Here is a 115,343-nt window from a genome sequence, read left to right as displayed (position 1 = left end):
GAAACAAACACTCTTGGTTTACGCAATATGTTGCTAACCCGAAACAACGCAAACATGTCTAAGATAAAAGAGTTGAGACAAAAACGTTATAAAAAGCAAATCACTGAAAAGGAATTTAAAGAGATGTCTAGCAATGTAAAAAAATCAAAGGACGGGCTTATTGTTTTGATAAAGCCAACAGAAAAATCCAATTATAAAAATCTGGTAGACGCTCTCGATGAAATGCAAATATGCGGAGTTGGGAAATACACAATTGTAGATATTGAAGATGGCGATAAAGTACTGATGGAAAATCTGAAAACAAAGGGTAAATTAACCGCCATGGCCGACAGACCTGAATAATTCTTCCTTACACATATATATAATATATTAGTATGGGGTTGCAGTAAATAGCTGCAACCTCTTTTTTATAAAAAGAAAGAAAAAGTAACTGCTAATATTTTTTCAAACATATTGCTTGTATTAATATCTTTTGTACCTTTATCTCAAAGAGAGCAGCCATTCTCTAATAGCCTTTTGATACCAATAATGAATACAAAAAATAGACTTAGATGAAATATTTGTTTTTTACATTATCTATTATTTTAATCTTCTCATCATGTAGTTCTACATTTTTCTACTCTACCCTAAATACGCCTAACGAGTATGTCGAAAAAGTAGATAATGGAGATTTTCTTTTAGAAACGGATAGTCTGTGGATTGCTTATTGTTTTAAGGGACAGGATGGTCCGATACAAATCACGGTATTCAATAAATCTGACAAACCACTATATGTAGACTGGGGCAAATCTGCCCTTATCATAGATAATGTAGCGACAACATATTCGGGAGAAGAAATTAATTACTCAGGAGATTGGGATAGTACTATCAACAGCAACTCATCCTCATGGGGCAGCTTTAGTGGAGCTGCATCGCTCCCTAAGAGTGTAAGTTTTGTTCCTCCACAAACTATGGTAAGTGAAATACCTTTGATCTTAAGCCCCAAATTTGATCATATAAATAAGAAAAGCTATAAGAATGCAACAATGGGAGGGCAAGGAGACGTCGCTTTAAAAATTAGAAGGAAAGACTTTGACCAAACCAATACTCCATTAGCTTTTAAAAGTTATTTGACCATTTATTCGCAACCCGATAAACCGATGGTTTTTGAGCAAGACTTCTATTTGTCGAGCCTGATAAGAACAGAAGCAAAACCATCTGAAATGTTTAATCAATTACTAGACCGTGGAGATCTATTCTATGTAGAAAAACCAGCCAATAATGATGCCTTGTATGCAACATTGGGAATTATAGGCGGAGCCGGACTAGTAGTGGTTGGTGTCATGTATGGCGAACCGGAGAAAACGACATACTATGATGACTATTAATCTATCTCAATTTTAGCTTATAAAGATAAGAATCAAGAGCCTTTATGCTATCTGAAAAAATATAACGTTCTGATAACTGATGTTGATATTTCCTAAAGTCTGCACTAATTTTTTTAGGCTCATGGTGCACCAATATAAAATCGCAAAGAGGTATAGAATCTATTTTTTGAAAAACAAAAGGGCTGAAATCATTATCAACTGCTGTTTTTAAGATACAGAAATAATGATCGGGAACAATCAATTGTAACCGTGGCATTACGGAGTAAGATGAATCGGATGCGACAAGAATTTGCTTTTCTGCATCATTGGTAGTAAATAGACGAATCTTATGATATAAGGATTCTGTTTCATTGTAATATTTCACTCCTGAATATACCCGAACGCCTCCTACAAAAATCAATAACACAAAAAACACATTCGTCAACCGCCTATAAATCGGATACTCGCATGCCTTGTCAAAAACAAAGGCCAAGTTTAAAACAAAAAGCCCGAAAGAGCATGTCATATAACGGCTCGCCAATATTGGCACATATAATATTGAAATCAGAGCCGCTATCAAAATAGGAAAAAGAAATATCAAAAAATAAATGATCGCCAGATAAGTCTTTTCATCTCTGTTTTTAATCCCTGAGCGTAACACCTTAAGTGTTATTAGCAGTTGAATACCCATCACAATAATGAGCCCTATCATCATCTGTATTTTAGTAAAATCGGTAAATGGCCTCCAAACTTCTTTAGGAGAATAAAAATAATAGATGTGCAAGAACAGATCGTTTAATGTCAGCGGTTTTATCCAATACTCATTAGCTACATCCGAAAACTGCCATATCAGTTGTAAAAGCCAAGGAATATATAAAGCGGAGAATACTATTCCGCAGTATACCAAGCGTCTCCATTCCTTCTTTTTCTGTACTAAAAATACAAGCAGAAAAATATAAATGCCAACAACACTCAGCAGTCCATAGTTATGCAAATAAGCAGCACAAAGTCCGGTTATCAGAAACAGCCCCCAATTGCGGAAATGCCCCTTCAAGTATACTTTATAGCCACAAATAGCACAAGCCAATACAAAAAACATAGTCCATGAGTACATCCGGATATCTGTTGCCAAGTATTGCGTAACGGGGAACATGATGAGAAGGGAGATAAACATAAGTGCTACTCTGTCTCCAAACTGCTTTCTTATAGGAAAGTACCCCAGCAAGAATGTAGCAAATATGCCCAACACGGAAAAGAGCCTTAATGAAAAGATTGTGTCTCCGAAGATCGCACTGAATGCTTTGAGTCCCCAGTAATAGAGAGGTGGATGAACATCTTTTGCGGTAATTTTTACGATATCGGAGTATGACGATTTCACCATAAAAACGGAGTATGCATCATCATAAGGTATACCCAAGTCGGCAAAGTCAAGGTAAGTAAAAAGGCTAATCCCTATCGCAAAAAGCAAGATATAAACAGAAGAAACTTTCCGGTTTTTATTTCTAATCCCCATTACCGTACTACCATTGCAGCGACTCCATGATGCGAACAATATCGTCACGCAAAAAAGCAACGACAGGAACGATTGAGTCTGATTTTACAGCATCGTTAAAATATAGCGCACCTCTCATAAATTTTGAAGAATTATTGGTCACGTAAAATTGGACAGGAGATGCAACAGAGCCTTTTATATCATATATCAAGCCTGATAAATGTTTTAGCGAATCAGAAAATTGAGTTTGTGATATGCTCTCCGCCCTCACCGCATGGCTATATGCCAATTGATGACTATCGTCAAGCATCTTAGGTAATTCTTTATTATTGGTTGGAATATAGGTACAATAAATTTTTGCTTTGTATGTCGGATAATAAATATTGAACCAAACCTCATTTTTTACTTCGGGATTCAAGTATTCTATTTTTGCGAGAGAGGAGTATAGAAAAGAGAAGCCGGAAGCTTGTAACCTAACAGTGTCAGCCGCCACCTTTTCTATACGAGCATATCCAATAGGCTTAGGGGTATATTCGCTACAGGAACTTAAAGTAAATGTAAAAACAAAAAAAAGAATACTTAATATTTTCATCGTAACAATACAAAGAACAGATTAATCAAACAGTGGTTACTATTTTACTTAATCTGTTCAGTTTTATATTTTATTCCATACTCTTCCTCTAAGGAAGCGTTATACATAACTTTCAGTATCTAATCTAAATCAGAATGGCAGGTCATCCTCCTCTCCCATCATCGGAGGGGCTTGATATGCTGTATTCTCTGTCGGTGTGTTATCCGAACCATACCCCGTAGGTGAACCATAGCCGGCAGGAGAGTCTCCGCCTTCACGTTTACGACTTCCCAATAGTTCAAGATTGTCTGCATATATCTCATTAACGTAACGCTTCACTCCATTGGCATCATCGTAAGTACGCGAACGAATTTTCCCTTCAACATATACCTGAGTCCCTTTTCTCACAAATTGCTCTGCGACTTTAGCCAAGCCACGCCAGCAGACAATATTATGCCACTCTGTACGGTCAGGTATTTGAGTTCCGTTTGCAGCTGTGTAGCCTCTTTCGGTAGTAGCCAACGTAAAGTTAGCAACAACGCTTCCGTTATCAAAATATTTTACATCGGGGTCTTTCCCTACATTTCCTACCAGTATTACTTTATTTATCGACATATCTTGAAATATTTTTTAACTATAGATACACAAATATAGAAAAAAAATCGCTTGTTGTTATTTCATTATTCTTCTTTCGGTTTGCCAACCGATACTATTTTTTGAAGAAATAAAGAATTAGGTATTATAATCTGTTCTCCATCCATTGTTCTGAGGTATGTATGAAAAGTAAGCACATTTTCTATTGTAGCCTCTATCGGCGTATCCTTATCAAGAATATGTATTTTGTCCCCTATTCTGAACGGCATCGAAAAGAAAATTATAATACCGGCCGTAATATTGCTAAGGATAGACCATTGCGCAAACAAAGCAACCCCAATAACAGCAAATATAGAAGAAACTGCAACCAACATATTCTGAGGTTGTACTCCCCATATAATTGCAAGCGCAACAACACAAACAAAATTAATCAGTATATTGATTACCTGTATTATTTGAAATATTCGGGCTTCAGCCTTTAAGGTTAGTTGCCCATATTTTATTATTATCTTTCTTGATACATATTTAGATAGTGGCGTTAGTAATATAATAAAAACTGACGCTATAATCTGAGGTAAATACTCCTCTACAACTTCAATCATTCCTTATCGTCTTTTTTAATATTAATATAAAACTTATTTATAACAAAAAAGCACAACTTTTGATTGTTGTGCCTTCTCATATATTTCATCATATACTATTTATCAAGATGCTGACTCAAAGTATAGGAGATATTTGGCCGATGAGTCGGTGTTCCAATTCCCATCTAATGTTTCTTTTACAACATCCTGACCATTTTCTGTAACGGTCTTGTTATAACGGAATTTTATAGGGATAGCAACGCTTTTTTCATTATTGAAGCTGAATTTTCCACTCTGATATTGGAAATACGATCTTAATTGCGTCATTTTCGCTACATATAATACAGCTCTACTACCTAGAGCTCCATTACCTTCAAGTCTTTTTCCAAATCTAACATCGATAATTATCTTATTATTCCCTATTTCTTGAACTACACCATTGACTTCTTCTTTTTGATTAGAAGGGTCATAATAAAAATACATATCTGCAACAGTTCCTTCTTTCAATTGTGCCTGAGCTCCAAAAACCCATCCGTCTCCAAAAAAATCTTTTATCGGATAAGGAAATGGAGATGTGAATGTCGTTGGGTTAAAGTCATCTACTCTATCCGGAGCTTTAACGGCTACACTGGTTTGTTCTATTCTAACCAAGGGTTGGCCATAATCGGTTCCTTGATAAACCCCATTACCCAATGATTGAGAAGTATTTATAGAATAACCCATAGTGTAGTACTGTCCTTCTATAGTATTCGAGGCGTTTACCTGATCTGTAACGATCCATGTTCTGTAACTTGCTACAGCGGCTACTTTCATGCTGTTCTTGGTGGTTACAAAAACATAGTCATTGTTAATATTTATCTTATTATCGCTGTCTCCAAGGCAAGAAGAAAATAAAAGCCCTACAGCAAATACCCCACAGATCAATTTTAGTATTGATGTTTTCATGTTTTAAATTAATTATTCGTAAATATTAAAAATCGAACTTAATACCCAGATTAAAATCCAATTGAATTTTTCGATCTGAGTATATTGTGGAGTACTTATTTCCGGCATCAAAATAATAAGCACCTCCAATCGTTCCGTAAAGATACAATTTTTTATAAATAGGATATGCACCTCCTATCCCTACATTTGCAGAAAATTGAGGATTAGCCTGTTTTATTGATTCTTTCATATAGTATGGCTCTGAATAATAGAGATCTCGAGGGAGCCCCATAACAATAAGGGTAGATTCTGTATACGCTATCTTACTTTCATATTGTCCCTTAATATCTTTTTGCACCATTCCTCCGGCAGAGAAATAAAACTTAGCCTTACCCAATTCATAGAATTTATAATTCAACGTTAATGGTACCCCCAAATAATGGAAGTATTGATTTTCTCGAATATTAAAGGCACTATTTGACGTTATCTTAGAAGAAAGATAAGTGTAAACAATACCTGTTTCTAAAGATAAATTAGGAGTAATGCTTTTAGAAACCTTCAATCCGAATGAAATCGGCAAGCTATGTTGCAACTTAAATTCTTTATTTTCTTTAGCAAGGGCATCATTGAAAGATCTGCCTCTGGTAGGATAAGAGAATAATAAACGTCCACCACTTTGACTGATATCTTGCCCAAATAAAGCTGAATTAGTAGACAACCCTACAGAAAGACCTGAACCCGATTTCTTTTTCGGCAAGAGTTGCACCGCCCTATGATCATCACTACTGCGTAAGGATTTCTCTTTTACTTCATCTTTCTTTTCCGGTTTAATCGATTCTTTCTCCGGATCTTGTGAAGGAGTTGAAACCTGCACATCAACAACCGCTTTCTTCTCCTGCAGCTCGGCTCTTGCTATAATAGGTCTTATCGCAGGTCGTGGAGAAATCACGAATGTTGTATCATCAAGCTTGATTGTATCCTGAATAGCTTCTTCTATTGTAGCTACTTTTGGTTCTTCGGGTACAACCAAATTACTACCTTTCGGAATAAGTAATACACCGGTAACAACTGCCGCAGCAACACCTATTGTTATCAATACAGTCTTTATTAGAGATACCTTAGAGGCTGTTGCAACAGAAGAACCCGAAGAAGAAGAGGTGGAGCTAGACGCAGAAGATGGGTCAGCAGGTGCTGCCTGCTGAGACAAAAGTTGATCTAACCCACCCCATAGGGATGCAGGCACTTCCGGCTCAAAGTCTTTCAACTTTGAGGAGAATAGATCCTTTATTTTGTCTTTATCTTCTATCATCTTTACACTCTCTCGTTTACATATTTTTTTACCCTATCCTGCAATATTTGCCTGGCCCTCACATACTGTGAGCGAGAAGTTCCTTCACTTATACCAAGCATATCAGCAATTTCTTTATGGGAGTAATCTTCTATAGCATACAAATTAAAAACAGTAGAGTAACCTTTCGGTAATTCTTGTACCATTTTCAATAGTTCCGTTTCTGATATCCTGTACATCTGATCGTCTTCTGTTGATTCATCAACGACCTCCGGGAGATTTTGGATATCCTCAGAAGAATGAAATATTGACTTTTTCTTTCTTAAGTTTTCTAAAGCAAGGTTTATAAATACGCGTTTCATCCATCCTTCAAAAGAACCTCTTTCCTGATATGAACCGATATTTGAAAAAACTTTCATGAAGCCATCCTGTAAAAGATCCTGCGCAGCATCCTGATCCGAACTATAACGGAGACATATGCTATACATCTTACGAGCGTAAGTTTCGTAGAGCATTTTTTGTGCGTCCCGCTTTTGTTCTTTACAGCCTGCTATCATTTGCAGTTCATTCATATTGGCTAAGCCTCACCTTAAAGATGCATTTTTTGTGGAAGTGTTGCATCTGTCAGTGATAAAAAAATTATATCACCTCTTTTTAAAACTTTATAATATAAAGATTATTGAGTATAAATCATTCAGGTTTTTGGGTGAAAAGAACCATCTTCACCTGAAGTTTATTTCCTATATCTATAACATCTACAACATCCTGTAAGCTCAACGACTTATCAGCTTGTAGCAAAACGTTCATTTCTACATTTGGGTTATCAGCCTTCTCCTTTGCCAGGACAGCACCCAATGCAGACTCTAATTCACTTTTTTGTAGTTCTTTGTCATCAATGTAATATCGTAAATCTTTTGTTATGATTACGTTTATATTTTTCTTTGTCACTACCTTTTCCGAGGTTGCGGCATTGGGAAGTAGCACTCTGATGGCAGCTGGTGTCACCATCGTGGATATAATAAGAAAGAATAATAATAAAAAGAACATTATATCATTCAATGATGCAGTATATACCTCGGCTGTTCTTGTTTTTCTTCGTTCTATCTTCATTTTAATTCAATGTCTTTACTCAAAACAAATATTATGCTACTATTGTTCCCTTCTTAGATGCACGTATAGCTTTAAGTACTTCGTTCGAGTCTTTGTCTATGTTTACAACTACTTTATCAATACGTCCATTGAGTATGTAGTAACCTGAATATGCAACAATACCTACTAACAAACCGGCTGCCGAACATATCATTTTCTGATACAATCCGGTAGAAATAGTATCGATAGCGAGATCATTTGTACGTGCAATATCATAAAATATCTTTATAACTCCAAATATTGTTCCTAAAAATCCAAGCATAGGTGCAATAGAAGCGGTAATTCCAAGCCAGTTCATTTGGTTTTCAAGGATATTTACCTGTTGGCGTGCTTCAACCTCCATTGCTTCTTCTATCTCTTTTTCACTCAATTCAAATTCTTTCAATCCGGCAGCAATAACTTTCGCCGAAGCATAAGGACGTTCTATACAAAATTTCAAAGCCTTATCGATTTTCCCTTCATTCACCAACTCGATAACGCGAGACAGCCAAATAGAGTCTTTCTTTCCCAGACGACTTATTACAAGCCACTTGTTTATAATAACATAAATGGAGAGTAACGACAGAAGAAATATAGGTAAAAGTACCCATCCCCCTTTCAGTACAAGACTAAAATATGTTTCTTCAGGTGCAGTCTGTGCAGCTTGATCTGCCATTTCGATCACTGGGTTTGCTGCTTGTAGTAAAATGAATAAATTCATATATATTGATTCCTTATTATTACATAAAATTCGACAGAAGTCCCAAAGATAAGGCCTTCTGTCGAATTATTTTTATTCTTTAATATTCTTTAATATATACCAAAGCTAACGTGTGCTATATACTCATAGAAGTAACTTACTACACCTACGGCAAAAATACCGATCATTGATATTACTAAAGAAGCTTTCATATACTTATCTGTATCTAGCGATTCGATAGGAGAATCTGCCTTTTTTATAAACATTGCTTTCACTACCAACAGATAATAGAACAGTGATATAACAGTGTTGAGGAACGCTAAGAAAACCAACAAAGTGTGTCCTTGTTCCATAGCTGCCATAAAGACAAACAGCTTACTGAAAAATCCTGCGGCAAATGGAATTCCTCCAAGAGAGAACATGGCGATCATCATTGCCAACGCTAATTTCGGATTTGAATAATACAATCCGTTATAGTCGTCCATATTCACTTTACCTGTTTTATCTTCCACTGCTGAGATAACGCCAAAGGCTGCAAGATTGGAAAAGATATAAACAAATACATAAAATATAGTTGCTGCCATACCTGCCGATGTTCCGGTAAATACACTCAGCATAATATATCCTGCCTGCGAAATAGATGAGAAGGCAAGGAAGCGTTTCATATTTTTCTGACGAAGAGCAAACAAGTTACCAACAGTAATAGTAACAAGGATTACAATCCAGATTATATTTTGCCATACATCTTGCAATGCAGGGAATACCTTAAACAAGATAGTCATAAGAGCAAATACAGCCGCTCCTTTCGATATGGTAGATAAATACAAAGTCACATTAGTAGGTGCTCCCTGATATGTGTCCGGTGCCCAAAGATGGAAAGGAACCAAAGATATCTTGAAGAACAATCCACTCATAACAAACACCATTGCCATAACCACAAGTGGTGTAGAATAGATATTTGCAGCTATATCTGTATAATAAAGAGTTCCGCAAGCTCCGTATAGGAAAGACAATCCGAATGTCATGATTGCTGAAGAGAATATAGCATTAAAGATATATTTTGCTCCGGCTTCTGCCGATTCTTTTTTGTATTTATTAAAAGCAACTAAAGCTGCGATAGGTAAAGATGCTGTTTCGAGCCCGATATAGAATAACAAGAAGTTTCCTGAAGATATCATCAAGTACATCCCAATCAGAGTAAGGGTTGTGAGCATAAAAAACTCTCCCCGTTTCAATATCGAATCAGGCTTTTTAAGCCATGAGTTTGCTTGCAAGAAAATAAGGAAGACGCCTATATTAAGAATATTCTTTATCGTAAGATAAGCAGGGCCTGTAACATACATTCCGGCAAAAGAGCTTCCGTCGTCTTTGATAAAGAAACAAAAAACTGTATGTATAAGAAATATGCCACAAGCTACCGGAAAATAATATTTCTTAGCGTTGTCTGAAGCAAACAAATCATAACAAATAAGTAAGAGAAATACCACAATCAGTGATAGCTCATGCTTCATCAACAAATAATTACTTAAATCCATCTTTATATCTTAAAATTACAATGTTTACTATTTATCCTTACTTATTTTATATATGCCAAACTCGCACTGATAAGATCGGAAATCCAACTCGGAAACAATCCCATTCCGGCAACACAAACAATCAACCCCACTGTAGCTACTTTTTCATGCCATACTGCATCTGTCAGCTCCAAGTGGTGCGGATCTTGTACCGGTCCATATAAAATTTTGCCAACTACTTTCAATATATAAACTGCTGTCGCAACAATTGAAGATACGGCAACAATCGTGAAAATTCGATGGAACAGATCGCTATGCTGGAATGAACCTACAAAGATTGTCATCTCTGCTACGAATCCACTCAATCCCGGAAGTCCCAAAGAAGCCATACCGGCAATAACATAACACACACTAAGGAATGGCATAATTTTCATGAGCCCTCCCATCTGTCGAATATCACGTGTATGAGTACGTCCGTATATCATTCCTATCAGAGCGAAGAATAGGGCTGTCATCAATCCGTGTGAAAGCATCTGCATCACAGCTCCTGTCATTGCAGTCTGATTCATCATCAATATCGCAAACAATACCAGTCCGCAGTGACTCACCGAAGAGTATGCATTGATATATTTCAAGTCTGTTTGAGAAATAGCTCCCAATGCTCCGTAGATAACGCTTATACCTGTTAGGATAATGAATATCCATGAAAGTTCGTGAGCAGCTTCCGGCATCAGGCGCATTGCTATACGGAAACATCCGTATCCCCCCAGTTTCATCAATACTCCGGCATGAAGCATAGACACAGCCGTAGGCGCAGATGCGTGACCATCAGGCGACCATGTATGGAATGGGAAAAGAGCTCCCAACACACCAAAACCTAAGAACGTAAGTGGAAATATCCAATATTGAGCAGCAACAGGTATTGCATTGTTTGCAGCTACCTGCAGCATATTAAATGTATAATCTCCCGTTGTTGAAGAGTTGAAATAGATACCGAATATACCAACTGCAAGGAAAGCAGAGCCTCCCATCAGCATCAGGGTAAGTTTCATCGCCGAATATTCTTTTCGTCCTGTTCCCCATAGTCCGATAAGCAAATACATCGGAATCAAAGCAATCTCATAGAAGAAGAACATCGTGAACATATCCAATGAGATAAAGAATCCATATACCCCCACCGAAAGTAAGGTCAGCCACATAAAGAAATCTTTAGGCAGCGGATTCATATTCCATGATGCAAAAGTTCCGGTGAATATAATAACAGAGGTAAGCAAAAGCATCAAGACCGAAATACCATCAACACCGATAGCGTAATGGATATTCAACGCCGCAAACCAAACCTTATCATAAGTAAACAACATTTCGGCTGTGTTGCCGGCACTGCGTTCTGCATAGAACATAAAGAGTAAAGCAACAGCCAATACTATTTCAATGGCTGCACCGATTACCGCTACGGTACGGATTTGTTTAATGTTGCGGCATGGTATAAATGCTAACAACATCAAGACAGGTACAAGAACAAATAATGAAAGAATATTCATTGTTTTATATTTTAATCTATATCTTACTTACAAATAAAACATATCAGCCATCCGGCAAAACCCACAACCAAAATCAATGCTCCCAACAAGTATGCCAATGCGTACTGCTGAATATAGCCCGATTGTAGTCCTTTGATAGAACGGGCAGCAGCCTGAGTCACATATGCCAAAGAGTCCATAAAGGCATCTACAACATTACGGTCAAACCATGCAATAGGCTTAGATATACGCTTGAATATAATGCTACGGGTTACAAACAACCACAGTTCGTCGAAATAGAACTTATGCAAAGCCCATGTATACAACGTACTGACATTTGTTGCAATTTTATCCGGTATTTCATTTTTCTTATAGTATAGTTTAAATGCTATGCCCATTCCTATCAGTGAGATCACAACACTTGTTATAGCCACCTGCATATTAATGTGCGCATCGTATGGCATTCTGTCTGAAGTCACAAAATGGCTGAAAGGTACGTATCCGGCTCCGAATGCAAATATAGCTAGTATGATCAACGGGATAGCCATTGCAGGACCAGCCTCATGCGGTTCGTGATGATAGTGTTTCTTTTCGTAGAAGAATATACGAAGGAACAAGCGAGTCATATAGAATGCTGTAAGACCGGCAGCGAAAGATAGTATAAAGTATATAACCTTATTGTGTTCGTATGCCGCAGCTAATATTTCATCTTTACTATAAAATCCGGAGAAGAACGGAATACCAGCTATCGCAAATAAAGCTACAGCAAAGGCAATACCTGTAATTGGTAATTTTTTCCACAATCCTCCCATGTCGTCCATCTCGTTGCTATGAACTGCATGTATAATAGCACCCGCACACAAGAACAATAATGCTTTGAAGAATGCATGAGTAAACAAATGGAACATACCGGCCATATATCCTAAACCTTCGTGTCCTCCATATTCGGAAACCCCAAGAGAGGTTAACATAAATGCGATTTGAGATATAGTAGAGAATGCCAATACACGTTTTATGTCGGTCTGTGTACAAGCTACAATCGCTGCAAACAATGCGGTTATCGCACCTACATAACCAATAAAATGCAATATATCAGGCGCTCCGAACGCATACACAGGGAACAAACGAGCAACAAGGAACACGCCGGCTACAACCATCGTTGCGGCGTGGATCAATGCCGAAGCAGGTGTAGGACCTTCCATCGCATCCGGCAACCAAATGTGGAAAGGCATCATTGCTGATTTTCCGGCTCCACCCATAAATATAAGTAGCATCGCCCACGATATAATCGACAAGCCTAAGAATGATGAACCTTGCATGGTAGCAATAAACGGTGCACCCTGAGCTGTTATATCTGTAAAATCGAATGAGCCTGAGAAATATGATAGCAATAAAATTCCTACAAGAAAAAAGAAGTCGGCAAAACGAGTCACAATGAATGCCTTCTTCGATGCTGCTACTGCAGACGGTTTGATATAATAGAAACTGATAAGCAAGAAGGATGATACCCCCACAAGCTCCCAGAAAATATACATCTGAAAAATATTGGTTGCAACAACCAATCCTAACATGGCAAAACTAAACAGTGAAAGGAAGGCATAATAACGCTGAAAGCCTTTTTCTCCTTTCATATAACCTAAACTGTATACATGCACCATCAATGATACTGTAGTGATTACAACAAGCATCATTACCGAAATAGGGTCAAGATAAACACCCAAATCAATATGCAGTTTGTCGGTAAATGTAAGCCATCTCACCGCTGTATGAATCGCCTGATAGGCTCCGTCTACCTTACCCACAACAAAGAAATATTGATATGCCGTCAAGTAGGATAGTATTGTCATTACACTCAGAGAAGTTGTCCCCAGTATTCCGGCAACAACAGGTTTCATATATTTTCCACCCAGTCCGAGTATAAGAAACATAATAGCCGGCAAAGCAACTATCAGTATCGAATATGTAAAATCAAAATGTTCCATATTTTATTACTATTTCCCTGCTTAGTTTTTCATTTTAGTTATATTCTCATCCACATATATACTTTTCACATTACGGTATATATTGATGATAATAGCTATAGCAATAGCTGTTTCTGCCGCAGCAATACCTATTGCAAACAATGTGAAGAAGAATCCCTCAAGCTGTCCCGGATATAAATAGCGGTTAAACACCACAAAGTTTAGATCGGTAGCATTCAGCATCAACTCAACGGATATCAGTACCATCAACATATTTTTACGAGACAGGAAGCCATATACTCCTGCAAAAAACATGATGGTGCTCACAACCAGATATGCTTCGATTGGCACCGGCCCGGACAGAAAATTTGTTATAAACTCACCCATAACTTATATCTTTCTTTTTCTTATCTTTTTCTAGCAATCATGATTCCTCCAATGATACAAGCAAGGAGCAATATACTTATTGCTTCAAATGGTAGCAGATATTGATATTTGTCTGTTCCCATCATTCCCATACCTATATCCTGCATATTCAATTCTTTCTGCGTGATGTAGGTATAAAACTTGTTGACATTGTAAAATATAATGTGTCCGCAAATAGCCAAACCTGCCAACGCAGCTAAAGCAGAAATAAATATCCTGCCCGGCTTCTCGAACTTAACATCTACTCCCGGCTCGTGAGTAAGCAAAATAGCGAATATAAACAGTACCATCACCCCTCCGCCATATACAGCAATCTGCACAGCCATGAGAAAATGATAATCCAACAATAAATACAAGCCCGCAGTACCAAGAAGTACAAACAACAGGAATGTAGCCGAGCGAATAATCTTTTGTGTTGTTACTGCCATAATAGTAGAAAACACAATGATTGTTGCTAAAATGTAAAATATAATTTGTTCTGCCATAATCTATTGATTATCGTATATTGTTTATTCTTTGTCTTCTTTTACCTCTTGAACAGGTGTTGATGGAGCAGGAGCAGCACTGTCAACAGCAACTTCCACTTTAGCCACAGGCTTATCCACTACCGGTTTTGGCTCTTTCTTCTTTTCGCGAAGTTTAGATCCATCCCTATTCAATTGTTCTATCAGCTTGCTACGAGTAAACAGTGAGTTTTCGAACGTATTCGCAAACTTAATAGCATCAGACGGACAAGTAATCACACACAGGTTACAAAATGTACATAATCCTAGGTCGTATATATACTTGTCAAGAACTTTCTTTTTCTTGCCATCCTCTGTTTCTATCGATCTCGATATTACCTGTATTGTTCCATTGGGACAATTCATCTGGCAAATACCACAAGCAGTACAAGCATGCTCATTGTTTTCATCGTGAGGCATAGTCAACTCTCCACGAAAGCGATCGGGAATAACAAGGGTTGCCCTATTCTCAGGGTACTGCTCTGTGATCTTCTTAGTCCACAGCTCGCCCCATGTAATTCTCATCCCTGTGAGAAGAGATTTAATACCTCCAAATAATCCTGAAAAATATTCTGAAACTGAACTCATTTTCTTATACTATAATTTATTATTTCAGAGTCAAACCAAATACGACAAGAACTACCATCAATAAAATATTGAAGAGATTGATAGGTAGCAAATATTTCCATTCCAGATTCAACAACTGGTCGATACGCAAACGAGGGAATGTCCATCTTACCCACAAACTAAGGAAGATAAGAAATCCGGCTTTTCCGAAGAACCACAAGAATGATGGTATGTAATTCATAACCTCATTGAAGGCATCCCATCCTTGGATCTGAATAGGCATCCATCCGCCCAAAAATACAGTAGTGGCAATACCGGCTACGATAAACATGTTCAGATATTCTGCCAAATAGAAGAAACCGAACTGTAATCCCGAATATTCGGTGTGATATCCGGCTGTCAATTCCGATTCTGCTTCGGGTAAGTCGAATGGTCCACGGTTTGTTTCAGCATGTCCCGAAATCAGATAGATGATGAATGCTATAAGTGCCGGAACGTGACCTGCAATTATATTCCATTGATGAAGATATGTTTGTCCTTCTATTATTTTAGAAAAGCTCATTGTTCCCGACAACACGACCATGGTCATCAATGCAAAACCTGCCGACAATTCATAACTTATAAATTGCGCACCGCTTCGCATAGCACCGATCATCGAGTACTTGTTGTTACTAGACCATCCGGCCAGCAAAACCCCAATAATACCAAGCGAAGATACAGCCACAACATAAAATACTCCAATATTAAAATCTACAGCTTGTAATCCTTTACCGAAAGGCAATGCTCCGAATGTAAGCATAGATGCTATGATCATGAAGAAAGGTGCTGTAAAAAACAGGAATCTGTCCGACTGTCTTACATGGATAATTTCCTTGATAAGGATTTTTACCATATCGGCAACACTCTGAACTAATCCATATTTACCGACACGATTAGGACCCAAACGAGCCTGAAAGAAAGCTGTGATTTTACGTTCTACATATATCAGAATCAAGGCTAATACTGCGTATAAAGTCAGCAATGCAACGGCAACCAATACAAACTCTATAGCCAAGACCGCCCATGTAGGTAAATTCTTAGTCAGAAATACATCGAACTGGCTAAGCCAATATGATACTTCTACTACTTGAGAATCAAATAACAACATATATCTTCTTATATTGATGAAATAAATATTCAATTAATTAGTCGTCGGGTGTGACCTGGCAAAAGCAGTATAAACCGTGCTTATTCTATCGCTACCCTAAAACGCTCTTGATCAACGGTCAATATCCGGAATCACATAGTCCATAGATCCACCGATACCGATAAAGTCTGATATCTTCTCATCCGCACATATCAATGGCATAGCCGAAACAGCAGCCATAGAAGGGGAACGGAACTTGAGACGATAAGGAGTTTTATCTCCACGGCTTTCTATATATACTCCAAACTCTCCACGTCCGGCTTCTACTCGCTGATAATACTCACCTTCAGGTAGTTTTATTATCGCTTTTGTTTTTGCCAGATAGTCTCCGTCAGGTATATTATCGATCAGTTGTTCTATTATTTTTAAAGATTCTTCTATTTCGTCAAGGCGATTCAGATATCGGTCGAAAGAGTCTCCATTTTCGCGAATAACTTCATTAAATTCAACCTTATCGTACAACGCATAAGGTATATGCTTACGTATATCGCAAGAGAATCCCGAAGCACGTCCTGCAGGTCCGGTAACAGCATACGAAATGGCCTCTTCTTTCGACAGAAGTCCCAATCCTTTCATACGGCCTACTGCGATCACGTTTCCGGTGAATAGTTTATCATATTCAACCAAAGCCTTACGCATTACTGGTATAAATGCTTTTACATCCGACTGGAAATCAGGCTGTATATCAAACATCACACCACCAAGGACATTGTAGTTAATAATCAGACGACCTCCTGTGTTTTTCTCAAATATCTTAAGGATATCTTCCCTTTCGCGCATACCGTATATAAAGGCTGTGGTAGAACCTAAGTCCATACACATCGTACCCCATGCAACCAAGTGAGAATCAATACGATTCAACTCATCCATGATAGTACGTATATATTGAGCTCTTTCGGGAACTTCTATCTGAGCAGCCTTTTCTACACACATACACAATCCATGACGGTTTATATTGGCAGAAAGATAATCAAGGCGGTCTGTAAAGTGTAGTATTTGCGGATAAGTGAGTTTCTCACTGAGCTTCTCTATTCCGCGGTGGATGTAACCACTATGCACATCGATCTTTTTCACGATCTCACCTTCCAATGCTACACGAAAATGCATTACTCCGTGTGTGGATGGGTGCTGTGGTCCTATATTTATTATATAATCGTCTTTTTCGAAAATATCTACCCGCTCCTCTTTCAACTTACCATCGGGCATTTCTACAATACGTGGAGCAGTATCTATAATATCCTTACTTTCTATCGATACGGGATTCTTTACGGGACTCGCATCATAATCTTTTCTTAAAGGAAACCCAACCCAGTCTGAGTTGAGAAAGAAACGGCGCATATCAGGGTTGTTGATAAAGCGAATACCCAGCATGGCAAAAACTTCACGCTCATTATAGTGTGCAGTTTCCCAGATATCGGTAACCGTATACAATAATGGATTTACGCGATCTGCTGTTCCTGTTTTTACAGCTATTTCTTTCGACAAATCTGTTGAAGGACACAGCAAATAAGTTACCATCAGCATCTCTCCTTCATCAGTCCCTGTTAACATTGCCAAGTAATCGAAAGGCATTTCAGCATAGTTGCGAAGTGCTTTTACTAAATGACGTAGTTTATTAGGTTCTACAGTTACAGTTAAAGGTGTTTTATCTTCAATAACCGCTTCAGGTACAGCTTCGAGTATTACCTTCTTGATATTTTCCATTGTCTCTTTGTTTCTTAATCTTTTGAGGAAAAGTAAGGGGTCTCAGTTCTATATTATTCTATTTATCCCGTTTGATGTTCTTGTGTCCTTTACGGAACATAAAACGCTCTACTTTTATCTTACGTTGCAATTGCATCAAACCATAAAATAAAGCTTCCGGACGCGGAGGGCATCCCGGCACATATACATCTACAGGAATTATTTCATCAATACCCTTCACAACATGGTATGAATCTACAAATGGACCTCCCGAAATAGCGCAACTACCCATCGCAACTACATATTTTGGTTCTGCCATCTGATCATATACACGTTTCAAAAGCGGAGCCATCTTATGCACAATCGTACCGGCCACCACCATTGTATCGGCCTGACGCGGACTGTTGCGAGTTACCTCCATCCCAAAGCGTGCCAAATCGTAACGAGCTGCTGCCGAAGCCATAAACTCAATACCACAACAACTTGTAGCAAAAGCTAATGGCCACACTGAATTTGAGCGTCCCCAGTTGATCAGGTCATCGAGCTTACCTACTACAACAGGAACCCCACCTTCGTTGAGCTCTTTGACATAATCCTCAAGGTATTCATTGTCCTTAAACTCCTCGTTAGGAATACCTTTTATATATATTTTCTTTATTTCCATTTTAATGCTCCTTTCTTCCAGGCATAAGCTAAGCCCAGACCCAATATTATTACGAAAAACAATATACTAATCAGACCAGGTATTTCCAATTGCCTTACGACTGTAGCCCAAGGAAAAAGGAATATAGCCTCAACGTCGAACATTAAGTAAAGAATTGCATACAGGTAATAACCTACCTTAAACTGCATCCAGGAAGTTCCATGGGTAGGGATACCACATTCGTATGGTTCTCCTTTCTGAGGATTGAAAGATTTTGGTGATAACAGTAAGGCCATGCCTAATCCGGCACAAACGAGTGTGATTCCAGTTAAGAAAACTACTAAAAAAAGAGCGGAAGAACTCATATTTTTATATTAAAATTAAGACTTTTCTATCGATTGTCTTTAGTTTTTGATAATATTCATAGCGTTTTGCTACAGGCATGAGACACAGACTCGGTTAGAGCCCTCCTGACAATCGGCGCAAAATTAATCTTTTATTTCAGAAACGCAAAAAATAAAACGCCAAATTATGCAAATTTGGCAACTATAGATTGCAAAATAGCGAATTAAGCCCGCTCTCTTACAATATAAATAGGTCGTTTTTTTGCCTCCATATATGTTTTTGATAAATATTGCCCCAAAATACCAAGGCAAAACAACTGGATTCCTCCTATAAAGAAAATGATACACAAAGTAGATGCATAACCTTGCACCGGATCACCGAACAATATCTTTTTGAAGATAATAAAGCATATCATAATGAATGCTATTATACAAAAAAGGATACCAAAAACGGATGCAATAATCAACGGGCGGGTAGAGAATGCAATTATCCCCTCCAGAGAATACAAAAATAATCCGATAAATGACCACTTTGTTTCTCCGGCCACACGTTCCACATTCTCAAAGGCAATCCATTTTGTTTTGAATCCGACCCAACCGAAAATACCTTTCGAAAAACGGTTGTATTCGCCCATTTCCAATATAGAATCAACCATCTGCCGCGTCATAAGACGAAAATCACGAGCCCCGTCTACAACTTCAGTATCTGATATTTTATTTATTAGCTTATAGAACTGCTTGGCAAAAAACGAACGGATAGGCGGTTCCCCTTTTCGGTCTACCCGGCGGGTAGCCACACAGTCATAGTCTTCTGCTTTTAAGGTTTCATACATTTCCTTTATCAAGGACGGTGGATCTTGTAAGTCTGCATCAATTAACGATACATAATTTCCGGTAGCTGCTTGTAAGCCGGCATATATACCGGCTTCTTTACCGAAATTGCGGGAAAAAGACACAAAATGGACTCTTTCGTCCGACTCTCTTAGTTCTTTAATTACTGTTAAGGTTTTGTCCCTTGAGCCATCATTTATAAAAATAAATTCGAATTCCTGATCAGGCATTTCTTCCGCAAGTTTCACTACTTCTTTATACAAATACGGAAGGGCTTGTTCTTCATTGTAGCACGGGACAATCAATGATATTTTATCCATATCGCTCTATTATTTGATTACAAAGTTAATTTTTTTTCGATCTTACACAAGCCCTAGAATATATAAGTCACAACTGTTCCAGATATTTATGCACCAATCGCGAAACCGGATAATCGTCGATATCGGCTGCTGCGATCTTGAGATAATCTTTATCCAATCGAATTTCCGACACTTCTACTTTATAAAATATTGCATAAATAATTTGATGCGACAGAACATGTTTTATTTGCCTGATGTATTGAATCTTAACATTCGAAGTAGCCTCAAACAACGCCTTAAATTTTTCATCTTTTTGCAATTCTTCAACCGTCAGCTCTTTTTCGGTCTCCAGAAGAGGCAATTCGTATAAATTTTGCCAGATATCTTTATCGCTTCGTTTGCGCAAGTACATAGATTCGCCGTGTCGGACATCCAAATAATTAAAATAACGGTTTCGCACTTTTTGCTTACCCGCCTTTTTAGGATATTGTGCTACTTTGTTTTGAGCATACGCCAAACACATTGACGAAGCAGGACAAATATCACAACGAGGAGAAACAGGCACGCACTGCAATGCCCCAAATTCCATTATTGCCTGATTATGCAAGCCTGCATTAGTATCATCGAGCAACTCTTGAGCCAATTCTGCAAATACTTTTTTACCTTTGCCACTATCGATGGGTTCGTCAATAGCAAAAATACGTGACAGCACCCGATACACATTACCATCTACCACTGCATAAGGCTGGTTATAAGAAATGGAAACTACAGCTGCCGCAGTATAGTCGCCTACTCCCTTCAACTTCAATACATCTTTATGTTCGCGGGGGAAAACACCATTATAATCTTTCTCTATCGACTTCGCTGCCGCCTGAAGGTTTCGCGCCCTGCTATAATAACCAAGCCCCTGCCAAAGCTTCAATACTTCATCTTCGTCAGCCATTGCCAACATACCTACTTTCGGATATTTTTGTATAAACTTATTATAATAGGAGTAACCTTGATCTACACGTGTCTGCTGCAAGATAACCTCTGAAAGCCATATTGCATACGGATCGGACGTATTACGCCATGGCAAATCCCTCTTATTTGCATCATACCACCTTATTAATATAGAGCTTAATCTTAAATCTTTTTCCATATTCATTTTAGAACACATTAATATCCGCTCAAAACAAGCTATAGTTGAACGTTAATTTCTTTATCTAGGAGAAAAAATGATAATTATTTGTTTCAAAGGTAAATAAAAAGCTATATATTTGCAGTCCAAAAAATTAATTGTTTCGAATTTAAAAAGATAAGAAAATGACAAAAGCTGACATCGTTAACGAAATTGCGAAAAATACAGGAATAGACAAAGCCACTGTATTAAAAACAGTTGAATCATTCATGGATGTTGTAAAAGACTCATTAAGCAAGAATGAAAACGTTTATTTAAGAGGTTTCGGTAGTTTCATAGTGAAGACAAGAGCTCAAAAAACAGCTCGTAACATCTCTAAAAATACGACTATCATCATACCTGCTCACTCAATTCCGGCATTCAAACCTGCCAAGACATTCATAACTCAAGTGAGAAAGTAATTTCGCCTTTTTATTAAATTAATTTCTAAATATAAATAACATGCCAAGCGGAAAGAAAAGAAAAAGACATAAAATGTCTACGCACAAGCGCAAAAAAAGATTAAGAAAGAACAGACACAAAAAGAAAAAATAATCTGTAATTCTTTTATTTAATGAAATATACGAGAACAAACTTACAAATTGTTGAATTTCTAAGTTTGTTCTTTGTGTATTTAATGAAAAAGCTTCTTGATACATAAAGAAGTAAACTCTACTATCAGATTTAAATAGGGAATTTAAATCTTATTTTTAATTCTAAAACATAGTTATGAATAGCGAACTAATAGTCGATGTTCAGCCCAATGAAGTCTCAATAGCAGTCTTGGAAGACAAGAAACTTGTCGAACTGCAAAAAGAAGGAAGAGACGCTTCATACGCGGTAGGAAACATCTATGCCGGCAAAGTTAAAAAACTGATGCCCGGATTAAATGCTGCTTTTGTAGACATAGGATACAAAAAGGACGCTTTTCTTCACTATTTAGATCTAGGTGCTCAATTCAAATCCGTTGATAAGTTTTACAAACAGGCTTTAGCTGATAAGAAAAAGTTTCCTAACATCTCGAAGATGAAAATGGAAGCAGACATAGACAAAAATGGGTCTATCAGTGACGTTCTAAAACCAGGACAAGAAATACTGGTACAAATAGCCAAAGAACCTATATCAACAAAAGGCCCCCGCCTCACAGCCGAGCTTTCACTGGCCGGCCGTTTTTTAGTTGTCATTCCATTCAACGACAAAGTATCTGTCTCTCAAAAAATTAAATCGAAAGAGGAGCGTGCTCGTCTAAGACAACTTATACAAAGCATAAAACCAAAAAACTTCGGAGTAATAGTAAGAACCGTAGCTGAAGGAAAAAAGGTAGCCGATCTGGATACAGAACTGAAAACATTGGTAAAACGTTGGGAGGACAATCTTCCTAAGATTCAGAAAAATAAACTTCCAACCCTCGTTTTTGAAGAAACAGGCCGTATTGTGGCCTTACTGAGAGACATCTTCAATCCTACCTTTCAGGAAATCCATGTCAATGATTTAGATACCTGCAACCAGATTAAGGACTATATATCATTTATAGCACCCGACAAAAAAAACATTGTAAAAAGTTATGATGGCGGGTTACCTATCTTTGATAATTTCAATGTAACGAAACAAGTAAAAGCCTTGTTCGGAAAAACAGTTACATTCCGCAATGGCGCATACCTTATCTTGGAACATACCGAAGCCCTTCACGTTGTAGATGTGAACAGCGGCAACAGGTCGAAGAATCCTGAAGCAGGACAAGAGAATAATGCATGGGAAGTGAATTCCGCAGCAGCAGAAGAAATAGCACGTCAATTGAGATTACGAGACATGGGGGGAATCATCGTAATCGACTTCATAGATATGACGGAAGGTGAGCACAAAGCACAACTAATGGCCAAAATGCAGGAGCTGATGGCGAATGATCGAGCAAAGCATAATATACTCCCACTGAGCAAATTCGGGCTAATGCAGATCACACGTCAGCGTGTACGTCCAGAGATGGAGATATCAACCACCGAAGCATGTCCTACATGTTTTGGAAAAGGAGAAATAAGACCATCCATACTGTTTACAGATACCCTGCGCATGAAAATAAGCTATCTGGTAAAAGATCTAAAAGTAAAGAATTTCAAACTCTATATACATCCGTATGTAGCAGCATTTATCAATAAAGGATTTCCTTCATTAAAGTGGCAATGGAAATGGCGTTATGGCATGGGAGTAAAGATAATCCCAAACCAGAATCTGGCATTCCTGGAATATCATTTTATGGATGAAAATGGAGAAGAAATTGATATGAAACAAGATTTTGAAGTAAAGTAACAATTACTCAGAATATAAAAAAAGAGCTGTTTTTAACAATTAAAAACAGCTCTTTTTTTATTATTCACATACACCGTCGTAACTATTATTATACCTACAAATTAGCAAATAAGAAGAATATCCTTAAATTTGTATATTGATACAAAACGCATGAGTCCGGAAAAAAACATTTATCAACTAGGTCTCTCCCTTAGCGGAGGTGGTGCCAAAGGTTTTGCTCATTTAGGCGTATTGCAAGCACTAAATGAAATTGGTCTTTATCCTCAAATTATATCCGGAACCAGCGCAGGAGCTTTTGCCGGAGTATTATATGCGGATGGGTATACTCCCGAAGAAATACTATCATTCTTCAAAAAGAAGGTGTTCAGAGAGTTTGCTGAATTTACGATACCACATGGAGGCTTTTTCAAAAGCGATGGGTTTCGTTCATTTCTAAAAAAACATCTCCGAGCTAAAACCTTTGAGGATTTGAAAATACCCCTGCGAACTGTCGCTACTGATATAGAATATGGCGAAACAAAGGTATTTTCTACAGGAGCTTTAATACCGGCCGTTATAGCATCATGTTCGGTACCTATCATTTTCCGTCCTGTGGAAATCAACCAACATTATTATGTTGACGGAGGTTTATTTAAGAACTTCCCTGTTTCTACGATACGCAAAGATTGCGTTAAAATTATAGGAGTCAATGTTAGCCCCATTATAAAAGCAGAATTCAGGAGCTCCATTAAATATATCGCAGAAAGGTCTTTCCACTATATGTCCGGCTCCAACACCCTATTAGACCGAAACTTGTGTGACTACCTGATCGAGTCGACATCTTTGTCTCAGTATTCAATGTTTGATCTGGAACATGTTGAAGAAATATATCGGGCAGGATATAACCTAACGACAAAATTTTTTGAAGATAAAAAAGAAGCCTTAACAAAAGATTTTCCACATATCAACCTTACATGCATAACACATGCACAATAATAAAATTAGCAGCTATGGCAGAAAAGATTTTTATATACCAAGTACTTCCCCGATTATTCGGCAACGACAACAATACGAATAAGGAAAGCGGAACCATAGAGGAAAATGGAGTAGGCAAGTTCTCTGCCTTCGACAATAAGGCGTTGAAAGAGATAAAAAAAATGGGATTTACCCATATTTGGTATACCGGAATACTTGAGCATGCCTCTACGACCGACTACACAGCAAATGGAATACCAAAAGATCATCCCGATGTAATAAAAGGAAAAGCAGGCTCGCCTTATGCGATCCGCGATTATTATGACGTTTCTCCCGATCTGGCTGAAGATGTAGACAATAGAATGCAGGAATTTGAAGACCTGATAGAACGTACGCACAAAAATGGGATGAAAGTAATTATTGATTTTGTACCCAATCATGTTGCACGACAATATCACTCTGATGCAAAACCGAAGAAAATAAAAGACTTGGGAGCAGATGATAATAAAGATGTAGCGTTCGACCCGGATAACAACTTCTATTATATACCCAATCAGGAACTAGAACTGCAATTCCCTACTCAACAAGGAGAAAACACATATATAGAATATCCGGCTAAAGCAACCGGCAACGATTGCTTCAGTAATAAGCCATCGATAACAGATTGGTACGAAACGGTTAAGCTAAATTATGGAATAGACTACACCAATAACAAGACAAGCTGCTTTATACCAACACCAGACACATGGCTTAAGATGAAAGACATCCTTCTTTTCTGGGCTGCCAAAGGGGTAGACGGATTTAGATGTGATATGGCGGAAATGGTTCCTGTTGAATTTTGGAACTGGGTAATACCAAGGGTAAAAGCAAAAAACAAAACACTCATCTTCATTGCAGAGGTATATAACCCCGACTTATATCACAAATATGTAGATTGGGGACTGTTCGATTATCTGTACGACAAAGTTGGACTGTATGACACACTACGCAATGTAATCAATCACCAACAACCTTCGTCGGACATTACCTTTTCTTGGCAAAGCATTGACGGACTACAAACCAAAATGCTAAACTTTCTGGAAAACCATGACGAACAGCGAATTGCATCAGATTTCTTTGCAGGCAATCCATTCAAAGCTATTCCGGGAATGATTGTAGCCGCAACAATGAATACCAATCCTGTAATGATCTACTTCGGACAAGAACTGGGAGAACGAGGAATGGATAAAGAAGGTTTTAGCGGACTGGATGGACGTACAACCATCTTTGATTATTGGTCGGTCAACTCTATAAGAAGCTGGAGGAATAAAGGAACATTCACAGAAAGCCGACTAAATGAGGAACAGATCAAACTTCGGAAGTTTTATATTCAGCTTCTAAAAATAGCAAAAGAAGAAGAGTCAATCAGAACAGGAAAGTTCTTTGATCTGATGTATGCTAATTATAGCAACATGGACTTCGATTCTACAAAGCAATACGCTTTCTTGAGGTCTGGAAAAGATGAATTCTTGATTGTAGTTGCTAATTTTGACTCCAAACCTGTGGATATTTCTGTTCACATCCCTTTTCATGCTTTCGAATACATGGAAATAAAACCGCACGAAATAAAAAAGGCGAAAGAACTGCTTTCTAAAAAGAATTTCACATTAAGCCCACAATGGGATCGGAACCTGTTTTTAAACATAGAAGAATATTCTGGGAAAATAATTAAATTTTCTATGAGCTAATTGTGTTGTTTTTCCTAATTTTACAGTCTCATATAAATCTATTAAAAAACTTTCCATAAAGATTAAAAAATTAAAGAAGAGATGGACAATAATCTACCTTTCAAAATTTTCTCGGGAACTAATTCTCGTTACTTAGCTGAAAAAATATGTACTAGCCTTGGATGTCCTTTGGGTAAAATGAAAATTGAACGCTTCGCCGATGGAGAATTCTCTGTTTCATACGAAGAGTCAATCAGGGGATGTCAGGTTTTTTTAATACAGTCCACATTCCCTTCTTCAGATAATCTTATGGAACTTCTATTGATGATCGACGCTGCAAAAAGAGCGTCTGCCTCATCTATAATAGCTGTAATACCATACTTCGGTTGGGCTCGCCAAGACCGCAAAGATAAACCTCGTGTTTCTATCGGTGCTAAACTTATTGCGGACATGCTTAGTGCAGCAGGCATCAACAGACTAATAACTATGGACTTGCATGCCGACCAGATACAAGGATTCTTCAATGTTCCGGTAGACCACTTATATGCATCTGCAATATTTGTAGACTATATTAAGACATTAGATACCGATAACCTAGTAATAGCAACACCGGATGTGGGTGGTACAAAACGTGCAAGCTCGTACGCCAAATACTTTGGTTTGCCAATGGTTATATGCTATAAACTTCGCAAGAAAGCAAACGAAATATCCGAAATGCAAATCATCGGGGACGTTACAGGAATGGACGTACTGTTGGTAGATGACATTGTAGATACAGCAGGTACAATAACAAAAGCTGCCGATATAATGAAAGCTAGTGGAGCCAGATCGGTGAGAGCCATAGCCAGTCATGCGGTGATGTCTGACCCGGCATCGGAAAGAGTAACCCAATCGGGACTTACTGAAATGGTATTTACTGATAGCATCCCTTATTCTAAGAAGTGCGAAAAGGTAGTTATTCTATCTGTGGCTGATGTGTTTGCAAATGCTATCCGCAGGGTATTAAGCAACGAATCTATCAGCTCACTGTATATCCTATAAATACAAAACAGATATAAAATAGATACATCAGAGAGGTGATTCGTTCATCTCTCTTTTCTTTTGTACTAAAATTCAGATTCCAAATTTGTATATATCGCCAAATAAAGATACTTTTGCACCTTACATTAAATATGTTTATCACAAAATAATGAAGGTTCATCACGAAGGACGAGGCGTTTTAACAACATATTTTATAATCCTGTTTGTATTAAACGGGGTACTTTGGTATTTCTTCCGTCACACATTTCTATCCTATCTTGCAGGTGGAGCATCACTTGTTTTTTTCGGTATAGTGCTCAACTTTTATCGGAGCCCCTATAGGCAATTCAAAGGCGATAGCAACGGTGTTGTAGTAGCGTCTGCCGATGGAAAGATAGTAGCAATAGAAGAAGTGTACGAAGGCGAATACTTTAAAGACAAACGCATTATCGTATCTATATTCATGTCTCCATTCAATGTTCATGCAAATTGGTATCCTATCAACGGAAAAGTGCTAATGTCTAAGCATCATGATGGACGTTTCATGGCGGCGTATCTGCCGAAATCGAGCACAGAGAACGAGAGATCAACTGTAGTCATGGAAACAGAAGACGGTAAAAACCAAATATTGCTGCGTCAGGTAGCAGGAGCTATGGCCCGACGGATTGTAACCTATGCGCAAGTTGGAGAAACAGGCAGCATAGACGAACACCTCGGCTTCATCAAACTTGGATCAAGGGTTGATGTATATCTACCGTTAGGTACTGAGATACTTGTAGAAATGGATCAAAAGGTAACCGGAAACCAGACTGTAATAGCAAAGTTCCGAGCATAAAGAGATGAAAAAGCATATCCCAAACACACTCACTTCTCTCAATCTGTTTTCAGGATCGATAGCTACCGTTATGGCATTTCAGGAAGAATATACATGGGTAGTAGTATGGGTTATCATCGCAGCCCTGTTCGATTTCTCTGATGGGTTTGCCGCTCGCTTGCTGAAGGCCTATTCTCCAATAGGTAAAGAGCTCGACTCTTTGGCTGACATGGTTAGTTTCGGGTTGGCCCCCAGCATTGCAGCCTTCCGCTTCCTGTCAGACAACACAATACGCATATCCCAGAATCTGATCATAGTAGAATATCTACCATATATAGCATTCTTACTCGCTATATTCTCTGCTTTACGGTTAGCAAAGTTCAATGTAGACGAAAGGCAAAGCGAGTCTTTTATCGGGCTAAATACTCCGGCTAATGCTATGTTTTGGGTTAGCTTCTGTTATGGTCTTGCATACAAAGTTCCGATGATTACTCCATCATTGATATATACTTTTCTGGTTGCCATTGTAGTATTCTCATTACTCATGGTATCGGAAATTCCAATGTTCTCGTTGAAGATAAAAAACATCAAGTTTAAAGGAAACGAGTACCGTTATTTTCTTGCAGCATTCATTATCGTAGCTACAATAACAATCGGAGTACTAGGAATAGCAGCAGGAATATTGCTCTATATCACCTTATCTATCTTTCAACAAACAGGAATATTAAAGAAGTAAATTCCTTCTCAATCACCACCCTCGATCCAATTACCCTTTTATTTAATTGTTAAAAAGTAACAAAAGTAACAGGTTTCGCACTCTTTTGCTGTGTCACTCTTTGCTGCACACTACAAAATCGACATACAATCATTTCAAAGACCTTTTGTTATAAGATAAATTCTTTAAAAAAAAAATATCTATATACTCAAATCTTTCAAATTGGAGAGAAGGATAAAAAGACTATCAATCTGCTCTTACCTATTCATAGATGGATAAAATATATACGGACTTAGTGCACCCCGAACAGAAATAGTAAACAATGCGGTATAAGAAGCCGATGTACCCCCATTGTTGACTTGCATATAAACGATTTGTTTGCAAGGATTATAATACACAACCATATCTTCAATATCGGGTTCGAGCAAATGCTCGAATACCTTCTGAGGAACAAGAATATTCCGCCCTTTTATAGACACCGTAATAGATTTATAATGCAACTGAGGAGACGACCACTTTGAGACACCGTAAGCCTTTTTACCGTTTACCATGTAGGTACCGTCAGCGCCTTTTTTCACTGATGTATCTTTGGAACTAATCGGCGCAACGGAAACAACGACTCGTACATCTGCATTCTTGAAAGATATGCTACCATGAGCCGACAAACGCTCTACTTCTACTATATCATAATCATCCACCCGCATCAGTTTCCTACCATGAATATATCCGCTGCTCACGCTTCTATCAGGCATATAACGATAGACCTGACGCCACGGATCTGTACTCTGATCTATAGGCAGCATATAAAAAACAGAATCGTTAGGAATCTCTACAGCGTTATGCAAATCTCCAAGACGAGGACAAAAGTCAATTCGTCCGCGAACGGTGTCTTGCGCTACCACAAATTGTGCGTTAACGTTCTGTGCGCACATACTCAAAACAAATAATACAAGCAAAACTGTGTAAATCCTTTTCATGTGCTTATTATTTTAGAGTTACAAAATATCCTTCGAAAGAAAAAGAAAAGTCGTTATTCAATAACCTTATACAACTTGCGAGCTTCTATAAGGTGTACAGCATTGAAGTGCCACCATTCCCACGTATAGTCAAAAAACCGGCATGCCTCATCACTTTGCCCAATAATTCACGATTTGCGACCTGCTGTTTTGTAAGAACCCCTCGTTGCACCAATTCAGCCTCCTTATTGATACCGGCAGCACCACCAAAAAAATCGAAGGGAGTACCCATATCCAAAGGTACACCTTTTTTGTTACAAATAGTAAGATCTACTGCCATTCCATAATTATGAAGACCTGTACGTGAAGGGCTTGCGACATAAGCCGCATATTTGGTATTCTGTACCACCCGATACATCTTACGTTGCACACTTAAAGGACGTACGGCATCATAAACCAATAAACTATAATCAGGGTGGAGAGTCTTCAAATATTTTTGTGCTTCTAGCAACTTTTTTGCAGCCAAAGGATGCAGATATATATTTGTCAACGAATCGTAAAGAATTGTTTTTGTAAAGTTATCTGTTGTTGCATACTTCAAATCGACACGAATACTGCTATCTAGAGCATTGACATTTACCAGCTCCTGCGTTTGCAGATATTCTTCGAGACTTATAAATGCTGTCTTTTGCTGCTGAGCAAATAAAACACAAGGCAACGACAAAAGACAGCAATATAGAAATATATATATTTTAATCTTCCTCATCCTCTTCATCGAAGTCATACTCAACATATTCTCTGCTCAATATTTCGTCGATAATTTCACATGTTTGCACAAACTCCTCTGTATTCTTTAATCTGTCGATAGACTGATATGCTTCTTTAAGAGATTGTAGCATAATCACATCATCTTCGCTGGCTCCCATCTCCGGACTTTCAACAAACCAATGCAGTTCATTTTTCAGGTTCTCACGGGCAGCATTATAAAAAACAAGAGCGGCTTCCGTCTCTCCCACCCGTTCCTTTATTTTGGCAGCTTCTATCATATCATGTCCCACTATATTTTTGTAGTTACTCATGATAGACAGCGTAAGCTTGGTTCTCATAACCGTGGCGAAATGTAGTCCTTCAACATCTTCCTTTTCGCGAAAATAATAAGCCAATGTATTCAATGACATGCGAATCGATGAAGCTTCTTTGATCACAACTTCGGAAACAGGCCTCATAGGATATCCTTGAGTCTCCTTTTGCAACTGCTCAATCATATCGGGTGTAAAATCGAAAATCTTATTCAAGATCGATTCTTTTATTTCATCATAATTTCCATTGATATCTGATGCAAAAATGAAACGAACCAAATCTCTGAATAAACTGCTATTAGGCTCTTTGATCGTTACAAAATCGTATACATCTAGTGTATCGCTCTTACCCTCTGTAAAAAGTTCGGCAAGTATTTTATTTATAAACTCATCTTCTTCCGATAATACCGGTTGCAATTCTTCGGTTTTGTTTTCTATTATCAAATCCCATATTAATTGGTTTTCGGTACTAAAAAATGGCTTCAATTCGTCATTCAGCGTCAGTCTTTTGTTTGTCATTGGTATTAGTATTAGTTATATTTGTTTCTTGTGATACAGTTCCTTTTTTCATCGCCGAATATATCTCTTCCTGAATACGTGTACGTATATTTAAAGTAGATATCGCATTATGAGTTCGTTTATCGTTCACTCTGTTCGACAAAAATATATAAATTAAATTATTATCGGGATCGACCCAAAAGCAAGTTCCTGTAAAACCTGTATGTCCGTATGTGCCGGCAGGAGCACTTAATGCTGTCGGACTCGATTTGCCGGTGGTTGTTTCCGGCTTATCAAATCCGAGCCCACGGCGTGAAATTCCGCTCTTTGCTTGAAGAAACAGCTGACAAGTTTTTGGCGACAAATACTGCTCACCGGCATACGTACCCATATTCAGCCACATTTGATACAGTTTGGCAATATCATTCGCATCCGAAAATAAGCCTGCATTACCCGATATTCCACCCATAAAAGCTGCACCTTCGTCATGTACATAGCCTTGCAAGAGTTGTTTGCGTAGAAAATCATCTTTCTCGGTAGGGGCAATTCTTTGCTTATCGAATTTTATCAACGGATTGTAAGTCGTTGTTGTAGCACCCAGCTTGCTGAAAAAGTTTTCCTGTACAAATGTATTCAAATCCTCTTTCGATATTTTTTCCACAACTTCTTTCAGTAGCATGAAATTGAGACAACTATACACATATTGTTTCCTTTTAGACAATTTCGACTTCGCTATTTCAGATATAATAGTATCTGAATAAGTTTCGTTGATGTAAAGCCCCTCAGCTAAAGGCAAGAAACCCACTTCAGGAGTTTGAGACACCATCGAAGGTTTAAATTTATAATCTGTACGAGCCCATGTATTCGCATCAAACTGAGCAGAATAAAGAGAAGTCTGCGTACGATTGAACAATTTACCTTCATAGCTATCTTCGTCTATCGCATTCATATAGTAAGGGATAAAGGCCGGAAGTCGGCTTTCGTGCAAGAGAGCATCCCTAACTGTTATATCCGATTTGTCCGTACCTTTGAATGCAGATACGTAGTTACTAATAGGTGTGTTGAGTTTCAATTTGGCATCGTCATACAATTTCATCACAGCAGGAACGGTAGCTGTAGCCTTCGTCATTGAGGCAAGATCGTATAAATCGGTGTTCGTTACCTTCTGCTTGCCATCATATTCGAATGAGCCGAATGATTTATTATAAATAACTTCTCCATCTTTGGCTATCAATATCTGACATCCGGGAAAAGCCTGTGCTTTTATGCCTTCCTGTACAATAGTCTCTATACCATCCAGTCGGCTTGTTGCTATGCCTACATCTTCGGGCACATTATAACTTAGTCTTATCTTTTTAGTATTAATGCCTTTTCCTTCCTTAAACACTCCTTTTACTGTCACAGGAGCTTTTCCTGTAATAGCATTGCCTCCAAATATAGCTTGAGCCGCATAATTCTGAGACAGATCAGTATCTTCATAAGCCAGCAAAACCCCATCGGCATTTTTGACAGCTGATGCATAAGCCGCTACCCGATAAGGATTAAGGAAAAAGACTAGTACAGTTTCTTTTCCTTGCATCACATTTTGTATAGCGGTACTAAAATTTGTTCTTGTAGTGTGCACCGATACTATTATTGTATTATATGGCTCAAGTACTTTTTTGAGTTGTAAAAGGGCATCACTATCAGAGACATTGAAGCAGGTAACATCTCCATACATTTTCAAAATACTATGAAATGTATTGTCCACTGAGGCACCTATCGATATCGCTGCAATTTTTCTCTTATCAAGCTCCTTTAGCGGGACAATTTTATCATCATCTTTTATCAATGTCATCGCATCCCTATGCAGGTTTCGGTTTATCCACTCGGCATTCGCATTATTCAGGCTTTGAATAAGACCTGAAGCTTCTATAGTCGTGACATGATTCAAACCTAGAATATATTTATATGCCAATACTTTCTTACACTTAACCTCTATTTGCGATTCCGAGAGTAAGGTATCTGCGATCGCTTTCTTTACCGCATTGAATTCTTTTGCTGTATTAACCGGTCCGAGAAGAACATCATTGCCCGCCAACAAAGCCCTCACACAATAGTTATCTTCTCCCGAAACCCCTTTCATCTGTAAACCATCGGTAAAGATCAATCCCGAAAAGCCAAGATCATTTTGCAACAGCTTCGTAGTGATAGGTTCAGACAGAGAGCTGGGTTGCCTTTTGGGATCGAGAGCTGGAATATTCAAATGCCCGATCATCATTCCCGACAAACCTTCATCAATGTATTTTCTGAAAGGTTTTATCTCAAAATCATCAAGCCTGTCTTTGTCATGCGTAATGGTAGGCAAAGTTTTATGAGAGTCAGTGGATGTATCCCCATGTCCCGGAAAATGTTTCGCTACGGCCATCACCCCGCCTGCTTCCAAGCCTTTCGAATACATAACACCAAGTTGGGCTACACGGTCGGGGTCTTCACCGAACGAACGGTTCCCGATCACTGGGTTATTTGGATTGCTATTAACATCGAGTGCCGGAGCAAAATTTACCTGCACACCTATCTGTCGGCACTGTCGGGCAACTTCGAGACCATAATAATATAACAGGGAATCATTTTGAATTGCACCCAGCATCATATTGCGAGGAAACTGTGTTGTATTATCCAACCTCATCGATAAGCCCCACTCGCCATCGAGCGAGATCATCAAAGGAGTTCTAGCCACCTGTTGCGCATAATTGGTGAGTTCTGCTTGATTTTGAGGAGAGCCTTTAGAGAACAAAAGCCCGCCGACATACTGGTTTGTTATCAGGCTTTTTATTGTGTTTTTATTCGACTCCGTATTATCTCCGCTTACAATAGGCATAAAAAGCTGCCCGATACGCTCATCTAGCGACATTTGATTATAGACCGAGTCGACCCAATGTCCCATTTTTTCTTTATCGACCGTATCGTAGAGAGTCGTTGTTTTACTTCCTAAAGCAGCAACATTGAGGCATATCGTTGCAAAGAATGCAGTTGCAGCTGCTATATATTTTATTTTCATCTTATGTTTGATAATAAATTAAAAGGCTTTTTCTCCTGTATACATACAAAAGTATAACGAATAAGCCTTATAAAACCAATAAGAAGCTTTAATTAAACATAGATTAACAAAGATATAATACCTTGTGTTATGATTATTTAACCTTAAAATATATCCAACAAATAACGAAATAAAAACTTCTTCGTTATATATTTATCATCAATAAACTATCAAATTTGACATATATGAATGCGCTTAGAAAAGTAAGTCTTTTTATCATTATACTATTCACGCAGACAGGCATTATATATTTGTATGCCCAAGAATATAAGCCGTTAATTACATCCAAACCGAAATTATTACAAAGCAGCTCTTTGCCCGACAAGACATTATTTCCTAAAATAGATTTATCTGCATTACCTCAGGCTCCTTTAAATATCGACTCCGACAAATGGGAAAACAAAATTCCAGAATTAAATATTGAACAAATAAGCTTTAACTCAACGTATCCCAGATTAATAGCCCCTACTCTATTTATCGCTTATGGCATCATGGCACACGAGAATCATATGCTTAAAGATCTAGACAAAAGCACAAACAATGAGGTAGGCGAGCACTTTAAGAATAAGATGATATATGATGATTATCTACAGTTTGCTCCTGCCGTTTCTGTATATGCACTAAATCTTGCGGGAATTAAAGGAAATCACGATCTGAAAGATGTAACGATCATAATGGCTATGTCTCACCTTCTGATGGCGGGAACTGTGAACATTCTAAAAAACAGCACCGGAGTACTTAGACCAGACGGATCGACACGCAATTCATTTCCGTCGGGTCATACAGCTACAAGTTTTGTCGGTGCACACATACTGTTCCGTGAGTATATAGGCAAATCACCCTACATAGCTTTTAGCGGATATATAGCCTCTTCTGCAACAGGTGTATTGCGTGTACTTAACAAAAGGCATTGGGTAAGTGATGTTTTAATGGGAGCCGGTATAGGCATATTCAGTGTCGAAGCCAGTTATCTTTTATTGCCAACAATCAATAAAATTTTATACCCGAATCACTTAAATTCGAAACATACTCTGGCAATAGCTCCAAATATAGGAGATAACTCTTACGGAATAGGAATGGAATACACCTTCTGACGCCCATCCTAATAGTTTCAAAAATAGAGGTTAAGGTATTGCAATTTTCGGAAATATCGTTATCTTTGCATCCGCTTTGCGTAATCTCTGACGGGAGGTGCTCGTGTATATTGCGTATATTAACAACAAAACCATATATAATCATGGACTTAATTAAAGTTGCAGAAGAAGCATTTGCTACAGGAAAAGAGTTTCCTAAATTCAAAAGTGGTGACACAGTGACAATTGCTTACCGTATCAAAGAAGGTAACAAGGAACGTGTTCAGCAGTACCGCGGTGTGGTTATTAAAATTGCAGGACACGGAACAAAAAAACGTTTCACTGTTCGTAAAATGTCTGACAACATCGGTGTAGAAAGAATTTTCCCTATCGAATCACCATTTATTGACAGTATCACTGTAAACAAAGTGGGTAAAGTTCGTCGTGCTAAATTGTATTACCTTCGTAGTCTTACAGGTAAGAAAGCTAGAATCAAAGAAAAAAGAGTTGTATCTAACAAAGCTTAATTCTTTATCCTACAACAAAGTACGAAAAAGATACAGAAGAGTCTGCCTACAATGCAGGCTCTTTTTTAATATCTATGCACTGCTACCTCTTACAGATTATTCTTACCTTTAGCCCATTATACCAAATCCTGTGCGAAAAACTTTAATTATGAGATTCTATAAACCATCGCTCATCCTGATTATTCTATTCTGCTCGATACTAATAAATACAAATGATCTCTTTGCTCAACAAGGAAAGACAAAGAACGAATATGTTTATCTCTTTATGGGTACAGCTGGAGATAACGGACAGGTAGATCCTGCCGCATGTGTTCCGTACGGTATGGCGAGAGTTTGTCCCGATTCTGATCCCAGAACTCATGTCGGATACGATTATGATGTAAGTAAGATTTCCGGGTTCTCGGTCAATCGTATATCTGGTATCGGCTGTAGTGGCGCAGGAGGCAATTTAAGCATCAAACCTGTAGCGAAAGATGTTAGCATCAGTATGAATAAAGAACTGGAGTCTGCTACTCCGGGTTACTATACCACCACTCTTACCAATGGAATAAAAGCAGAATTGATAGCAACTCATAATGTAGCTATAGAACGTTATCACTACCCAAAAGGGGAATCTGCAAAAATGTCGATAAATTTTGCTTCATCTTTCACCAGAGTACTGGACTGTGATTATGAGATTATTTCAGACAGGGAAATACAAGGATATATACATGCAGGCAATACATGCGATCATGGTGCTTACAAACTGTACTTCAACATAAGTATAAGCAAGCCCTTTACAGTAAATGCAAAGTATGAGCAAGATGTAGAGCTGGCGTTTGAGGGTACTGATAATCATCCGATAGAAGTAAGAGTTGCTCTTTCTCCGATTAGCACAGAAACAGCTCGCTTAGAAAATGAAGGGATAAAAAACCTTTCTTTTGAACAAATAAAATCACAAGCTGCTGATTCATGGGAAAACATCCTATCGCGAATAGAAATAAAAGGAGCTGGCGAAGACGAAAAGAAACTATTCTACACCTCTCTGTACAGAGTATTTCTTAGTCCGGCAAATACGACCTCGATCGACGGAAAGTATTTGGCTACAAATGGAGAAGTACAGCAAAAAAAGGATTATACATATTACAGTTGCTGGTCTATGTGGGATACATATCGGACCAAGTTCCCGTTAATCACCCTACTCGATTCGAAATCGATGAGAGATATTGCAAACTCTTTGTGTAATCTGTATATATATGGCAAAAAAGATTGGGCTACAGACTTCGAATCAACCCCCACAGTACGTACCGAGCATTCACAAGTAGTGTTACTGGATGCGTACAAGAAAGGAATTACCAATATCAATTTAGCTGAAGCTTACGATGGAATAAAGAAGGAAATGGACAATCTCCCTACCAATCGTCCCGATCAGACACTGGAGAGCTGTATCGACTGGTGGGCTATGGCTCAGATAGCTGAGATACTAAACAAAACGGATGACGCTAATTCCTATAGCGACAAAGCAAAAAGCACATTTATAAAAACATGGAATACAGATTTTAATAACATTGACGATTCTTTTACAAAGATGCGAGGCAGCGGGCTTTATCAAGGTACACGCTGGCAATATCGCTGGGCTTTGCCTCAATACCTGAACGAAATGGCTGACAGTGCAGGAGGACAAGACATCTTAGCGAAGCAGCTCACCTATTTCTTTGACAACAATCTGTTTAATCAAGGAAACGAACCGGGAATACATGCTCCGTATATTTTCAATCGCTTGCAACAATACGATAAAGCTCAGGCGAATGTAAGACGCATCATAAAAGAAGATTTGAACCACCTGTATGGAGGGAATGCTGAATATCCGACACCTTATCATGGCAAGCCTTTTAAGACAGAACCGAAAGGATACATGCCTGAAATGGACGAAGACGATGGCACAATGAGTGCATGGTATGTATTCTCTACAATAGGACTATATCCTCTGGTAGTAGGCGAACCGTGGTACGAGATCGTTTCTCCGCTTTATGATAATATTACCATACAGTTGGATAACGGAAAAAAATTAAACATTACAACTAAGAACCGTAAATCACCCGATGCTATAATCAGACAGGTGAAGTATAACGGAAAAATTATCTCCGACTTCAGAATAAACCACAATGACATTCTCAAAGGTGGAACTTTGGAGTTAGAGTACAAATAGGATTTAAAATCTTTAGAGATTAAAAGATTATATGAAAGACTTTATTATATCAGAATCAAAAAACGAACAAGCAGTTCTAGTAGGGCTTATCACTCAATACCAAACAGAAGAACAGGTAAAAGAGTACCTCGATGAGCTTGCATTCCTTGCCGAAACGGCGAGTATCGTTCCTGTAAAAAAATTCACACAAAAGCTTGAAAAGGCAAATCCCGTTACCTTCGTAGGGACAGGAAAATTACAGGAAATAAAGCAATATATGGAAGATAATGAGATCGGTCTAGTCATTTTCGATGATGAACTTTCTCCCAAGCAGATAAGGAATATAGAGAAGGAATTGCAAGTGAAAATTCTTGACCGTACAAGCCTCATCCTCGATATATTTGCCATGCGTGCCCAAACTGCTTATGCCAAGACACAGGTAGAACTGGCACAATATCAATATCTGCTTCCACGTTTGACCCGTTTATGGACTCACTTAGACCGTCAACGAGGGGGAGGTGTAATGATGCGTGGTGTGGGAGAAACTCAGTTGGAGACCGACCGCCGTATCATTCTTACCAAGATAGCATTCCTAAAAGAAGAGCTGAAAGGTATTGACAAACAAATGGCTTCTCAGAGAAAAAATAGAGGAAAAATGGTACGTGCAGCCTTAGTAGGATATACCAATGTGGGAAAATCAACCCTTATGACGCTGCTAAGCAAATCGGAAGTTTTTGCGGAAAACAAACTTTTTGCAACATTGGATACGACAGTAAGAAAGGTTATCATCGACAACCTCCCATTTCTGTTATCCGATACTGTAGGTTTTATCCGCAAATTGCCTACTCATCTGGTCGAATCATTTAAGTCTACATTAGACGAGGTAAGAGAGGCTGATCTGTTATTACATGTAGTGGATATCTCTCATCCTAACTTCGAAGAACAAATAGAGGTAGTAAATAAAACATTACTTGAGATAGACAAAGAGGAAAAACCAACTATATTGATTTTTAATAAAGTGGACTCTTTTTCTTATAAACCCAAAGATGAAGATGACTTGACTCCTAAAACAAAGGAAAACATTTCTTTGGAGGAACTTAAAAACTCGTGGATGAACAAAATGCACAACGATTGTATTTTTATTTCGGCTACAGAGAAATTGAATATCGAGGAATTGAAACAGAAGTTGTATGAGAGAATAAAAGCAATCCATATAGAACGCTACCCTTACAACGATTTCCTCTTTCAGAAGTACGACGAAGAAATGGAATAAGGAAGAAAAGAAAATAGTACAGCCTGATGCAAAAAACAATTTCTTATATAAAAGAATATCTAAAAGCGTATTATCCCGAAAGTGAAATTTCGGGATTTATACGTATTATAATAGAACATATAACCAAGCGTTCGTATCCTGAGGCTGTGATATCAGACACAATGTTGACGGAAGAACAAACCTACTTACTGCATTCTATACTATATCGTTTAAAAAACTCGGAACCAATACAGTATATTATTAGTGAAACCGAATTTTTCGGACTTCCATTCCATGTAACAAAGGTTGTATTGATACCCCGCCCCGAAACGGAAGAGCTTGTGGAACTGATTTTGAACGAAAACAAAAAGTCAGGACTAAAAGTACTCGATATTGGCACCGGTAGCGGAGCTATTGCAATAGCATTAGCAAAACATTTAGAAGAAGGATACATCGAAGCATGGGATATATCAGAAGAGGCATTAAAGATCGCAACCCTCAACGCAGAATCAAATGCTGTGGATGTAAACTTCAGAAATGTGGATGTTCTAAAAAATTATCCTACAGACACCAAATTTGATATTATAGTCAGCAATCCTCCTTATATCTTGGAAAAAGAAAAATCCGGAATGGATCAGAATGTTTTGGATTATGAACCACACACTGCACTGTTCGTACCCGACAATAACGGGCTTTTGTTTTATGTCCGGATTGCCGATATTGCCTTAGATCTACTCGAGCCAAACGGCAAATTATACTTCGAAATAAATCAAACGAAAGGACAGAATACAGTAGAATTAGTCAAAAGCAAAGGCTTTATAAACGTTTCACTATTTCAGGATTTAAACAAAAACGACAGAATGGTAAGAGCAGAGATAGACAGATGATGTACTAGATTCTACCAAAACAAAAAACTTTACTACGTTCAGGATAATATTTTTCCTACTTTTGAGTGTTATTATAAAAGTAAGAAAAATTGAAGTTATCCGAACCACAAGCACTCAACCGTGTCGCAGCCTATTGTTCCAGAGCCGAACGATCTGAATTTTCCGTACGCAAAAAACTACTTGCATGGGAATTACCTCCCGATGCTATAGAACGAATTATAGACAGGCTAAGGAAAGAGAAATACCTTGACAACACACGTTTTGCAAGAAGCTTTATCAACGATAAATTAAAGTTCAACAAATGGGGAAAGACCAAAATCATTTTTGAACTCAGAAAACTTAATATTTCCGAATCGATTTACAACCCGATCTTGGAAGACCTTGCAGGAGATGAATTCGAAAAACAACTGATGCATATCCTCTCGATAAAAGAAAAATCAGTAAAGGCAAAGAATGACTATGATAAGAAAACCAAGCTAATACGCTTTGCTTTGGGGCGAGGCTTCTCAATGGATTTGTGTATCAAATGTGTAGATAAAATCTTAGGCGGTACTTATGAAGACAATATTTCATAATTTTCTCGATCTCTTTTTCCCGAGCCTCTGTGTTGTCTGCAAGGAGCGATTGAGCGAAGGAGAGCAGCACATTTGTACCGACTGCCTACTGCTCATACCCAAAACGAATTTCCATCTGCAACCCGACAATCGTCTGGAACAGTTTTTCGCCGGACGCTTTCCCTTCCAACATATTGCCGCTTTTGCCTATTTTGTAAAAGGAGGCAGCATACAGCACATTATTCATGAATTGAAATATAACGGAAACCCTCACATCGGCACATTCATTGGTGAACTATGTGGAGAAAATATAAAAAACAGCGATTTTATTTCTTCTATAGACATGCTGGTACCTGTTCCACTTCATCCAAAACGTCAAAAAGGAAGAGGATACAATCAGTCGCTTGAAATATGCAAAGGGATTTCACACATAACCGGAATACCTATTAATAGTGATACCCTGCTACGAAAAGTAAATAATCCTTCACAAACAAAAAATGCCCGCTTCGACCGTTGGAAAAACGTAGAAGATATCTTCCATGTGGTAATCCCGGAAACCTTCGCCAACAAACACATCCTATTAGTGGATGATATTATTACAACAGGCTCTACCCTCGAATCATGTGCTAAAGAGATCTTGAAATGCACAAATAGTAAAATAAGTATCTACAGCGTAGGCACCGCTAACTAGCCCCGAAGCCTCCAATCCCTATTTATTGCTATATACAGGTTAAAATTTCATTATATATTGTGATTGTGCGAGAGTACAATTATAAAGACCTTTGCCGTCGAATAATTTTATCTATTAACGTATAAACTATATATATATCAACTATGAAGAAGATCATTACTCTATTTCTTTTTCTAATCATAGGCATTACAATTGTTAGTGCTCAAGTTATAAAAGGAAGGGTACTCGACGAAAATGGAGATCCTATAGCATCTGCTACTGTAGCGATCAAAGAATTACAAAAAGGCGTATCTACTGACGAATCAGGAAAATTTAGATTTACAAACCTCCCTAAAAGGGAACTTACTCTGGTAGTAAGCTTTGTAGGATACAATAACAATGAAAAGAAAGTAGACCTAAAAAATAATGAAGAATTTCATATCCAGTTTGATATGATTTCGAATGCAAACCTAAGCGAGATTGAAGTATTCGGCGAACGATACAAGCAACCCGAAAAGCTTGATGCTATCACACGTATGCCATTACGCCCTAGCGAACAGATACAAAGTATATCTGTAATTTCCGATAAGGTAATCGCTGAACAAGGAGCCCTTACTATTACAGATGCAGTAAGAAATGTGCCGGGTGTAACACTGTTTGGTTCTTACGGTGGCGTAAAAGAAAGTATGTCACTTCGCGGGTTTCGCGGAATTCCTGTTCTGAAGAACGGTGTAAGAACAGACTCTCAGTTCCAAACTGCTTCGATACAGACTGACATGATGGGTGTGGAGAGCATACAAGTTATAAAAGGGTCTGCGGCTATCACTCAAGGTGTTATAACTGACTTAGGTAATGCCGGAGGTGTAATAAACGTAGTTACTAAAACGCCTAAATTTGTAAATGGAGGTGAAGTTGGAGTACGTGTAGGCAGCTGGGGACAGGTTCGTCCGACATTCGATGTACAAACTGTTCTAGATAGTAAAAACACAATCGCTTTCCGTCTAAACGGAGCTTATGAGCGTGCTGATAATTACAGAGCAATAGTATCTTCAAATAAGGTATATATTAATCCATCGTTAGAATGGCGGCCGGATGACAAAACAACTGTAACATTGGAACTGGACTATATGAATGAAAACAGAACTCCGGTAACAAGTACAGTAAATCTCGCAGGAGCCGACAAAGAAGCTCTGTATGACATGCCTTACAGTAAGTTTTTAGGATTTAGAGAAGATAATACCAACAGCAAAACTTTAAGTTATGCTGCGCGTATCACTCGTCAACTAGCTGATAAAATCAGTTTAAGAGCTGCTTATTTCAATTCGTCTTATAATGTGGATAACACATCCACCGGATTAAGCGCCCTTAAAAGCCGCCCTACAGATTACAATATCAAACAACGCGCTATTTCACGTAATTTGCGTGATGATAAAAACTCAACATTCCAATTAGATTTCGTTGGAAAGGATGTATACACAGGTTCGATAAAACATACATTCCAGGTCGGCTTCGACTACAGAATTGCGGATGCTACCACAACAAACCTGGGCTCAATGGTCGTAGATACGATTGACGTATTAGCTAATAAAATTCCAAATGATGTTCCTTCAAAATTGGCATTGAAAGGAGCCAGTGATCCCGTACAGGCTAAATATACAACGTACGGAATCATGGCGCAGGAGGTGATGACAATAAATGAATACCTCAAAGTTATACTTGGTCTTCGTTACAGTTCTATCTCTACGATCAATGCTACTGCAGGAACAACGACAGGCGACGCATGGAATCCGATGTTAGGTTTGATGGTTACCCCTATCAAAAATGTAAATATATTCGGATCTTATACCACCAGCACCAGCCTGAGATCCGCAGCGCAAATCCTAACCGACAGCGTAACGCAGGCCGGTCCATCGACAACAAAACAATGGGAAGTCGGATTCAAATCGGATTGGCTAGACAACAGGCTGCGCTTCAATTTTACATATTTCAACATCAAAACAGAAAACCTGACCAATGCTGCATATATAGAAGGTACGAATACCCCAACCAACTATTACTATAAAGCAGGGACATTGAAAAGAGAGGGTATAGAAGTGGAACTAAACGGACGAATCTTAAACAACCTGCAAGTAATGCTAGGATATGCTTACCTGAATGCCAGATATACAGACAGCCCTTCATATGTAAACGGGTCAGCTCCGATGAATGCACCAAAGCATACAGCTAACGGATGGATATACTATACAGTTGACAGAGGAGCAGTTAAAGGTTTATCCATCGGAGTAGGTACATACTATGTAGGAAAACGCCCTGTTAATGAGTACAGTCTTGCTCCTGATGGACATGGCTCTCCGATTGGTGTAAAACCATTTGATATGCCTGCCTATACAACAGTAAATGCACAGGTAGCATATACATACAAGAAAGTAACGGCACGCGTGTTCTTCAATAATATATTTGACGAGCTTGGATACAATTCATATTTCCGTGGAGGCTACATCAACCAGATCGACCCTCGCAATTTTGCAGGAGTAGTATCTTATCGCTTTTAATCACTATTTATTGTGATTGAACGACACAAATATCATCATTTATTGTGATTGTAAGATAGTATTAAAACACCGATCTTTGTAATGATGATAGTTTAAAGAATTACTTAACTTTGATGATAGTTTGATTCCGGTGTCTTAGCAGTGCTAACTCACCGGAATTTTTCTTTATAAACGCTTAATAATAGTATATGAGACCATTCTTAAAAAAACTCCATAAATGGCTTTCCCTTCCTGTAGGAATCATAATAACAATTGTTTGCCTTACAGGAGCGATTCTTGTTTTTCAGGACGAGATATTAGAGCTATCCAATCCCTCTCACTACTTTGTAGATGAGGTAAAGGAAAAGCCTATGCCGTTGGAAGAGCTCATCCCAAAAGTAAACGCTCAATTAGATAGTAATTCTGTAGCAAGTGTACAGATATCTGACGACCCCAAGCGCACTTACCGCATGACCTTAGCCGAAGGATTCAGGATCACCGCATTTGTCAACCAGTATACCGGAGAAGTGACGGGAATGTATAAATTTCAGGAAAGCCCCTTCTATACCATCATGGTACTACACCGCTGGCTGATGGATGGTAGCCGCACATGGGGTAAATATACGGTAGGAATCTCTACGCTCATTTTCGTATTCATCCTTATCTCCGGGGTTATTGTCTGGATGCCGAAAAGATGGAATAGAAGCCGCTTCAAAATTCAATTCAGAAAAGGGCGCAAACGCCTCTTCTACGATATGCACAACGTACTCGGAGTATATGCTTGTTTAGTATTACTTATCTGCGCACTTACAGGCATGGTTTGGTCGTTCGAATGGTATCGAAATGGATTGTTCAGGCTCTTTGGTGTCGAAATCGCCGAATCCGGAGGACATGGAGGCGGAAGAGGTGCACGTGGTGGTGGTCGTGGCGGACAACAGGAAGAAAAGAAAGAATTGAATGTAGCTAATTGGCAAACGGTATTCAATTCTTTACAGACATCAAATCCTGATTATGAGTATATACGGGTGCAAGATGGCTCCGCAGCGGTTCACCTGAAATCATCTGTTACATCACGAGCTACAGACCAATACAAGTTTGACAAAAAAACAGGAGAGATCACAGCTACAACCTTATTTAAGGATCAGGAAGGCACTACCAAAATATGGGCTTGGGTGTATTCTCTCCATGTAGGAAACTATTGGGGGATATGGTCAAAAATATTCACCTTTATATTCGCCCTTATCGGGGCAAGCCTTCCACTGACAGGTTACTACATCTTTTTTGTGAAAAGAAAAAACAAAAAAACGGTACGGAAAAGAAAAGAAATAAAAATCGCTTAATTGCATAATTTCGACAAGGGAGTAATATAAATTACTCCCTTTTTTGTTTCACTCACCGTCCATTTTACCATTATTATATAAATGACTGATCTACACATCACCAAAAAATATTACCTTTGTCCACTAGGGCAAGAGCACTTCTAATTGTTATTATTTAGAATAGCATTATTCCGACACACTAGAAATATTGCATTGCTTTATTGAGGGATCTTATCCTCTAAAATAATGATGAAATATAATTTATAACCTATTAATACCTTACTTATGTTCAATAAAAGACATTCGAAATTCTATGTAAGTTTGATGATATTAATGCTAATGTCATTGGTACAAATCAACGCTCAAGATTTTATTCCGGGGCAACTCTGGACAGGCTTGAAGCAACCACAACCCCAATCTGAATTACCTAAAGGAAAAGCCCCCTTTCAAACATTGGAAAGAGTCGCAAAAAGGAATATACCAACAGCCCTTGTCCCTGTACAAAGCGGAGAATGGATTATCTCGGACGGATGGGAAATGACAGACGGAAAAACAGCAATGGCGTCGAACAAATCTATTTTCGACCCTCAATATAGCACTTCTGCATGGTATAATGCAACTGTTCCGGGTACAGTGCTTATCACTCTTGTCAATCAAGGAGTGTACGCCGACCCTTATTTCGGGCTGAATAATATGAATATACCTGAATCGCTAAGTCGCACCGACTGGTGGTACAGATGTAAGTTTACAGTGCCAAAAGATATTGAAGGCAACCAACTGCGCTTACTTTTCAATGGCATCAACTACAAAGCGGATATATACCTCAACGGAAAAAGCCTGGGAGATATGAAAGGTGCTTTTATCCGGGGTGAGTTTAATATAACAGATCTTGTAAATAAAAATGGAGAAAACATCCTTGCTGTTCATGTTTTTCCTCCACACAATCCGGGTATCCCTCACGAACAATCTATGATTGCCGGACAGGGACTAAACGGAGGAGTACTCAGTACAGATGGACCTACATTTATCTCTTCGATAGGATGGGACTGGATTCCAGGAATACGTGACCGTAACACGGGCATCTGGCAAGATGTAAGACTAAAAGTCGGGGGCGATATCATTATCGGTGATCCTCTTGTAACCACAGATATTTTACTTCCCGATACGACACAAGCCAAAATATCAATAAAAAATATTGTAAGAAATATTACCTCTAAAACTGTCAATGGTACGCTAACGGCTAAAATTGAAAATATAAACATATCGCTACCTTTTACGTTGGCTGCGAACGAAGAAAAAGAGATAACATTTACTCCGGAGCAGTTTAAAGAACTGAATATAAAAAACCCACGTTTGTGGTGGCCAAACGGTTACGGGAGGCCTGAGTTATATAATCTGGAATTAACCGTACAGGCAAATAATAAAGTATCGGACACAAAATTCCTGAAATTTGGGATAAGAGAAATGTCGTACGAACTGATGGTAAACGACAACAGCCAAAACAAGCGGGTTCTTTATACTCCGAATGAAACAGTAAATAAAGGAAAACCGGTATTCGACTATATTAATCGTGTTGCATTCACCAAAGACAACAACCTTCCTACTATTGCTAAGGATGCAGACACCTCCGGGTTACAGCCTCTATCGAGCGATGATCCTGTAGGTCCATTTTTTGCGATAAGAGTAAACGGAGTAAGAATTTTTTGCCGTGGTGGCAACTGGGGAATGGACGATGGCATGAAACGTGTATCAAGAGAACGTCTTGAACCATATATCAGACTGCACAAAGATGCAAACTTCAACATTATTCGCAACTGGACAGGAGAAACAACCGAAGAGGATTTCTACGCATTATGCGACGAATACGGTATGCTTGTATGGAATGACTTCTGGATTACAACGGACGATACGGTAGAACCTAGCGATTTTCCTCTATTTGTGAAAAATGCGACAGATGCAGTTCGTCGCTTCCGCAATCACCCATCTATAGCAGTGTGGTGTCCTCGCAACGAAGGATTTGCTCCTAAACAATTAGAAGAGAGCATCTCTGCAATGATGGCTAAAGAAGACCCTACACGCCACTATCACGGACAATCTCGCTTCTTGAATATGGGAACCAGTGGCCCTTGGGGATACTTCAAAGACCCATCCAAATATTATACCGAGAATGCGAAAGGATTCAATACCGAAATGGGAAGCTATGCAATCCCTACGGCAAATACAATCCGTAAATTTATTGCACCGGAAGACCAGTGGCCTATCAATGATGTATGGGCTTATCACGATCTGCACCATACGACTCAGAATTTCGGAGACTTTATCAATGCAGTAGACCGCTATGGAAAAGCAGAAAGCATGGAAGATTTTTCACGCAAATCGCAATTTGTAACTTACGATGCATGGCGCAATATGCTCGAAGCATGGAACAGCAAAATGTGGAACAATACCACAGGACTTATCCTTTGGATGAGCCACCCGGCATGGCCAAGTATGATATGGCAAACATATACTTACGATTACGAAACACCGGGATCTTATTTCGGAGCAAAAAAAGCATGCGAGCCTATTCACATACAAATGAATTTGCCAGAAAATGATGTTATGATTATTAATACAACATTGAATGATTACAAGTCTGTAACTGCCGGTCTGCGTTTCATCGATCTTCAAGGAAAAGAATTATATAAGAAGAATATAAAACTGGATGCAAAAGCAAACTCAGCAACTAAATGTTTTGTTCCCGAAAAAGGAAATAACTTACCTCAGTTGTATCTGGCACGCCTTGAATTAAAAGATGCAAAAGGGAAAGTACTATCAATCAATGATTACTGGATGACAAATGGAGATAAAAAATCATACGAAGCCATAAATACGTTACCGTCGACAACAGTAATTATTAAAACGATCAGCAGCAAAGGTAAAACATGGGTAGAAGTATCAAATCCCTCGAAAACATTAGCAGTTGCGGTAAAACTAAATGTAGTGGACAAAAACTCTAAAGAGATATTACTCCCTGCTTACTTCTCTGATGGATATATTAACTTGCTAGGCGGAGAAAAAAGATTAGTAGAATTGGATATACCTAAAAGTATCACCAACTACAACATCGTAGCTGAAGGCTACAATACAAAAAGTAAATAATAATTTATCTAGTATTAGATAATAAATGTAACACAAAAGGTGACAAATAAGAATGAGTGAAAACCTGTTACTTTTGTCACCTTTTTTAGATAATACCCTGTCACCCAGCGTGACAAAAAATAAACAAATGAAAAAAATACTATTAACAATAAGCATAGCACTTGCAACAGCCAGCCTGTATGCTCAAACAGATCCTGTTGACTATGTAAATCCATTTATAGGAACAACAAACTACGGAACAACGAACCCCGGAGCGATGTGTCCTCAAGGATTTATGTCGGTAACACCATTCAATGTAATGGGCTCTCCCGAAAACAAAAGAGACAAAGACACCGGATGGTGGTCTACTCCCTATTCGTACGACAATAGCGTATTTACCGGTTATGCGCATGTCAACCTCAGTGGTGTGGGATGCCCCGATATGAGTAGTCTACTCTTGATGCCTATAAGCGGCGAGCTGGAAGTAGATTATAAAAAATACGGGAGTAAGTACAAAGATGAAAAAGCAACTCCGGGATATTATACTAATTTCCTGACCAAGTACAATATCAAAACCGAAGTTAGTGCAACACCTCGAGTAGGTATAGCCCGTTTCACATTTCCCAAAGGACAGAATCATATTTTACTAAATCTAGGAGAAGGTCTTACAAACGAAACAGGCGCGATGGTTCGCAAAGTAAGCGACACGGAAATAGAAGGAACGAAACTACTTGGAACATTCTGTTATACTCAGAATCAGGCTGTATTCCCTATTTACTTTGTGATGCGTGTAAGCAAAGCTCCACAAAAATCGGGTTACTGGAAATTCCAACGCCCCGGAGGAGACTGGGAAAAAGATTGGAACAAAGATGCAGGAACATATAAGATTTATACAAAATACGAAAAAGAAATAGCCGGCGATGATGTAGGAGCTTATTTCACTTTCGACTGCGCAGAAGGAGAAACAGTAGAAGTGCAAATGGGAGTTTCTTTTGTTAGCATGGAAAATGCACGCCAGAATCTCGAGAAAGAACAACCAAAACCAGACTTCAATGCTATCCGACTTGCAGCACGCAAAATGTGGAACGACGACCTCTCACGCATCCTTGTAGAAGGAGGCACAGAAGACCAAAAGGTAGTATTCTACACAGGGCTTTACCACATGCTTATCCACCCGAATATTTTACAAGATGTAAACGGACAATATCCGGCAATGGAAAGCTCGGAGATAAAAACAACAAAAGAAAACCGCTATACCGTATATTCATTGTGGGATACATACCGCAACCTGCACCAGATGATGACCCTCTTATATCCGGATCGTCAGTTGCAGATGGTACGCACGATGATAGATATGTATAAAGAGTCGGGCTGGATGCCAAAATGGGAATTATATTCTCGCGAATCGCTAACGATGGAGGGTGACCCTGCCATCCCTGTAATTACAGACACATGGATGAAAGGATTAAGAGATTTTGATATCAATACAGCATACGAAGCTTTTATAAAGTCTGCAACCACTCCGGGACCTCAAAACTTACTTCGTCCCGATAATGATGATTATATGAAACTAGGCTACGTACCATTAAGAGAAAAATATGACAACTCTGTTTCTCATGCCTTAGAGTATTATATGGCAGACTGGACATTGGCCGAATTGGCAAACTCTTTGGGCAAAAAAGAAGATGCAGAAAAGTTTTATAAACGTTCGCTAGGCTATAAGCATTACTACAGCAAAGAATATGGTACATTCAGACCAATCTTGCCTAACGGAGAATTCTTAACTCCTTTCAGCCCGTTACAAGGTGCGAATTTTGAGCCTAATCCGGGTTTCCATGAAGGGAATGCGTGGAATTATACATTTGCTGTTCCGCACGATATCCCGGGACTTATCAAATTGATGGGAGGCAAGAAAAGCTTTGTAGATAAGCTACAAGCTGTATTCGACAATGGTTATTTCGATGTAACAAATGAGCCTGACATACACTATCCGTACCTGTTTAGCCAGATAAAAGGAGAAGAATGGCGCACACAAAAGCTTGTTAAAGAGATACTAGCCAAGCATTTCACGAATACGCCGGGAGGACTTCCGGGCAATGATGATACAGGTACTATATCGGGTTGGGCTGTATTCAGCATGATGGGCATGTATCCCGAATGTCCGGGAAAACCAGACTATACACTAACGACTCCTACATTCAGTAAAATAACAATCAAACTCGATCCTAAGTATTATAAGTCGGATAAGGTTGTTATCAATGTGATTAAACCTCAGGATGTAGCGGCAAATTATATAAAAGAAGTGAGAGTTGACGGCAAAACATTGAATGGATATGCTCTATCTCATGATGCGTTGACAGGAGCTAAAGAAATTACCTACATACTGAAACCAAGTAAATAAGATACAATATCATTCTAAGGGAGTGAAGAAGGATATTCTTCACTCCCTTTAGATTTATAAAGAATTACAAGTTGCTCTTAAATCTCTCAAATTCATTCTTAGACTTGTTCACACAATCTTCCAAAGACAAACCGTAGTAGTAATTGCCCAACAGATAAACACTATCGTTCTTTCGCATAGCCTGTACTTTCTCATCCATATGCAAATGATCCAATCGCATTGCTGGCAAACTATGTTCTATGAATGAAGTCTCTATTATATCAGATTGTTGAATATTCAACACGCTACATATTAGCTCCAGCTTTTCTTTCTCTGATTTTTTGCCTTTCTCAAAGTGAAAAGTAAAGCTTCTATACTCGCCATTCTCTATCAGATCTCTGGATACTGCTGAAAGGAAGTCGTCTGACAAAGGAATTATACCTGCTATTTCTTTCAACTCTATTTTATCTTTCTTTATGGTAATGTTCAAAGATTCGGAAGCAAATATCGGGATGGAGGATAACAATCCGGCTAACTCCGGTTCTATATCCTTCAGCAGACTAGAGCTCACTTTCGGATTTGCCGCCATAGCAATATTTCGTGCATAAAAGATTTGCCCGTTTGCTGTTAAAAGCAAAAAGACATCGCCTTCTTTCTTTATATCAATGACTTCACTTAAAGTATTGACTTCAAGATCTCCACTCTCTACTACTGCATTGATAAACGACGATAAGCCACCTTTGAATGTAAAGCGTCGTGAAATATCCTTTTCTCTTTTGTCTCTCTTTTTAAGAAATATTTCCGCAGGATAATCATCCGCCGGTTGACAGATCACAGCTTTGAAAGCATTGGTAAACAACCTGTCATAATTAGAAGCCCCTACGATAGGACGAAAATATTCGCGGGTAGTTTTCCCGGCTTTGTCTGAAAAGAAATACTTCGGAAAGTGAAGTAGACATGATAGCTTGGATACTTCCGACATAATACTTTTTATCTTACCCGATGCATGGAGCACATAACTGAATTTTCCGAGAGGTACTATTATATCTGTTCTTCGTATTTCTTTCACGATAGACAACAGGCTGGTATATGAATTGTAGCAGGTATGGGACCCAAGCTCGTACCAGAAGTCTGGTTGAACAGAAAGATGTCCTGTCTGCAATTGCCCTCCGGTATTCTTATTTTTCTCCAAGACCAATACGGCTTTACCTTCTTTTTTCAGATAGTGTGCAAAAGTAACCCCACTTATGCCCCCTCCTACAACGATACAATCATATACTTTTTGGCTCATGCTCTTCATTTTTTTACTCTATACAAATATACAAGGAATGTATGGAATAATGATATTTTACATTCCAACCCTACCCTCAAAAAAGCTATTCAATATTACCTATTTATACTTTAGGCATTTTTCACCTCTCCTAATAGACTGCAAGTCAAAACCAAAGAGATAAATTCTTTAATAATTATTTTCATTTTAAGGATTCGACTACTCTTATTTTGCAATGAGTATCCAAATATTTTTCTTACTTTTGTCCTTTCTTTTTAGAGTCTAAAAAAATAAAACGTAAAGTCGTGGCTAATACGAAGTATATATTTGTTACAGGAGGAGTCATATCTTCCTTAGGTAAAGGTATTATAGCATCCTCACTAGGTAAACTACTACAAGCCAGAGGTTATAAAGTAACTATCCAGAAATTAGACCCCTACATCAACATCGACCCCGGTACACTAAACCCTTACGAGCATGGCGAATGCTATGTAACCGTTGACGGACATGAAGCCGATCTCGATTTGGGACACTATGAAAGATTTCTGAATCAGCCTACACATAAAGATAACAACATCACCACAGGACGCATCTATCAGAATGTGATCAACAAAGAAAGAAAAGGTGATTATCTGGGTAAAACTGTTCAGATCGTACCTCATATCACAGATGAGATTAAGCGCAACATTAAAATGTTGGGCACAAAATACAACTATGATTTTGTTATTACCGAAATTGGTGGTACAGTAGGTGACATAGAGTCACTTCCTTTTATAGAGAGCGTACGCCAGTTGCGTTGGGAACTAGGCAAAAACTGCCTGTGTGTACACCTTACTTATGTTCCTTATATTGCAGCAGCAAAAGAGGTGAAAACAAAACCGACACAGCACTCCGTAAAACAATTACAATCGGAAGGGGTACAGCCCGACATGCTTGTTCTGCGTACCGAACATCCGTTGAATAAAGATATATTACGTAAGGTTGCTCTATTTTGTAATGTAGAAGTAGACGCTGTGGTACAGTCTGTCGATGTATCTACTATTTATGAAGTTCCACTCAAGATGCAGGAACAGAATATGGACGAAATAGTTCTTCGTAAATTAGGAATGCCAATAGGAGAAAAACCTGAAATGCAACCTTGGCGTGACTTCTTAAGCAAGAAAAAACATGCCAAAAGTACAATTAAAATTGGACTGGTAGGTAAGTATGTTGAGCTACCCGATGCATACAAATCTATCAACGAATCGTTGCTGCAAGCGGCAACATATAACGAACATAAGCTCGACCTCCACTTTATACTATCTGACAAACTGACCGAAGAGAATATAGAGAAAACACTGTCATCAATGGATGGCATACTTATTGCTCCGGGATTTGGACAAAGAGGAATGGAAGGTAAAATCCATGCATTAAAATATGCCCGCGAACATGACGTTCCTACATTTGGAGTTTGTCTGGGTATGCAATGTATGGTTGTTGAATTCGCTCGTAATGTATTAGGACTTGAAGAAGCCAATTCTACCGAGATGAACAATCATACTCCATTTAAGGTGATAGACCTGATGGAAGAGCAAAAGAATATCACCAATATGGGAGGCACAATGCGTCTTGGAGCATATAAATGCGAATTGGAAAAAGGTTCTCTTGTATACAAAGCTTATGGCAAAAAGATGATAGAAGAACGTCATCGCCATCGCTTTGAATTCAATAACGATTTCAGAGAAGACTTTGAAAAAAATGGAATGAAGTGCACAGGAATCAATCCAGAAATGGATCTTGTGGAAGTGGTAGAAGTTCCCGGAAAAAAATGGTACTTAGGCGTACAATTCCATCCGGAATATAATAGCACAGTTGTTTCACCCAATCCATTGTTTTTAAGCTTTATAAAAGCCGTTGTAGATAATAAAGAAAAAAAATAAGAAAGGAATAAAACATATAATTATAAATGGACAAGAATACGATTACCGGGTTTATCCTGATCGCAGCCGTAATTATTGGATTCACATTATTGAGTAGGCCTTCGTCGGAAGACATCGAACGCCAGAAGCAACAGCGCATAAAAGATTCTATCGAATATGCTCAAACTCTACAACGTGAGCAAGAAAATAAAATAGACACCTCTGTAGTTGAAAAAAAGACCGAGAAGATTGACGATTTCTTCAGTGCTTCCGCTCAGCAAAGCGACTCTACTGTAGCAGTTACAGACTCGCTTCCATCAGCAGAACAAAAACAAGAACAATTCATAACCCTTGAAAACAGCAAACTAAAAGCTACATTTTCTACCAAAGGAGGACGAATGGTTCGTGTTCAGCTTAAGGACTACATGAGCTACAACAGAGACGACAAGAAGAATACGGACTCTCTTTACCTGTTCAACAATGATGCCGACTTTACCTTATTGCTGACCAACAAGCAACAGAAGGTTTTGAGTACAGGCAAATTGATATTTACTCCTATACAAAAAGAAGGTGACAACTCGCTGATCATGCGCTATGCATACTCAGACAGCCAGTATATCGATTTTGTGTACAAACTGGCTGATGACGACTACATGATGAAATACGACATCAATATGGTAGGCATGCAGCCGATGCTAGCCCGCACCTATAACGATGTATTCGAGATGAAGTGGTCACAGAGAATGCGCAGACAAGAGAAAAGCGTGAAGAACGAACAGCGTTATTCTCATCTCACTTACAAATATGTGGGTGGCGATGTGAAGGAAATGAGCAGTGATAAAAATGAAGAAATAGAAGTTAAAGAGCCTGCAAAATGGATCGCCTTCAAAAATCAGTTCTTTGCTCCAATCCTAATTGCTGATGACAAAATAGAGACGGCTCTCCTTAACTCGAAAGTTTTACAAACGGACGAAAATAGCGAGTATCTGAAAAGCTTTGAAGCAACACTATATGTACCTGCAAAACCAGGAGCAGCACCAGAGAGCATCACAGCAGGATTCTCTTACTACCTAGGACCAATGTCTTACTCTTTGTTGAAGAACTATGACAGTAATGTTAAAGACGCAAACAAAGAACTGGATTTAGACAAACTGGTTCCACTGGGTTGGACTTTATTCCGTTGGGTTAATCAATACTTTATAGTTCCTATATTTAATTTATTGAGCAATACTGGACTATCTATGGGTATTGTAATCTTACTACTAACAATCATTGTTAAATTAGTAATTTCCCCTCTGACATACAAGTCATTTATGTCTTCTGCCAAAATGCGTGTTCTACGCCCTCAGGTAGAAGAAATAAACGAGAAGTATCCGAAGCAGGAACAAGCGATGGAAAAACAACAGGCTACAATGGCTCTCTATAGCAAGGCGGGGGTCAATCCGATGAGTGGCTGCGTACCGATGCTGCTTCAGATGCCGATATTGATCGCCTTGTTCTCGTTCTTCCCTAATGCGATAGAATTGCGTCAACAAAGCTTCTTGTGGGCTACCGATTTATCAACTTATGATGCCATCTTTGAATGGAAAAATCATATCCCATTGATCGGAACTCATATCAGTCTATTCTGTATTCTGATGACCATTACGAATATCATCTATACAAAGTTCAATATGGAGATGACCAATACCGGACAACAACAAATGCCGGGTATGAAATGGATGATGTATCTGATGCCGCTTATATTCTTGTTTATGTTGAATGACTATCCGTCAGGACTTACATATTATTACTTCCTTTCACTATTAATTACAATATTGCTTACTATTGCTTTCCGTTACATTATCAACGAAGAAAAAGTTTTAGCTAAGTTGGAAGCAAATAAAGCTAAGCCGAAAAAGAAATCTGGCTTTATGGCACGTCTGGCAGAAGCTCAACGTATACAACAGCAACAGCTGAACGAGAGAAACAAATCGAACAGTACAAAGAAGAAAAGATAATATAAACGTCACTAAATAAAAAGAGACTAATTCCTATACAGAATCAGTCTCTTTTTTTGTATCCGTAATCTTTAGATTATCTTTCTCTTGTTGCGCTTGAAGAACTACTTTCTTCTGTTTTTTTCTCTGCACTTCTTCCACTACTCTTATCGTTTGTGTTGGCTGGTCTTCCGCTAGTAGATGTAGATGAACGAGTACTTTCGTTTGGTCTTGCTGCCGGACGCTCATTGGATGGACGTTCGTTCGATGGACGCTCAGGCCTTGTTGGCTCATTAGGCGTACCAGGTCTACCCGAACTGGAATTTCCGGGACGAGTTGCTTCTCCCGGACGACTAGGACGACCGGAGCTTGAGTTTCCGGGACGATCTGTTTCAGGACGGCTAGGGCGACTAGGTCTGCTTGGACGACTAGGACGACTAGGACGATCGATATAGATAGGTCTGCCATAGTCCGGTAATATCATCGGAGGAGCCGGAGCTATATATTCTACATCCTCGTATAAGAATTCATACCCTACAAGATAGTCATCAATAAATTCCAAAGCATAAACCTCATTTCTTGGGGTTCTGTATTCCAAAACCTCCTGATATCCATTCTGCGTATTATTCACGGCTAATATGCGGCTAGGATCACCAACAGCTTGCACCACCTGCTCTTTTGTCATACCCGTTCTCAATTTACTTAAATCAAGAGTCTTAAACATCCCACAAGAGATAAATACAACAGATATAATCAAAAACGAAATCAGTTTTTTCATCTTTAATAGTTTTGTTTCGTTATTATCATTAATACTTATAATAGATTAAACAATATTTTGAGTCTGAGAGTTCTTTAAATACATCAAAAAGAATAGGATGTAAAAAGGTCGCCTTCTAAACAAAGCGACCTTCTATATCTTAATTTCTCAGAAATTATTTTTCTATCTCAAGAAGCTCTACTTCAAATATAAGATTAGAGAATGGTTTGATTTTGCCTGCATCTCTTCCTCCGTAAGCAAGATCGTAAGGTATATACAGAATCCATTTCGAACCAACCGGCATCAATTCCAGAGCCTCTGTCCATCCTTTTATCACCTGACCAACGCCAAAAACAGTAGGCTCTCCACGTTCCACACTACTATCGAACACAGTACCATCCATCAATGTACCGTGATAATGAACTTTCACACGATCCGTAGCTGTTGGTTTTTCTCCTGTACCATTTGTGATAACCTTATATTGCAAGCCGCTAGGTAAAGTCACAACCCCATCCTTCGCCTTATTTTCTTCCATAAACTTATCGCCCTCAGCTATCTGATCGGCATACTGAGCTTTCTGTGCCTCTTCTTGTTTTGCCTGCATCTTAGCTTGAGCATCCTGCATTTTTTCGTTGAATGCTTCTGCCGGATTTTCTATATCAAAAGTACCGCCACTCATAGCAGTATACATCGCTGACACAAAAGCATCATTGTTAAACTTTTCTGTATACCCTTCACCATACATCTGCTGCAAAAGTCCCGGCATCATTTGTTTCAGGATTTGCCCCCCTACCGAAAGCCCTGTGTTGTATGCATTTTTTGCCTCAGGAGCATCCAATCCGGCTTTTAGCCCTGCAATAAACTCAGTTCTGTTAATCTTATTAGCGTTCAAAATAGAATCACGCTTCATTGCAGACTCCACTCCTGTAGTATCGGCAACCACACTAAGTTGGCGGAGATACATAGACAACCCTTGCTCGTAAAGACTGGCGCCAAACATATAAGACAATGAGTCCATCTCTGTTTTAAGAACAGGTTTGGCCGCTGCAACACCTGCTTTTAGAGGTTGCTTTTGTGCCGAAGTTTTTTTCTGTGCCGACAAAGCCATTGGACTTAGCATGACACAAGAAGCAAAAGAGAAAAGTAAAAATTTCTTCATATTATTTCAAATTTTATAGATATGCGATTTTATAGTTTCTGAAAATGTGTTTTTTACATCAAGCTACAAAAATAGCATTTTTATTCTTTAATTTGACAACCGCTTTAGTTTTGTTAAATATTTATGCACAAGCGTATCCGCACCAATAAAAAGAGAGCTATACTACAAAATTATATCGAATTTAGACCTTCTATTTATATCACTATCTAGCCTTTATAAGACAGTTAAAACAAAGTTATTACCCAATTATTGTAAAAACTTGAAAACTAATTACTACCTTTGCGCGTCCTTTTGACAGGCTCTCTTATGTCGAATAATTTTGGGGTGGGAGTAAGTCAAAAAAATGAAGGGCTTTTTACCACAAAAGATATTTGAAAATTTTTAATGAAAACATTTGAAGAGTTAGGGGTTGCCGCGAATATTCGCAAAGCAATCGAAGAAATGGGTTATGAGAACCCAATGCCTGTGCAAGAAGAAGTGATTCCATATTTGCTTGGCGAAACGAATGATGTAATTGCGCTCGCGCAAACCGGAACAGGAAAGACCGCAGCTTTTGGTCTTCCTATATTACAAAAAATAGATACAAACCAGAACGTTCCTCAGGCACTTATCCTTTGTCCTACACGTGAACTATGTCTGCAAATAGCAGGAGACTTATCCGATTATTCAAAATATATAGATAACCTAAGAGTCCTTCCCGTATATGGAGGATCAAGCATCGAAAGTCAGATAAAATCACTAAAGAGAGGCGTACAGATTATTGTTGCTACTCCGGGACGACTGATTGACCTTATCAACCGTAGAACAGTAGAGTTATCGAATGTAAAATATGTAGTACTCGATGAGTCGGACGAAATGCTTAACATGGGATTCATGGAAAGTATCGACGAGATATTATCTAAAGTGCCGGATGAGAGATTGATGCTGTTATTTTCGGCTACTATGCCTAAAGAAATAGCTAAGATCACAAAAAAATACATGCAGAACCCGAAAGAAATTACTATCGGAAGAAAGAACGAAGGTTCGAACAGCGTGAAGCATGTATACTATCTTGTTCATGCTAAAGATAAATATCTGGCATTAAAACGCATAGCAGACTACTATCCGAATATATACGGAATTATATTTTGCCGTACCCGTCGCGAGACACAAGAAATTGCCGACAAGCTGATACAAGATGGTTATAATGCAGACTCTCTGCACGGTGATCTGTCTCAAGCTCAGCGTGACTATGTGATGCAAAAATTCCGCATAAAAAACATACAGTTGCTTGTAGCTACAGACGTAGCAGCAAGAGGGCTGGATGTAGATAGCTTGACACACGTTATCAATTATGGTTTGCCGGATGATATAGAGTCATATACTCATAGAAGTGGACGTACCGGTCGTGCCGGAAAAACAGGTACTTCTATCGCAATTATCCACGTAAAAGAAAAAGGAAAAGTAAGAGAGATTGAGAAAATAATCAACAAAAAGTTTGAGCAGGGAGCTATACCTTCGGGTGAAGCTATTTGCGAAAAACAGTTGTTCAGTCTGGTAGACAGAATAGAGAAAGTAAAAGTAAATGAAGATGAAATCTCAAACATACTTCCTTCTGTTTACAGAAAACTCGATTGGCTCGAAAAAGAAGATATCATCAAACGTGTAGTAGCGCTTGAGTTCAATCGTCTTATCGATTACTACCGCGATGCACAAGAAATAGAATCACCATCCGAACGTTCGTCTCGCGATGATAAGTCATTCCCTAAACGTAAAGACAGAGACCGTTCCGATCGCTCGGACCGCTCGGATCGTTCATCCGGCGGACGCTCTGCCGAAAGAGGGTACTCTCGTTTGTTTATTAATGTAGGACGTACCGACAATGTAAATCCGGCAACGCTGATGGGACTTGTTAACGACTATGTTCCGGAAAAGGTAAATATCGGACGTATCGACATAATGCAAAACTTCTCTTTCTTCGAGGTGCCTGAAAAAGATGCACAGAAGGTTATAAAATCCATGAGCAAACAAGAACAGAACGGACGACGTATTTCTGTAGAGGTAGCTCAAGGTGGTGGAGGCGGAAACGCTAAAGACCGTGGTGGAGATAGAGGCCGTAAAAACTTCAGCACTCGCTCAGATATCGGAACACGAAAAAGCTCTGATTATAATTCACCAAAACACTCTGATAAGAATAAAGGACGGAGTGGGCGAAAACCAAAATATTCTTAAATACCCATTTATACGAAAAGCACCGAATTTTAAAATTCGGTGCTTTTTTTATTAAAAAACATCCTATATTTACACCTACCGGTAACAATAGATAATAAAAAAAGGGAATCTCAGAAAAAAATCTAAATACTTTGTCCCGAAATTAAAAACCCGATTGTCTTATAAATACATAACAGAATTATTAACTTAGAATAAAAAATAATGAAAGAATTTTTATTACTCATTCGGGAAAATGCAGATTATGGAGATCTGTCCGTAGAAGATATGCAAGCAGACATTCAGGAACACATCAAATGGGTAGAAACACTGGTTGAAAACGGGAACTTTAAAGATGGAAATCCCCTCGATTCTGCTGGTGTTACCTTGAAAGATGGTATTGCTACAGACGGTCCTTATGTTGAAACCAAAGAGTGTGTGAGCGGCTATTATTTCCTCCTTGCCAACTCTTTAGACGAAGCAAAAGAACTGGCAAAAGGCTGTCCCGATCTGAAACGTGGAGCAACCCTAGAAATCCGTAGAATCATCAACACTGATGAAGAACAACATTGACGAAAATATAAAAACACTTACGAGCCATCTTTTCAGAGAACATTATGGAAAGATGGTTTCCTATTTATCTCAAAAGTATGGCTATCATAAGATTGAGGATATACTAGACGCAGTTCAAGAATCTTTCGAAACAGCTCTAAACACATGGAAGTTTGGAGAAGTTCCCGAGAGTCCCTTTGCGTGGCTTTATAGAGTTGCAAACAACAAGTTACTGAATAAAATCCGGCAATCAAACATCGCACAAACACACCTCAATTACCTTGCATCCACAGAAAAAGACAATGACGAATACTCCGAAAAGGAAGTAGAGGAGAGCTTACTTAAATTATTGATTTTCTTTTCAAAAGCGTCTTTCTCTGAAAGGAGTAAGCTAATTATTTCACTTTATTTCCTTTGTGGATTCAACTATTCGGAAATTGCCAATGCACTGATCATTAAAACAGAAACCGTCAAGAAAGTTGTTTTAAGGAGCAAAGAAACTATCAAGGAATTTTCAGAAATTCACGATGATTTTCAGATTCAGACCATTGAGGAATTAAGCCATCTGCTTAAGATTATATACCTGCTCTACAACGAAGGATATAAAAGTTCGCAGAGAACCGGAACCATAAATTTAGACTTGTGCTTTGAAGCCATCAGGTTAGGTAAATTATTACACCAGTATCATCCCGAAAACCCTGAAATCAATTCTCTGCTGGCTGGTATGTTTTTCAACTCCTCAAGATTTCCTGCACGAACCGAGAACGATACGTGGATATCGTTGGAGAATCAGAACAGAACACTTTGGAATAATGATTTAATAAAAGAAGGTTTCTATTACTTGGAAACAGCAAAGAAGCACTTGCAAACTTTAGATAAATATTATTTAGAAGCTTTGATTTCATCCATGCATTGCTCTTCCGAATCGTATGAAAAAACAGACTGGAGAACGATTGTTTATCTATATAAACAACTCGAAAAAATGGAACCATATTCGATTTCAGTAAAGCTAAACAGAATTATTGCTGAAAGTAACTTTAAGAGTCTGCACGATCTGCTGCCTGAGCTAATTACTATGGAAAGCATGATGAACGAAGAAACAGAATTTATCTATCTCAGCACCAAGGCTCACTTTTATGCAAAAATGGAGGAATGGAATTTGGCCATTCATAATTATGAATTGTCGCTGAATTGCACCAAAAATAAAACCGATGTAAACTTCATCAGCGGAAAAATAAATCTTATAAAGAAAAAGTTGGAGAATTAATAATGATTCATTTTCTGAGAAAGTCCCAAAATCAAATTTTGATCAAAAAAATCGAAACATTTTAACTTTACATATCCTCATAATAAATAGTAACAAATACGGACTACATGCTTGTTTACATTCTATTTACAAAGAACATTAATCAATCTCTTTTGTTTATATTATTATAACTAGGTCTAATCCTGTCTTATTTTTAAGAGAATATCTTATTCTAAATAGCTTTTGTTTTATATATTTGCTTGTTTATTACAATAGTAATAAAGATTTTTCTTCATTCCAATAGAATTTTTATGGACGAACAAAACAACAATATATCAGTATTACAGACAATAAACTCTCCCTCTGACCTTAAAAATCTAAGCATCGAGGAGCTTGAGTCTCTATGTACTGAACTTAGAAGTTTTCTTATTGATCAACTAAGCAAAAATCCCGGACATTTTGGCTCCAGTCTCGGTACAGTAGAGCTTACTGTGGCTCTGCATTACATATACAACACACCTTACGACCGCATTGTATGGGATGTGGGTCACCAAGCATATAGCCACAAAATACTGACAGGCAGAAGAGACCTGTTTCATACAAATCGTAAATTTGGTGGTCTTTCAGGGTTTCCAAATCCAAAAGAAAGCGAATACGATGCCTTTATTGCAGGACATGCTTCAAATTCAATTTCGGCAGCACTAGGTATGGCTGTCGCTTCCTCTCTCAAACATGAGAAGAGGCATGTGGTAGCCGTAATAGGTGATGGATCAATGACCGGAGGATTAGCTTATGAAGCTCTCAACAATGCAAGCTCTCAACCAAATGATATCCTTATCATACTCAATGATAATGATATGGCTATAGATGATAATGTTGGGGGTATGCGCGATTATTTGGTAAAAATGACGACCTCGCCCACCTATAACAGGGTAAGGAATGATGTTTATCAAAAGTTCAAGAAAGGAAACCTTATCACCGAACAAGGTAAAAATCTTATCCTTCGTTTCAACAATAGTTTGAAATCACTCTTGACCAAACAACAGAACATGTTTGAAGGCTTTAATATACGATATTTTGGCCCTATCGATGGACACGATTTACCAAACCTAATTCGTATACTACAAAATATAAAGGATATGAAAGGCCCTAAGATTCTACATATCCACACTATTAAAGGAAAAGGATTTAAGCCGGCAGAAGTTTCGGCTACAGTATGGCATGCTCCGGGTAAGTTTGACAAAGAAACCGGAGAACGTATTGTGACAAAATCAAAAGATCAGCCACAACTCTTTCAGGACGTTTTTGGACATACGCTTGTAGAACTGGCTAAGAAAGATAAACGGGTTGTAGGTATTACACCTGCTATGCCTACCGGATCGTCTATGACCTATATGATGAAAGAATTCCCGGACAGGGCATTCGATGTAGGTATTGCCGAAGCACATGCTGTCACCTATTCAGCCGGATTGGCAAAAGAAGGACTATTACCGTTCTGTAATATCTACTCATCATTTATGCAACGAGCTTACGATCAGGTTATACATGATGTAGCACTTCAAAAACTGCATGTAATTATGTGTCTCGACCGAGCAGGATTGGTAGGAGAAGACGGGCCAACACATCATGGGGCATTCGATCTTGCTTATATGCGCTGTGTTCCAAACCTGACTATCGCCGCTCCTTTCGACGAGCATTACTTGCGCCACCTGATGTATACTGCCGCTTACGGCAACGAAGGCCCATTTGTGATCCGATACCCAAGAGGACAGGGTGTACTGAAAGATTGGGAATGCGAAATGCAAAAGCTGGAAATAGGAAAAGGACGCAAGTTGAAAGATGGTAAAGATCTTGCCGTTTTATCAATAGGCGCAATAGGAAATACTGCACGTGAAGCTATCCACATCGTTGAAGACGAAGGCTATTCTATCGCACATTACGACATGATATTCCTTAAACCTTTGGATACTGCAATCTTAAAAGAGGTGGCAGAGAACTTTACTCATGTATTGACGATCGAAAACGGTGTTATCAACGGAGGATTCGGTAGTGCTGTTTTAGAATACTTTGCTGACAATAACTATTTGAACATAAATGTAGTGCGTGCAGGCATACAAGATAAATTTGTAACGCACGGTTCGGTTGCTGACCTGAAAAAACTATGTGAGCTTGACATACAAGGATTGGTAAAACGAATGCAGTCTATCTTGCATAAACAAATAAGCCCTAATAATATAGAAGAAAAAATATATAAGTAAGAGTCGATGAGAATTGTAATTGCAGGTGCGGGTGCTGTAGGAACACATTTAGCAAAACTATTATCAGCAGAAAACCAAGACGTTGTACTCATGGACGCTGATAAAGAGAAGCTCAACTTCCTTGGCTCTAATCTTGAAATAATGACGATGACCGGGTCTTGTACTTCCTTAAAAGATTTGATGGAGGTGGATATAAAAGAAGCGGATTTCTTTATTGGTGTCACCCCTGACGAATCTACAAACATAACAGCCTGCTTATTGGCTGCGAATATGGGAGCAAAAAAAACCTTTGCTCGCATCGATAATTACGAATACCTTTTACCCAAGAATAAAGAGTTTTTTGAAAAGCTAGGGATCAACTCTATGGTTTATCCCGAAATGCTTGCGGCAAAGGAAATAGTATCAGCCTTAAAACGTCCGTGGGTACGCCAATGGATAGAACTTTGCGATGGCAATATATTACTCGCCGGAATCAAGATAAGAGAAAACTCGGAGTTGGTAAATAAATACCTCTTCGACTTAAGCAGCAAAGACAAAAAATTCCACATCGTTGCCATTAAACGAAAGAATGTAACTATCATTCCTACAGGAAAGGATATGGTTTTAGCGGGCGACATCGTATTCTTTACTGCAACAAAAGAAAACGTGAACGAACTACCCGTAATAGCAGGCAAAGCCAGTTTTGAGGTAAAGAACATTATGATAATGGGTGGAAGCCGTATAGCTATCCGTACCTGCCAGTATTTGCCGGACAATACAAACATCAAACTATTAGAATCCGATAAAGAGAAAAGTTACCAACTTTTAGAAAAGCTACCAAAGAATGTAACCGTGTTTCATAATGACGGACGCAATGCTGAGTTTCTTTTGCAAGAGGGAATCAAGGATATAGACGCATTTGTGGCTGTAACCGGGAACTCGGAAGCTAACATTCTCGCATGTATGGCAGCCAAACGCTTTGGAGTACGCAAGACTGTAGCCGAAGTAGAAAACATGGACTATATGTCGATGGCTGAGAATCTGGATATCGGTTCTATTATAAATAAGAAACTAATAACAGTAAGCAACATATACAGATTTCTGCTCAGTGCAGACGTATCTAACGTAAAGTCATTAACAATCGCCAATGCAGACGTAGCGGAGATTATAGCTCGACCGAACTCTTATGTAACCAAGAAGGAGGTAAAAAAGCTAACGCTACCCAAGAATGTTACTTTGGGCGGATTGATACGCAATGGAGAACCGATGATGATTGATGGTGATACTTTGATAGAGCCTTACGATCATGTAGTCGTTTTCTGTTTGGATGACACCCTACGTGATGCCGAGAAAATGTTCCATTAACAGGATAAAAAGTACATGAGCAATTTTAATTACCGGTTTGTACTAAAAACAATTGGATTTTTGCTTGTCATCGAATCGCTATTCATGATGAGTGCTACCATTGTTTCATTTTACTTACACGAAGCGGCCGGCGATGCAATGCTCATAAGCTCTACAATAACATTCTTTGCAGGAGCTTTAATCCGATTGGTAGGAACCGAAGATTTCCCAAAACCGATCGGAAAACGAGAGAGCTTCTTTATGGTGGCTATTTCGTGGATCGTACTATCTGCATTCGGTATGCTTCCTTATTATCTGAGCAACTCGATACCCAGCGTCAGTAATGCCTATTTCGAAACCATTTCGGGACTAACAGCAACCGGTGCAACCATCCTAAACGACATAGAGAGTATGCCCAAGGGACTTCTCTTCTGGCGCAGTATAACCCAATGGATGGGAGGATTAGGAATCGTATTGTTCGTGGCCACGATCCTACCCATGGGAGGTAATGCATCTGTAATGTACGATGCTGAAGTCACAGGGATAGGCTACGATCGTTTTCGCCCCCGCATATCACAAATAGCTAAACGGCTATGGCTGGTTTATATATTCCTCACAGGAATTCTTGTCATACTCCTTTGGATAGGGCCAATGAGCTTGTTCGACGCTGTTTGCCATGCTTTTACAACAATATCCACTGCCGGATTTTCGACAAAGCAAGATAGTATCGCCCATTGGAATTCAGCCTATATAGAATATGTCATTACCCTCTTTATGTTCATCGGAGGAATAAACTTTACGCTAATCTACTTCTTTATGAAAGGCAGTGCCAAAAAGTTGTATCAGAATGAAGAATTTAAATGGTATGTATCAATTATCATTCTCTTTGTTGTCATTATTGCCATCGGGCTTTACAGTTCGGGCAAGATAGAAGGAGTAGAAAAAGCTTTCCGAACATCGTTGTTTCAGGTCGTATCGATGCTTACCACCACCTGCTTCTCTACTGACAATATAATAAGTTGGGGTTCTTTCTATCAGTTCTTAGTTGTCATCTTTATGGTGTTCGGAGCATGTGCCGGATCTACTGCCGGAGGTATCAAGATAGTCAGGATCATTATCTTGTTCAAGAATTCGATCAATGAGTTTAAACGTCAGGTACACCCCAATGCCATACTTCCTATCCGATTGAATAACCATGTGATTTCAATAGACGTAGTAACCAAGGTCTTGGCTTTTATCTTCTTATACCTTGCCATCCTTATTTTCAGCTGTTTACTTTTGTCCTTATCGGGAATGCAATTCGAGAATGCTCTCGGTGCAGCAGTTTCGTGCCTCGGAAACGTGGGTGGCGGACTGGCAGAGATAGGCAATACAGGTAGTTTCTCAGAAGTACCAACCGAGTCGAAATGGTATCTCAGCTTCCTTATGCTAACAGGACGTTTAGAGCTATTTACTGTACTTTCTTTATTTATGCCTGCTTTCTGGAGAAGATAACAATCACATATTCTTCCACTTACACAATACACTATCGAGCAGATCGACGATCAGGAATAAGATAAAACCGATCAGAGAAAGAACAATTATACCAAAATACATTTGTATATAATCTACTCGCATTTGCGAATCGGTAATGTAAAACCCCAATCCTTTATCCGTTCCGAATGTCTCAATAAAGAATAAGGCCGATGTTGCGATACCCAATGCCACACGAAGCGAAGAAAAGACTTCGGGCAAAATAGCAGGCAAGGTAATATGTCTCATTTTTTGTAAGCCCGTTGCCCCAAATGAAATAAGAACATAGTAATTTTCTTTCGATATATTTTTTACAGCATCACGTATCGTTATGATCAACTGAAAAACGACTATCAATATAACAATAACAATCTTTGATGTTTCACCCAAATCGAATAATACCATGATGATAGGCAAAAGAGCTAATTTAGGAATAGGATAAGAAAAATAAATCATAGGACCCAACAGACTATTCACCCTCTTACTATATCCCATCCATACACCTAATACTAAAGCTATCCCCAAAGATATACCTATGCTATATGCTATCCGTCGTAAGCTGGCGAATGTGTGGTCTAATATCCCGTTTTCGAAAGCTTTGGAGTATCCACCATAAACCTCTGTAGGGAAAGGCAGTGCCTTCAGGCTGAGACTGGCAGCAAGAATATACCATATAACATTAAACAGGATAAAGCCGCCTATTATGTAGCCGAAATAATTGAAAATATGTTTTCTACGCTTTGTCATCAGTACCCTATTTTATTGATAATAGATGCCACAAACCTCAACTTTTCCTCTTGGTACTCAGATACGTTGAACAAGGGGTTTTCTACCTGATGAATAATTCTTCCCGGCGATTTGCTCATTACAATAATATGCTCACCAATAGATACAGCCTCATGTATATTGTGTGTGATAAACAAAGTGGTTACTTTGTATTTCTCCCACAGGCGCAGAAAAAGTCGTTGCGATGCTTCGGAAGTAAATGTATCTAATGATGAAAACGGTTCGTCCATCAACAGAATATCGGGCTGAGAAATAAAGGCACGAGCCAGAGCCACACGTTGTTTCTGCCCCCCACTCAATTGCGAAGGATAACGGTTTTGAATATCATCAATCTCTAACGAGTTGATAATCTCTGAAACTTCTGCTTCTCTCAACACCTTAGTGCTATTCAGCTTATAGGATAGGAAGATGTTTTCTTTCACAGTCTTCCATCCCAGCAAACCATAGTGTTGTGGTACATATCCAATAGATACTTCTCTGGGTGTAAACGCTCTCCCATTAAAAGCAATCTGCCCGCTATAATTTCTTATGATCCCGCAAAGCACCTTCAATAAAGTAGACTTACCACATCCCGAAGGGCCTATAAGCGAATATATTTCCCCCTTTTTTATAGTCAGGGAAAAATCATTCAAAGCTACAGTATTTCCGTATTTTACCTCCAGGTTTTCTATCGACAGCATCTCTATTATTTAGTCAGTTGATCATTTATAAGGTTCTCAACTTTGAAATCAGCTTTAAGCAGATTTTTGCCTCCAAGCCAGCTTATGACTTGTTGTATATCTTTGTCTGCAACAGTTACAGGCTGCGCATCGGTATAAGCAGGTAGAGTGACTTTCTCAGCAACAGGTTCAGGAAACTGAAGCTCTTTTACCAATATATCTTTTATATCTGCTACAGTATGTGAGTTAAGATAAGCCACACCATCATTGTATGCGGCATACATTTTCTTAATAGCCTCACTCTTCGTGTCTATCACCCTCTGTGAAAAGACAATACCTGTAACAGTATATTTCAGGCTATCCATAGATACAAGCAGCTTGCAACCTTCGCTTGCAGCGATCAGAGCAAACGGATTAGGTAATCCCGTAGCATCTATTTTATTATTCCGCAACATCTCGAAGCGAGTCGGAATTTTATTTATCTCCACTTTCTCTACATCATTAGGAGTAAGGCCTACACTAGCCAAAGCCATATCTACACAGAAATCGATCACTGTGTTTTGAGAAACGGCTATCTTCTTGCCTTTCAGCTCCGACAAGTTCTTTATCCCCGACTGCGCACCGGCTACAATATAAAATGGAGCTTGACATTTAGAAGTAAGCTTCATATCAAACCCACCCGAAGCTAGCAATGCTGCACTGGTATAGTCGGTTACTCCTCCGTCTACAGTTCCGCTCTGAAAAGCCATATCTCTTTCATTGGCAGACATAAATTTTTGAATTTTTACATCTACACCATGTTTTGCAAAGTAACCTTCACGCTGAGCTACTGCAAGAGGAAGATAATCCATCGAAGACATCACTCCTACCGTAAGCGTTTGCACCTCTGCACTTTCTTGTTTTTTACCCGAACAAGCACTTAACAATAAACTGATAGATAGAATTGAAAATATAATATGTTTCATAATTTGTATAAATAAAATAATATGTGATTACAAAAATAAGGGAAATAAATCAATAAAATTAGCAGAACGACCACAAAGAAGCAGCACAGACTCTCTCATATATCCAACTCGAAATTGTTAAAAGTGACAACCAGCGGTCACAGGAGCGAAGCGTATGTAAAGGTGACAGTTTTCAGCACTTTTTATATTGTCACTTTTCATCATAACCAAACAACGACTAAGAGCCATCATGTATAAGACAATTATATCATTAATAAATAATACGACAATTATCATAACGCTGAAAATTACCCCCTGACATTAAATATCTCATGCCCCTGACCTTTTACTCACAACTTCTTTTTACCTTTGCATCCTGAATATTTTTAATCGATAAGTAATGTCACAACCTTCAATTCCTAAAGGAACAAGAGATTTTTCGCCGGAAGAAATGGCGAAGCGTAACTATATTTTCGACACTATCCGTGAAGTTTTCAAACTCTATGGCTTTCGTCAGATAGAAACTCCGGCAATGGAAAACCTATCAACACTGATGGGAAAATACGGAGAAGAGGGAGATAAGCTTCTATTCAAAATACTCAATTCGGGCGATTACCTGAAAGATTTATCCGATGAAGAATTATTGGAGAAAAACTCTACCCGCCTTGCAACCAAAATAAGCGAGAAAGGTCTCCGTTACGACCTCACTGTCCCATTTGCACGCTATGTTGTAATGCACCGAAACGAAATAACATTCCCTTTCAAACGTTATCAGATACAACCCGTTTGGCGTGCCGACCGACCACAAAAAGGACGTTACCGCGAATTCTTCCAATGCGACGCTGACATCGTTGGATCCGACTCCCTTATCAACGAAGTAGAGTTGATTCAAATAGCAGATGAAGTATTCAGCCGCTTCGGCATTCGGGTGAGTATCAAACTCAACAACCGCAAGATACTGTCAGGTATTGCTGAGATTATTGGAGAGGCAGAAAAAATTACAGACATTACTGTTGCTATCGACAAACTAGATAAAATAGGTCTGGAAAAGGTAAACGAAGAACTTGCTTCGAAGGGTATTCCACAAAAAGCGATCGAGCAACTTCAACCGATTATCCTTTTGCAAGGAACAAACGAAGAGAAATTAAATACCTTGAAAACGGTTCTCAAAGATTCTGAAACCGGAATACAGGGCGTTAACGAACTTGAATATATACTCAACAAACTAAAAATTGTAGGAATCCGTTGCGAGCTTGAGCTCGATCTTACTCTTGCCAGAGGATTGAATTACTACACGGGTGCTATCATCGAAGTAAAAGCTCTTGATGTGCAAATAGGCAGTATCACCGGAGGCGGGCGCTATGATAACCTGACAGGTATTTTCGGATTGTCAGGCGTTTCGGGCGTGGGTATTTCCTTCGGAGCAGACCGCATATTCGATGTATTGAATCAACTCGATTTATACCCAAAAGATTCTATACAGAACACACAGGTTTTGTTTGTCAACTTTGGCGAAAAAGAAGAAGCTCACATATTGCCTCTGATCTTAAAAATCCGTCAGGAAGGAATCTCTACAGAGATATTCCCCGAATCGGCAAAGATGAAAAAGCAAATGTCGTATGCCGATTCCAACAAGATTCCTTATGTAGCTATAGTTGGTGAAAATGAGATAAATGAAAACAAAATCACACTGAAAGATATGACTTCCGGCGAACAGAAATCATTGACCCTCGAAGAATGCATATCCATCCTTAGCTAATTTATTAACAGACATATTAATAAGTCCTGCCTTAGTTATTAACAAGGCAGGACTTATTTGTATATAAACACCTAATAATCAACAAACATATTCTTATCTCCCATTGTTAATATTGTGTTTATAACCTGTTCATTTCATGTTGAAAACTTTTTCATACATTTTAAGTGGGGAAAAGTGGGGAAAAGTGTATAAATTTTATACCTTTACGTCGAATATTGTATATTGTTAAAATTCAAAGTATTAATGTTACAGTTTTTGGGAAATATCGAAGCAAAAATAGACGCAAAAGCACGTCTTTTTGTACCTGCTTCTTTTCGTAAGATATTGCAATCTTGCGACCAGAACACATTGATACTCAGAAAAGATCTATTTCAGAACTGCCTCGTTCTCTACCCGCTGGTAGTATGGGAAGAGGAAGTTGCGAAATTACGCTCACGTCTCAACAGGTGGGACATGGAGCAGCAAGCGTTGTTTCGTCAATTTGTTGTTGACGCCGAACGCCTCGAGATGGACACCAACGGACGTATCCTTATACCAAAAAGATACTGTCAGATGGTGGGGATTATTACAGACGTAAGATTCTTAGGAGTAGACAATACAATCGAAATTTGGACAAACGATGCTCTGGATAAAACGCTGATACCTGCCGAGGAATTCAGTGCTCGCATTCAGGCATTAATGAATAACAGCTCACAAAACGACTAATCATGGCCGATGCATATCACATACCGGTTTTGCTTCACGAGAGTATTGACGGGATGAATCTTCACCCTGATAGTATTTGCGTCGATGTTACATTTGGCGGTGGCGGACACTCGAGAGAAATACTGTCACGTCTCGGAGACAAAGGACATCTCTATGCCTTCGATCAGGATGAAGATGCGATAAACAACATTGAAGCTAGCAGTAAGTTCACTTTCATACGCAGCAATTTCCGATATCTTAAAAATTTCATCAAGTATCATAAAGTAGACGGTGTAGATGCTATACTGGCTGATTTGGGCGTTTCGTCACATCACTTCGATGCCGAAGACAGAGGATTCTCTTTCCGTTTCGAAGACAGTGACTTGGATATGCGTATGAATCGTAAGGGAGGAAAAACGGCTGCGCAGATACTAAATACATACACAGAGGAAAAACTGGCAGATGTTTTCTACCTGTATGGTGAACTAAAACAATCGCGGCGGATTGCTTCCGTGATTGTGAAAACAAGAAAAGAAAAACCTTACAAGAAGACGAGTGATTTGCTTGCAACACTCAATTCATTTGTAGGAAGAGGAGAAAAAGAGAAAAAGATACTGGCTCAGGCATTTCAGGCTCTTCGCATAGAAGTAAATGAAGAGATGGAAGTATTGAAGGAGATGTTGGAGCAGGCTCTTGACATACTAAAACCGGGGGGACGGTTGTCAGTCATTACATACCATTCGCTCGAAGACCGTATCGTCAAAAACTTCTTTAAAACAGGAAATTTTGAAGGCAAAGTAGAAAAAGACTTCTTCGGGAACTTCGAAACTCCGTTCAAGCTGATAAACAATAAAGTAATCACTCCATCGAAGGACGAGGAAGAACGCAACCCCCGATCAAGGAGTGCTAAACTAAGAGTTGCTGAAAAAGTTTGATATGACAGTAAAAGATATAAAAAAGAAGATCATGTATATTCTTGGGGGGACTGTTCTCACCGAGGATTTCTTTTGGAAAAACGCACGTTTTATCATCACGGTCTTCGTTATCATTGTGCTGTACATCAGCAATAGGTATAGCTGTATCGAGAAAATGGCGAAAATAGAATCTCTTCAACGCGAACTAAAAGATGCGAAATATGAATCTCTCACCATATCAGCCGAGCTGATGGGTGTAAGCCGCGAATCGAAAGTAGAAGATATGGTTCAGAAAAACGGTGTTGATCTGAAACAAACAAAAGACCCAATATATAAACTGGGAAAGAAATAAATAGCAAGAAAGAATAGAAGATGGCGAAAAAATCTGAAGGAACATCAAAGAATATAGCGATCAGCCGATATGGATGGATTGCACTTATTATGTCCCTGATATTTATTGCAATTCTAATATGTATATTCAATATAAAGTATGTAGAAGGCCCCATGTGGCGCGAACTAGGCATACAAGAAACCGTAAAGAAAGATAGAGAAATACGCCCCAACAGAGGTAATATTTATGCCGACGACGGACGCCTGCTGGCAACAAGTGAACCCCTCTACGGAGTATATGTCGACTTTATGGCCGATGGCATAAAGAAAGATACATTAATGAAATACGTTACACCTCTGTCACAAGCTCTAGCGAAGAAGTTTCCCGACAGAAGTGCAGCCCAGTACAAAAGAGTAATATTAGACGGATGGGACTTGAGCCGTAAAGAGCTCGCCCAAATAGAAAGAAATAGGGAGAGCGGTTCAAACCAAAAAGTAAAGGTTCGCAGCCGCTATGTGCGTATTATTCGCCCCGATATAAACTATATAGACCTGAAAGAAGTTCTCACCTACCCATTCTTTAGTCAGAGAAGCAATAGAAGCGGCTTGTTTACAGAAGAAAAAACAATGCGTTTAAAACCTTTTGGTCGCCTCGCAGGAAGAACCGTAGGATCTATATACAAAGACTTCGACGCAGGAGGAGCCAGTGGTCTGGAACTAAAATACGACTCTATACTAAAAGGAATTCCGGGTCTGAAAACACGCCAACGCGTACAGGGTCGCTGGATAGACGTTGTATTGAACGAGCCAACCGATGGATGGGATATAAAAACCACTTTGAATGTAGATGTCCAAGACTTAGCAGAGAAAGCTCTCTACAACAAGCTGGTAGAGACCAATGCCGAATCTGGATGTGCTATTGTAATGGAAGTGGCTACAGGAGAGATAAAAGCCATAACCAATCTCGACCGCATGTCGCCCGGTGTTTATGCCGAAGGTAATCCAAATGCTTTTTCGTACATGTCCGAGCCGGGGTCTACCTTCAAGACAGTGTCACTGATGATTGCCCTCGAAGACGGAGTAGTTACCCCCGATGAAGAAATCTTTGTCGGCAACGGATTGTTCGAATATAAGGGACGCATCGTAAAAGACCATGACTGGCGTAAAGGACAAGACAAAGGCTATGTAACAGTGGCGAGAGGAATGTACTCTTCGCTGAACGTTGCTATCGCAAAAATGATATTAAAAGGTTATGAGAATAACCCTCAAAAATATGTACAGCGCATCCATGATCTGGGGCTTACAAAAAAAATAGAATGGGATGTTCCACTGCAAGGAAAAGAAGGAACTTCTGTCATTCGCTTCCCCGATGATAAATCAAACCCATGGTCTAAAACGACATTGCCATGGATGTCATTCGGCTATGAGACACAGGTACCACCTATTTACATGCTAATGTTTTATAATGGTATTGCAAATAAAGGGAAGATGATCAAGCCGTTTCTCACCAAAGCCTTCATGAGAGACGGAAAAATAGAAGAAGAATTTGAAACCGAGATTATAAATCCTTCATTATGTTCCGAAAAGACCCTCAAAGAGGTGCAAGATATTCTAAGAGGTGTTGTAACCGATGGTACAGGAAAAACCATTGAATCGGAAATGTTTCCTATCTCAGGAAAAACAGGAACAGCGATGATTGCAGCCAGAGGGGGATACGAAGGGTATTATGTATCATTTTGCGGATACTTCCCATCAGACAATCCCAAATATACTTGCTTTGTAGGTATACGCAGACCACAGGGAATTCCATCGGGAGGACTTATGCCGGGAGCGGTATTCAAAACCATTGCCGAAGGGATATATACTCGAAATACTGTAGCAACCCCTATCCTTGCTCAGAAAGATACAGTAAACTCACTTATACCTATCGTTAAAAGCGGTTCGTTCAAAAATACAGAGATTGTTTTGAAAAAATTAAAACAAGATTACAACTATTCGGGAGATAAAGTAGACTGGATAAATACAGACTCTTCGATCAATGGTATTCTTCTTCAAAGCAATTCTTCTATCAAGCAAGGATTAGTCCCTAACGTCATAGGAATGGGCGCACGTGATGCCATATATTTATTAGAGATTGAAGGACTGAAAGTAAACCTTATAGGTGCAGGAAAAGTGAAACAGCAATCTATAGCTCCGGGACCAAGAACAACGAAAGGAGCAACCATAACCATAGAATTAAATTAACGAAAAAAATACAGATATGAAGTTGCAGGATTTACTTAAAAACATAGATGTAATAGAAATAAAGGGAGAACAGGATATAGATGTAACCGGAGTTTTTACAGACTCCCGCAAGGCAACTCCCGGATCGGTTTTCATTGCTCTTAAAGGCGTTCAGGTGGATGGTCATCTATATATAAAAAACGCTTTGGAACTAGGGGCTAAAGTTATTCTTCACGAAAGCAAAATAGATACTTCTAACGAAGGCATCACATATATAAAAGTAAAAGACAGCGCCGATGCTGCCGGAAAGATAGCTACACATTGGTACGGCGACCCGTCAAACAATCTGAAGCTGGTAGGTGTGACAGGCACAAACGGAAAAACAACAACAGCCACATTACTTTATGAGATGTTCCGCAAGCTGGGATATAAAGTAGGCTTGTTGTCAACCGTAGCCAATTATATAGATGGCAAAGTATATCATGCCACACATACTACCCCCGACCCTATTTCGTTGAACGAAATGCTCAAAAATATGGTAGATGCAGGGTGCGAATATGCCTTTATGGAAGTAAGCTCGCACGCTATTCATCAGAAACGTATAAGTGGTCTAAAATTTGAAGGGGGAATATTTACCAACCTTACACAAGACCATTTGGACTACCATAAAACAATGGGCGAATACCTAAAAGCGAAGAAAGCTTTCTTCGACCAACTACCCGAAACAGCATTCGCTCTTACCAATATCGATGACAAAAACGGATTGGTAATGTTACAAAACACAAAGGCTAAAACAAGCACTTATTCTGTTCATTCCTTAGCCGATTTCAAAGCACGAATTATCGAAAAACACTTCGATGGTACTGCAATAGAAATCAATGGCAAAGAGTTGCAGGTACAGTTTGTGGGAGTATTTAATGTATACAACCTGCTTGCTGTCTACGGGGCAACCATATTGTTAGGACAAAGCTCGGAAGAAGCTCTGCTTGTACTTAGTACTCTAAAACCGGTATCAGGCCGATTCGAAACAATCCGTTCATCTCAAGGCTTTACTGCGATTGTAGACTATGCGCATACGCCCGATGCTCTCACCAATGTATTGGAAGCAATACACGAGGTATTGGAAGGAAACGGCCGTGTAATAACAGTTGTAGGTTGCGGAGGAAACAGGGATAAGACAAAACGTCCGATCATGGCACGCGAAGCTGTGCGTTTGAGCGATCAGGTTATCCTTACTTCCGACAACCCTCGCTACGAAGAGCCGCAAGCTATAATCAATGATATGGCAGATGGGCTAAACAGCGAACAATTGAAAAAAGCACTTCTGATTGTAGAACGTGAACAGGCCATAAAAACGGCATGTGCATTGGCTAAAGCGGGAGATGTAATCCTTATTGCAGGAAAAGGGCACGAAGATTATCAAGATGTAAAAGGAGTAAAACATCATTTTGATGATAAAGAAATAGTTAAGAACATTTTTGGAGAATAACTAGAAAAATAAGAAAGACAAGATGCTATATTATTTATTCGATTACTTAGACAAATTAGATTTCCCGGGAGCAGGGATGTTTCGCTATGTCTCATTCAGGGCAGCCATGGCTGTAATATTCTCCTTGCTGATTTCTACTATTATAGGAAGACGGATCATCGACAAATTGCAAAAGCTGCAAATAGGTGAAACAGTCCGTAATCTTGGTCTTGAAGGACAACTAAGTAAAAAAGGAACCCCTACCATGGGCGGTGTTATCATCATTATAGCAATACTAACACCTGTGCTACTTTTTGCCCGAATAGACAATGTATATATCATTCTCATGTTGATCACAACAATATGGCTTGGTGCACTGGGCTTTCTGGACGACTATATAAAAGTTTTCAAAAAAGATAAAGAAGGGTTACAAGGTAAATTTAAAATAGTGGCACAGGTCGGACTGGGATTGATAGTGGGTCTGACAATATACCTGAGCCCCGATATAATTATCCGTGAGAATATAGAATACCGTAATCAGGACAATGTAATAGAGCGTGTAAGCTATGTAGCTGAAGGAGTAAAATCCACTCAGACAACAATCCCATTTATGAAAAATAACAACCTCGACTACGAGGATCTTGTTGGCTTTATGGGAGAATATGCTGAACCGGCAGCATGGATACTGTTTGTGTTCATCGTTATTTTTATTGTAACTGCCGTATCCAATGGAGCCAACCTTACCGACGGACTCGATGGATTGGCAGCCGGAAGCTCGGCCATTATCGGAGTAACACTCGGCATACTCGCATATGTTTCAGGGCACATGGAGTTTGCGTCTTATCTCAACATTATGTTTATACCCGGCAGTCAGGAACTCGTAATATTTGCCGCTGCATTTATCGGGGCTACAATTGGATTCCTTTGGTATAACGCCTTCCCGGCACAGGTTTTCATGGGAGATACGGGTAGTCTGACATTAGGGGGAATTATCGGCGTTTTTGCCGTTGTTATTCACAAAGAATTGCTACTCCCTATACTCTGTGGAATATTCTTTGTAGAGAGTATTTCGGTAATGATGCAAGTGGCATTCTTCAAATTCACAAAGAAAAAATATGGAGAAGGCAGACGTATTTTCAAAATGACTCCTTTGCACCATCATTTTCAGAAAGCAGGAAATTCGGGAATACAAGCCTTGTTTCAAAAACCAATAGGGCCTATACCCGAGTCGAAGATTGTAGTCCGTTTTTGGATTATTGGAATTATTCTGGCAGTACTTACATTGGCAACATTAAAAATGCGATAAAATAAATGATGAACAAGATTATCATATTAGGAGGAGGAGAGAGCGGCGTAGGCTCGGCTATACTGGCACAGGCAAAAGGATTTGATGTTTTTTTGTCTGACAGCGGACCGTTAAAAGACCAGTACAAAGCCGAACTCGATCAGTATGGCATACCTTACGAGGAAAAAGGACATACCGAAGACCTCATACTGGCTGCAACCGAGATCATCAAAAGCCCGGGTATTCCTAATTATGCACCTCTTGTTCACAAAGCAGCAGAGAAGGGAATTCCTATCCTATCGGAGATGGAATTTGCCAAACGCTACACTTCCGCAAAAATGATCTGTATTACAGGCAGTAATGGGAAGACAACCACTACCAGCCTCATCTACCATATACTGAAATCGGCAGGACTAAATGTAGGTCTTGGAGGAAACATCGGAAGAAGTTTTGCCCGTCAGGTAGCAGAAGATAATTTCGACTATTATGTATTGGAACTAAGTAGTTTCCAGCTTGAAAACATGTACTCGTTTAAGGCAGATATCGCCATTCTTTTAAATATCACTCCCGATCATCTCGACAGATATGATCATGATATGCAAAAGTATGTTGATGCCAAAATGCGTATTGTGCAAAACCAGACGGAAGAAGATGCTTTTATATTTTGGGAAGAAGACCCGATTGTAAGCAAAGAAATACAAAAGCTGATATCGAAAGGCAAGCAATATACATTTGCCGACCACAAAGTGGGTAATGCTATTGCATACCCCGAAAACAATGAAATAAAAATAGATACTCCTAAATCGGTTTTCATTATGAAAGAAGATTTACTAGCACTCGAAGGAACACATAACCTGTATAACTCGCTTGCATCAGGTATCACGGCAAAGTTGCTGGATATAACAGATGAAAACTTGCGCCACTCACTTAGTGATTTTCAGGGAGTAGAACATCGCCTTGAAAAAGTGGCCAAAGTGAGAGGTATACAGTTTATAAACGACTCCAAGGCAACTAATGTTAATTCGTGCTGGTATGCTTTACAAAGCATGAAAACGAAGGTTGTACTTATTTTAGGAGGAACAGATAAGGGGAATGACTATACAGAGATCGAGCAATTGGTTAAAGATAAAGTTCGCGCTTTGGTTTTCCTCGGAGTTGACAACAGTAAGCTGCATAAATTCTTTGATGGTAAAATAGATAATATTGTAGATACCTCATCAATGAAGGATGCAGTAGAAAAATCTTACGCATTGGCTCAAGAGGGAGATACGGTTTTACTATCGCCTTGCTGCGCCAGTTTCGACCTCTTCCAGAATTATGAGGATAGAGGTGACCAGTTTAAAGAATACGTCAGAAAACTGTAATCAAAAATGGAATTCAATTTTTTAGGGCGGGCATTCAAAGGAGATAAAGTTATATGGTGTATATTTATCGCACTGTGTATTATCTCTTTGCTTGAAGTATTTAGTGCTACAAGTACAATTGCCTACCGTCAACATAGCCACTGGGCACCGATTCTGCGACATGCGGCATTCCTGCTTATTGGTTTTGCCCTCGTCATGTTTTTGCAGAGGGTTCCCAGCAAATATTTCTCAGTATTACTATTGGGAATACCGCTATCTGCTGTTCTCCTTGTTGTCACCATGTTTATGGGGCAAGATGTGAATGGGGCACAACGCTGGCTAGGTATCGGTGCATTTACGATACAACCTTCCGAGTTTGCTAAAATTTCGGCAATCGGGTTTGTCTCCTTCTTTTTAAGTAAGATGAAGCCTGATAATGAAGGTTGGATATTCAAGACTCTTATTATTGGTATTGGAGCTCTATGCTTACTTATTGCACCCGAAAACTTATCTACGGCATGTCTCCTTTTTGGCGTATGCTTTATGCTTATGTTTATCGGACAGGTCAGCCTCAGAAAGTTAGGACTGATTGCTTTTGTTGGTCTTGCTGCTATAGCTATTTTGCTAGGCAGCCTTACGCTCCTACCCGACTCTTTTGCAAAAGAGTATTTACCGGGACGTCTGGCTACATGGAAAAACCGTATAGAAAGGCACTCGGAAGAAGATAAAGAGATGAGGAACGCCGACGGAACTATTGCCTATAAAATAACTGACGACAATTACCAGGTATCGCATGCTAAGATAGCTATAGCTAACGGCGGTATAATCGGCTTGCCGGGAAGCGGTGTGGAACGAGACTTTCTTCCACAAGCCTATTCCGACTTTATCTTTGCCATCATCCTTGAAGAAACAGGACTGCTTGGGGGGCTATTCGTCTTGCTTTTATATGTAGCTCTGATGTTCAGGTGTGGCGTTCTGGCGTCAAAATGCGAAAAGAAGTTCCCGAGGTATCTTATACTCGGATCTGCACTTATACTCACAATACAGGCTTTGGCTAATATGGCCGTAGCCGTCAATTTGATTCCTGTTACAGGACAACCTCTGCCTCTGGTAAGCCGGGGTGGAACGTCTACCATTATCACATGTGCCTATTTTGGCATTATCCTGGCATGCTCATCCCGACTCAACGATTCAGATCATGAAGATGTGGACGAAAGCATTGCCAATATAGATTTTGAACCCTATGTAAAAGATACAGAAGAACAATGAAAAATCTGAGAGTTATTATTAGCGGAGGTGGAACAGGAGGTCATATATTTCCGGCAATAGCTATTGCTAACACCATCAAAAAACGTTACGCTGACTCCGAAATACTTTTTGTGGGAGCCGAAGGACGCATGGAAATGGAAAAAGTTCCAAACGCAGGATACAAAATAGAAGGGTTAAATGTAGTCGGGATTAGCAGAAAAAATCCGATTAAGATATTTTCTACAATCTGGAAATTTCAGAAAAGCCTCAATCGGGCCAGCAAAATCATAAAAGGATTTAAGCCCGATATCGTGATTGGCGTGGGAGGATATGCCAGTGGCCCAACGTTGTATAAGGCAAGTAAACTTGGTATCCCTACCCTCATCCAAGAGCAAAATTCGTATGCCGGAATTACAAACAAGTTTTTAGGCAAGAAGGCTTCCAGTATCTGTGTTGCCTACGAAAATATGGAAAGATTCTTTCCGAAAGATAAAATAGTGATGACTGGCAACCCTTGTCGTGAAGAATTATTATCATCGAATATAACGAAAGAAGATGCCTATACAGAGTTTAACCTCGACCCGAATAAAAAAACGATTCTGGTTGTAGGTGGCAGCCTTGGTTCGAGAACAATAAACAAAAGTATATTTAACGGAATAGAAGCTTTGTCAGAGTCAGACATACAAATCATTTGGCAATGTGGGAAACTATACTTTTTCGAACTGAATATGGATCTGGCATCGAAAGGGAATCCACAGAATATTCATATCCATGAATTCATTTCCCGAATGGATTTAGCATATAAAGCAGCCGATTTGGTCATCTCAAGAGCAGGTGCAAGCTCTATCTCCGAACTATGCTTGTTGGGCAAACCGGTTATTCTTGTTCCTTCTCCAAATGTATCGGAAGATCATCAAACCAAAAATGCAATGGCTCTGGTAAACAAAGATGCCGCTATCCTCATAAAGGATATTGAAGCGAACGATTTGTTGGTTAAAACAGCTTTGGAGACAATAAAGGATAAGGACAAGCTAAAAACTCTGTCAGAAAATATTTTAAAATTAGCGCAACATGATTCGGCAAACCGAATTGTAGATGAAGCAATAGGACTAATAAAGCGAAAATAAAACATGAATAATATAAAAGCAGTATATTTCATCGGAATCGGTGGTATCGGGATGAGTAATCTGGCTCGCTACTTTATGTCGAAAGGTAAAAAGGTAGCAGGCTATGATCGTACCGAAACACCATTGACAAAAGAACTGGTAAAAGAAGGCGCAGAAATTCACTATTCGGATAGTGTAAGCCTGATACCTGAATACTGCAAAGACAAGGATACGACATTAGTGGTTTATACGCCGGCTGTTCCATCCGAGAACGAAGAAGTTATATATTTCCACGAGCAGAATTTTACGATACAGAAGCGTGCTCAGGTTTTAGGAACTATCACCAAGTCGAGCAAAGCTCTTTGTTGTGCGGGAACACACGGAAAGACAACAACATCAAGTATGCTGGCACACATCCTTAAACAATCGCACCTCGATTGTAATGCTTTCTTAGGCGGTATACTAAAAAATTATAGCAGCAATCTAATGCTTTCAGACAAGAGTGAGTTTACCGTTATCGAAGCTGATGAGTATGACCGCTCTTTCCACTGGCTGCATCCGTATATGGCTCTTATTACCTCTGTAGACCCAGACCATCTGGATATCTATGGAACGGAAGAAGAGTATCTCAAAAGCTTTGAAAAATTCACTACTCTCATCCAACAAGGAGGAGCCTTGGTGATGAAACACAATATAAAACTCTCACCCAAAGTTGCAGAAGGAGTTAAGGTATATACCTACTCTGAAGATAAAGGCGATTTCCATGCAAAGAACATAAAAATAGGCAACGGTGAAATTCGCTTCGACTTTGTTACTCCAAAGGAAGTAATAGACAACATACAACTTGGCGTTCCTGTAAGAATAAATATAGAGAATAGCATCGGAGCAATGGCTCTGGCATGGCTCAATGGTGCTACAACTGACGAACTGAGACATGCAATGCTCACATTTCAGGGGGCAAAACGTCGTTTCGATTTTATCCTTAAAACAGATAAGATCGTGATGATAGACGACTATGCGCACCACCCTCAGGAACTAGCAGCAAGCATTACATCTGTAAAGGAATTATATCCTGACCGTAAGGTTACAGGAGTTTTTCAGCCTCACCTCTATAGCCGGACAAAAGATTTTGCCGATGAGTTTGCAAAGAGTCTTTCTTTGCTTGACGAACTCATTTTACTGGATATATATCCTGCAAGGGAAAAACCGATAGAAGGTGTGACTTCAAAAATAATTTTCGACAAGGTTACCTGTCCTAAAACATTGTGTAACAAGCAAGAATTATTACCTTTATTGGAAAATAAAAATGATATTGAGGTTCTATTAACAGTCGGAGCTGGAGATATCGATCAATTGTTGGAAGCAATAAAAGAAGTTTTAAAAGAGAAATGATAAAAAAAATATTAGTCATCGGAGGAATATGCCTTCTTGCAGGCTATCTTATTTTCTCGGCTTTTTATTTCGAAAAAAAGCCGCAAGATGACTTTTGTACAAGTTTTGAAGTAGAAATAAAAAATAGCGCCGAGGGCAATAAGTTTATCGAAACAAAAGATATTGTAAGTTATATCAAAGATAAAGGGCTTGACCCTACAGGCAAACAATTAAAAAACATTAATACAAACAAGATAGAGGAGGCCATAATGGCCAATCAGCTGATAAAAGAAGCCAACGTATTTGTTACAAACAATAGAGCCGTAAAAGCCGTAATTGAAGAGCGGAAGCCGATTCTGCGTGTTATAAGCAGCCTCGGAGGAAACTATTATATAGATAATACAGGCAATAAAATGCCTCTTTCTAATCGCTCTACAGCATACCTCCCTATAGCAACAGGAGCAATAAAAGAAGAGTTTGCAAAGACCGACTTATATAAATTTGCATTATTTTTGCATAATGATGAGTTTTGGAATGCACAAATTGAACAAATAGTCGTACTACCTAACCAGGATATTAAATTAATACCCCGTGTCGGTGATCATCAGGTCATACTAGGCAGTGTGGACGGATGTAAAGAGAAGCTTGCCAAATTGCTCACCTTTTATCAAAACGGGCTTAACGAGACCGGGTGGAATAAATATTCAGTCATAAATCTGAAGTTTAACAAACAAGTTGTTTGTACAAAACGTTGAATAAAGAACAAGATCTGGACAATTCTTTCGAATTGGACTGTAAAGGAGAAGAAGATATATGGAACAATCAGGATTTATTGTAGGTATTGACCTTGGCACATCAAAAATTGTTGGTGTACTGGGACGTAAGAATGAACAAGGCGTTATTTCCATCTTGGCATCGGAATGTATACCTGCCGATTCATGTGTAAAATATGGGACAATATATAATATAGATGATGCCGCCGGCAAAATCAAAGGACTTATTCACCTGTTAGAAAACAAGACAGGGAAGAAAATAGGAAAAGCTTATGTTTCTGTTGCCGGAAAATCACTTCGGGCAATAGAACACAAAGAGACTAAATTGCTCGATGGCAACACTCCTATTACATTTGCCATACTCGACGGAATGGAACAGCAAGCTAAGCTGAACAAACCTGATTTCTTTGCCAACTATAGCGTCCTTGCTCCTGAATACTACCTTGACGGACAATACGAAGAAGACCCGATTGATAAGGTTGCTTCTGTAATTGAAGGCCATTACCGTTTGGTTATCGGACGCCCTAATATAAAGAGCAATCTTGCAAAAAGTACAGAGAAGGCTCAGATTGATATTGCCGGATTTATTGTGGGCCCTGTAGCCGCAGGTGCTCTCGTCCTGGAAGAACAAGATAGACAAGCTGGATGTGCTCTGGTCGATTTTGGCGCAGGCACTACTACATTATCCATATATAAGGGCGGATTGCTTCGCTATATGGCAGTTATTCCGTTCGGAGGACGTACGATTACGAAAGATGTTCAGGGATTAGGCTTTGTCTTCGAATCTGCCGAAACATACAAAATACGTTATGCAAAATTAGGTAAAGAAAAAGCAAGGCCAACCAGTGATACTTCAGCCGATATAGATCTCAGAGAGTTGAACAAAGTGATACAACTACGTCAGGACGAGATTATCTTGAATGTGATTCATCAGATAAAAGAGTCAGGATTTGGAGATAAACTGGATGCCGGAATTATTATAATAGGTGGAGCATCGCAAATGACAGGGCTGGAAGAATACTTTGCAGACAAAGCACAACTTCCGGTAAAGCGGGCAACACCAAAACGTGTATATATTAATAATGCAGCCGAATTACTGCAAAATCCAGTATATACACAGGCTCTTAGCTTATTGCTTTTTGCAAATGAAAATTGCGAAAGGAAAGAAGCCTTCAGACCGGAACCTGTACCGGTTCAACAAACAACTCCTACTCCACCTGCTCCCGAAATTGAGGAAGAAGAGGATGAGGAAGAAGCTCCTAAGCCTAAAAAGGGAAAGAAAGATAAAAACAAAGGGCAAACATCGCTCTTTAGGTTCTTCGAAAAAGTACAAAACTTTGGAGGAACAGTATTCAACGATGAAGAATAATCGAAGTAAATCCCTTAAGTTATAACAAAACAAATACGCTAAGATATGGATGAAAAAATACTGGATTTTCAATTCCCAAGAAAAACTCAGACAATCATAAAGGTTATAGGTGTAGGTGGTGGTGGTGGTAACGCCGTAAATCACATGTTTAATGAAGGTATACATGATGTATCGTTTGCATTGTGCAATACCGATAATCAAGCATTGTGCGAATCTCCGGTAGAAACACGAGTCCAACTGGGAAGAAAAACCACGGAAGGGCTTGGAGCAGGAAACCGCCCCGAAGTTGCAAAAGCTGCGGCAGAAGAGAGTCGTGAGGATCTGGAAAAACTATTGGGAGACGGAACCAAAATGGTATTTATCACTGCCGGAATGGGAGGTGGTACCGGAACAGGAGCAGCCCCTGTAGTAGCCCGTATTGCTAAAGATATGGGAATACTTACAGTTGGTATCGTTACCATACCATTTGTATTCGAAGGCCGTAAAAAGATTATACAAGCACTGAAAGGTGTGGAAAATATAGCACGCAACGTTGATGCACTGCTTGTGATCAACAATGAGAGACTGATTGATATCTATGCCGACCTGACTATCCCCAATGCTTTTGCAAAAGCTGATGATACGCTGACAATAGCAGCTAAAGGTATTGCGGAGATAATCACAGTACACGGACATATAAATCTGGACTTTGCCGATGTGAAAACCATCTTGAAAGATGGTGGAGTAGCCATTATGAGTAGCGGACGAGGTGAAGGAGAAAATCGTGTGGAAGATGCAATTGTAAATGCGCTTCACTCTCCATTATTGAATAACAATGATGTATTTGATGCCAAGAAGATTCTATTTAATATCTATTCGAGCGAAGAAGAACCGCTCATAGTAGAAGAGATGGAAGCTGTTGCCAACTTTATGAAGCGCTTTGGCCCAGAGATAGAAGTTATTTGGGGTACTGCTATAGATAAAAATCTAGGCAAGCAGGTAAAAATAACTTTGCTGGCCACAGGATTTGGTATGTCGAGCATCCCGGGCATGGAAAGTGATCTTATCGAAATTGATGAGGAAGAAGAGGAAGAAAGAATCAGGCAGGAAGAAGAAGAAAAACGCCGTATCAACGAAATGATTGAAAAGCATTACGGAAAAGATGGTGTGCAAACTGTAGCTGTCCGTTCTTCGTTTTTCGGACAAAAGCCGATTATCCTATCTACAGATGAATTGGATAATGATAAGATTATTGACGCTTTGGAAAATACTCCGGTATTCAAACGTGATGAAAAATTCAACCCAAGCGAATACAAACCGGAAATGAAGAAACAAGGTGGCCTTTTTAATGACTAAATCATAATAAAAAAATACAACAATGAACTTATTTGATAAAGTAAGCGAAGATATCAAAGACGCAATGCGCGCAAAGGACAAAATAAGACTAGAGGCGTTGCGAGGAATGAAAAAAGAATTTCTTGAAGCAAAAACAGCAAAAGGAGCTAATGATGAATTATCTGACGAAGCAGCAACTCTTATCTTGCAAAAGATGGTGAAGCAACGTAAAGATAGCGCAGAAATATATAAGAATCAGGGGCGTGAAGACCTGGCCGGAGATGAATTAGCACAGATTGCTGTTATAGAAGCATATCTGCCAAAGCAATTATCACAAGAAGAACTGGATGCAAGAATCACCGAAATTATAGCTCAGGTAGGAGCTTCATCTCCTGCTGATATGGGTAAAGTGATGGGTGTAGCGACAAAAGCTCTTGCAGGTATTGCTGCCGGAAAAGCTATTTCTGAAACAGTAAAAAAGCTGTTGAATAAATAACACTGGTATAATTTTATTATAAATACAAAAAGCAGAATATTCGAATATTCTGCTTTTTGTATCTTATAGAGTATGAGAAATAACCGTCTCTAACATACTACTATTAAAAATAGATGCGGGGGAAATTACAACCTCATCTTTCGGTATTTTATCGCCGTATCGTTCTTTTAGTTTCTGTTGGACTTCTTCCCCTGTCAAGTCAAAGTCTCTTAAGTACTGGAGCTTGCCAACTTCAACTTCTGCGCCTCGCTTATATATTTTCCAGACAAGTTCAGAAGAGTATATTTTTTCGTCCGACCAGTCAAATGCAGAGTCATAACTTTTTCCTAAAAATTTAGACCCCTCCTCTTTCATTTTCTTCAGCGTGTTAAAGGTTAATATTTGATTTGCAATCCTTAGCCGTTTGATTACATAATGACCATCCTTTCCCTTTGCTACCCACTCATCTAAAGGAGTCAGCTTTACAGTTTCAGCAGCCTCATAGACATAGAATCTACCATTATTCTTATAAATAATGCCACAGTGAGAATACTTTGAGTTTGTAGCTTGTTGAATAGCCTCACTCTGAGCCGAGAGTGAAGTCTGAAAGATTATATCGCCATCTTCTATCTGTTCTTCCCGAGTAGCTTTAGCCTTATCGGTAGAGACTGTCGTTGATGGATAAAAGTAGTAGGCACATAGCCCTAAAATAAAAAAGATACTAAAGATGAGAGAGATAATTTTCGCCTTTCTCATAGATAAATAGTTTAAGATTTACTTGAACATTTTCTCTATCGCATCATCTTCGAGCATAGAGATAATTGTTTTTCCGTCAGGAGTATGTTTATATGCAGAGGAAGCAAAAAGCTGATCGACAATCTTATTCATCTCCTCTGTAGACAACGTATGTCCATAAGGGATTGATGCAGCATAAGCCATCGAAAGTGCCAGTGCCTCGCGTATTTCCTCTTTTACATCGCTGCCGCTCTCTATACTCTTATTTATCATATTGTGCACAAGCTGTACAGAGTCTATATTAGTTATTTCGGCAGGTGTACCATTTATAGCATAAGAATTATTCCCTAAATGACTCAGATCGAAGCCTACAGCCTCAAGATCGTCTGTCAGATAAGGCATCATAGCAGACTCTGATGGAGACAGCTCGATAATCTCGGGAAATAGTGCTCGTTGTGAGATGCCTCTTTTATGCTCTATCTGAGATAAAAACTGATCGAACAATATACGAATATGAGCACGATGCTGATCGATTAGCATTAGCCCCGATTTAACGGAGGTAAGGATATAGCGGTTCTTGTATTGATAATGTACCACCATTTCGGGAACTATCTTTTCAGAATCACCTGTTTGTTGCTGACTAAAAATATCAACATCGGGGACAACCTCTGTCGAAAAATCGGCAGTATTTTTATCACTTTCAAATCCTTTGTATAACTGATCCAAATCGAACTTTGGACGCTGATAGTTTGTCCTTGCAGGCGACTTGAATGGATTATATGAAGGATCTACATTTACACGAGGTTGAGATATATTTTTTGAAGGATCGTGTATCGGTATATCTATAGCTCCTTCGGTATCAAAATCGATTGTAGGCACTTCATTAAACTTACCCAATGCCTCCTTGATGGCTGCGGTTAGAATTTGCCAGATAGGCTGTTCATTTTCAAACTTTATCTCTGTCTTTGTCGGATGTATATTTACATCAATAGTAGAGGGATCAACTTGAAAATAAATAAAATAGTTTGGATACTCGCCGTTCAGAATCAAAGGGTCGAATGCAGACTGTACAGCCTTATTAAAATATGCATGACGCATATACCTGTTATTCACAAAAAAGAACTGCTGGGCTCTGGCTTTTCGTGCCGATTCGGGCTTACCTATAAAGCCGGTTATCTTAGCCAGAGAAGTATCTATATCAATAGAGATAAGCTGCTGATTGAAGTTCTTGCCTACAACATTAACGATACGCTGCCGTAAACCTCCGGCCGGAAATTTTAGTACCTCTACATCATTATCTATAAAAGTAAATTCGATGGAAGGGTTGACCAGAACAATACGCTCCAGTTCGGTAAGAATATTCCTACGTTCGGTATCGTTCGATTTCAAGAATTTACGACGGGCAGGAACATTATAGAATATGTTCTTTACAGAGAAATTACTCCCTACGGGACAAGCCACAGGCTCCTGACTTTCGACTCTCGACCCTGCTATTTGCAGCAAAGTACCGAGCTCATCTTCAGCCCTTCTTGTTTTAACTTCCACATGCGAGATAGCGGCAATAGAGGGCAAAGCCTCACCCCTGAACCCCATGGTGTGAAGATCAAACAAATCATCCGCTTTTCTTATCTTAGATGTAGCATGCCGTTCAAAGGCCATACGGGCATCTGTTGCCGACATTCCTTTTCCGTTATCTATCACCTGAATCAGTGTACGGCCGGCATCCTTAATGATAAGCTGTATACTGTCCGCACCGGCATCGATGGCATTCTCAACCAATTCCTTCACCACTGACGAAGGCCGTTGAATAACCTCTCCTGCCGCGATTTGATTGGCTATAGAATCGGGTAAAAGATGTATTATATCACTCATTATTATTCTATGGTTATTCTTCCCGATTAAAAACAGATGTTTTACTCCGTTGAGGCTTCACATCTGATGCTTTACGAGAAACTTTCCTGAATATATCATCTTTATCTAAAGGTCGTAAATAATCGTACCAATAGAAGTCTGTTAAACGCAATTGTTCGGGAGTAATCAAGTCGAAAGGTGTTGTTTTCCCTACAGATTTTGGCCAGGTGACAAGCTTCTCGAATGCTCCGTCCTTCATGAATATCTGTAGATAACTGCTTTCAAGCCAATTGAGAATACCTGACAGTTCCTTATTTTTCTCTTCGGGATACGATATTGTCTCCACATTTCCTTCTGCCAATACTCTTTCCAGCTGTTTATTCTGGAAGAAAAGCTTCATAGAACGCGATTTCAATTGATTGTAATGTAGCGAGTCTTTTTGCTCTATCGAGAAACTATATCGTTTGACATGCATATGATCGATTGTGCTATCATTCATATAAATGTCTATCGTATCGCCATATAGTTGCCTGTTTGTATTCCACAGCACAGGGTCCTTATACATATGGAGTATAGAATCTCTTGAGTTGAACTGTAAAGAGTCACAAACCCCCTGCATGTCGGACCTATAAAAACGCACTCCGTAATATGCCTTTATCTCTCGGTAAGTAGTCACTTTAGGCTCTTCCTTTTTCGCGGGAGGTAATGCCGATGGCAAAGGTTCGAGCGAAGAAGATATATTTACCGGCTGAGTATGCAAGGAATCGGAATGAAGCTTACCTATAGAATCGCTATGTAAGGAATCCGCAGCGACTTTAGTATGCTTTTGTATCTTCTGATTGGTGGGTTTGATGCTATCTACTATTGCAATCAGCTTAAGAGTATCTGCATGGATATATAGTGTATCGCCTTGCGAATACTCGATACAGTAAGCCGAATCGGTAGCCAGCGCATAGTCTGTCAACTCATTATAGAAACCATAATGACCTCTTAGGATAACTTTTTTAGTAGTATCTTGCAAAAACATATTGCCAAATACCTCGCCATATCCTTTTGCCTTATGGTACGAGATGGAATCTCCTCTCAATATACGATTACCCTGCTTGTTTACAATCGTGGATTGATCCAACAAGAGAGACTCCTCGGTTGCAGTATTGTACCAGCCTTTGCTGGAATAAATAATGCCACTGTCGGAAACAATTTTGGTAGGAGTATAGATTGTTGCAATCTTAGTATCCGTATTATACTTGAGACGATCGGAGTATAGCTTAAACTTATTGTTCACAAGAATCACACTATCCTTGAAAGTTGCCAGCTTGAGTGCAGGCTCATATTGCCCCCAGTAGGACGTAAGTTCATTCAACGAATCGACAAGCATACCTCCATCAAAGTAATAACCGATATTCATCATACGGTCATAGTTTAAACTGTCGGTAAACAGTGTTCCGCTACCATGTTCGAGGCGTACATTCTCTCTGAACATTACAACTCTTGTATTTCCATCATAATGCATATAGTTGCCGTAGAGAAAAAGGGTATCACCCTGTTCCATCCGTACGTTACTAAATGCATTAAAAGAGTTCATCTTTTCGTCATAGTAGGCACTATCGCAATACAGATACGCCCCATCGTGAAAGAATATAACACTATCTTTCAATATCTTAACATCTGAACCCGCTCGGGTAAAGAGCTCCTTGCTAAATACAATGTCTATTACTTTCTGCTTTCCTTTTGCCTGTTGAGGTTTTTGCTGACTCTGAGGCTTTTGAGGCACCTGAAGGATATCCACATCCACATGTGGAGAAATCATCATTTGTGCGGATGCATAAATAGCAATCAGGCATAAAACACTGATTGCAGATATTCTATGCCTTTGAGTTATGTATGTAATAAATTTCTTAAACACTTGTTATATTTACTTGCTAGCCTGATCTTTTTTAATCCAGTCGGGATATTGGAAATCACAGTTTTCCCAATCCTTATCTATTCTTACATAAGTACTCTTTATTTTTGTTTGGAGCCACTTTTTCAGAACCTCTTCATGCTTTTTGTTTTCTACAATCGCTTTCAATGTCTGATAGTCGTCAGATACATTTGCAACATGTCCTTCGGTCTTGCTTTTCAACTTTATAATGGCAACAACTTCTTTACCGCTATTCTGCTTCATTGTGAACGCAGGCGATATATCTCCTACTTTCATATTGTTTACGATCTTACCTATTTCGGTCGGTAGCTCTTCCATTGTAAAGCGAGGAGTACCATAGTTTGTACTCTCTTTGTAGTTTACCATCAGCCCGTTATTCTTCCTTGTATTTTTATCGAAAGATAGGACTGTAGCATCTTCGAAAGTAAACTTGTTTGCTCTTATATCATTTGCAATAGAGTCCAGTCTGAATTTTGCTTTATTCATATCTTCTGTCGATACCTTCGGACGAAGTAGTATATGGCGGAAGTTAGCCCTATCACCTCTTCTTTCTATCAATTGAATAATATGGAAGCCGTATTCAGTCTCTACAATATTTGATACTTTTTTAGGATCAGACAAAGAAAATCCTACACTTGAGAACTCTGGCAATAACTCGGCACGTCCCATAAAGCCCAGTTCACCACCATTTGGAGCCGAACCCGGATCTTCGGAATACATAATTGCTAAAGTAGCGAAGTCGGCGGTTCCCGAGTTTATTCTGTTTGTATAATCTCTCAGTCGATCTTTTACCTGATCAATATCTTTTAATGGAATCACAGGTTCATTCGTAATAATCTGCACTTCAACCATTGTAGGGATATAAGGCAAACTATCTTTTGGTAGCTGAGCATAATATTTTCGAACTTCGGAAGGTGTCAGATTGGTCTTTTTACCCACCAAGCTCTTCTTTACTTCTGAAACCAGATATTCATTACGAATTTGTTCGCGCCACTCGTCCCTGAGCTGTGCCATAGTAGAGCCTAGGTATTCTTCGGCTTTCTCTTTTGAACCTAGATTAGCAATAACATTATTCTCGTATCTCGATAGCTGGCTGTTAACTGCTGATGCCGGCACTTCTATACTATCTATCTTTGCCTGATCGAGGAACAGCTTTTGAACAGCAAGTTGCTCCGGAATCAAACAATAAGGGTCTCCCTCGATGCGTTCTCCGCGGGACAACATCCCCAAGCGAACTTTTTCCACATCCGATTTCAGGATAGCTTCATCCCCTACTACCCATATTATTTCATCTATAACATTATTCTGAGCGTAGGATAAAATACCCGACCCCAATAGTATTATTAATAAAATTAATTTTCTTGCCTTTTGCATCATTTTTGTCTGTTTATTAAAAAGTGGCGTAAATATAGTGATAATGTATCACTTTTTCTTAACGTAAAAAAAGAAGTTATAGTCTACTTATTATAAAACTTAATTTCATTATCCGAAATGGCCTTATTATACAAGTCCTGTTGCACCTTATTGAGGTAATCACTTTTCCTTTGTTCTGTATAAATTTCCATCAATTGATTTTTTATATACTCATAAGGAGCCTCACTTCCCACAGTCCTGTACTCTTTCACATTCAAAAGATATACGAATGAAGAATCCCGGGCTTCTATATTCTTGTTGATTTTCAAGAAGTCTGCCCCGTTATCCACGGATAGTGGCATATTATCTATAATCTCGTTGAAGCTCACCCACCTATTGTAGAAATATTCGTATCCAACTGCATTCTTCAATGTATTCTTTTCTATATTTTCTACAGCTGCATCGGTCGGTTGTTTATACCACTTCAGAAAATTATTGAGCTCTTTTGAGTCAATCGGAACTTTCAGATACAGTCCCTTTATTATATTTTCTTTAAGCTTCAACTTATCTTTATTCTGTTCGTAAAAAGATTGCAATTCCGCATCGGATACGGATTTTGATAGATGCTCCGTCAACAATTGCTCTTGATATAAATTCGAAATAAGAGTTTTCCGATAGTTTTCTATCAATCGTTCTATCTCCTCTTTATTTACTATGTTTTTTTTCGCCTTGTCATACAGCAACTGATCATTTATCCACATTTTTATGTATGCATCTGCAGCAGCAGTACTATCTTGGGAAGACAGTGTGCGAGGAACCGTATTGTTGAGCTCATCCATATACAAGGTTTTATCCCCGACAGTGACTACAGGAACTTGGCTCAGATCAGGTGCATCAGTACTTCCTTTACTGCATGACAGCATAGATATCAAAATTGATGCAGATATTATAATAATATTATAGATTCTCATTTTATTGTATTCAATACAGAATTATTTATCTCCACTTTATATTTCTTGCGTAAATCAGCCTTCCATTGTTGTTCGAGCTGAGCTTGATAATCAGACTCAACAGCATGTCTCACATCATTATAGTCTATTGGTTTTGAAACAAAGTCACCCAAAACAATAAAGTACGGATAGCCCATTTTTGCTTTTACTTCTTTTCCCTCAAAGACCTTATTATCTACATACGGGTTTTCGCCCTTAGCCCATATTCCGGGTTCCATCAGCACCCTGAGAGAATCTTTATTCAGAACATGTCTTATTTTTTCAATAAGAACATCTCTGTTATTCACACTCTTGGACAATGATGTAGCAACAGTTAGTGCTTTTTCATCTTTTGCATAAACAATTAGCCCTCTATACTTTGTTCCGCCAAGGGAATATTTACTTTTATTTTTCTTGAAATATTCCGACAAACCTTTTTCGTCGGTAGCGGCACGCTCCCATATATTCTTATTCATTACGCCAAAAGATAAAAGACCATTTGAAATTTCATCTAATCGCTTCTTATATTCAGGTTCTCTATCTGGTAGAGATAAGTAATAATAATCAGTCAGGCAACGTGAATAATATGCATTAAAATATTCTTTCAACACATCTGTGGATAACGAATTATTGATAGCCTCAGTGTATACTACCGTTTCAGGAGCATCGGTAGGCTTATTATCCATCAAGTTTTGCCTCAATCGAATATATTCAACAAAGTTAGCAACAGTATACATCTTCTTATCTCCAAACGAAAATAAAATATCGTTATTATTATCAACATTTTTCAAAAAAGAAGAATCTTTAGGAGATATCTTATTTGCTATTTCATTCAGCCTGTCATAAGCCACACGATTGAAGTTAAAACCTAATTCTTGTGACATTCTTTTCCGTTTCTCAATAGTCATTTCTTCCGACTTGTCACTTTCAAGTATGCGAGCTTTCAGCGAGCTCTTCATATCAGCATAAGACGGAACCGGGATTTTTTTCAGCAGCCGGATAATATGAAATCCATATTCAGATTGTACTGGTTCGCTCACATCTCCTTCTTTCTTGAGATTAAAAGCTGCTTCTATAAATGTTGGAGATAGACGGGATTCCAAATTTAGAACTCCAAAATGGCACCCTTTTTCACCCATTTGCATTACACGAGTAAACTCATCACATAACGATTGATAATCTGAAGCTGTACGCATATTCCGATATTCTCTCCAAGCAACCTTCCCTACACTGTCTATTTGATTGAGGTCGGCAGGGATACGGGAAAAATTAAATAATACTTGCTCGATATCCACCGAACCTACAGCAGGGCGTTTATTTAAGACCTGTATAATATGATATCCATCCGAACATCTTATAGGCATACTGACCTCGTTAACAGGAAGAGAGTAAATCACCTCCTCTACTTTAGCATTAAACATAAAAGGAGCAGCCCAGCCGATATAGCCGTTTTGTCGATTATAATCCAAAACAGTAGAAGACGACAATACTTTATTATACCCTTCGGCAGCGAATCCATTTTTAGATAATCTGCGTTGCAGCTCTATCGCTTTTTGATATAGAACTACTGTATCGGCAGGATATATTATTTTTTCTTCGAATGGGACAAGTACGTGATTTATTTCCACGTTTTGCTGCATCCTATTATATATCTTCAACAAATAATCATTTTCGTAAATCGTATCTTGCATATATTTACGAGACATGCCTACTCTTGCCGCAGATAAATCTCTTATATAATTTCCGGTTGTATCAATTCGCTGAGCTTTAGCTTCTGCAATATTCAACCTAAAATCTATGTAAGATTGAACAAAGTCGGCAAGAGATTCTTTTTCACCATCAGGTCTTGAGGCATTACTTTCTCTGTAAGCTTTCTCCAATTCCGATTTCAATACAGGTTTTCCGTCAATCTGAATAGCGACAGGGTCTACCTGCTGTGCATGCAGATAGAAAGTAGCATGTAGTGTGATAAGAAAGAATATAAGTCGTCTTTTATTCATATATCAAGCTGATAAACTGTATAAAAAGCAAAGATACAAGAAATAAAGGCTCACAATGTTTTAAAATATTCTAAAATAAAGGAATACCAATAGTTTTTTTAATCTAAGCAAAGGTTAGTTAGCAGAAGTAATACCATCGAATAAGATGATAGAATATAAATAAATACGAATGGCTACCAATTGGTAGCCATTCGTATTATAATAAATTTTGTCGAATCAAATTTTATTCTCCTCTGCTGTAATTTGGAGCTTCACTTGTAATAGCAACATCGTGAGGATGGCTTTCTGCAACACCAGCATTCGTGATACGAGTAAACTTAGCATTGTGCAGCTCATCAATATTCTTTGCTCCGCAATATCCCATTCCGGCACGAAGACCACCGGTCATTTGGTAAACAACCTCAAACAACGATCCTTTGAAAGGAACGCGGGCAGCAATACCTTCCGGCACAAGCTTTTTAATATCAGCTTCCATATCTTGGAAATAACGGTCTTTTGAGCCTTTTTCCATTGCTTCCAAAGAACCCATACCACGATATGACTTAAACTTACGTCCATTGAAAATAATTGTTTCGCCCGGAGACTCTTCTACTCCGGCAAGCAACGACCCCATCATAACAGAGTAGCCTCCTGCAGCAAGAGCTTTCACAATATCTCCCGAATAGCGCAAACCTCCATCCGCAATCAACGGAACATTTGTCCCTTTCAGCGCTTTAGCAACATCATAGATAGCCGATAACTGAGGAACTCCGATACCTGCAACTACACGAGTAGTACAGATTGAACCCGGACCGATTCCCACCTTTACTGCATCTGCTCCGGCATCAACCAGATATTTTGCAGCATCGCCTGTTGCTATATTACCCACAACAATATCGATGTTGGAATAAGTAGCTTTTACTTTTTTCAACATTTCAACCACACCTCTTGAGTGTCCATGTGCAGTATCAATAACAATTGCATCCACTCCGGCCTGTACAAGAGCATCAACACGCTCTAAAGTATCATAGGTTACTCCTACACCGGCAGCAACACGCAAACGTCCGTTTTCGTCTTTGCAGGCAAATGGTTTATCTTTTGCCTTTGTAATATCTTTATATGTGATTAGTCCGATTAGTTTATTATCGGCATCAACTACAGGTAGTTTTTCTATCTTATGTTGTTGAAGAATATCTGCTGCCGCTTCAAGGTCTGTAGTCTGGCGTGTTGTAATGATATTTTCTTTTGTCATCACATCATCGATCAACTCATTCATATCACGTCTGAAGCGCAGGTCACGATTGGTCACAATACCAACCAAACGGTTGTTTGTGTCCACAACAGGAATCCCCCCGATTTTGTATTCAGCCATCATTGCCAAGGCATGACCAACTGTTTTGTCTCGAAGAATACTTACAGGATTTGAGATCATTCCGTTTTCTGCACGTTTAACAAATCGAACCTGCTGCGCTTGAGCTTCTATAGACATGTTTTTGTGTATAACGCCTATACCACCTTCACGAGCTATTGCGATAGCAAGCTTAGCCTCGGTAACAGTATCCATTGCAGCCGAAACGAACGGAATATTTAATTTGATATTGCGTGAGAAATTTGTCGACAAATCGACTTCGCGGGGGAGAACTTCTGAATAAGCGGGGATCAACAATACATCATCGAATGTCAATCCATCCATTACAACTTTATCTGCAATAAACGACATATATTAAAGAGCTTTTGAAATTTATTGCGCGCAAATATACATATTTTTGACGAATTATTAGCAACAAACTTTCAAAAAACAATACTTTTTTAACTTAAAAGGTTATTTCAATCTTAAAATAGGCTTATCTAACTTCCACATTAGATAAGCCTATTTAATATAACCTGAAAAGATTGTCAGGAAAATATATATTTATTTGTCAAATCATTTTTTTCTTATCAGTCTAATCAATTCGCCAATCCAGAGAACAACAGATGTGCCGCCTATAATAATGCCCCAATCTTGAATGGTTAGCGGCATAGTACGAAATACATCGCCGCCAAAAGTAACGATCAATATCTGTCCTACAAGAATAATTAAAGCTACCAACTCAAAGCCTGCGCTTTTATTTAATCCTGCAAAAGCGGATTTGCCTGTGGCATAAGCTTTGGCATTAAACATATTCCAGAATTGTAGTAGAACGAAGACTGTAAAGAAATACGACAAGAAGTAACGCTCTCTATCTCCTTCGGCAACATAGCTAAAGAATGAATTCAAGTGAACAGGATCTGAAAAATAATACATCATTCCGAGAAGTAATATAACAAACATTACGCCTGTAAAAAGAATATGTTTTGCAATGGAAGGCGTCACGATAAAATCACTGTTCTTCCTAGGCTTAGTTTTCATCACATTCGGGTCAGGTGGTAATGAAGCTAATGCTCCGGCCGCAAAAGTATCCATAATCAGGTTTACCCAAAGCATCTGCGTTACGGTTAACGGCAATTGTTGTCCAAACACAGAACCCAAAAACACGATCAAAAGTGCAGCCACGTTGATAGTCAACTGGAACAGCATAAAGCGCTGTATGTTTTTATAGAGCGAACGTCCCCACATCACAGCAGTAGCAATACTGCTGAACGAATCGTCAAGCAGGGTTATATCACTCGCCTCTTTGGCAACTGAAGTTCCCGAGCCCATAGACAAGCCTACATCAGCATAATTGAGAGCAGGAGCATCGTTTGTCCCGTCACCGGTAACAGCAACAATCTCCCCTTTCTGTTTCAGGAGATGCACAAGCCGTTGCTTATCTGTCGGACGAGCACGACACATTATCTTCAAGCCTTGCACTCTATTGAGCGCTTCCTCATCAGAAAGCTTTTCGAAGTCTACACCGCCAATAATATTCAGATCGGTATCCTCATCATCTTTCCAAATACCAATCTGACGTCCTATTTCTTTAGCCGTACCATAGGTGTCGCCTGTAACAATTTTTACGCCGACACCCGCACTCAAGCAATGTTGCACAGCCTCAGGAACATCAGAACGTACAGGATCGGAAATACCTGCTATTCCAAGAAATATTAATTCTCCTTTAATCAAATCTTCCACAGCCGCTTTTGCATCATCTACATACTGGTATGCAAAACCAAGTGTACGCATTGCCTGATTCTGATATTGCAATAGCTGACTATTAATTTTTTCTTTGTACTCATTTACAGGAACGAGACCTTCAGTAGTAATTACGTGCTTACATTTACTCAAAACTACTTCTGGTGCACCTTTTACATACAAAACTTTCTTTCTGAGTTTTGGAGAGTCTACAAAAGTTGCCATAAACTTACGTTCGGTAGAGAATGGCAATTGCTCTATGATAGCTTCTTTGTTACGAATATTACTATATAGTATTTTACTATTGTTGAGCCAAAGCAGCAAAGCTCCTTCGGTAGGATTTCCTAAAGCCGCCACTTTCTTAGGGTCTGAGAAATCTAAAAATGCAGTAGAGTTTACCGAAATATTTCCTATCACAAGACGGCTGATCTCGCTGTCGGTTAATCGTTGATCTTCCAATCCGTAGAAATTAGTGCTGGCAACCTGCATTTGGTTTTGAGTCAATGTTCCTGTCTTATCTGTACAGATAACAGTGGTAGCTCCCATTGTTTCCACAGCATGCATTTTGCGCACAAGATTATTCATCCTCAACATGCGGCGCATACTAAGCGCAAGACTAAGCGTAACACTCATCGGCAAACCTTCGGGAACAGCAACAACAACCAATGTAACCGCCACCATAAAGGCCTGTAAGATCTCTGTAGCCGTATCCAGATTTATCCACGAACTACTATTCAGCGGATCTACGCCAAAAATATATCCGATCGATGAAATGGCAACCGTCAACAATGCTCCTGTAAAAAGCCACCTCAACCATCCTCCTTCTTTCACAGACTTAGGAAGTTTAGAGTCTTTACCGAGCAATTCGAGACCTCCATATATAATAGGCAACCATACTTTTATCATGCCCACTGCTACCCCCAACATTGCACCGGCAAGCAAAGCAAGTTGTCTTTTTTGCATAGGTACAATAGGATCGAAAACAACATCCTTAAGAACAAGGACTAAAAATGTGAAAAGTGCTAATATAAGACCAACAACACCGATAAACTTAGCCAAAGAGTCTAACTGACGGTTCAATGGTGTTTCACCTTCAACTTTTTCGGTCGCCTTCACCGCCACTTTTCCAAATTCGGTATTATCTCCAATACGATGTACTTCAAAAACACCGTGCCCATTTATAACCTTCGTTCCTCGAAGCACCCAGTTTGAAGGATAAGTAACTCCTTCTTCAAAATGTTCGGGGTCTGTAGTTTTATCTATGCTCAGCTCTCCTGTAAGGCAGGACTCATCTATCTGCATTGATACAGCTTCGAGCAATTCGCCATCAGCCGGAACCTCATTGCCTATCTCAAGCAAAACGATATCACCAACTACAATATCTTTTTTTGCAACCTGCTTTACATTTCCGTTGCGCATCACCATAATCTGGTCTTCGTCATTCACCTGATTGAGGACGTCAAACTTTTTATTAGCATCCATTTCGAACCAAAAAGAGACGCCTGTTGCCAGAAGAATAGCACAAAAAATACCGATAGTCTCTATATACTCATTATGTATAATAGAAATCCCTAAGGACAAAAATGCAGCAATAAGCAAGATACGAATGATCGGATCTTCAAACTTTTTCAAAAAAAGTTTCCAAAGAGGTTCTTTTTTGGGGGGAGTGAGGATATTTGCACCATGCTTCTGCCTGCTTGCTTTTACTTCACTATCGGAGAGACCTATGTATTTTTTTCTACCTTCCATTATTTATTGGTTATTTATCTTTAACGTCTTTAAAACCTTATTGGTTATTCAAAACCGACAAAGTTACGTTCATTTAACATAAGATGGAATATCTGTCGGTTAAATTATTGTTACAAAATCATCTCCCCCATCATTCGATCATCATATAAACTGGGATTTAGAATCATATTTTTATTTACTTTACCTTATATTAGCACAAATGTGAATTTGATATTTTCTTATATTTACTCAACAAAGTAGAATGTTAATGTAGATGAAAAAAATTATCTTATATAAAAGGGGCTAATATGATTTGGAGAGAAAAGTTACAATCAAAGATGAACTAAACCTGTTACTTTTGTCACCTTTTTATATTTATCCAATTCTTTTATATTGCTTATATTTGTAAACAAGATTCAATAACATGATTAAAGAGCTATTAAATAAGAATCCTTTGTACGTTTTTGCACTAGAGAGTGAAGCCTCAGATAAGTTTGTAAATGAAAGTCCGCTTTTTATTGGTGTGGGAAAAGTAAATGCAGCGTATCATTTAACAAAACAGATAGCACAAAATAAACCAAGTATTATTATCAACCTCGGATCGGCAGGCAGCAACTTTTTTGAAAGAGGGGCAGTAATCTGCTGCACCCAGTTTATACAACGTGATATGAATGTAACGACACTCGGTTGTGAGTTATATGAAACGCCTTTTTCTAACACAAAACCGATTCTGAAGTATGGAATCCGAGTCCACGGCGTGCAAGAAGGCATCTGCGGAACCGGAGACAGTTTCGAGGTGAGCCACAATACATCAGATTACAATATCGTGGATATGGAAGCATATCCATTGGCATATATTGCGAAAAAAGAGGACATTCCATTCCTGTGTCTTAAATATATTTCGGATGGTGCTGACGACAATGCCGCCGAAGATTGGAATATTACAGTAAAAAAAGCCGCGGAGGCACTCAGACAAACAATAGACGAGCTAAAAAGATAGTAGTATTCAATCGTATAATAGCATTGGGGGGTTTCATTTTTTAAGTTAATAAGGTGGATGAAAAGAATCACTCTTTCTCATCATCAAACAAAAAATCATCGGAACATAGTTCTTCTATAGCAAGTGCGAGTTGCACATTTGAACTATCTTTCCTGTCAAGAGATTCGATTTCTTTCTTAGGAGCGTATTTCAAATTCTCCTTCTTGTTCTTGTCATCTTTCATATCCAATGTTCTTATTAGTGTATTTATCTAATTAGACGATTTAGATTTAAAAATATTTCAATTTACTTCTTTTTTTTCTTTTTTTATGATTTTACCTTTATTACGGCTTCAAAGGGAATATATTTGCTAATTTTACATCTTCAATAAGCCAAATCATGCTGAATAAGATTAAATCGTACATGATGCCTATAGCTATGCTTACCGGCATTCTGTTACACAAATATATGGGCGAACTTTCGTTCCTTACCCCTTACCTCATAGCATTAATGCTATTGATCACCTATTGCAATATTTCGTTTAAGGAGATACATTTTTCTCGACTGCATTTTTGGCTTATTGCGATACAGATATTGGGGAGTATTGGCGTTTACGTATTACTTCGCCCTTTAAATCCCATTGTCGCTCAAGGGGCAATGATTTGCGTTTTAGCACCCACAGCCACATCTGCGCCTGTAATAACAGGCATGCTTGGAGGGAATGTTCCTAGCCTGATGGCTTATAGCTTACTCTGCAACATAGTCATTGTTATTGTTGCACCCATCCTGTTTTCATATACGGGAGAAATAGAGTCTAGTTCATTTCTTCAATCATTCTGGATTGTATTTCAAAAAGTCTCAATATTATTATTTCTTCCTCTGCTTGGTGCATTCTTACTCAAGAAGTTGTTACCCAGAGTACATCATGAGATTCAGAAAGCAAAAGGATTGTCTTTCTATCTTTGGTCGATAGCGTTGGTTATTATTACAGGAAAAACCGTACAGTTTATAATCGACCAAGAAAGTCCCAATTTTATAATAGAACTGTCGGTCGCTTTATCGGCTTTGGCTATTTGCATCGCTCAATTTCTTGTAGGACGCCGTTTAGGCACTTATTACAACGACACGATAGCCGGAGGGCAGGGATTAGGGCAAAAAAATACCATCCTTGCTATCTGGATGGCTCAAACATATCTAAATCCTATATCATCTTTAGGACCCGGAGCTTATGTATTGTGGCAAAATGTGGTTAATTCTTATCAGGTATGGAGAAAGAGAAAAACCCTATAAAGAGAGTTTTTTATACTGATTGGCTCGCTTGATTCTCTGGAGATAGCAATACCATATTTTTAAGGTACTCAAATTCCAGTTCAAAACATTCACTAAAGATTTCATCGGCAAAACCCGCCTCTAATTGTTTTATAGTCCAGAACTTTCCATTCAATTTTCCGGTTCTCTTTATACTAAACTCATCGTCAACATTGGCTACAAACAAGAAATTCAAACGCTTTGTATCGTCATTCTCAAATACGTATTTGAGAACAAATTTCAAAGGAATATTTGTTTCTTCACCAAGCATTCGCCTTATACTGTTTCGTGCCGATAGGTTGATCTCATGATTAAAGAGCATATATTTTTCGAACGGATAATCCAGTTTCGAAGGGTTCAGCAAATCATTCTTGGGACGTTCCTGTAAATATATTTTCGATCCTGAAATGAGAGCTACCCGAACAACAGGATGCATAAATCGGTTCTTCATATTCAAGGATACGCTCTTGGCTATTTTACCTGTCACCTCCCCTTTCTCTGTAACGATAGGAATCCAATCTTCTTGTTTAAGTTTAGAGACCAAATTTCCAACTTTCACCGTTTGATATATACCTATCAGAGAGATAATAAAGACCGGCGTAGCAACGAATATAACGATATCCGATGAGCGCAAAAAGTTATAATTAAAAGAGAACTGTCGATATAATAATATGGCAAAAATATGCAAAGTCAGGCCATACTGAACGAGTGTTGCACAACCATAAAACTCGCTCATGAGTGCCTTCTGAAGATGGTTTCTATGTCGAAAAAATCGTGTAGCAATATATGTCTTGCTTACTCTTAAAAGCATGAAGAGACATATTATTACAATTTCGCATATCACCAGATAGGTATTTAATTGCCAACTATATTTATGAGTTAGCAACCAGATAAACAAGGTAATAAAAATAGCTATTGCTGAAATATAGAACGTAATACTAAAGCCTCGGGTTTTGCAACACAGACGGACAAGAAACTCCCCAACTATAGCTGAGAAAAGACTGATAATTAGCGCTAATCCCTCTTCCACATTTGCTATATGAAGTATTACATATAAGAGAAATGGTAAAAGCCCGATTACCGGGTTGGAGACATATTTTTTTATACCTTTGTTAAGCATTCCACATTAAAAATTCAAAAAAAATCTAGCTGAAATAAACAATAAACACTACTGAATATCCCTTCTTACCGGTAGTTCATTGTAAAATTTTAGAATACAAAATAAGTAAGGTTATCCTTATTCCTAATAGAACAATTAATATGGAATTTTGTTTTTAGTTGCTCGTGTAATTATTGCATTTATAATGTTAAAATATTACGTCTTACCTAGCCTCACTTTTGCTTGAAAGTAAAAAACTTATTAATTATAAATTGAATAGCAGCCACAATACATATAGCAAATGCTTTTGCCAACATATCATCCATCTTCATGACCCCAATAAACAATGTAAGCAACATGGAGCTTATAACCATGCCTACGACAGCTATACCGGCAAAAGAAGTGAAGCGCTTCAGCTTGTTATCAGTTACCTTAAATGTAAAATAGCTGTTCAGTATAAAATTATTAATCACAGCCAGAGTGGAACTTATAATATTGGAAATAAGAATATCAAGCATCCCAACAGACATCTTTCCAGCTAAAAGAGTACTTATATGATTTGAAAAGGGGTAATGCACAGAATATTTAGTAACCAGTAAGTAGTAAACACCCATATCAATAACAAGTCCCACCACACCAACGAGACCATATTTTATCAATTGTTTTATCGAATCACTTTTAATCAGGTTACTAATTTGTTGCTTCATGTGTCTCTAGTCGTTTGCTAAGGCTGAGTTAATTCCTCGATTTTATTCTATAAAATAACATCGAGGTTCTGTATTCGTTTAACTTATCGCTTTTTTCTAAAAGTTCAAACTCGTATTTATTTCCATATTCTTGACGAATACTATCTGAATATTTCTCTAAGGTTACAAAATAACCTTCTTTTGGGGATTCTAAATCTATGTTCTTAAAGTTATTGTGTAGATAAAAATTTAACGCATAGAGATTGAAATACTTTTTCAGATTATTCGTAACGTATATCTCTCCATCGGGCTTATATTTTTCAGAAATCATTTCAGCAAATGGGCGAGCCGAATAAGTATCTTTAAAGTTAGACAGCAAATAAGAATCCATGAAAACATTGATGGAGAACATGATTCCAAAACCTGCCATCAATATCTTTATATTGATTTTTTTGCGTAACAAATAAATGCTATTAATAGTAGCACATAGCAAAATCGAAATTCCAAATAAGCCTAACCAACCTGGGGACTTGAACATGTCCGAGAAGATTTTGATATCCTGAAGGGTTCTCTCTCTCTTAGCAAAATGTCCTGCAATAGATTCTATATCAATAATTCGTGTATATGCGAGTCCTATTATCAGAAGAGCAATAATTGAAATTCCTAACAAAATAGAAGTTGAAATACGAACCGCTTTCGGTTTTGCATCAACAAGATAGATAAAAAAGCGAGCGATAAATATTGCAATAAATGGATACACGGGCATTATATATACGCTCCTTTTCGACACAGGAATAGAGTAGAACAGTAGCGAAACAACAATAACTATAAGGCTATACAAAAGCGCTTTGTCCGTAGTCATTATTTTACCGACAATATTATTTATGATTTGTTTTACCGAGCCACTCATTCTTTTATATTTCAAGAAGAAAAGAGATATCACAAGCAAAATAGTCCAAGGTAAAAAGCCTGAAACCAGATATACGATGTAAATCCAAAACGGCCCGTCATGCCCCAGCTCATAGCTTGCATCCATATCAGCAGCCTTCAGATGAAGAAATCTGCCAAAATTCTCATAGAACACACGGTCGAAGAATGCCTCTCCTTTTACCTTATAAGCAGCATAATACCAAATCAAAGGTATGATAAACGCAGGAAGTGCAATCAAAATGCATTTTACTGTTGCTTTAAAGAAGTTTTCTTTTTGGAACAACAAAAACACGCCGAATATCATGCATGGCAGTAAGACCCCTATAGGCCCTTTGGTGAGGGTAGCCATACTAAGAAGCAGCCAGATGGAAATAAGCTGATACGCCCGCCGCTTTTGATACCAAGCATACATTTGAATAATCGCTGCCACGAGGAGAAATGTAAGTACCATATCTACCCGAGTAGTCATGGCAGCCCTGTGTATTTCGAAGCAGGTAATCAGGATAAGACACGAAACAAAAGCCTCTATAACAGGTCTGCGACGAGCAAAAAACATAAAGCAGACCCCAATCATAGCAATAAATGCAATTGTAGATGGCAGACGCGATGTAAAAGGAGTAACTTCGCCATGCGTCAGAGCTAAAGAAAATCCGGCTATAAGCCAATGATTAAATGGCGGTTTATATGCAAATTCATCTGCATAACTGGAAGGAATAACCCACTCTCCTTTCTCGATCATCGATACGGCCAATGCAGCCTCACGAGGCTCGCCCTTGGTATAAAAATCTCCTAATCCTATCCAAGGAAGAGTAGATAAGGTCGCTATAAGAAGAATCAGGAAGAGAGGTTTTTGCAAGTATAATGTTTGCAGAAAATGGGATTTCTTCATAGATAGTTATGACTGAATATTTCTGCAAATATAAGTTTTTATTTTTTTAATTATAGGTACTTGCTACAGTTATAATTTTGATATTGGACAAAATAGCATACTAAAATATTGTTTCTGAATAAAGAAAAATTTTAAGGTCTAGAACTATTTTCTCCGTTCAGAAACAACATATATGAATTTACGAGGCTGTGAGACAACTGGTCATCATATCATAAAATGCAGGCGATTTTGCAAGTTCACCTCTGCAATACCTCCATCGATATCCAGATACAAAATATTCATATTCGGATATATTTCCTTTATCCGCTTTTCTACCCCCTTGGCTACAATATGATTTGCAATACACCCGAACGGTTGCAGACAAACAACTTTGTTTACACCCTTACGAGCATAATGAGCAATTTCTCCGGGGATAAGCCAACCTTCCCCAAACTGATTGGAGAGGTCTAAAACTTCTGAAGCTGCTTCCGCTTTCGCATAGATAGATTCTGAGGGCTCGTAAAATTTAAACTTGCTCAATATCTTCTCCGATCTTTTCACCTTACTATTTATATACCACCAAATAAGGGGTTTTAGAGTCTTCGAAAAAATTGTTTCTTCACTAAGTCCATTTTCTACATTCACCTTACTGTTGACAAAAAATTGCATAAGGAAATCTAACAATGGAGGAGTAGAAACTTCTACATTACGAGACCGTAACCATTCGGATATATTTGACTGTGCATAATTGTTGTACTTCACAAATATTTCTCCAATAAGCCCCACTTTAGAATATTCTTTATCGTAGATAGGCACATTATTAAAATCCTCAACAGCCTCTTTCAGTAATCTATACAATGTTTTCGCATCCTTTGCCCGAACAGCATCAATACCTCGTTCTATATAGAAATCAAATATCTGTTGCGACACTCCCTCCTTTTTTTCACGCACAGAAATAGCACTATGCATCTGTTGCAAGCCATCGCCATACAATACAATTGGAACTGCGATCTTTGCTATTTTTTTCCATTCCAATGTAAATTCACTCTCGTCATTCTGATACGTTTCTCCCGAACTGAGTGCTATTACAGGAATATCATTAAAGCCTGCATTTTGCAATCCGTTCTTGATCTGTGCTATATAGTTTGTAGCACGGCATTGACCTCCTGTCTGTGTAATGGCAAGCACAATATCTTTCGCATCATGGTTCCCCGACTGGAGTGCATTGATAATATCTCCCAGAATGAGGGTAGACGGATAGCACACTTCATTGTTTCCATACATCAAACCAAGATCAGCAGATACTTTGTTCGATTTAGGAAGATTCTCTACCTTCAGCCCAAGAATTTCACCCAATGCCGGGGCAAATGGCGAAATAAAATCACAAAGCCAAGGAATAAGAACCGTTTTATTTTTGTCTTTCTCTTTTTTATATGGGGCGGAATAACCTTTATATGAATCGCTTGCTACCAAATCATAAGACTTTACAGCTTTGAGTGACTCTACCAATGAGCGCAAACGCAAACGAATAGAGCCCGGACTGGCTATCTCATCGATACGAAGAACGGTTATATTTTTGCCGGCAGCCTTCAATATATCACGCGTCTCGTCCATAAAGAAGGAGTCGGGACCACAACCAAATGAGTTGAGCTGTACCAATTGTATATTTTGCGGCAACTTGGCTACCTCCATCGCTGCCTGTACAACACGGTTGGGGTAAGACCATTGCGAAATAATATTCAACTTACTAAAGCCCTGACTTTCGGGTTTACGAAATACATCATCGGTGAGTACTATAACCCCGAGGTCTGAAAATATCTGACCTACCTTCTGATGAATCAATGGGTCTGTATGATACGGACGACCTGCAACGATGAATGTCAACACTCCCGTCTCTAAGGCTTTATCCAACAACTCTTTCTGATAACCATAAAGTTCTTGTTTTAAACTATCCTTTACAACTAAAGCTTGTTGAAATGCCTTATCAAAAACATCTTTAGATACTCCCAAGCCCGACAGATAGTTATAACAACCTTTGGCCAAAGCCTTATCACTGCTGAATGTTATCACCGGCTCATCATAAGGGATGCCATGTCTGCCTGATGGATCTATCGAACTTTGTATAACGTCAGGATATCCACTAACCACAGGACAATTGAAAGAGTTAGACGATTGCCCAAATTCTTTTTCTTCTTTAGGTACAATCGGATAAAAAATCCTATCCACTTTTTGCTCTATAAGAGCAAGTATATGTCCGTGTACAAGCTTGGCAGGAAAACAAATATTATCAGACATCACCCCTCCCACTCCTTTTTGATATAAGGGGAAAGTAGATTCGGGAGATAATCTCACATTAAATCCGCATGCTGTAAATAAAGTATGCCAGAATGGATAATTATCGAACATATTCAGCACACGGGGGATGCCTATCGTTTTTCCTTTTTCTATATTATCAGCTTTTACAGGACGATTGAAAAGAATTTCATTTTTCCTGTCAAAAGCATTATAGCCTTCCTTACGGTCATTATTTTTATTATAGAAAACTTTCTCACATTTATTTCCGGCATAGCTGATATTCCCGTTGTTAAACTTGAATCGTAATACCGAGCATAGGTTTGTACAACCTTTACAGGTCAACTCCTTAGAGTTAATTGTAGACAGATCAAATAATGCCTCTTCTCCTGAAAAAGTTGTTACGTTTTGGTTTTTCTCCCATAATCGTTGAGAATATAATGCGGCTCCCAAAGCTCCCATCAATTCGGGATGATCGGTAGAACTTACAGTCTTACCCGACAACATTTCTAATGCACGATAAACCGCATCGTTTCTGAATGTACCACCTTGTACAACGATATGGTCTCCAAGCTGCTTCAGGTTAGATATTTTGAGAACCTTAAACAAACAGTTCTTAACCACAGAGTAAGCTAAACCAGCAGCAATATCATCATTTCCGGCATTCTCCCTTAAAGACTGCTTTACCTTTGAGTTCATAAACACCGTACAACGAGAACCCAAATCACTTGGATACTTAGCCAAACAAGCAGCACGAGCAAAATCAGAAAGTTCCATGCTCATTGTAGATGCAAAGTTTTGCAAGAAAGAACCACAACCCGCAGAACAGGCTTCATTCAGCTCTATATTCGAAATCAATCCATTATTGATAAAGATTGACTTAATATCTTGTCCTCCTATGTCGAGCACAAACGATACATCGGGATCGACATATTGCGCTCCTGACAAGTGCGCTATAGTCTCTACAATTCCGTAATCGAGTCCGAGAGCAGACTTCATCAAATCCTCTCCGTAGCCTGTAGCGGCTGACGAAAGGAATTTCACAGTTACACCTTTCTCTTGAGCTTCTTTATAGAATAAGGATAACCCCTCCATCACTTTTCTCAGAGGATTTCCTTCGTTATTACCGTAAAACTTATATATGATATCGGCATCTGTATCCATCACTACTACTTTGGATGTAGTAGATCCGGAATCTATACCCAAAAAACATTCTACATACTTTTCCTCACCCAGAGGTTTAAACTTAAGGGCTTTTACATTGCGGTTCGCATCCCACTCGATATATTCAAGTTCGTCTTTGAACAGTGGTTCGAGTGCATCACTATGATTTGACGACGTAGATTCCGAAAGTTTATCCACCAGTTCGTGCAAATCAAACGTTTTTGCATCAGCCTCGTGGTAAAGAGCAGAACCCCATGCAGGGAAGTACTCCCCATTCTCGGGAACAATTATATCTTCACTCTGTATTTTAAGAACCTCGCTAAAAGCATTTCGCAACGCAGGAATAAAAGTCAACGGTCCCCCGATACAGATTATCTTAGGAATAATCTCGCATCCACGCGCAAGGGTAGTAACCGATTGTAAGGCAACAGCATGAAGTATAGAAGCGGAGATATCCGAAACAGGGATATTCCGGCTAATAAGATTCTGCACGTCGGTCTTAGCAAACACACCACAACGCGAAGCTATCGGATATATTTTGTCAAAATCCAGCGCCTTTACCCCTAGCTCTTCGATGGTAATATTCATCAGACTTGCCATCTGATCTATAAAAGCACCTGTCCCTCCGGCACAACTCCCATTCATCCGTATATCAGGGTGACGACCCTCGCTGAAGAATACCATTTTAGCATCTTCTCCTCCCAAGTCGATTAATGTATGAGCAGCAGGGTAAACATTCTTTACCACCTCCACGGCAGCAACAACTTCCTGTACAAATGAAATACCGACACGTTCGCCAATACCCATTCCCGCTGATCCTGATATATTTATTGTAAACTTTGCTTGGGGATATACTTCAATCACCTTTTGCAGTTCGGCTATCAGAGTCTGCTGTATATTCGCCTGATGCCTACAGTATGATTTGTAAATAATTGTATTATTATCATCCAAAACTACAATTTTGACGGTTGTTGACCCAACATCAATTCCCATTTTATATTGTTGTTCCTTATTCATAATTATTGTGTTAATTTATTTCGTTTGATCTCATTATCGCACGGTTTCAGTGCGTTTATAGTAAATTCTATCACATATTTTTCATGATTGGCTATCAGCTCATTGTAAACGCCTGACGGAATCTCCATCAATGTTTTGGCCAGATTTCCAAACATAAAAGGGAACATGCATAAAGACAATATATTCAATAAGAAATCAGCTGCCGGCGTTTCTCTTATTGTTCCCTTCTCCACTTCTTCTGCTATACGCTTTTCTATCTTACTGAAAGAACTGTAGGGATTTTTATTCTTTATACGCTGGGTAAGTCCCTCCGGATTGAGGCTCACTTCATTTAGAATAAATGCTGCAATTTCAGGATATTGAAATAGAATTTCATAGTAAGTGTGTATCCATGTTTCGATTAACTCAAAAAATGGAAGATCGGAGGTTACGGTCTCGAATATTCTTTTAGTAAGTACATCCAATGCGTCTTCGAATATAATCTCAAATAAATTATATTTCGACTGAAAATAATAATTCACCATTGCCACATTCGTACCCGAAGCCTTAGCTATATCCCTGACACTGGTACCTTTGTAGCCGTTTTTTATGAAAAGGATTTGTGCTTCACTCAGAATCCGTTTCCTTACTTCCGAAGAATCTTCATTATTAAACATGTGTTCTAAACGATTGTTTAAGAAGCAAAAATAAAAAATAAAATCAACTTAAACAAGCGTTTAACTCATAAACAGAAATCTATATTGTTGTTTAAGATTTACTTATTTCAGCAGCTTTATCGCTCTTTCCATATCTTCGGGAGTATCGATACCTATTGTTTCCACATCTGTATAACCCACTCGTATACGGTAGCCGTTTTCTATCCAACGGAGTTGCTCCAGCGATTCGGCTTTCTCGAGTGAAGATTGCGGCAGTTGGGTGATTTCTTTTAACACATCCACACGATAGGCATACATCCCTATATGCTTATAAAATATATGTTTATCAAGCCATTCTGTATGATGGGCATCTCGTATATATGGAACAATGGAACGACTAAAATAGATTGCTTCGCTCTTCTTATTTATAACTACCTTTGGAGAATTAGGATTGAACAAAACATCAAAGCCGTCTTCTTTTTTGAAAGGTTTTACCAACGTTGCCAACTCCACATCTTTGCTATCAAAGCACTCTTTCAGAGATTCGATTTGCTCGGGCTGAATGAACGGCTCATCCCCTTGCACATTGATAACCACATCAAAATCTTCCCCAATCTTAGAATAGGCTTCTTGAATACGGTCGGTTCCACTCCGATGCTCTGTTGAAGTCATAACAGCTTTTCCCCCGAACGCCTTTACAGTTTCGAAGATGCGGGAATCATCTGTTGCAACCCATACATCGTGAACCGCTCGCTTCACCTGTTCATATACACGTTGTATCATCGGTTTACCTCCCATGTCTGCCAGTGGCTTTCCGGGAAAACGAGTAGAGGCATATCGAGCCGGAATTATTGCTATAAACTTCATATTTTTACTATTATCCTACAAATGTATAAAAATGCCTCAGAAATAAAGTTTCGCCGTTCATCCTATTTCGAAAATGCAGCGTATATTTGCACCTATTATGAACAAAGCGCTTCTCTGCATAGGAACAAATGAAGATACAGAAACAAATTTAAGACTCTGTCATCAACTGCTCAACAGCTCTTTTGGAGGAATATCTTACTCCGACACTTCTGTCACTACTCCTTATGGAGCACACTATAAGAATGACTTCCTAAACCAACTGGCTGTTATATATACCGATCAAGACAAAGAAGAAGTCCGCCTGAAACTTAAGTCTATAGAACGGCAGATAGGACGTGAGTCTCACGACAAAGAAAAAGGAATTGTAAAAATAGACATCGACCTTGTTATCTGGAATGACGAAGTTCTGAAGCCTGCCGATATAAGTCGCAGCTATATTGTAGACCTACTACCCAGCTTAAAAAGATAAGCATCTGAGACAATCTAGTATACTTTTGTGACACACCTCCAATTTGTTCTTTAACAAATACATATAGATTATACAAACAAAGTATTTTTACATAAGGATTTTTTAATCCATAAAACATTTGTTATCACCATAATCTATTAACACATGAATAAATTTAATCTAATTATTATTAGTCTATTATTGGTTGCAAGCGGTTGTGCCCAAAGACAACAAATAAGGTATACAGACTATGTAAACCCGTTTTTAGGAACAGCCACACTATGGGATAGTATCGACTTAGGCTACAAGCCAACTCGCAGAACTTGGGGAGCCGAAGTATTCCCCGGATCATCCCTTCCTAATGCAATGGTTCAGGTAAGCCCGGTAACATTGTTCAGAAGCGGCTCCGGTTACCAATATGAAGACACTGTTATATATGCCTTTACACATACCAACAAAGGTCATTGGAATCTTTGCCATATTCCGATTCTCCCCGCAACAGGGAATTTTACAGCAGATGATTATTGTTCGACATATAGTCACAACAACGAATCTGCCCATCCAGGCTATTATCAGGTTTTCCTCCAGCGATATGGGATAAATGCAGAAATGACATCAACCCTGCGCTGTGCATATCACAGGTTTACATTTGAAGCCGGAAAGGATAAAAAGCTGATAGTAGACCTTTCTACATCAAACGAAAGGATTAAAGATTGGCAAATAGCGCAAGAAAGCGAAAACGTATTCTCAGGCTTTCAGGAGAATAGCGAAAAAATGTACTTCTACGCAGTTTCCAATCATGCAATAAAAAATATAGATTCGATAAGGAGTGAAAGCAAAAGCCTGTCAATCGTAAACTTTGAGAATAACAAAGAACCTCTGGAATTAAAAATAGGATTCTCTTTCGTTAGCATCAAGAATGCAAAAGAAAACCTAGAGAAAGAAATAGGCAACAAAGATTTCGCCGAAATAAGGAATGAAGCTACAGAAACATGGGAAAACCTATTGTCAAAAATAAAAGTTTCCGGGGGCACTGAAAAGCAAAGATGGGTATTCTATTCCTCACTATATCGTTCCTTCTTATGGCCGGCACTAAGAAGTGATGCAAATGGAGAGTTTACCGATGCGAAAGGCGAAGTTGTAAACAAGGGCTTCCGCTATTATACAGACCCTTCGTTTTGGGATGACTATAGAAACAAACTGATCTTGCTCGGAATGATTTCGCCCGATGTTGCAGCAGATGTAATTAACTCCATCACCGACAAAGGAGAAAAGATAGGATTTATGCCTACGTTCTTTCATGGCGACCACGCTTCCACTTTCGTTACAGGTTCTTACCTCAGAGGGCTAAGAGGATTTGATGTCAACAAAGCATATCATCTCATCCTGAAAAATGCCACAGTAGAAGGAGGGCGTCCTCATCTGATTGAATATATAGCAAAAGGATATATTTCTGAGATGGACATTAAAAATCCGAAGATAGAAACCGTAGCGAAAGCAGCTGTTACAAAAACGCTAGAATATGCCTACGACGACTACGCTGTTGCTCTATTAGCTAAAGAGTTGGGAGACGAGGAGAACTACAATATGCTAATGAAAAGAACCGGCAATTACAAGAACCTCTTCGACCCTTCCACCGAACTGATGAGAGGTCGACTCGAAAACGGTGAATGGGTTACCCCATTCGACCCTGAATTCCCTTACTATGAATACCTATACCGTGAAGCGAATGCCTGGCAATCATCTTTCTTTGCACCACATGATACTAAAAGGTTGATAAATCTTTATAAAAGCAAAGATGACTTCGAGAAGAAGGTCGACTCTTTATTTACCATTCCTTGGGGAGGATATGAGGCACATAACCTATCGGGATTTATCGGGCAATATTGCCACGGGAATCAGCCCGATCATAGTTTCCCTTTCCTCTATTACTTTGTCGACAAACAAGAGAAATCACAAGTCATATTAGATAGCTGCCTCAATCACTTCTACGGAATGGGCAAACATCAACTGGCTCTTGCCGGAATGGACGATGCCGGAGAAATGTCTTCATGGTATGTATTTAACGCCATCGGGCTTTATACATATTCCCCAGCCGACCCTTCGTACATCATATCAGTTCCTCTTTTCGACAAGATAGAATTCACGTTCGGTGATGGCACTCAGTTTTCTATAAGCAAGAGAAACTCGGGCAGGAAAATTACCGATATTACTTACGGAGGTAAGAAAGTTAATGGTTACTTTATATCACATAGCGATTTGAAGAAAGGCAAAGAATTGCTAATTAATACCAATCAATAGCCACTTAGGTGATATGATTTCTTAGAAGAGGGTTCTGCTCGA

General features: G+C 38.8%; 93 protein-coding genes (1 of these 93 running past the window's edge). 47 read left to right on the top strand and 46 right to left on the bottom strand.

The window, feature by feature from the left end:
* Together QOX35_RS03175 and QOX35_RS03170 are read left to right on the top strand one after the other, a co-directional pair.
* Positions 1-342, top strand: partial view of an ExbD/TolR family protein gene (locus QOX35_RS03175; protein WP_283685754.1) — the 3' portion only. It extends 291 nt beyond the left edge of the window; only the last 342 of its 633 coding nucleotides appear in the window; its start codon lies beyond the left edge, outside the window; the stop codon is at positions 340-342.
* 209 nt (positions 343-551) lie between these two features.
* Positions 552-1,367, top strand: coding sequence for a hypothetical protein (locus QOX35_RS03170; protein ID WP_283685753.1), 816 nt, complete (start codon positions 552-554; stop codon positions 1,365-1,367).
* A gap of 1 nt (position 1,368) precedes the next feature.
* Here QOX35_RS03170 and QOX35_RS03165 read toward each other — a convergent pair whose 3' ends face one another.
* The 21 genes from QOX35_RS03165 to mutY all read right to left on the bottom strand — a co-directional run bounded on the left by QOX35_RS03165 (position 1,369) and on the right by mutY (position 21,248).
* On the bottom strand, positions 1,369-2,859 hold the full coding sequence (locus tag QOX35_RS03165) for a glycosyltransferase family 39 protein (RefSeq protein WP_283685752.1): 1,491 nt from the start codon (positions 2,857-2,859) through the stop codon (positions 1,369-1,371).
* Between the two features lie 7 nt (positions 2,860-2,866).
* Positions 2,867-3,430 (bottom strand): gliding motility lipoprotein GldD, encoded by a 564-nt coding sequence (gene gldD, locus QOX35_RS03160; RefSeq protein WP_283685751.1) that lies wholly within the window; start codon positions 3,428-3,430, stop codon positions 2,867-2,869.
* A 129-nt stretch (positions 3,431-3,559) separates the two neighbouring features.
* Positions 3,560-4,024, bottom strand: coding sequence for a single-stranded DNA-binding protein (locus QOX35_RS03155; protein ID WP_283685750.1), 465 nt, complete (start codon positions 4,022-4,024; stop codon positions 3,560-3,562).
* Between the two features lie 65 nt (positions 4,025-4,089).
* Positions 4,090-4,605 (bottom strand): mechanosensitive ion channel family protein, encoded by a 516-nt coding sequence (locus tag QOX35_RS03150; protein ID WP_135106856.1) that lies wholly within the window; start codon positions 4,603-4,605, stop codon positions 4,090-4,092.
* Positions 4,606-4,707: 102 nt separating this feature from the next.
* Positions 4,708-5,529 carry a hypothetical protein gene (locus QOX35_RS03145; RefSeq protein WP_283685749.1) on the bottom strand — a complete coding sequence of 274 codons (822 nt, stop codon included), beginning with the start codon at positions 5,527-5,529 and terminating at the stop codon, positions 4,708-4,710.
* A gap of 25 nt (positions 5,530-5,554) precedes the next feature.
* Positions 5,555-6,817, bottom strand: a complete 1,263-nt coding sequence (locus tag QOX35_RS03140) for a porin family protein (RefSeq protein ID WP_283685748.1) — start codon at positions 6,815-6,817, stop codon at positions 5,555-5,557.
* A 2-nt stretch (positions 6,818-6,819) separates the two neighbouring features.
* Positions 6,820-7,368, bottom strand: coding sequence for an RNA polymerase sigma factor (locus QOX35_RS03135; protein ID WP_006841397.1), 549 nt, complete (start codon positions 7,366-7,368; stop codon positions 6,820-6,822).
* A gap of 118 nt (positions 7,369-7,486) precedes the next feature.
* A complete protein-coding gene (locus tag QOX35_RS03130; RefSeq protein WP_135106850.1) occupies positions 7,487-7,906 on the bottom strand; it encodes an ExbD/TolR family protein in 420 nt (139 codons plus the stop codon).
* 31 nt (positions 7,907-7,937) lie between these two features.
* Positions 7,938-8,645 carry a MotA/TolQ/ExbB proton channel family protein gene (locus tag QOX35_RS03125; RefSeq protein ID WP_135106848.1) on the bottom strand — a complete coding sequence of 236 codons (708 nt, stop codon included), beginning with the start codon at positions 8,643-8,645 and terminating at the stop codon, positions 7,938-7,940.
* Positions 8,646-8,734: 89 nt separating this feature from the next.
* Positions 8,735-10,159, bottom strand: a complete 1,425-nt coding sequence (locus tag QOX35_RS03120; RefSeq protein WP_135106847.1) for an NADH-quinone oxidoreductase subunit N — start codon at positions 10,157-10,159, stop codon at positions 8,735-8,737.
* A gap of 41 nt (positions 10,160-10,200) precedes the next feature.
* Positions 10,201-11,679, bottom strand: coding sequence for a complex I subunit 4 family protein (locus QOX35_RS03115; RefSeq protein WP_283685747.1), 1,479 nt, complete (start codon positions 11,677-11,679; stop codon positions 10,201-10,203).
* Positions 11,680-11,702: 23 nt separating this feature from the next.
* Positions 11,703-13,640 carry an NADH-quinone oxidoreductase subunit L gene (nuoL, locus tag QOX35_RS03110; RefSeq protein ID WP_283685746.1) on the bottom strand — a complete coding sequence of 646 codons (1,938 nt, stop codon included), beginning with the start codon at positions 13,638-13,640 and terminating at the stop codon, positions 11,703-11,705.
* Positions 13,641-13,661: 21 nt separating this feature from the next.
* On the bottom strand, positions 13,662-14,006 hold the full coding sequence (nuoK, locus tag QOX35_RS03105) for an NADH-quinone oxidoreductase subunit NuoK (protein ID WP_006841403.1): 345 nt from the start codon (positions 14,004-14,006) through the stop codon (positions 13,662-13,664).
* Positions 14,007-14,026: 20 nt separating this feature from the next.
* Positions 14,027-14,530 (bottom strand): NADH-quinone oxidoreductase subunit J family protein, encoded by a 504-nt coding sequence (locus QOX35_RS03100; protein WP_135106841.1) that lies wholly within the window; start codon positions 14,528-14,530, stop codon positions 14,027-14,029.
* Positions 14,531-14,554: 24 nt separating this feature from the next.
* On the bottom strand, positions 14,555-15,136 hold the full coding sequence (locus QOX35_RS03095; RefSeq protein ID WP_283685745.1) for a 4Fe-4S binding protein: 582 nt from the start codon (positions 15,134-15,136) through the stop codon (positions 14,555-14,557).
* A gap of 19 nt (positions 15,137-15,155) precedes the next feature.
* Positions 15,156-16,262: an NADH-quinone oxidoreductase subunit NuoH gene (gene nuoH / locus QOX35_RS03090; RefSeq protein WP_252637258.1), complete on the bottom strand. Its 1,107-nt coding sequence runs from the start codon at positions 16,260-16,262 to the stop codon at positions 15,156-15,158.
* Positions 16,263-16,373: 111 nt separating this feature from the next.
* The gene (locus QOX35_RS03085) at positions 16,374-18,005 is read right to left on the bottom strand and encodes an NADH-quinone oxidoreductase subunit D (RefSeq protein ID WP_283685744.1); all 1,632 of its coding nucleotides are present in this window, start codon (positions 18,003-18,005) and stop codon (positions 16,374-16,376) included.
* A 58-nt stretch (positions 18,006-18,063) separates the two neighbouring features.
* Positions 18,064-18,648, bottom strand: a complete 585-nt coding sequence (locus tag QOX35_RS03080; RefSeq protein ID WP_135106833.1) for an NADH-quinone oxidoreductase subunit B — start codon at positions 18,646-18,648, stop codon at positions 18,064-18,066.
* Positions 18,639-18,992, bottom strand: coding sequence for an NADH-quinone oxidoreductase subunit A (locus QOX35_RS03075; RefSeq protein ID WP_252637254.1), 354 nt, complete (start codon positions 18,990-18,992; stop codon positions 18,639-18,641). The genes QOX35_RS03080 and QOX35_RS03075 overlap by 10 nt, the downstream gene beginning before the upstream one ends.
* Positions 18,993-19,195: 203 nt before the next feature.
* The gene (locus QOX35_RS03070; RefSeq protein ID WP_135106831.1) at positions 19,196-20,122 is read right to left on the bottom strand and encodes a glycosyltransferase family 2 protein; all 927 of its coding nucleotides are present in this window, start codon (positions 20,120-20,122) and stop codon (positions 19,196-19,198) included.
* A 67-nt stretch (positions 20,123-20,189) separates the two neighbouring features.
* Positions 20,190-21,248, bottom strand: a complete 1,059-nt coding sequence (gene mutY / locus QOX35_RS03065; RefSeq protein WP_283685743.1) for an A/G-specific adenine glycosylase — start codon at positions 21,246-21,248, stop codon at positions 20,190-20,192.
* A gap of 158 nt (positions 21,249-21,406) precedes the next feature.
* Here mutY and QOX35_RS03060 point away from each other — a divergent pair, with 158 nt between their 5' ends.
* The 7 genes from QOX35_RS03060 to QOX35_RS03030 all read left to right on the top strand — a co-directional run bounded on the left by QOX35_RS03060 (position 21,407) and on the right by QOX35_RS03030 (position 28,794).
* Positions 21,407-21,682: an HU family DNA-binding protein gene (locus tag QOX35_RS03060; protein WP_006841412.1), complete on the top strand. Its 276-nt coding sequence runs from the start codon at positions 21,407-21,409 to the stop codon at positions 21,680-21,682.
* Between the two features lie 307 nt (positions 21,683-21,989).
* Complete coding sequence (locus QOX35_RS03055) at positions 21,990-23,564, top strand: Rne/Rng family ribonuclease (RefSeq protein ID WP_006841413.1); 1,575 nt, start codon at positions 21,990-21,992, stop codon at positions 23,562-23,564.
* 150 nt (positions 23,565-23,714) lie between these two features.
* Complete coding sequence (locus QOX35_RS03050) at positions 23,715-24,539, top strand: patatin-like phospholipase family protein (protein ID WP_283685742.1); 825 nt, start codon at positions 23,715-23,717, stop codon at positions 24,537-24,539.
* 14 nt (positions 24,540-24,553) lie between these two features.
* Positions 24,554-26,245, top strand: a complete 1,692-nt coding sequence (locus QOX35_RS03045) for an alpha-amylase family glycosyl hydrolase (RefSeq protein ID WP_283685741.1) — start codon at positions 24,554-24,556, stop codon at positions 26,243-26,245.
* Positions 26,246-26,326: 81 nt separating this feature from the next.
* The gene (locus QOX35_RS03040) at positions 26,327-27,265 is read left to right on the top strand and encodes a ribose-phosphate pyrophosphokinase (RefSeq protein ID WP_135106823.1); all 939 of its coding nucleotides are present in this window, start codon (positions 26,327-26,329) and stop codon (positions 27,263-27,265) included.
* 148 nt (positions 27,266-27,413) lie between these two features.
* Positions 27,414-28,079 (top strand): phosphatidylserine decarboxylase family protein, encoded by a 666-nt coding sequence (locus tag QOX35_RS03035; protein ID WP_135106821.1) that lies wholly within the window; start codon positions 27,414-27,416, stop codon positions 28,077-28,079.
* 4 nt (positions 28,080-28,083) lie between these two features.
* Entirely contained in the window at positions 28,084-28,794 is a 711-nt protein-coding gene (locus QOX35_RS03030; RefSeq protein ID WP_283685740.1) for a CDP-alcohol phosphatidyltransferase family protein, read from the top strand.
* Positions 28,795-29,030: 236 nt separating this feature from the next.
* Here the strand turns inward: QOX35_RS03030 and QOX35_RS03025 are convergent, their stop codons facing one another.
* From QOX35_RS03025 to QOX35_RS03010, 4 genes are all read right to left on the bottom strand, one after another.
* Positions 29,031-29,750: a hypothetical protein gene (locus QOX35_RS03025; protein ID WP_283685739.1), complete on the bottom strand. Its 720-nt coding sequence runs from the start codon at positions 29,748-29,750 to the stop codon at positions 29,031-29,033.
* Positions 29,751-29,835: 85 nt separating this feature from the next.
* Entirely contained in the window at positions 29,836-30,495 is a 660-nt protein-coding gene (locus QOX35_RS03020; protein ID WP_283685738.1) for a M15 family metallopeptidase, read from the bottom strand.
* Positions 30,482-31,327: a hypothetical protein gene (locus tag QOX35_RS03015; protein ID WP_283685737.1), complete on the bottom strand. Its 846-nt coding sequence runs from the start codon at positions 31,325-31,327 to the stop codon at positions 30,482-30,484. The genes QOX35_RS03020 and QOX35_RS03015 overlap by 14 nt, the downstream gene beginning before the upstream one ends.
* Entirely contained in the window at positions 31,299-34,346 is a 3,048-nt protein-coding gene (locus tag QOX35_RS03010) for a serine hydrolase domain-containing protein (protein ID WP_283685736.1), read from the bottom strand. The genes QOX35_RS03015 and QOX35_RS03010 overlap by 29 nt, the downstream gene beginning before the upstream one ends.
* A gap of 224 nt (positions 34,347-34,570) precedes the next feature.
* Between QOX35_RS03010 and QOX35_RS03005 the strand changes: the two genes are divergently transcribed.
* The 11 genes from QOX35_RS03005 (at position 34,571) to QOX35_RS02955 (ending at position 50,886) form a co-directional block, all read left to right on the top strand.
* Positions 34,571-35,479 carry a phosphatase PAP2 family protein gene (locus QOX35_RS03005; RefSeq protein WP_283685735.1) on the top strand — a complete coding sequence of 303 codons (909 nt, stop codon included), beginning with the start codon at positions 34,571-34,573 and terminating at the stop codon, positions 35,477-35,479.
* A 143-nt stretch (positions 35,480-35,622) separates the two neighbouring features.
* Positions 35,623-35,985, top strand: coding sequence for a 50S ribosomal protein L19 (rplS, locus tag QOX35_RS03000; protein ID WP_135106807.1), 363 nt, complete (start codon positions 35,623-35,625; stop codon positions 35,983-35,985).
* A gap of 148 nt (positions 35,986-36,133) precedes the next feature.
* Positions 36,134-38,173: a glycoside hydrolase domain-containing protein gene (locus QOX35_RS02995; RefSeq protein ID WP_283685734.1), complete on the top strand. Its 2,040-nt coding sequence runs from the start codon at positions 36,134-36,136 to the stop codon at positions 38,171-38,173.
* 31 nt (positions 38,174-38,204) lie between these two features.
* The gene (gene hflX / locus QOX35_RS02990; protein WP_135106803.1) at positions 38,205-39,425 is read left to right on the top strand and encodes a GTPase HflX; all 1,221 of its coding nucleotides are present in this window, start codon (positions 38,205-38,207) and stop codon (positions 39,423-39,425) included.
* 26 nt (positions 39,426-39,451) lie between these two features.
* Complete coding sequence (gene prmC, locus QOX35_RS02985) at positions 39,452-40,291, top strand: peptide chain release factor N(5)-glutamine methyltransferase (protein WP_283685733.1); 840 nt, start codon at positions 39,452-39,454, stop codon at positions 40,289-40,291.
* An 89-nt stretch (positions 40,292-40,380) separates the two neighbouring features.
* The gene (locus QOX35_RS02980; protein WP_283685732.1) at positions 40,381-40,866 is read left to right on the top strand and encodes a regulatory protein RecX; all 486 of its coding nucleotides are present in this window, start codon (positions 40,381-40,383) and stop codon (positions 40,864-40,866) included.
* Positions 40,847-41,536 carry a ComF family protein gene (locus tag QOX35_RS02975; protein WP_283685731.1) on the top strand — a complete coding sequence of 230 codons (690 nt, stop codon included), beginning with the start codon at positions 40,847-40,849 and terminating at the stop codon, positions 41,534-41,536. The genes QOX35_RS02980 and QOX35_RS02975 overlap by 20 nt, the downstream gene beginning before the upstream one ends.
* Positions 41,537-41,679: 143 nt before the next feature.
* The gene (locus QOX35_RS02970; RefSeq protein WP_283685730.1) at positions 41,680-44,067 is read left to right on the top strand and encodes a TonB-dependent receptor; all 2,388 of its coding nucleotides are present in this window, start codon (positions 41,680-41,682) and stop codon (positions 44,065-44,067) included.
* A gap of 188 nt (positions 44,068-44,255) precedes the next feature.
* Positions 44,256-45,386, top strand: a complete 1,131-nt coding sequence (locus QOX35_RS02965; RefSeq protein ID WP_283685729.1) for a PepSY-associated TM helix domain-containing protein — start codon at positions 44,256-44,258, stop codon at positions 45,384-45,386.
* Between the two features lie 264 nt (positions 45,387-45,650).
* The gene (locus tag QOX35_RS02960; protein WP_283685728.1) at positions 45,651-48,506 is read left to right on the top strand and encodes a glycoside hydrolase family 2 protein; all 2,856 of its coding nucleotides are present in this window, start codon (positions 45,651-45,653) and stop codon (positions 48,504-48,506) included.
* Between the two features lie 127 nt (positions 48,507-48,633).
* Positions 48,634-50,886 (top strand): GH92 family glycosyl hydrolase, encoded by a 2,253-nt coding sequence (locus QOX35_RS02955; protein WP_283685727.1) that lies wholly within the window; start codon positions 48,634-48,636, stop codon positions 50,884-50,886.
* Positions 50,887-50,950: 64 nt separating this feature from the next.
* On the opposite strand, the gene QOX35_RS02950 is transcribed toward QOX35_RS02955, so the two are convergent.
* The gene (locus QOX35_RS02950) at positions 50,951-52,156 is read right to left on the bottom strand and encodes a protoporphyrinogen/coproporphyrinogen oxidase (RefSeq protein WP_283685726.1); all 1,206 of its coding nucleotides are present in this window, start codon (positions 52,154-52,156) and stop codon (positions 50,951-50,953) included.
* Between the two features lie 284 nt (positions 52,157-52,440).
* Between QOX35_RS02950 and pyrG the strand changes: the two genes are divergently transcribed.
* On the top strand, positions 52,441-54,054 hold the full coding sequence (pyrG, locus tag QOX35_RS02945) for a CTP synthase (protein WP_283685725.1): 1,614 nt from the start codon (positions 52,441-52,443) through the stop codon (positions 54,052-54,054).
* Positions 54,055-54,080: 26 nt separating this feature from the next.
* Positions 54,081-56,033, top strand: coding sequence for a membrane protein insertase YidC (yidC, locus tag QOX35_RS02940; protein WP_283685724.1), 1,953 nt, complete (start codon positions 54,081-54,083; stop codon positions 56,031-56,033).
* A 76-nt stretch (positions 56,034-56,109) separates the two neighbouring features.
* On the opposite strand, the gene bamE is transcribed toward yidC, so the two are convergent.
* Together bamE and bamJ are read right to left on the bottom strand one after the other, a co-directional pair.
* Positions 56,110-56,790 carry an outer membrane protein assembly factor BamE domain-containing protein gene (gene bamE, locus QOX35_RS02935; protein ID WP_283685723.1) on the bottom strand — a complete coding sequence of 227 codons (681 nt, stop codon included), beginning with the start codon at positions 56,788-56,790 and terminating at the stop codon, positions 56,110-56,112.
* Between the two features lie 154 nt (positions 56,791-56,944).
* Complete coding sequence (gene bamJ / locus QOX35_RS02930; protein ID WP_283685722.1) at positions 56,945-57,928, bottom strand: BamJ family beta-barrel-assembly machinery protein; 984 nt, start codon at positions 57,926-57,928, stop codon at positions 56,945-56,947.
* A gap of 384 nt (positions 57,929-58,312) precedes the next feature.
* On the opposite strand from bamJ, the gene QOX35_RS02925 reads away from it, so the two are divergent.
* The 6 genes from QOX35_RS02925 to QOX35_RS02900 all read left to right on the top strand — a co-directional run bounded on the left by QOX35_RS02925 (position 58,313) and on the right by QOX35_RS02900 (position 66,988).
* Entirely contained in the window at positions 58,313-60,139 is a 1,827-nt protein-coding gene (locus tag QOX35_RS02925) for a DEAD/DEAH box helicase (RefSeq protein WP_135106777.1), read from the top strand.
* 201 nt (positions 60,140-60,340) lie between these two features.
* Positions 60,341-60,688, top strand: a complete 348-nt coding sequence (locus tag QOX35_RS02920; protein WP_135106775.1) for a YciI family protein — start codon at positions 60,341-60,343, stop codon at positions 60,686-60,688.
* Positions 60,672-61,934, top strand: coding sequence for an RNA polymerase sigma factor (locus tag QOX35_RS02915; protein ID WP_283685721.1), 1,263 nt, complete (start codon positions 60,672-60,674; stop codon positions 61,932-61,934). The genes QOX35_RS02920 and QOX35_RS02915 overlap by 17 nt, the downstream gene beginning before the upstream one ends.
* Before the next feature lie 290 nt (positions 61,935-62,224).
* Complete coding sequence (dxs, locus tag QOX35_RS02910) at positions 62,225-64,171, top strand: 1-deoxy-D-xylulose-5-phosphate synthase (RefSeq protein ID WP_283685720.1); 1,947 nt, start codon at positions 62,225-62,227, stop codon at positions 64,169-64,171.
* A 6-nt stretch (positions 64,172-64,177) separates the two neighbouring features.
* Positions 64,178-65,515: a Trk system potassium transporter TrkA gene (gene trkA, locus QOX35_RS02905; RefSeq protein ID WP_283685719.1), complete on the top strand. Its 1,338-nt coding sequence runs from the start codon at positions 64,178-64,180 to the stop codon at positions 65,513-65,515.
* 15 nt (positions 65,516-65,530) lie between these two features.
* Entirely contained in the window at positions 65,531-66,988 is a 1,458-nt protein-coding gene (locus QOX35_RS02900) for a TrkH family potassium uptake protein (RefSeq protein WP_283685718.1), read from the top strand.
* 3 nt (positions 66,989-66,991) lie between these two features.
* On the opposite strand, the gene QOX35_RS02895 is transcribed toward QOX35_RS02900, so the two are convergent.
* The 3 genes from QOX35_RS02895 to QOX35_RS02885 are packed head-to-tail and all read right to left on the bottom strand — an operon-like array spanning position 66,992 to position 69,416.
* Positions 66,992-67,753: an ABC transporter permease gene (locus QOX35_RS02895; protein ID WP_283685717.1), complete on the bottom strand. Its 762-nt coding sequence runs from the start codon at positions 67,751-67,753 to the stop codon at positions 66,992-66,994.
* On the bottom strand, positions 67,753-68,472 hold the full coding sequence (locus QOX35_RS02890) for an ABC transporter ATP-binding protein (RefSeq protein WP_283685716.1): 720 nt from the start codon (positions 68,470-68,472) through the stop codon (positions 67,753-67,755). Before QOX35_RS02890 ends, QOX35_RS02895 begins: the two co-directional genes overlap by 1 nt.
* A 5-nt stretch (positions 68,473-68,477) precedes the next feature.
* Entirely contained in the window at positions 68,478-69,416 is a 939-nt protein-coding gene (locus tag QOX35_RS02885) for an ABC transporter substrate-binding protein (RefSeq protein WP_283685715.1), read from the bottom strand.
* 379 nt (positions 69,417-69,795) lie between these two features.
* On the opposite strand from QOX35_RS02885, the gene hisS reads away from it, so the two are divergent.
* The 15 genes from hisS (at position 69,796) to QOX35_RS02810 (ending at position 87,078) form a co-directional block, all read left to right on the top strand.
* Positions 69,796-71,154: a histidine--tRNA ligase gene (gene hisS, locus QOX35_RS02880; protein ID WP_135106759.1), complete on the top strand. Its 1,359-nt coding sequence runs from the start codon at positions 69,796-69,798 to the stop codon at positions 71,152-71,154.
* Positions 71,155-71,397: 243 nt separating this feature from the next.
* Positions 71,398-71,859, top strand: a complete 462-nt coding sequence (locus tag QOX35_RS02875) for a division/cell wall cluster transcriptional repressor MraZ (RefSeq protein WP_135106757.1) — start codon at positions 71,398-71,400, stop codon at positions 71,857-71,859.
* Positions 71,860-71,861: 2 nt separating this feature from the next.
* Positions 71,862-72,773: a 16S rRNA (cytosine(1402)-N(4))-methyltransferase RsmH gene (gene rsmH / locus QOX35_RS02870; protein WP_283685714.1), complete on the top strand. Its 912-nt coding sequence runs from the start codon at positions 71,862-71,864 to the stop codon at positions 72,771-72,773.
* A gap of 1 nt (position 72,774) precedes the next feature.
* Positions 72,775-73,104 carry an FtsL-like putative cell division protein gene (locus QOX35_RS02865; protein WP_006841453.1) on the top strand — a complete coding sequence of 110 codons (330 nt, stop codon included), beginning with the start codon at positions 72,775-72,777 and terminating at the stop codon, positions 73,102-73,104.
* Positions 73,105-73,124: 20 nt separating this feature from the next.
* On the top strand, positions 73,125-75,326 hold the full coding sequence (locus QOX35_RS02860) for a PASTA domain-containing penicillin-binding protein (protein ID WP_283685713.1): 2,202 nt from the start codon (positions 73,125-73,127) through the stop codon (positions 75,324-75,326).
* Between the two features lie 16 nt (positions 75,327-75,342).
* Positions 75,343-76,794, top strand: a complete 1,452-nt coding sequence (locus QOX35_RS02855; RefSeq protein ID WP_135106752.1) for a UDP-N-acetylmuramoyl-L-alanyl-D-glutamate--2,6-diaminopimelate ligase — start codon at positions 75,343-75,345, stop codon at positions 76,792-76,794.
* A 22-nt stretch (positions 76,795-76,816) separates the two neighbouring features.
* A complete protein-coding gene (mraY, locus tag QOX35_RS02850; RefSeq protein WP_283685712.1) occupies positions 76,817-78,079 on the top strand; it encodes a phospho-N-acetylmuramoyl-pentapeptide-transferase in 1,263 nt (420 codons plus the stop codon).
* Positions 78,080-78,084: 5 nt separating this feature from the next.
* Positions 78,085-79,422 carry a UDP-N-acetylmuramoyl-L-alanine--D-glutamate ligase gene (murD, locus tag QOX35_RS02845; RefSeq protein ID WP_283685711.1) on the top strand — a complete coding sequence of 446 codons (1,338 nt, stop codon included), beginning with the start codon at positions 78,085-78,087 and terminating at the stop codon, positions 79,420-79,422.
* A 6-nt stretch (positions 79,423-79,428) separates the two neighbouring features.
* Positions 79,429-80,670 carry an FtsW/RodA/SpoVE family cell cycle protein gene (locus QOX35_RS02840; protein WP_283685710.1) on the top strand — a complete coding sequence of 414 codons (1,242 nt, stop codon included), beginning with the start codon at positions 79,429-79,431 and terminating at the stop codon, positions 80,668-80,670.
* Positions 80,667-81,776: an undecaprenyldiphospho-muramoylpentapeptide beta-N-acetylglucosaminyltransferase gene (gene murG / locus QOX35_RS02835; RefSeq protein ID WP_283685708.1), complete on the top strand. Its 1,110-nt coding sequence runs from the start codon at positions 80,667-80,669 to the stop codon at positions 81,774-81,776. The genes QOX35_RS02840 and murG overlap by 4 nt, the downstream gene beginning before the upstream one ends.
* Positions 81,777-81,779: 3 nt before the next feature.
* On the top strand, positions 81,780-83,147 hold the full coding sequence (gene murC / locus QOX35_RS02830; protein WP_283685707.1) for a UDP-N-acetylmuramate--L-alanine ligase: 1,368 nt from the start codon (positions 81,780-81,782) through the stop codon (positions 83,145-83,147).
* Positions 83,144-83,881: a cell division protein FtsQ/DivIB gene (locus tag QOX35_RS02825; RefSeq protein ID WP_006841461.1), complete on the top strand. Its 738-nt coding sequence runs from the start codon at positions 83,144-83,146 to the stop codon at positions 83,879-83,881. Before murC ends, QOX35_RS02825 begins: the two co-directional genes overlap by 4 nt.
* 58 nt (positions 83,882-83,939) lie before the next feature.
* Entirely contained in the window at positions 83,940-85,268 is a 1,329-nt protein-coding gene (ftsA, locus tag QOX35_RS02820; protein ID WP_283685705.1) for a cell division protein FtsA, read from the top strand.
* Positions 85,269-85,313: 45 nt separating this feature from the next.
* A complete protein-coding gene (gene ftsZ, locus QOX35_RS02815; protein ID WP_135106740.1) occupies positions 85,314-86,603 on the top strand; it encodes a cell division protein FtsZ in 1,290 nt (429 codons plus the stop codon).
* Between the two features lie 22 nt (positions 86,604-86,625).
* The gene (locus tag QOX35_RS02810) at positions 86,626-87,078 is read left to right on the top strand and encodes a GatB/YqeY domain-containing protein (RefSeq protein WP_283685704.1); all 453 of its coding nucleotides are present in this window, start codon (positions 86,626-86,628) and stop codon (positions 87,076-87,078) included.
* A gap of 63 nt (positions 87,079-87,141) precedes the next feature.
* Here QOX35_RS02810 and QOX35_RS02805 read toward each other — a convergent pair whose 3' ends face one another.
* The 8 genes from QOX35_RS02805 to QOX35_RS02770 form a co-directional block, all read right to left on the bottom strand.
* On the bottom strand, positions 87,142-87,813 hold the full coding sequence (locus QOX35_RS02805; protein WP_283685703.1) for a YiiX family permuted papain-like enzyme: 672 nt from the start codon (positions 87,811-87,813) through the stop codon (positions 87,142-87,144).
* Positions 87,814-87,831: 18 nt separating this feature from the next.
* Positions 87,832-89,664: a DNA mismatch repair endonuclease MutL gene (gene mutL / locus QOX35_RS02800; RefSeq protein ID WP_283685702.1), complete on the bottom strand. Its 1,833-nt coding sequence runs from the start codon at positions 89,662-89,664 to the stop codon at positions 87,832-87,834.
* A 13-nt stretch (positions 89,665-89,677) separates the two neighbouring features.
* Positions 89,678-91,453: an OstA-like protein gene (locus QOX35_RS02795; protein WP_283685769.1), complete on the bottom strand. Its 1,776-nt coding sequence runs from the start codon at positions 91,451-91,453 to the stop codon at positions 89,678-89,680.
* A 105-nt stretch (positions 91,454-91,558) separates the two neighbouring features.
* Complete coding sequence (locus tag QOX35_RS02790) at positions 91,559-92,944, bottom strand: peptidylprolyl isomerase (protein WP_185146749.1); 1,386 nt, start codon at positions 92,942-92,944, stop codon at positions 91,559-91,561.
* An 80-nt stretch (positions 92,945-93,024) separates the two neighbouring features.
* Positions 93,025-93,843: a peptidylprolyl isomerase gene (locus QOX35_RS02785; RefSeq protein WP_283685701.1), complete on the bottom strand. Its 819-nt coding sequence runs from the start codon at positions 93,841-93,843 to the stop codon at positions 93,025-93,027.
* Positions 93,844-93,887: 44 nt separating this feature from the next.
* Positions 93,888-95,909: a peptidylprolyl isomerase gene (locus QOX35_RS02780; protein WP_283685700.1), complete on the bottom strand. Its 2,022-nt coding sequence runs from the start codon at positions 95,907-95,909 to the stop codon at positions 93,888-93,890.
* A gap of 223 nt (positions 95,910-96,132) precedes the next feature.
* Positions 96,133-97,608, bottom strand: coding sequence for an IMP dehydrogenase (gene guaB / locus QOX35_RS02775; RefSeq protein WP_135106728.1), 1,476 nt, complete (start codon positions 97,606-97,608; stop codon positions 96,133-96,135).
* A 204-nt stretch (positions 97,609-97,812) separates the two neighbouring features.
* A complete protein-coding gene (locus QOX35_RS02770; RefSeq protein ID WP_283685698.1) occupies positions 97,813-100,728 on the bottom strand; it encodes a calcium-translocating P-type ATPase, PMCA-type in 2,916 nt (971 codons plus the stop codon).
* 403 nt (positions 100,729-101,131) lie between these two features.
* On the opposite strand from QOX35_RS02770, the gene QOX35_RS02765 reads away from it, so the two are divergent.
* The gene (locus QOX35_RS02765; protein WP_283685697.1) at positions 101,132-101,707 is read left to right on the top strand and encodes a 5'-methylthioadenosine/S-adenosylhomocysteine nucleosidase family protein; all 576 of its coding nucleotides are present in this window, start codon (positions 101,132-101,134) and stop codon (positions 101,705-101,707) included.
* Between the two features lie 67 nt (positions 101,708-101,774).
* On the opposite strand, the gene QOX35_RS02760 is transcribed toward QOX35_RS02765, so the two are convergent.
* Positions 101,775-101,930 (bottom strand): hypothetical protein, encoded by a 156-nt coding sequence (locus tag QOX35_RS02760; protein ID WP_006841474.1) that lies wholly within the window; start codon positions 101,928-101,930, stop codon positions 101,775-101,777.
* A 155-nt stretch (positions 101,931-102,085) separates the two neighbouring features.
* Between QOX35_RS02760 and QOX35_RS02755 the strand changes: the two genes are divergently transcribed.
* Positions 102,086-102,976, top strand: a complete 891-nt coding sequence (locus QOX35_RS02755; RefSeq protein WP_283685696.1) for a bile acid:sodium symporter family protein — start codon at positions 102,086-102,088, stop codon at positions 102,974-102,976.
* A 10-nt stretch (positions 102,977-102,986) separates the two neighbouring features.
* Here QOX35_RS02755 and QOX35_RS02750 read toward each other — a convergent pair whose 3' ends face one another.
* The 6 genes from QOX35_RS02750 to kdsB form a co-directional block, all read right to left on the bottom strand.
* Positions 102,987-104,114, bottom strand: coding sequence for an NUDIX hydrolase (locus tag QOX35_RS02750; RefSeq protein WP_135106720.1), 1,128 nt, complete (start codon positions 104,112-104,114; stop codon positions 102,987-102,989).
* A gap of 212 nt (positions 104,115-104,326) precedes the next feature.
* The gene (locus QOX35_RS02745) at positions 104,327-104,800 is read right to left on the bottom strand and encodes a GtrA family protein (protein WP_283685695.1); all 474 of its coding nucleotides are present in this window, start codon (positions 104,798-104,800) and stop codon (positions 104,327-104,329) included.
* A gap of 28 nt (positions 104,801-104,828) precedes the next feature.
* Positions 104,829-106,598, bottom strand: coding sequence for an ArnT family glycosyltransferase (locus QOX35_RS02740; RefSeq protein ID WP_283685694.1), 1,770 nt, complete (start codon positions 106,596-106,598; stop codon positions 104,829-104,831).
* A 204-nt stretch (positions 106,599-106,802) separates the two neighbouring features.
* Positions 106,803-111,050: an acyl-CoA dehydratase activase gene (locus QOX35_RS02735; protein WP_283685693.1), complete on the bottom strand. Its 4,248-nt coding sequence runs from the start codon at positions 111,048-111,050 to the stop codon at positions 106,803-106,805.
* Positions 111,051-111,052: 2 nt separating this feature from the next.
* Positions 111,053-111,706, bottom strand: coding sequence for a TetR/AcrR family transcriptional regulator (locus QOX35_RS02730; protein ID WP_283685692.1), 654 nt, complete (start codon positions 111,704-111,706; stop codon positions 111,053-111,055).
* 102 nt (positions 111,707-111,808) lie between these two features.
* Entirely contained in the window at positions 111,809-112,552 is a 744-nt protein-coding gene (gene kdsB, locus QOX35_RS02725; RefSeq protein WP_283685691.1) for a 3-deoxy-manno-octulosonate cytidylyltransferase, read from the bottom strand.
* 97 nt (positions 112,553-112,649) lie between these two features.
* On the opposite strand from kdsB, the gene QOX35_RS02720 reads away from it, so the two are divergent.
* Both QOX35_RS02720 and QOX35_RS02715 read left to right on the top strand, forming a co-directional pair.
* Positions 112,650-113,021: a 2-amino-4-hydroxy-6-hydroxymethyldihydropteridine diphosphokinase gene (locus QOX35_RS02720; RefSeq protein WP_283685690.1), complete on the top strand. Its 372-nt coding sequence runs from the start codon at positions 112,650-112,652 to the stop codon at positions 113,019-113,021.
* 144 nt (positions 113,022-113,165) lie between these two features.
* Positions 113,166-115,301, top strand: coding sequence for a GH92 family glycosyl hydrolase (locus QOX35_RS02715; RefSeq protein ID WP_283685689.1), 2,136 nt, complete (start codon positions 113,166-113,168; stop codon positions 115,299-115,301).
* The last annotated feature ends 42 nt before the right edge of the window (positions 115,302-115,343 follow it).

This window comes from Dysgonomonas sp. Marseille-Q5470 (assembly GCF_951230145.1).
In the GTDB taxonomy this organism is placed as follows: Bacteria; Bacteroidota; Bacteroidia; order Bacteroidales; family Dysgonomonadaceae; genus Dysgonomonas.
Note: the sequence above shows the minus strand (reverse complement) of the source record. Positions and strands in the feature narration are given on the sequence as shown.

Excerpts from the sequence above, each read along its gene's own strand:
- QOX35_RS03170 (WP_283685753.1), top strand. The coding sequence starts at position 552 with ATGAAATATTTGTTTTTTACATTATCTATTATTTTAATCTTCTCATCA.
- QOX35_RS03165 (WP_283685752.1), bottom strand. The coding sequence starts at position 2,859 with ATGGGGATTAGAAATAAAAACCGGAAAGTTTCTTCTGTTTATATCTTG.
- gldD (WP_283685751.1), bottom strand. The coding sequence starts at position 3,430 with ATGAAAATATTAAGTATTCTTTTTTTTGTTTTTACATTTACTTTAAGT.
- QOX35_RS03155 (WP_283685750.1), bottom strand. The coding sequence starts at position 4,024 with ATGTCGATAAATAAAGTAATACTGGTAGGAAATGTAGGGAAAGACCCC.
- QOX35_RS03150 (WP_135106856.1), bottom strand. The coding sequence starts at position 4,605 with ATGATTGAAGTTGTAGAGGAGTATTTACCTCAGATTATAGCGTCAGTT.
- QOX35_RS03145 (WP_283685749.1), bottom strand. The coding sequence starts at position 5,529 with ATGAAAACATCAATACTAAAATTGATCTGTGGGGTATTTGCTGTAGGG.
- QOX35_RS03140 (WP_283685748.1), bottom strand. The coding sequence starts at position 6,817 with ATGATAGAAGATAAAGACAAAATAAAGGATCTATTCTCCTCAAAGTTG.
- QOX35_RS03135 (WP_006841397.1), bottom strand. The coding sequence starts at position 7,368 with ATGAATGAACTGCAAATGATAGCAGGCTGTAAAGAACAAAAGCGGGAC.
- QOX35_RS03130 (WP_135106850.1), bottom strand. The coding sequence starts at position 7,906 with ATGAAGATAGAACGAAGAAAAACAAGAACAGCCGAGGTATATACTGCA.
- QOX35_RS03125 (WP_135106848.1), bottom strand. The coding sequence starts at position 8,645 with ATGAATTTATTCATTTTACTACAAGCAGCAAACCCAGTGATCGAAATG.
- QOX35_RS03120 (WP_135106847.1), bottom strand. The coding sequence starts at position 10,159 with ATGGATTTAAGTAATTATTTGTTGATGAAGCATGAGCTATCACTGATT.
- QOX35_RS03115 (WP_283685747.1), bottom strand. The coding sequence starts at position 11,679 with ATGAATATTCTTTCATTATTTGTTCTTGTACCTGTCTTGATGTTGTTA.
- nuoL (WP_283685746.1), bottom strand. The coding sequence starts at position 13,640 with ATGGAACATTTTGATTTTACATATTCGATACTGATAGTTGCTTTGCCG.
- nuoK (WP_006841403.1), bottom strand. The coding sequence starts at position 14,006 with ATGGGTGAGTTTATAACAAATTTTCTGTCCGGGCCGGTGCCAATCGAA.
- QOX35_RS03100 (WP_135106841.1), bottom strand. The coding sequence starts at position 14,530 with ATGGCAGAACAAATTATATTTTACATTTTAGCAACAATCATTGTGTTT.
- QOX35_RS03095 (WP_283685745.1), bottom strand. The coding sequence starts at position 15,136 with ATGAGTTCAGTTTCAGAATATTTTTCAGGATTATTTGGAGGTATTAAA.
- nuoH (WP_252637258.1), bottom strand. The coding sequence starts at position 16,262 with ATGTTGTTATTTGATTCTCAAGTAGTAGAAGTATCATATTGGCTTAGC.
- QOX35_RS03085 (WP_283685744.1), bottom strand. The coding sequence starts at position 18,005 with ATGGAAAATATCAAGAAGGTAATACTCGAAGCTGTACCTGAAGCGGTT.
- QOX35_RS03080 (WP_135106833.1), bottom strand. The coding sequence starts at position 18,648 with ATGGAAATAAAGAAAATATATATAAAAGGTATTCCTAACGAGGAGTTT.
- QOX35_RS03075 (WP_252637254.1), bottom strand. The coding sequence starts at position 18,992 with ATGAGTTCTTCCGCTCTTTTTTTAGTAGTTTTCTTAACTGGAATCACA.
- QOX35_RS03070 (WP_135106831.1), bottom strand. The coding sequence starts at position 20,122 with ATGGATAAAATATCATTGATTGTCCCGTGCTACAATGAAGAACAAGCC.
- mutY (WP_283685743.1), bottom strand. The coding sequence starts at position 21,248 with ATGAATATGGAAAAAGATTTAAGATTAAGCTCTATATTAATAAGGTGG.
- QOX35_RS03060 (WP_006841412.1), top strand. The coding sequence starts at position 21,407 with ATGACAAAAGCTGACATCGTTAACGAAATTGCGAAAAATACAGGAATA.
- QOX35_RS03055 (WP_006841413.1), top strand. The coding sequence starts at position 21,990 with ATGAATAGCGAACTAATAGTCGATGTTCAGCCCAATGAAGTCTCAATA.
- QOX35_RS03050 (WP_283685742.1), top strand. The coding sequence starts at position 23,715 with ATGAGTCCGGAAAAAAACATTTATCAACTAGGTCTCTCCCTTAGCGGA.
- QOX35_RS03045 (WP_283685741.1), top strand. The coding sequence starts at position 24,554 with ATGGCAGAAAAGATTTTTATATACCAAGTACTTCCCCGATTATTCGGC.
- QOX35_RS03040 (WP_135106823.1), top strand. The coding sequence starts at position 26,327 with ATGGACAATAATCTACCTTTCAAAATTTTCTCGGGAACTAATTCTCGT.
- QOX35_RS03035 (WP_135106821.1), top strand. The coding sequence starts at position 27,414 with ATGAAGGTTCATCACGAAGGACGAGGCGTTTTAACAACATATTTTATA.
- QOX35_RS03030 (WP_283685740.1), top strand. The coding sequence starts at position 28,084 with ATGAAAAAGCATATCCCAAACACACTCACTTCTCTCAATCTGTTTTCA.
- QOX35_RS03025 (WP_283685739.1), bottom strand. The coding sequence starts at position 29,750 with ATGAAAAGGATTTACACAGTTTTGCTTGTATTATTTGTTTTGAGTATG.
- QOX35_RS03020 (WP_283685738.1), bottom strand. The coding sequence starts at position 30,495 with ATGAGGAAGATTAAAATATATATATTTCTATATTGCTGTCTTTTGTCG.
- QOX35_RS03015 (WP_283685737.1), bottom strand. The coding sequence starts at position 31,327 with ATGACAAACAAAAGACTGACGCTGAATGACGAATTGAAGCCATTTTTT.
- QOX35_RS03010 (WP_283685736.1), bottom strand. The coding sequence starts at position 34,346 with ATGAAAATAAAATATATAGCAGCTGCAACTGCATTCTTTGCAACGATA.
- QOX35_RS03005 (WP_283685735.1), top strand. The coding sequence starts at position 34,571 with ATGAATGCGCTTAGAAAAGTAAGTCTTTTTATCATTATACTATTCACG.
- rplS (WP_135106807.1), top strand. The coding sequence starts at position 35,623 with ATGGACTTAATTAAAGTTGCAGAAGAAGCATTTGCTACAGGAAAAGAG.
- QOX35_RS02995 (WP_283685734.1), top strand. The coding sequence starts at position 36,134 with ATGAGATTCTATAAACCATCGCTCATCCTGATTATTCTATTCTGCTCG.
- hflX (WP_135106803.1), top strand. The coding sequence starts at position 38,205 with ATGAAAGACTTTATTATATCAGAATCAAAAAACGAACAAGCAGTTCTA.
- prmC (WP_283685733.1), top strand. The coding sequence starts at position 39,452 with ATGCAAAAAACAATTTCTTATATAAAAGAATATCTAAAAGCGTATTAT.
- QOX35_RS02975 (WP_283685731.1), top strand. The coding sequence starts at position 40,847 with ATGAAGACAATATTTCATAATTTTCTCGATCTCTTTTTCCCGAGCCTC.
- QOX35_RS02970 (WP_283685730.1), top strand. The coding sequence starts at position 41,680 with ATGAAGAAGATCATTACTCTATTTCTTTTTCTAATCATAGGCATTACA.
- QOX35_RS02965 (WP_283685729.1), top strand. The coding sequence starts at position 44,256 with ATGAGACCATTCTTAAAAAAACTCCATAAATGGCTTTCCCTTCCTGTA.
- QOX35_RS02960 (WP_283685728.1), top strand. The coding sequence starts at position 45,651 with ATGTTCAATAAAAGACATTCGAAATTCTATGTAAGTTTGATGATATTA.
- QOX35_RS02955 (WP_283685727.1), top strand. The coding sequence starts at position 48,634 with ATGAAAAAAATACTATTAACAATAAGCATAGCACTTGCAACAGCCAGC.
- QOX35_RS02950 (WP_283685726.1), bottom strand. The coding sequence starts at position 52,156 with ATGAGCCAAAAAGTATATGATTGTATCGTTGTAGGAGGGGGCATAAGT.
- yidC (WP_283685724.1), top strand. The coding sequence starts at position 54,081 with ATGGACAAGAATACGATTACCGGGTTTATCCTGATCGCAGCCGTAATT.
- bamE (WP_283685723.1), bottom strand. The coding sequence starts at position 56,790 with ATGAAAAAACTGATTTCGTTTTTGATTATATCTGTTGTATTTATCTCT.
- bamJ (WP_283685722.1), bottom strand. The coding sequence starts at position 57,928 with ATGAAGAAATTTTTACTTTTCTCTTTTGCTTCTTGTGTCATGCTAAGT.
- QOX35_RS02925 (WP_135106777.1), top strand. The coding sequence starts at position 58,313 with ATGAAAACATTTGAAGAGTTAGGGGTTGCCGCGAATATTCGCAAAGCA.
- QOX35_RS02920 (WP_135106775.1), top strand. The coding sequence starts at position 60,341 with ATGAAAGAATTTTTATTACTCATTCGGGAAAATGCAGATTATGGAGAT.
- QOX35_RS02915 (WP_283685721.1), top strand. The coding sequence starts at position 60,672 with ATGAAGAACAACATTGACGAAAATATAAAAACACTTACGAGCCATCTT.
- dxs (WP_283685720.1), top strand. The coding sequence starts at position 62,225 with ATGGACGAACAAAACAACAATATATCAGTATTACAGACAATAAACTCT.
- trkA (WP_283685719.1), top strand. The coding sequence starts at position 64,178 with ATGAGAATTGTAATTGCAGGTGCGGGTGCTGTAGGAACACATTTAGCA.
- QOX35_RS02900 (WP_283685718.1), top strand. The coding sequence starts at position 65,531 with ATGAGCAATTTTAATTACCGGTTTGTACTAAAAACAATTGGATTTTTG.
- QOX35_RS02895 (WP_283685717.1), bottom strand. The coding sequence starts at position 67,753 with ATGACAAAGCGTAGAAAACATATTTTCAATTATTTCGGCTACATAATA.
- QOX35_RS02890 (WP_283685716.1), bottom strand. The coding sequence starts at position 68,472 with ATGCTGTCGATAGAAAACCTGGAGGTAAAATACGGAAATACTGTAGCT.
- QOX35_RS02885 (WP_283685715.1), bottom strand. The coding sequence starts at position 69,416 with ATGAAACATATTATATTTTCAATTCTATCTATCAGTTTATTGTTAAGT.
- hisS (WP_135106759.1), top strand. The coding sequence starts at position 69,796 with ATGTCACAACCTTCAATTCCTAAAGGAACAAGAGATTTTTCGCCGGAA.
- QOX35_RS02875 (WP_135106757.1), top strand. The coding sequence starts at position 71,398 with ATGTTACAGTTTTTGGGAAATATCGAAGCAAAAATAGACGCAAAAGCA.
- rsmH (WP_283685714.1), top strand. The coding sequence starts at position 71,862 with ATGGCCGATGCATATCACATACCGGTTTTGCTTCACGAGAGTATTGAC.
- QOX35_RS02865 (WP_006841453.1), top strand. The coding sequence starts at position 72,775 with ATGACAGTAAAAGATATAAAAAAGAAGATCATGTATATTCTTGGGGGG.
- QOX35_RS02860 (WP_283685713.1), top strand. The coding sequence starts at position 73,125 with ATGGCGAAAAAATCTGAAGGAACATCAAAGAATATAGCGATCAGCCGA.
- QOX35_RS02855 (WP_135106752.1), top strand. The coding sequence starts at position 75,343 with ATGAAGTTGCAGGATTTACTTAAAAACATAGATGTAATAGAAATAAAG.
- mraY (WP_283685712.1), top strand. The coding sequence starts at position 76,817 with ATGCTATATTATTTATTCGATTACTTAGACAAATTAGATTTCCCGGGA.
- murD (WP_283685711.1), top strand. The coding sequence starts at position 78,085 with ATGATGAACAAGATTATCATATTAGGAGGAGGAGAGAGCGGCGTAGGC.
- QOX35_RS02840 (WP_283685710.1), top strand. The coding sequence starts at position 79,429 with ATGGAATTCAATTTTTTAGGGCGGGCATTCAAAGGAGATAAAGTTATA.
- murG (WP_283685708.1), top strand. The coding sequence starts at position 80,667 with ATGAAAAATCTGAGAGTTATTATTAGCGGAGGTGGAACAGGAGGTCAT.
- murC (WP_283685707.1), top strand. The coding sequence starts at position 81,780 with ATGAATAATATAAAAGCAGTATATTTCATCGGAATCGGTGGTATCGGG.
- QOX35_RS02825 (WP_006841461.1), top strand. The coding sequence starts at position 83,144 with ATGATAAAAAAAATATTAGTCATCGGAGGAATATGCCTTCTTGCAGGC.
- ftsA (WP_283685705.1), top strand. The coding sequence starts at position 83,940 with ATGGAACAATCAGGATTTATTGTAGGTATTGACCTTGGCACATCAAAA.
- ftsZ (WP_135106740.1), top strand. The coding sequence starts at position 85,314 with ATGGATGAAAAAATACTGGATTTTCAATTCCCAAGAAAAACTCAGACA.
- QOX35_RS02810 (WP_283685704.1), top strand. The coding sequence starts at position 86,626 with ATGAACTTATTTGATAAAGTAAGCGAAGATATCAAAGACGCAATGCGC.
- QOX35_RS02805 (WP_283685703.1), bottom strand. The coding sequence starts at position 87,813 with ATGAGAAAGGCGAAAATTATCTCTCTCATCTTTAGTATCTTTTTTATT.
- mutL (WP_283685702.1), bottom strand. The coding sequence starts at position 89,664 with ATGAGTGATATAATACATCTTTTACCCGATTCTATAGCCAATCAAATC.
- QOX35_RS02795 (WP_283685769.1), bottom strand. The coding sequence starts at position 91,453 with ATGATTTCTCCACATGTGGATGTGGATATCCTTCAGGTGCCTCAAAAG.
- QOX35_RS02790 (WP_185146749.1), bottom strand. The coding sequence starts at position 92,944 with ATGATGCAAAAGGCAAGAAAATTAATTTTATTAATAATACTATTGGGG.
- QOX35_RS02785 (WP_283685701.1), bottom strand. The coding sequence starts at position 93,843 with ATGCTGTCATGCAGTAAAGGAAGTACTGATGCACCTGATCTGAGCCAA.
- QOX35_RS02780 (WP_283685700.1), bottom strand. The coding sequence starts at position 95,909 with ATGAATAAAAGACGACTTATATTCTTTCTTATCACACTACATGCTACT.
- guaB (WP_135106728.1), bottom strand. The coding sequence starts at position 97,608 with ATGTCGTTTATTGCAGATAAAGTTGTAATGGATGGATTGACATTCGAT.
- QOX35_RS02770 (WP_283685698.1), bottom strand. The coding sequence starts at position 100,728 with ATGGAAGGTAGAAAAAAATACATAGGTCTCTCCGATAGTGAAGTAAAA.
- QOX35_RS02765 (WP_283685697.1), top strand. The coding sequence starts at position 101,132 with ATGATTAAAGAGCTATTAAATAAGAATCCTTTGTACGTTTTTGCACTA.
- QOX35_RS02760 (WP_006841474.1), bottom strand. The coding sequence starts at position 101,930 with ATGAAAGATGACAAGAACAAGAAGGAGAATTTGAAATACGCTCCTAAG.
- QOX35_RS02755 (WP_283685696.1), top strand. The coding sequence starts at position 102,086 with ATGCTGAATAAGATTAAATCGTACATGATGCCTATAGCTATGCTTACC.
- QOX35_RS02750 (WP_135106720.1), bottom strand. The coding sequence starts at position 104,114 with ATGCTTAACAAAGGTATAAAAAAATATGTCTCCAACCCGGTAATCGGG.
- QOX35_RS02745 (WP_283685695.1), bottom strand. The coding sequence starts at position 104,800 with ATGAAGCAACAAATTAGTAACCTGATTAAAAGTGATTCGATAAAACAA.
- QOX35_RS02740 (WP_283685694.1), bottom strand. The coding sequence starts at position 106,598 with ATGAAGAAATCCCATTTTCTGCAAACATTATACTTGCAAAAACCTCTC.
- QOX35_RS02735 (WP_283685693.1), bottom strand. The coding sequence starts at position 111,050 with ATGAATAAGGAACAACAATATAAAATGGGAATTGATGTTGGGTCAACA.
- QOX35_RS02730 (WP_283685692.1), bottom strand. The coding sequence starts at position 111,706 with ATGTTTAATAATGAAGATTCTTCGGAAGTAAGGAAACGGATTCTGAGT.
- kdsB (WP_283685691.1), bottom strand. The coding sequence starts at position 112,552 with ATGAAGTTTATAGCAATAATTCCGGCTCGATATGCCTCTACTCGTTTT.
- QOX35_RS02720 (WP_283685690.1), top strand. The coding sequence starts at position 112,650 with ATGAACAAAGCGCTTCTCTGCATAGGAACAAATGAAGATACAGAAACA.
- QOX35_RS02715 (WP_283685689.1), top strand. The coding sequence starts at position 113,166 with ATGAATAAATTTAATCTAATTATTATTAGTCTATTATTGGTTGCAAGC.